Below are 115343 nucleotides of genomic sequence, written 5' to 3'. Positions count from 1 at the left end.
GTCCATGCGATCCAGTAAAGCGGGCACCACTGACAATCGGCACGGTCGATCGGCGCGGTCGATCTGCCCACCCGTCAGACGTCCCGCCGCCGCACGCTCCAGGCCCCCGCCACCAGCGCCCCGGCCGTCCACAGGGCCGTAACGGCGAGCCCGGTCCAGGGCCCCAGGGTTCCGTCCCAGTCGCTGTGCAGTACGACCTGACCTGCGCGGTCGGGCAGGAAGTCGGCGACACCGCCGGACAGGTCACCGATGACGAAGGACACCGTCAGCAGGAACGGGACGAGGATGCTCAGGGTCGCCACCCCGCTGCGCAGTACCGCCGCGAGTCCGGCCGCGAACAGCGCCATCAGAGCGAGGTAGAAGCCGCAGCCCACCGCGGCGCGCAGCCCCTCGCCCCAGGTGGGCGCGCCCGCGCCGAGGACGGACCGCCCCACGGCCAGGGACACCGCCCCGGTGACCAGGCCCACGGCCAGGACGGGCAGAGCGACCGCCGCGGCCTTGGCCGCGAACCATCGCAGCCGGTCGGGCACCGCGGCGAGCGTCAGCCGCAGGGCGCCACCCCGGAACTCGGACGAGACGGCGGTCGCGCCGAACGCGATGGCCGCGATCTGCCCGAAGCTGACGCCGAAGAACGTCGAGAACAGGGGATCGGAGCCGTCGTCACCGACCGAGGCGAGCGCGGAGAACGCGGCGGTGGCGAGCAGCACCGCGGTCAGGCTGCCGATCAGCGACCGCAGCGTACGGATCTTGATCCACTCGGCGTGGAGGACGGACGAGAACGACATGGTCAGGACTCCTTCAGTGGTGCGGTGTACTCGGCCTCGCCGGACGTCAGATCGAGATAGGCCTGCTCCAAGGTGCCCTCCCGCGAGGTGAGTTCCAGTACGGGAACGCCCGCTTCGGACATGAGGCGGCCGATGTCCTCCGCGCTAGCGTGCCGCACGGTCCACGCGCCGTCCTCGTCCGGGACGCCGTCGTAACCGCGGCTGGAGAGGAGGCCGGCGAGGGCCGGGCTGTCGGTCGTACGGATGCGTACATGGGGCCGCACGCGCGCGTGGATGAACTCCTTCACCGGGGTGTCGGCCAGCAGGCGGCCCCGGCCGAGGACGACCAGGTGGTCGGCGAAGGTCGCGGTCTCGTTCATGAGGTGGCTGGAGACCAGGACCGTGCGCCCTTGTGCCGCCAGCCGCCGGAGCAACTCCCGGATCCAGACGATGCCTGCGGGATCGAGGCCGTTCGACGGCTCGTCCAGCATGATCACCTCGGGGTCGCCGAGCAGGGCGGCGGCGATGCCGAGCCGCTGCCGCATGCCCAGGGAGTAACTCCGCACCCGGTGCCGCGCGACGGACGCCAGTCCCGTCTCCTCCAGCACCGCGTCGATCCGGCGGTCGGGGATGCGGTTGCTCACGGCGAGGGCCCGCAGATGGTCGCGTCCAGTGCGAAAACCGTGCGCGGCCCCCGCGTCGAGCAGGGCGCCCACGCGGCGCAGCGGCTCGTGGAACCCGGCGTACGGGCGGCCGCCGAGTGTGGCGGTCCCGGATGTCGGCCGGTCGAGGCCCAGTACGAGCCGCATGGTGGTCGACTTCCCGGCGCCGTTGGGTCCGAGAAAGCCCGTCACCCGGCCGGGCCGGACGCTGAAGGTGAGCCGGTCCACGGCCCGTCGGGCGCCGTACTCCTTGGTCAGGTCGCTCACGTCGATGCTGGTCATGCCAACACCCTGACGTCAGTGGGGCGTTGGCTCCTCCCCCGCCGGGGTGGATCGTCTCCCCCGCCCGGGGGAGGCCGCTGTCAGTGGCGCCTGCGACGATGACCGAATGGCCCGATTCCTGCGCCCGCTGCTGCGGGGGACGACGTACACGCGACTGCTGCACCTGTGGGTGCCGATGCTGATCGTCAGCGTGTGGATGTTCGTCGACCCGTCCACGCCGTGGGTGCCCGCGCTCGCGCTGGTTCCGGTCGGGCTAGTCCCGGCCGTCCGGATGGGCGAGGGCGTACAGGCGCGGCTCCTGCTCACGCCGGGCGAGCAGGAACCGGGCATCTCCGTGACACCGTCGCGGACCTGGCGGGACCGGCTGCGCACGGTGGTGTGGCTGGAGGTCCGGATGGCGCTGGGCGCGGCGGCCCTGTTCGCCACGGTGTGGCTGCCGGTGCTCACGTACGAGCTCACCAGAGCCGCTGGCGGAGTCGTTCCCCCCGATCTCCCGGTCCTCGACCGGACGATGCCGGAGTGGACGTACGCCCTGCTGGTCCCGCTTCCCGTGGTCGTGTACTACGGCGTCGTTGTCGGTTGTGGCCACCTCATCACCGCCGTCGCACGACGCCTGCTCGGTCCGTCCGCGGCCGAACGGCTCGCCGCCCTGGAGGAGCGTGCCGAACAACTCCTGGAGCGCACCCGCATCGCCCGCGAGCTGCACGACTCCATAGGCCACGCCCTGACGGTCGCGGTGGTCCAGGCGGGCGCGGCGCGGGCGGCGGGCGACCCCACGTTCACCGACCGGGCTCTGAACGCCATCGAGGAGACGGGGCGCGCCGCCCTGGAGGACCTGGAACGGGTGCTCGCCGTCCTGCGGGAGACGGAACGGCCGGTGAGCGGCCGACCGACGATGGCCGACGCCGACCGGCTCCTGGAGTCGGCGCGCGCCGCCGGAGCCGAGGTCGACGCCGATGTGACGGGTCCCGTGGAGAAGGTGCCCGGACCGGTCTCCCGCGAGGGATACCGCATCCTTCAGGAGGCACTGACCAATGTGCTGCGGCACGCGGGAGCCGTGCCCGTGCGGGTCCGCGTGACGGTCTCGGGCGGCAGCCTCGGTCTTGAGGTGCGCAATCCGCTCACAGCCGCGACACCCGGTCCCGGCCGGGGCAGTGGGCTGCGCGGCATACGCGAGCGCGCGGCCCTCCTCGGCGGCCACGCGCACACCGGACCGCACGAGGGCGACTGGCAGGTACGTGCTGAACTGCCGTTGCGGTGATCCAGTGCCCCGGCACCAGGGTCTGTCGTATCGACAGGCTCTAGGCTGGCCGGATGCCGGTCACCGTTCTTCTCGTCGATGACGAACCACTGGTTCGCGCGGGCTTGCGGGCCGTGCTGGAGGCGCAGCCCGACATGGAGGTTGTCGGTGAGGCTGCCGACGGGGCCGCGGTGATTCCGTTGGTCCGGCAACTGCGGCCCGATGTCGTCGCCATGGACGTCCGCATGCCGCTCCTGGACGGGATCGAGGCGACGCGCGCGGTGCTGCGCACCGTCGACGATCCGCCGAAGATCCTCGTCGTGACGACGTTCGAGAATGACGAGTACGTGTACGAGGCGCTGCGCGCGGGCGCCAACGGGTTCCTGCTGAAGCGGGCCCGGCCCGCCGAGATCGTGCACGCCGTACGGCTGGTCGCCGAGGGCGAGTCGCTGCTGTTCCCGGCCTCGATACGGGAGCTCGCCGCCCGCTACGGCGACGACGGCGGCAACCGGGCGGCACGCGCCGTGCTGGAACGGGCCCAACTGACAGAGCGGGAGGCCGAGGTGCTGCGGCTGATCTCCCGAGGGCTGTCCAACGCGGAGATCGCGGAACGGCTGGTCGTCGGAACCGAGACGGTGAAGTCGCATGTGAGCGCCGTCCTGGCGAAGCTCGGGGCCCGGGACCGCACCCAGGCGGTGATCGCGGCGTACGAGTCGGGTTTCGTGGCTCCCGGCTGACCGGTGCGCCCACGGGTTCGTGGCAGGCCGGCACTCGCCGGGGACCGCCGCGCCGAGTACGATCCGCCCCACACGCGCACGAGCTGGGAGGACGGACGTTGGGACGGCTGACCGGCGGCGATCCCTCGCTGCTGCGCAGGATCAATTCCGCGGTGGTGCTGCACGCGCTGCGTGCCACGGACTGTGCCACGCTCACCGAGATCACCCGGGTGACGGGGCTGTCCCGGCCGACGGTCGAAGGGGTCGTCGAGGGGCTCATCGAGGCCGGTCTCGTGGTCGAGAAGGCGGCGGAGGAGGGCGCTGCCAGGCGTCAGGGGCGGCCGGCCCGGCGGTTCCGGTTCCGGGCGGAGGCCGGGCACCTGCTGGGGCTGGAGATCGGCGCGCACCGCGTCACCGCGCTCCTCGCCGATCTCGACGGCCGGGTGCTGGGCTCGCAGGCCAAGGACGTGGACGAGACGGCCGACCCGGACGAGCGGCTGGAGCGGCTGCGCACCGCCGTCGCCGAACTGCTGCGGCGGGCCGGGGTGTCGCGCGGCTCGCTGCGTGCCGTGGGTGTGGGGACGCCGGGAATCGTGGAGGCCGACGGGACCGTGCGGCTGGGCACCGCGCTGCCTCAGTGGACGGGACTCAGGCTCGGGGAACGGCTGAGCCGCTCCTTCAAGTGTCCGGTCCTGGTCGAGAACGACGCGAACGCGGCGGCCGTGGCCGAGCACTGGAAGGGCGCGGCGACCGAGTCGGACGACGTGGTGTTCGTGCTGGCCGGTCTCAGTCCGGGCGCGGGTTCACTGATCGGCGGGCGGTTGCACCGGGGGTACGGCGGGGCGGCCGGCGAGATCGGTGCGCTGCATCTGCTGGGCCGGGAGGCCACCCCGGAGACGCTCCTGTCCACCACCGACGAGCCGCTGCACCCGCTTGACGAGCAAGCGGTGGCCGAGGTGTTCGCGCTCGCGCGCGAGGGCGACACCCGGGCCCGCGCGGCCGTGGACCGCTTCATCCAGCGGCTCGTCCACGACGTGGCGGCGCTGGCCCTTGCCCTCGATCCGGAGCTGGTGGTCATCGGCGGCTGGGCGGCAGGTCTGGACGGTGTCCTGGAGCCGCTGCGCCGGGAACTCGACCGGTACTGTCTGCGGCCCCCCGCAGTGGCCCTCTCCCTGCTGGGCGAGGCGGCCGTGGCCACCGGAGCGCTGCGCCTCGCCCTGGACCACGTGGAGGAGCAACTGTTCGCGGTGGAGAGCACGGTGACGGCACGGCGCTGACCCGCTGCCCGAACGGGGGCGCGGGGGTGCCGCGAAGAGGACGGGCCAGGTCGCCTGCCGGTCCGTACCGCCCCCAGGATGTCAGCCGGTCCCCGCGCTAGGACGCCTGCCGGTCCGTGCCGTGGTGGATCTCCACGCCGCCGGAGTCACCGAAGGTCAGCCGGCAGGTGTCCGCGCGGTAGGTGGCGACGGAGAGCGCGGCGGTGCGTCCCTCGGCGGTGTACCGGGTGGTGACGACGAGCACGGGTGCCCCGGGGAGCCGGTCGAGTTCCCTGGCGTCCTCGGCGCGGGCCGAGCCGAGTTCCACGGCTCGGTCCTGGCCTTCCAGGTCCAGCCGCTGGAGCTCGCGCAGCACCGCACGCGCGCGTGCCGGGCCGGACGGCGTGTCGATGGCGGTCAGGTCGGGCACCGAGGCGTCCGGGATGTAGAGCAGTTCCGCGGCGACCGGCCGGCCCTGGGAGACACGGGAGCGGCGCACGGTGTGCACGGGCTGCTCGGGGCCGGTGCCGAGGGCGTCGGCGACGGCCGCGGGCGGCGCCGACCGGGTGCTGTCGGCGGGCTGCCACGCGTCATCGGCAGCGCCGGGCCAGACGTGCCGTTCGGTGCCGACGGCCACACCGACGCGCGGCGGGGCGACGGTCGTACCGACGCCGCGGCGGCGCTGGAGACGGCCTTCCAGTTCGAGCTGTTCGAGGGCTTGGCGAAGGGTGGCGCGGGCGACACCGAAGCGGGCGGCGAGGTCGCGCTCGTTGGGCAGGATCTCGCCGACCGAGAACTCCGAGTCCAGTGCCTCGCTGAGCACGGTCCTGAGGTGCCAGTACTTCGGTTCCGGCACCGGTTCCAGCTGCGTGGTCCCCACCCTGTCCTCCGCGATCGCCGTGGTCTGCGGCGGCGTTTTTTGGCGCCCTTGTTTATTAAAGGTTGTTGCACTTATCTGCGACGATAGGACGGCCCCCACCCTTGGTCAATACCAATCCCCGGCCCCTCGCCCGCGCGCGGATCGGGTGCCACGGCGTGCTCCGCGCCAACGACACGCCGCAACCAAGGGCTACCTGCTGGTAGCTATTACTGACAAGCTGCTACGGCGTCCGTCGGCCAGTCCAGACAAGGAGCACCCCATGTCCGCCGCCGTCTCCTTCAAGGTCCCCACCCCGCAGGGCCCGCGCCCGGTGACCGTCTCCTACACGCGCGTGGGCGACGGCGCACCGCTGGTGCTGCTGCACGGGATCGGCCATCACCGTCAGGCCTGGGACCCGGTGGTGGACATCCTCGCGACCGAGCGCGAAGTGATCGCCGTGGATCTGCCCGGATTCGGCGCGTCCCCCGCTCTGCCGGACGGCGTCACCTACGACCTGCCGTCCACCCGCGCCGTGCTCGGTGCCCTGTTCGAGGCCCTGGAACTGGACCGCCCGCACGTGGCGGGCAACTCCCTGGGCGGCCTGCTGGCACTGGAACTCGGCCACGCGAAACTCGTACGGTCCGTCACCGCCCTCTCCCCCGCCGGGTTCTGGTCGGAGGCCGAGCGGCGCTACGCCTTCGGCGTCCTGCTCACGATGCGCCGGATCTCCCGGCAACTGCCGCTTCCCGTGGTCGAGCGAATGGCCCGCACCGCGGCCGGCCGAACGGCATTGACCAGCACGATCTATGCCCGTCCCAGCCGCCGTTCACCCGAGGCGGTGGTCGCCGAGACCCTCGCGCTGGCCGGTGCCACCGGGTTCGACGCGACCCTGCGGGCCGGGGCCGCCGTCCAGTTCACCCATGACATCCCCGGAATCCCGGTGACCGTGGGCTGGGGCACCAGGGACTGGCTGCTGGTGCGCCGCCAGGGTGTCCGCGCGAAGCAGATCATCCCCCGCGCCCGGCTGGTACGCCTCCCCGGCTGCGGCCACTGCCCCATGAACGACGACCCGGCGCTCGTCGCACGCGTCATCCTGGACGGCAGCCGCTGACCGTGTCGGGTTTCTTTTGGAAGCACCCGGGCCCGGACACAGGTCTGCCGGTCACCGACTCATCTGCCGCCGGGGCCGGTTGTTCATCTGTGGTTTCCGTGGGCGCTGCGGCGCACCAGTAGTTGTGGCAGTGCCAACAGGCCGGACCCCGTACTGGAGGAATCCATGTCCCACCGTCCGCTCCCCGCCCGCCGCAGTGTCCTGCGCGGCTCCCTGGCCGCGTCGGCGGCCCTGGCCCTGCCCACGGCCCTCGGCGCGGCACCGGCGTTCGCCCGGTCCGGCCGGCCCTCGGCGGGCTGGGGCGTGCAGGCGGGCGACGTGACGTCCGACTCCGGTCTGGTGTGGGTGCGTTCGGACCGGCCCGCGCGGATGATCGTGGAGACGTCGGCCACCGAGTCGTTCCGCAGTCCGCACCGCCTGCACGGGCCGTTGCTCGGCGCGGACACCGACTTCACCGGCACCACCCGGCTGCGCGGACTGCCGTCCGGGGAGCAGATCCACTACCGCGTGCTGCTCGCCGACCCCGACGACCCGCGGCGCACCGGCGAGCCGGTCACCGGCACCTTCCGCACCGTGTCCCGGCGCCCGCGTGACGGCGTGCGGTTCCTGTGGTCGGGCGACCTGGCGGGCCAGGGCTGGGGCATCAACCCCGACCTCGGCGGCTACCGGATCTACAACGCGATGGCACGACTCGACCCGGACTTCTTCCTCTGCAGCGGCGACAACATCTACGCCGACGGACCGCTCACGGCCACCCAGGCCCTGCCGGGCGGCGGCGTCTGGCGGAACATCACCACCGAGGAGAAGTCGAAGGTCGCCGAGACCCTCGCCGAGTACCGCGGCAACTTCCGCTACAACCTGCTCGACGAGAACCTGAAGCGGTTCAACGCCCAGGTCCCGTCCGTCATCCAGTGGGACGACCACGAAGTGCGCAACAACTGGTACCCGGGCGAGTTGATCACCGACTCCGACCCCAGGTACACGGAGAAGAGCGTCGACGTGCTGGCGGCGCGGGCCCGGCGGGCGTTCGGCGAGTACTTCCCGCTCTCCACGCTGCGGCCGGGCGCGAAGGAGGGCCGGGTCCAGCGTGTGCTTCACCAGGGCCCGCTCCTCGACGTGTTCGTACTCGACATGCGGACCTACCGGAACGCCAACTCCCCCGGCCGGCAGACCGTGGACCCACAGGGCATCCTCGGCCTTGAGCAGTTGGAGTGGCTCAAGCGTGAGCTGTCGCGGTCGCGGGCGGTGTGGAAAGTGATCGCCGCGGACATGCCGATCGGCCTGGTCGTGCCCGACCCGACGGAGAGCCGGCCGAACTTCGAGGCGGTCGCACAGGGCGACCCGGGCGTACCGCTGGGCCGGGAACTCCAGATCGCCGAACTGCTGCGGTTCGTCAAACACCGGCGAATCACCGGCACGTTGTGGCTGACGGCCGACGTGCACCACACCTCGGCACAGCACTACCAGCCGTCACGAGCCGCGTTCACCGACTTCGAGCCGTTCTGGGAGTTCGTCTCCGGCCCGCTGAACGCGGGCGCCTTCCCGGCCTCCGCGCTTGACAGCACCTTCGGTCCGGAGCGGGTGTTCGTGAAGGCGCCGACCGCGTCGAACGTCTCGCCCGCCGGGGGCTACCAGTTCTTCGGTGAGGTCGACATCGACGGCCACAGCGGGGAGCTGACGGTGCGGCTGCGGGAGCAGGACGGCACCGTGCTGTTCACCCGGACGCTCCAGCCGGGCCGGGTCGGCCAGTAGTCACCGCCGACTCCTCTCCGGGTTGGGTGTTCCATCGCACCCCGGGAGGTCTCAAGCCCGAGGTGGCCCCGCCCGCGGTCGGTCCGCATGTCGAACACGTGGTGGCCGAAGAGGCCGACACCGCTACCAGCGACACCGCTACTGGAGAGAGCAACAAAACAGACTGAAGCGTGTTTTACCCTTCGGTCACAAGGCGTTCGTGATCACGCAACACCGATCCTTCACAGTGGCTGCATGAATCGAGACATGTCTGATGTGACACGCACGAAGCACGGACGTCCCGTGCACCACTGGCGGCGGGACGTCGTCGAACTCGCCGCCCTGTTCACGGCCGTGGCGGTGGCCGACGCGGCGGCGAACATGGTCGGGCACGGCCCCGACGGTCCAGTGCTGCTGGTGATCTCGGCGGTGACGCTGGCCGCCACGGCCGGGTTCCACACATGGTGGGCACGACGCCATGGGCACGCGCCCCCCACGAGTGATACCGGCGCCCGGCCGTCCGCCTCGGTGCGGCAGGCCGGGCCGTCCGGCGAACCCGGGGCAGTCGCCGGGTCCGTGACCGGAGCGGGCACGCTGTGGCGGATGCGGACGACGGTGAGGGACGAACCGGGCTCGCTGGCCGCGCTGTGCGCGGCCCTCGCCGGGCAGCGGGTGGACATCCTCAGCCTGCAGACGCATCCGCTCGCCGAGGGCACAGTGGACGAGTTCCTGCTGCGCGCCCCGGGCGAGGCCCCGTCCGCCGAGATCAGCCGCGTGGTCTCGCGCGCCGGGGGCACGAACACCTGGATGGAGCGGGCCGACGCGCACGATCTGGTGGACGCGCCGACAAGGGTGCTCGGCCTCGCGGCCCGTACCGCCGTGGACGCGGCGGAACTCCCGCTGGCACTGCGGCAGTTGCTGGGACGGTGCACGATCCGTTCGCTGCCCGCCGCACCGGTCGGGGGTGGCCGTGCGCAGGAGGCGGTGCCCGCCGGGGGCGTGCTCGAGGACACGGTGATGCGGCTGCGGGCTCCGGAGGGCGGGGTGATCACCGTGGAGCGGCCGTATCTCCCTTTCACGCCGACCGAGTTCGCGCGGGCGCGCGCGCTGGTGGAGCTGGATGCCCGGCTGGGCCCGCGCGTTCCGCGCGGCCTGGACGTGCTGACGCTGCCCGAGGGCAACGCGATCACCGTGCGCCGGGCCGACACCGACGACGTCGCGGCGGCGAAGGCGATGCACGAACGGTGCTCGAAGCGGACCCTTGCCATGCGGTACCACGGGCCGGTCGGTGACGCGGACCGCTATCTGAACCATCTGCTCAGCCCGCGCTTCGGGCGGACGCTCGCGGTGCAGACCCCGTCGGGACGCATCGTCGGGCTCGGCCATCTGCTGTGGGACGGGGACGAGACCGAGGTCGCGCTGCTGGTGGAGGACGAGTGGCAGCGCCGGGGCATCGGCGCTGAGCTGCTGGGCCGCCTGGTGGCGATGGCGGTCGAGGCGGGCTGCGAGAGCGTCTACGCGGTGACGCAGGCGTCCAACACCGGCATGGTCGCCGCCATGCGCGGGCTGGACCTCCCGCTGGACTACCAGATCGAGGAGGGCACGCTCGTGATCACGGCCCGGCTGGAGACCGCCCCGGCCGTCTCGCGGCTGCCGTACGACAGCAGGCAGGAGCAGTACGGCGGGGCGGTCGGCCGGGACTGAGCACCGTCAGCTCAGAGCCTGCCGGAGGCTGACGGGTGACGGCACCTGAGGGGCGCCGCCGAGTGCGGCGTCCAGGTCCTCCCACAGGTCCTCGACGTCCTCCAGACCCACCGACATGCGCAGCAGCTTGTCGCTGACGCCCGCGCCACGCCGGTCCTCGGCGTCCACGATCCGGTGGCTGATGGAGGCCGGGTGCTGGATCAGGGTGTCGACGCTGCCCAGACTCACGGCCGGGGTGACGAGCAGGACCCGGGAGATGACCTCGTGCGGGTCCCCCTGGACCTCGAAGGAGATCATCGCTCCGCCGATGCGTGGATAGTGGACCCAGGTGACCCGCGGGTCGCCGGCCAGCCGGCGGGCCAGCTCGGCAGCGGTCGCGGAGGCGGCCCGCACCCGCACGGGCAGCGTGGACAGCCCGCGCAGCAGCAGATAGCCGGCCAGCGGATGCAGCACTCCGCCGGTGGCGAACCGTATCTGCCGCAGCTGCCGGGCGAATTCCTCGTCGCAGGCGACCACGCCGGCGAGGACGTCGCCGTGCCCGCCCAGGTACTTGGTGGCACTGTGCAGCACGATCCGGGCACCCTGCCCCGCCGGCCGCTGGAGCACGGGGGTGGCGAAGGTGTTGTCGACGAGCAGCGGCACGGTGCCGCAGGAATGGGCGACGGCCCGCAGATCGACTTCGGCGAGGGTCGGATTGGCCGGGGACTCGACCATGACCAGCCCGGTCTCCGGGCGTATCGCGTCCGCGATCCCGGCCGGGTCGGTCCAGGTCACCTCGGTGCCGAGCAGCCCGGCGGTCAGCAGGTGGTCGCTGCATCCGTACAGGGGCCGTACCGCCACGACGTGCCGCAGGCCGGCCGCGGACCGGGCGAGGAGTACCGCGGTCAGCGCGGCCATGCCGCTGGCGAAGGCGACGGCGGACTCGGTGCCCTCCAACCGGGCCAGGGCGGTCTCGAACCGGGCGACGGTCGGGTTGCCGAGCCGCCCGTAGACGGGCGGTCCGTCCGGTTCGGCGCCGGTGGCTGCGAAGGCGTCGATGCGGTCGGCCTCGCCGCGGCTGTCGTACGAGGGGTAGGTGGTGGACAGGTCGATCGGCACGGCGTGCAGGCCCTGCCGGGCGAGATCGTCCCGGCCGGCGTGCACGGCCTCGGTGGCAAGTGCTCGGGAGGTGGTGCGCTGGTCGCCGTATGCGCGGAACCCGGTTCCGCGAGTGCTCGCTGAGTCCATGGCCGGAAGGGTGAACACCGGACGGACCACAGGAGCCGGATACCGTGCTACGTTCCGCCAATGGCCGAATCAGTCGTACTGGATCCGGTGGATCTACGTCTGCTGCGACTGCTGCAGAACGACGCCCGGATGACGTATCGCGACCTCGCCGCCCAGGTGGGAGTCGCGCCGTCGACATGTCTTGACCGGGTGGCCCGGCTGCGCCGCTCGGGGGTGATACTCGGACATCAGCTGCGGCTCGACCCGGCGAAGCTGGGGCGCGGCCTCCAGGCGCTGCTGTCGGTGCAGGTCCGGCCGCACCGCAGGGAGCTGGTCGGTCCGTTCGTGGAGCGGATACGGGTGCTGCCGGAGATACGGACGGTGTTCCACCTGACCGGGCCGGACGACTATCTGGTGCATGTGGCGGTGGCGGACATGGCGGACCTGCAACGGCTGGTGCTGGACGAGTTCACGGCCCGGCGCGAAGTGGCCCGAGTCGAGACCCGGTTGATCTTCCAGCAGTGGGAGTGCGGGCCCCTGCTGCCCCCGACCACGCCCACAGCGGAATCGGTACTGCACGGGTGACGCGGACATGGTCGCCGTATGAGGATGGGCGGCATGTCTGAGACCAAGAGCCCGTTGCCCCGCGAGGTCGCCGACGCCTATGTCGACGAGCTCATCACCCTCGACCCGGTGACCGGCACCTACCTCGGTGCGAAGGAGAGCTCGGGCAGGCTGCCCGACTTCTCCCCCGCCGGTCAGGAGGCGCTGGCACGGCTGGCGCGCACCACGCTGGCGAAGCTGGACGAGGCGGAGCGGCAGCCGGGAGCGGACCGTGACGTGGAGCGGCGCTGCGGGCGTCTGCTGCGTGAGCGGCTCACCGCCGAGCTGGCCGTGCACGAGGCCGAGGAGGGCTTGCGCGCGGTCGGCAATCTGAGCACGCCGCCTCATTCGGTGCGCGATGTGTTCACCGTGACGCCGGCCCAGACGGACGAGGACTGGGCGGCGATCGCGGAGCGGCTCCGCGCGGTTCCGGCCGCGCTGGCCGGCTACCGCGAGTCCCTGGCGCTCGGCCTGGAGCGGAAGCTGCACGGGGCTCCGCGTCCGACGGCCACCTTCATCGGCCAGCTGACCGCCTGGTCGGACACGGACGGTAAGGGGCTCGGCTGGTTCGAGGACTTCGCGTCGGCCGGACCCGAGGCGCTGCGGGCGGAGCTGGACGAGGCCGCGCGCGGGGCGACCGCGGCCGTCGTGGAGCTCCGGGACTGGATGCGGGACGTCTACGCCCCCGCGATCGAGGGCGCGCCGAACACCGTGGGCCGTGAGCGGTACGCCCGCTGGGCGCGCTACTTCAACGGCACGGACATGGACCTGGACGAGGCTTACGCGTACGGCTGGTCCGAGTTCCACCGTCTGCTCGGCGAGATGAAGAAGGAGGCCGAGAAGATCCTTCCGGGCGCCGAGACCCCGTGGACGGCGCTCGCGCACCTCGACGAGCACGGCACGCACATCGAGGGTGTCGAAGAGGTCCGCGAATGGCTCCAGGGACTCATGGACCAGGCGATCGCCGACCTGGACGGGACGCACTTCGAACTCGCCGAGCGGGTTCGGAAGGTGGAGTCGCGCATCGCCCCGCCCGGCGGTGCGGCAGCGCCGTACTACACGGCTCCGTCGGAGGACTTCTCGCGGCCCGGCCGTACCTGGCTGCCGACGATGGGGCAGACCAGGTTCCCGGCGTACGACCTGGTGTCGACCTGGTACCACGAGGGCGTGCCCGGTCATCACCTCCAGCTCGCGCAGTGGGCGCACGTGGCGGAGGACCTCTCCCGCTACCAGGCCACCATCGGCGGGGTGAGTGCCAACGCGGAGGGCTGGGCGCTGTACGCGGAGCGCCTGATGGACGAACTGGGCTATCTCACGGATCCGGAGCACCGCCTCGGCTACCTCGACGCGCAGATGATGCGCGCGGCCCGGGTGATCGTGGACATCGGCATGCACCTGGAGCTGGAGATCCCGGCGGACTCGCCGTTCCACCCGGGTGAGCGCTGGACGCCGGAGCTGGCCGAGGAGTTCTTCGGCGGACACAGCAGCCGTCCGGCGGACTTCGTGGAGAGCGAGCTGACCCGGTACCTGACCATCCCCGGCCAGGCGATCGGCTACAAGCTCGGCGAGCGTGCCTGGCTGCGCGGCCGGGAGAACGCCCGTGAGCGGCACGGTGACGCCTTCGACCTGAAGGCCTGGCACATGGCGGCCCTCTCGCAGGGCTCACTGGGCCTGGACGACCTGGTGGAGGAACTGTCCGCACTCTGACCCGGACATCACGGCCGGCGGCCCCGCACTTCCGGTGCGGGGCCGCCGCAGCCTCACGGACCCGCGACAGGCTCACGGACCCGCCGCACGCGCAGTGTCTCCCGCTGCCGCTCCGGGTCAGCAGCCGCAGTCGCCGCCGACGGGTGCGGTCAGCGGGTCGGCGGGGCGGCTCTCCTCGCCCTGCCAGGTCTCGTAGGCGAAGCCCTCCCGTGCCCAGTACTCGAAGCCGCCGAGCATTTCCTTGACCTGGAAGCCGAGCTCGGCCAGGGCGAGGGCGGCCCGGGCAGCGCCGTTGCAGGCGGGACCCCAGCAGTAGGTGACCACCGGCAGAGCCTTGTCGAGGAGTCGTTCGGCCTGTTCGGGGATGAGCGCGGTCGGCAGGTGGACCGAGCCGGGGATGTGGCCCTGGTCCCAGGACTCGGTGGAGCGGGTGTCCAGGACGACGAAGCCGGGGTGGCCTCCGGCGGCGAGCGCGGCGGCCACGTCGGACACGTCCGCGTGGAAGGCAAGGCTCGCCCGGAAGTGGGCGGCGGCCTCGGCCGGAGCCGCCGGAGCGACCCGCAGCACGGGGTTGGCGGAGCCGGCGGAAACGGTGGCGCTGGGGTTCATTGCGGGTTCTCCCTCAAAGATCTCGGTCACCTGAAATCTATGAGTGCGGCCCGCCCGTCTGGAGACGTGATCCACGGCATATCCCTTGATCAGCCGGGGATTCTCCTGCTATTCCTCGGAGGTGACCGACTATTCCCCGGACGCCACCGACTGGCGCATCCTCGACGTCCTGCAACGTGACGGCCGGACCAGCTTCGCCGATCTCGCCCGCGCCGTCTCGATGTCCGCGAGCGCGGTCACCGAGCGGGTGCGGCGGCTGGAGGAGGAGGGTGTCATCCAGGGGTACGCCGCGGTGGTCGATCCGGAGCGTCTCGGCCTCGGGATCCTCGCCTTCGTACGGCTGCGGTATCCGAACGGCAACTACAAGCCCTTCCATGACCTGGTGGCGGTGACGCCCGAGATCCTGGAGGCACACCATGTGACAGGTGACGACTGCTTCGTCATCAAGGTCACCGCCCGTTCGATGCGTCACCTGGAGGAAGTGTCCGGCAGAATCGGGACACTCGGGTCGGTCACGACGAGCGTCGTCTACTCCTCACCGCTCCCGCGCCGCCCGCTCGCCCGGTGAGTGAGTGGGGTACTCGGTCAAGAACGTCACGCGAGGGGACGACACGGTGGGTTTTGTGATTCGTCACCCACCCCGCTGCCGGAGCGACGACCCCGTTCTGCCCTTCACCACCTCCAGCTGGGTGTGGATCCGGCGGCGCAGGTCGGAGACATGGCTGACGATGCCGACGCTGCGGTCGCGTTCGCGGAGGGAGTCGAGGACGTCGAGGACCTCGTCCAGGGCCTGGTCGTCGAGGCTGCCGAAGCCCTCGTCGATGAAGAGGGTGTCCAGGCGGACGCCTCCGGTCTCGTCCGTGACGACGTCCGCGAGCCCGAGGGCCAGGGCGAGGGAGGCGAAGAACGTCTCACCGCCCGACAGGGTGGCCGTGTCCCGCTCGCGCCCGGTCCAGGCGTCGACGACGTGCAGCCCGAGTCCACTGCGGCCGCGGCCGGTACGGTCGTCGGAGTGGACGAGCGTGTAGCGGCCGGAGGACATGCGCCGTAGCCGTACCGTCGCGGCGGCGGCGACCTGTTCAAGCCGGGCGGCAAGGACGTACGCCTCCAGGCGCATCCGGCGTTCGTTGTCCGCCGAGGTGCCCGCGGTGAGCGCGGCCAGGCGGGCCACCCGGTCGTACTCCTCGCGCAGCGGAGCGAGCCGTCGTACGCCGGCGGCCGCCCGGGCGGAGAGCCGGTCGAGTTCGGCGCAGCAGCGGGCGGCCCAGTCATGTGCGGAGGCGGCGTCGCGCAGTCGCTGGGCGGCCGCGGCCGCGTCCCGCTCGGCGTCGGCGAGAGCGGCCGGCGGCTGTTGGGCGGCCTCCGCGGTGCCGGGCTCCGCGAGTGTCGCGCGGACGGCGGCCTCCTCGGACTGCCAGGCATCCAGGCGCCGTTGCAGCGCGCGGTGGGCCTCGTCGTCGAGGAGCGCGGCGGCCGCGGCCCCGGGGGTCTCGAAGCCGGCCCGGTAGGCGGCGTCGGCGAGTCGGGCGTCGGCGTCCTTGAGCCGCTGGGCACTGTCCTCGGCGGTCCGCGCGGCGTCGGCCGCGTCGGTGAGCAGCGCGGCCCGTCGCTCCAGGTGCGCGGCCCGCGCGGCCACGCTGCCGGCCGCCCCCCGCACGTCGGTCAGCTCTTCTTCGAGGGCGGTTCGTTCACGCTCCAGGGTGTCCCGTCGCGCGGCACGTGAGGCGGTCCGCACCTCGGCCTGTCCACGGTCGGTCAGGCGCCGCTCGCGCTCCTGTTCGGCCCGGCGCAGTTCCTCCTGCGCGGGGTGCAGGGCGGAGGCGTCCCGGCGGGCCAGCGCGTACTCCCGCTCCAGTTCGTCCGTCTCGGCGGCGGTCCGGTCGGTGGGCGCGTCGCCTGCCTCCGCGGTGGCGGCGGCCAGGGCTTCGCGTACGGCGCCCAGCCGGTGCCGGGCCCGCGTGTGCTCCTCGTCGGCGTCACGGGAGGCGGCCTCGGCCCGCTCCTCCGCCGCCCGGTCGACATGCCCGGCGACCTTGCGGGCGGGCGCGGGGTGTTCGGTGGCCCCGCACACCGCGCACGGTTCGCCGTCGGTGAGGCCCGCGGCGAGTTCCGCCGCGATGCCGTTCAGCCGCTGTTCCTTGAGGTCCAGCCAGTGCGCGCGGACCTCCAGGGCCCGGTGCTCGGCGTCCAGCGCCCGCTGCGCCGCCTCATCGGCGTCACGGGTCAGCCGGTCACGCAGCCGGGCCGCGTCGAGGCGCCGCCGGGCAGGCTCGCGCCGGGCGCCGAGCTGCTCGGCGCGGGTGGCGGCCTCCAGCGCGGCGTCGATCCGGGTCTGGAGTGCGGTGCGCAGGCCGTCCCACTCGGTGAGCCAGCTCTCGGCGTCCCGCAGGATGTCTTCGTCGGCGCGTTCTTGGCGGTCGAGACCGGCCCGCTCCTCGACGAGCACGGCGAGCCGTTGTTCGGCGCGGCGGGCGGAGTCAAGGCTGCCGAGTTCCTCGGCGGCCCGCCGGGCGGCGGCCGCCAGGCCTGCCGGCCCGGCGTCCACGAAGCTGTCCGGAAGCAGCGCGCGGGTGCGGTCCTCGGCGGCGGCCGCCTGCCGGTGCTCGATGTCGGCGGTCTCGCGCAGTTCCAGGGCCGGGGCGACCCTCTCCGCCTTGCGGGACCGCTCCATGCGCTCCTGTGCTTCGCGGCGGTCACCTGCCCCCTCGTCCAGCCGCGCCGCCCGCTCCCGGGCTTCGGCGAACCTGCCCTGCAACCGGGCCAGTTCACGTGCGTCGGCCAGGGCCCGGTCGGCGGCGGCCTGGGCGGATTCGGTGGCGGTGAGGCGGCAGCGGGCCAGGGTGAGGCGTTCACGGGCGGTGCTGCGGGCGACGGCCGCCGCGGCCAGCACCGTCTCGGCGAGCCCCGGCTCGCCCGGAGCCAGCTCGGGCAGCTCCATGGCGTCGCCCGCTTCCTGCTGCATGCGGTGCGCGTCGGCCAGCAGCGCCGCGTCGCCTTCCCGCACACGGGCTTCCGTCGCCCGTCGGCGCTCCGCGAGACGTTTCTCGACCTCGGCGAAGCGCCGGGTGTCGAAGAGACGGCCGAGCAGTCGGCCGCGGGCCTCGGCGTCGGCACGCAGGAAGCGTGCGAAGTCGCCCTGGGGCAGCAGGACCACCTGACAGAACTGCTCGCGGCTCATGCCGAGGAGCTGCTCGAACTCGGTACCGATCTCCTGGTGGGACCGGCTGAGGTCCTTCCAGGCACCGCGCGTCGGGTCGTACTCGCGCAGCCAGGTCTGGGCCTTGTCGACCGTGGTACCGGGCCGGCCCCTCTTCTTGGGCCGTTCCCAGGGCGGCTGGCGGGTGACCTCCAGCCGCCTGCCGGCGACGGTCAGTTCCAGGCGGACTTCGGTACGGGTTCCCGGGACGGCGTGGTCGCTGCGCAGGGACAGGCCCTGGCCGTTCTGCCGGGCGCCGGGCACGGAGCCGTAGATCGCGTAGCACACTGCGTCCAGGACGGAGGTCTTCCCGGCGCCGGTCGGCCCGTGCAGCAGGAACAGCCCGGCCGCGGAGAGGGCGTCGAAGTCGACGGACTGGCTGCCGCCGAAGGGTCCGAAGGCGGTGACGTCGAGCCGGTGCAGCCTCACCGGGCCACCTCCCGTACGGCGTCATCCGCGCGCACGGCGTCGAACGCGGCGCCCAGCACCGCCCGCTCCGACGCGTCCGGGCCGGCCCCGCGCACATGAGCCACGAAGTCCTGCGCGACCTCCTGGTCGGTACGGCCCGCGAGGCGCCGGGCATACGTCACGTCGGGGTCGTCGGGGTCCCTGTCCGGCGCGAACATGAGGCTGAGCATGTGCGGGAACCGACCGGTGAGCCGGGCCATGGGGTCCGCCGGACGGACCGTGTCGGTCAGGGTCGCCTCCACCCAGGAGTCCTCGTGGCGGGCGAGACCGGGTTCGGCGAGGAGTTCCTCCAGCGTGCCGCGGATCCGGGCCAGGGGGCGGGGCACCGGGCAGTCGACGCGCTCGGCGTCGATCGAGCCGTCGGCGCCCAGGTCGATGAGCCACATGCTCTTGCGGTGCCCGGCCTCCGAAAAGGAGTACGGCAGCGGAGAGCCCGAGTAGCGTACGCGCTCGCTGATCGTCTGGCAGCCGTGCAGGTGCCCCAGGGCCGCGTAGTCCACACCGGCGAAGACCCCGGCCGGCACGGCGGCCACCCCGCCGACGGTGATGTCCCGCTCACTGTCGCTGGCCTCGCCGCCGGTGACAAAGGCGTGGGCGAGTACGACGGAGCGGGTGTCGTCCGGGCGCCCGGCCAGGTCGACGCGTACACGGTCCATCGCGGCGGCCAGCACACTCTCGTGGGCTGCCTTCGTCACCCCGAACTCGTCCTTCACCAGGGCCGGTTCCAGGTACGGCAGACCGTAGAACGCCACGTCACCAAAGGCGTCCGCGAGCACCACGGGAGTACCGGACGCCGCCGGTTCGGTACGCAGATGGATACCGGCCCGCCCGATCAGACCGGCGCCCACGCCGAGCCGACGCGCCGAGTCGTGGTTCCCGGAGATCATCACCGTGGGCACGCCCAGCGCGGCGAGCCGGTGAAGGGCGTCGTCGAAGAGCTCCACGGCGGCGAGCGGGGGAACCGCCCGGTCGTACACGTCCCCCGACACGACCACCGCGTCGACGTCACGGTCACGCACGGTATCGACCAGGTGACCGATGAACGCCGACTGGGCGTCGAGCATGTTCACCCGGTGGAACGCCCGCCCGAGATGCCAGTCGGACGTGTGCAGAATCCTCACGCCACCGCCCCGACCTGCATGTCTTCCCTCACTCCGCCCCCGGCCCCAGCATGGCCCTCGTCCTTGGCACCGACCACGCTAACGTCCTTCGGCACCTGGTCCGTCACTGGCCTCAGTCTGCCACCGGCTCCGATGTCAGACGGTCGGGTCGGACCAATGGATGCTGTCGCCCGAGTTGGCGAACGAGAAGCCGGCACCCAGGCCGAGGAAGTTCCCGCCGACACCGAACATGGTCTTGTCGCCGGGCAGGTGCCAGGTCCGGCGTCAGTACGGTTGATCCTCCACCGGGGCGGTGGTGACGGGAACGGCGGGAGCGGTGGCAGCGGGCGCCGTCGGCTCGGTGGTGGCCGCCGTGGGCGCCGGTTCCGTCGCCGTGGGCTGCGTGGCCGCCTCGGCGGGGGCCGCCTGCGTCGCGGAACCGCCGCCCAGGGGCCGTCCGGGGCCGCGCCAGGCGCTCCCGGCCTCCGCCGCGGCGGACGCGGATGGCTGCGCCGTGGGCGGCAGGTGAGTGGCCACCTCCTCCAGTCGTGGTGGTGGTGGGTGCGCCGCCGCGCAGCCCGCCGGTCCGGCCCGAGACGATGAGCTGGGCGATGGGCCGCCGCAGCTGATCCGAGGGCAGCTCGTCGTGCGTGTCTCTCACGGTCTGCTCGTCCACGTGCAGCGGCTCGTTACGCCCGAGGCCCTGCAGGCGCCGCATCTCCCCGGTCACCTCGGAGACGAAGATCGACAGGTCCCGCGTCGAGCCGTGTCCCGCCCGGCTCCACGGCACTCCGCAAGCCGTTCGCCTACGACACCGGGCCCAGGTCCTCGTGGTCGCCACGGTCGTCGAACCGCAGCAGACGTACGACGCCGTCGGGACCGGCCAGCAGCAGGTCCACCGGAGCGCCCAGTCTGTCCGCCACCTCGGAGACGGTCTCGACCGGATCGCCGCCGAACGACCCGGCCCCGGCCCGCAGCACCAGCCGGACCGAACCCATCGACACCGCGCTCACGGCGGGGAGCACCGCCGCGCCCAGATCGTCGGCGTCGCGCACCGGAACGTTCCCCGTCAGCTCCGAGACCAGGAACACCCGCGAGTCGATGCCGTCGGACGGGGGCTCGTAGGCCAGCAGATCCCATGCGGGTTCCGTGCCGTTGTCCGAGCCGTTCGCCTGCGACACCTGGCCCAGGTCCTCATGACCCCCACGGTCGTCGAACCGCAGCAGACGTACGACGCCGTCGGAGCCCGCCAGCAGCAGATCCACCGGAGCGCCCAAGCCTTCCGCCACCTCGGAAACGGTCTCGACCGGATCGCCGCCGAACGACCCGGCAGCGGCCCGCAGCACCAGCCGGACCGAACCCAGCGGCACCCCGCTCACGGCGGGGACCACCGCCGCGCCCAGATCGTCGGCGTCGCGCACCGGAACGTTCCCCGTCAGCTCCGAGACCAGGAACACCCGCGAGTCGATGCCGTCGGACGGGGGCTCGTAGGCGAGCAGGTCCCATGCGGGTTCCGCACCCGGCGATGCGGACGCCTGTCCGCCGGCTGCCGCGTCCGGCCCGGAGCCGTGGGCTTGTGGCAGCTGCGCGAGGGAACGCAGGACGTCGAAGTCCAACGGCCGCCCGAGCGCGGACGCCTGACCGACGGCGTCGGCGAGCGCTCCGATGTGGGCGTGGCTCACCTCGTCCAGGGGGTCGATCCCGAACACCTTGCGGGTGTAATCGGTGATCGCCGAAGCGGCGGTGCCCTGCGGGAATCGTGCCATGGCCGGCTCGCTCAGCGACCGGATCGCCGCCAGGCGCGCCATGTCCCGGGCATCGGTGCCGGGCAGTTGGGAACCGAACAGGGCCCGAGCCGTCCGTACCACCTCGGTCACCTGCCGGTGCCGCTCCTCGGGGGTACCGCCGATCAGTCCCAGGTCGTCGGCCAGTTGGTCCAGCTGTTCGGCGGGTGGTCCCTGGGGCTGGTTGAACCCGTCCCACCTCGACCAGCGGACGTGCTGGTCGAATCGCGTCATGCCGTCCTTGAGACTCGCGACGATCTCGTCGACCGTGAACCCGCCGAGGAACAGCGAGCGCGAGTCCATCAGGATCGCCGGCCGGAAGCCCTGTTCCAGCAGGAACTTCTGCATGAGGAGATGGACGTTGACCCGGCTGTTGGCGTCCGTGAACGGCTGAAGGACCTGCAGCGCCCGGGTCAGCCGGGCGATGGCCCGGAGCTTCTCGTCCGGACCTGCCGCGACCGCCACCTCGTCGTAGTAGCGGTCCAGGGCGGCCTGCACCACCTGACGCGCTTCTCGGGGGGAATAGTCGATGGAGACCTGTCCGCCCTGCTGCCCGTGGTGGAAGACCACCAGCGGGTTCGGCGTCCCCGGCTGCCGTCGCTCGGTGATGGAGAACAGCAGCCGCCGCCCGAGCAGCAGGTCGTCCTGGATGTCCGACGCGACACGGTCGGCACCGGTGCCGCGCATCGTGGTCCTGCCGTCCTCGTGGCCCGACCACGTGGTCGCCGTGTTCTGCCCGGTGCCGGCCACCAGATACCTGGTGGCCATGTTGTGCAGTTCCTCGTACGCGTCGGCGTCGATGCGCGACCAGTCCCGTCCGATCCTCCCGCCGTCGAGGACTTCCCCGTACGCCGCGGTCATGCCCTGCCGGTAGCCGGGGTACGTCGTGGCGTCCAGATGCCCGCCCACGTCCTCGGCGGAACTCCGGAAGGCCTCGTCGTGCACGTTGGGGTCGATGAACAGACGCCACCACGAGTCCTCGGGCAGCAGGTGCGACAGCAGCGGCGTGGTGGAGTTCGTCGTGACACCCGATCCGGCGTCCGCGTAGAACTCCTGGACGCGTTCGTCCGGGAACCGCCCGCCGACCGCGACGTTCTCCCGCAAATCCTGTTGCGACAGCGGTCCAAGCCGGTGGTAGCGGCCCGGGTTGTCGTCGTAGTCGAAGCCCAGGTCGCGACGTGCCGGATGGGCGGCGTCGTTGCCCCACAGTTCGGCGGCCGCGAGGATTTCATGAAGTGTGTGGTGACGGTTGGCCAGCAACGTTCCGACGGCCGCAAGTCGTATCCAGCCGAGGTCCAAGTCCGCGCCCCACTGCTCGTTGGCCGCCTCGGCGGCTTCGAGCAGGTTGTAGGCGGTTCCGGACGTGCCCGTCACGATCAGGCCACCGCTTCGCTGGGCGGCCGCGTGCGGGGAGTCCTCCAGAGTGAGCGGCCGGTCGTCCCCGTCCGCCTGCCGGGGCGGGCGGTGATCGATGCCCGACTGTTCCTCGCCCGGCTTCCAGGTGGTGCCGTCCGAGGAGAACTGCCGTTCGGCGGAGCTGAGCGGCGGACGCAGTTCGTCCGGGGTGCGCCGGTTGAACGGACCGTCGGACGGATCGCCGCGCCAGCGGCGCTCCCGCGCGATCACCGGCGGATGGGTGAGCGACGTTCCGAGCAGGATGCCGAAGACCCTCGACCGCAGCCCGTTCCAGACGAGCGTCGACTGCTCTCGGAAGTTGCCATGGTAGGCGACCTGTTCCAGAGTCTCCAGGTCGTCGCCGACCGCGCCGGGCACGACGTTCTGGTGGGTGCCGAGGGCGCCCCGCATCGACGCGGGCGTCCTCTCCCAGAGGGTCCGCGCGAAGCGGGCCATCTGCTCGACGACCTGCGGATGCTCGGAGAGGTAGTCGCCGAGCCTGCGCTCGTACGCCTCCGCTTCGTGCTGGTAGCGCAGCCGTTCGAGGTCAGCGGGGCTCACGGGTGTGGGAAATGTGACGGGGGCGGCTTCCTCCTCAGAGGGCGGCTGGGCGGCCGACTCCTGGGGAAGGCGAGGACGCACCTCGCCGGTACTGCCGCTGCTCTCCGGCGAGGCCTCGGGCTGGATGCTGTCGCCGGAGTTGGCGAAGTACACACTGGTACCCAGACCGAAGAAGTTCCCGCCGACGCCGAACCGGGTCTTGGTGCCCGGCATCAGCCGCCGAACGGGACTGTCCGCCGACAACTGCGCGATGAACTGCTCCCGGTACGCGTTGTACACCGTCGCCGTATCAGCAGGCTTCCATGCCGCGTCCTTACGCTGGTCGTTACTGACCGCGATCGTCGCCAGGTCCATGAGATAGCAGTCGATGAGACCGGTGACGTCCTTGGACCTGGCTCCCGCCACACCGGCTTCCACGTCAGCCGCCATCACATGCGCCATGTCCGACACGATGTCCCGGTAGATACCGTGCCTGATCGTCTCCGGGTAGGCCCCCATGATGTGGTCCGGCTGACGCGCATCCAACGTGTTCATGTAGCGGAATGCCTCGTCGGGGAATCCGGGCACCTTGAGCGGCGCCCCCGCGAGCGGACCCTCCTCCAGGCGGACCCCTCTGTTCCGCGCGGCAAGCGGATGCAGGCCGATCTCATGGGCCAGCATCCCCATGACATAGCCCATGTCGTACTTCTCGAAGTAATAGCTCGCCAAGTTGATCTGAACGCCCGCGTCACCCAGGTCCACCACATCGGCCGGCGTTTCCGTCGTCCGCACGTGCAGGGTGATACGACACGGACGACCACCGACATAACCCCGGATCGTGTCGTGCTTCTGCAGCAGATCAATGATCCGCGCCGCCTTGTCACGGTACTTCGCATTGCTGTGCTTCAGGTTCGTGAACTCGAAGTTGTCCACCACGAACGGCACATACTCCTGCTGCACATGCGGCGACACCTCCGCCGTATCAGCCGACTGCGGCAGAGACACCGGGTCCACCCACACAGACTCACGCAGAACCGGCGCCGCACCGGCACGGGCGTCCGCCCAAGTCTGTTCCGCGTCCTGCCCGGAGTGCGGTCGCGGAGGAACGTCACCGACCAGCGCGCCGATCAGGGCCAGATGCCGGCCGCGCAGCCCACCGGCAGCCAACGAGGAATCCTCCGGGGCAACATTCAGGTCACCCAGCAGACTGCCCCCGACGTTGGGGCGGTGCGGAGCATCCGCGCTCCGGTACTCATCACGCAGACCCAGCTGATGCGACAGTTCATGCACCAACTGCACCGGCGTGGCATCCGCCCACCATGCGCTCTGGTGCATCGCCTGGTCCCGACCCACCAGGTCCACGGTCAGGTGAGGAGCATCGGAAGGGTCGACGTATTCGACCGTCACATGGAGCCGGTCACCGTTGGGAAGAAGGTGAGCCGGATCGTTCAGGAACTCCGTCACACCCGCGTCGAGCTGCTCACGCACACGCGCGACATCACCGTCCCCGCCACGCACGGCCAACCGCACCGTGAGATCGGTGACCGGCTTGCCCCGGTACTCGAACCGCCGCGCGTCGAAGCCCGACCGCACGACAAATCGCGGACGCCGATCCCGCGGCCCGTTCAAGTCCGGCGTTGTGGTCGGCGCAGTCAGCTCAGTGGACTCCTGGGTCTGCTGCTCGCTGCCGATCTCCTGCGGGAGCCTCGGGCTGACCTCGTCGGACGGGGCGGGCTGCTGGATGCTGGCGCCACGGTTGTTGGTCGCGAGGCTGGTGCCGAGCCGGGCGAAGTCCCCGATGACACCGAACCTGCCCTTGTCCCCCGGCAGCAACGCCCGGGCCGGACTGTCCTCAGCCATCTGATCCGCGAACAGTTCCTTGTACGCGTTGTACACCCTGGCCGTGTTCGCAGGCTCCTTCGCCGCATTCACCCGGTAGTCATTGGTGATCGCGATCGACGCCAAATCCATCAGATAGCAGTCGATCAGATCCGTGACATCCTTCTCCTTCGCACCCGGCCTACCGGCCCGCGCGTCCCGGGCCAGCATGTCAGCCATCCGCAGCACGATATCCCGGTGAGCCTTGTGCCGCAGCGTATTCGGGAACGCCGCCATGATGTGATCCCGCTGACCCGCGCCATTCGTGTTCATCGTCCGCGGAGGGTTCAGATGAGTCAGCCCCGGAACCGGCAGCGACAACCCATACAGATCCACCTCCTGCTCGGCAATATCCGGATTCCGCGAAGCCAGCGGATGCAGACCGATCTCATGGGCCAACATCCCCATGACATAACCCATGTCGTACTTCTCGAAGTAATAACTGGCCAGGTTGATCTGCACACCCGCACCACGCAGGTCCTGCACATCCGCCGGGGTCTCCATCGTACGGACATGCAGAGTGATACGAACGGGCCGACCACCAATGAACTCCCGAATCGTCGGATGACGCTCCAGCAGGTCGATGATCCGCATCGCCTTCTCGCGATACTTGTCCTCCGTGAACTTCAGGTTCGTGAACTCGAAATTCCCCGACACGAACGGCACGAGCGCCCCGTCGGACAGCACATGAGGCGAAACCTCCGCCGTATCAGCCGACTGCGGCAAGGACACCGGGTCCACCCACACCGACTCACGCACAACCGGCGCCGCACCGGCACGGGCATCCGCCCAATCCTGCTCCGTGTCCTGCCCGCCTCCAGGCTCGTCCACGTCACCGACAAGAGCCCCGATCAGGGCAAGGTGCCGACCACGGAGCCCACCGGCAGCGAGTGAGGAATCCTCGGGAGCTTGGTTGAGGTCCCCCAGCAGGCTGCCCGGAACATGGGGACGGTGCGGAGCATCCGCATCCCGGTACTCATCACGCAGACCCAGCTGATGCGACAGTTCGTGCACAAGCTGAAGCGAATTCGCATCCGCCCACCAGGCGCTCTGATGCATCACCTGGTCCCGACCGACCAGATCCACCGTCAGATGCGGAGAATCCGACGGATCCACGTACTCGACCGTCACATGCAGCCGGTCACCGTTCGGAAGAAGGTGAGCCGGGTCGTTCAGGAACTCCTTGACGCCCACGTCGAGCTGCTCACGCACACGCGCGACATCCCCATCCCCGCCACGCACCGCCAACCGCACCGTGAGATCAGTGACCGGCTTGCCCTGGTAATTGAAGCGCCGCGCATCAAAGCCCGACCGCACCACAAAGCGAGGACGACGGTCACGCGGCTCCGGAGCGGGCGTGTGCGCCGACTGATCAACGGACGGAGTCTGCGACAGGTGAGGGTGAATGCTGGCGCCCGAGTTGGCAAACGAGAATCTCGCACCCAGGCCCAAGAAGTTCCCACCGACACCGAACATGCCCTTGTCATCCGGTACCAGCCGCCGAACGGGACTGTCCGCCGGCAACTGCGCGACGAACTGCTGCTTGTAGGCGTTGTAGACCCTCGCTGTGTTCCGCGGTTCCCAGGCCGCATCCCTGCGCCGGTCACTGGTGACCGCGATCGTCGCCAGATCCATGAGATAGCAGTCGATGAGATCCGTGACGTCCTTGGGTTTCGCTCCCGCCACTCCGGCCTCGGCGTCGGCCGCCAGGACATGCGCCATGTCCGACACGATGTCCCGGTAGATACCGTGCCGGATCGTCTGCGGGGAGGCAGCCATGATGTGATCCGCCTGACCCGCGTCCAACGTGTTCATGAAGCGAGGCGCATCGTCCGGGAAGCCCGGAACCCGCAGCGGCATCGACTCGAGCAGATCCTCCTCCACGCGGATACCCCTGTTCCGCGCAGCCAACGGGTGCAGACCGATCTCATGGGCGAGCATCCCCATGACATAGCCCATGTCGTACTTCTCGAAGTAATAGCTCGCCAAGTTGATCTGAACGCCCGCGTCACCCAGATCCTGCACATCCGCAGGAGTCTCCATCGTGCGCACATGCAGCGTGATACGAACGGGGCGACCACCGACGTAACCCCGGATCGTGTCGTGCTTCTGCAGCAGATCGATGATCCGCGCCGCCTTCTCGCGGTACTTCGGAACGTCGTGCTTCAAGTTCGTGAACTCGAAGTTGTCCACCGCGAACGGCACATACTCCTCCACCGTGTGCGGGGTGGGCGAGGTGTCCGTGTCGGCCTGGGGAAGGCGCGGACGCACCTCGCCAGGGTTGCCGCTGCTCTGTGCCGGTGTCGCGGGCTGGATGCTGTCGCCGGAGTTGGTGAAGAACACGCTGGTGCCCAGACCGAAGAAGTTCCCGCCGACGCCGAACCGGGTCTTGGTGCCCGGCATCAGCTGCCGAACGGGACTGTCCGCCGGCAACTGTGCAAGGAACTGCTCCCTGTACGCGTTGTACACCGTCGCCGTATCAGCAGGCTTCCATGCCGCGTCCTTACGCCGATCGTTACTGACCGCGATCGTCGCCAGGTCCATCAGATAGCAGTCGATCAGACTCGTGACGTCCTTGGACCTGGCTCCCGCCACACCGGCTTCGGCGTCGGCCGCCAGAACATGCGCCATCTTCGCAACGATGTCCCGGTAGATACCGTGCCGGATCGTCTCCGGCGAGGCAGCCATGATGTGGTCCGCCTGGCCCGCATCCAACGTGTTCATGTAGCGAGGCGCATCGTCCGGGAAGCCCGGAACCCGCAGCGGCATCGACTCGAAAAGATCCTCCTCCTCACGGATCCTCCGGTTCCGCGAGGCAAGAGGATGCAGACCGATCTCATGGGCCAACATCCCCGTGACGTAACCCATGTCGTACTTCTCGAAGTAATAACTCGCGAGATTGATCTGAACGCCCGCGTCACCCAGATCCGTCACATCGGCCGGCGTCTCGGTCGTCCGCACGTGCAGGGTGATACGAACGGGACGACCACCAACGTAGTCCCGGATCGTGTCGTGCTTCTGCAGCAGATCAATGATCCGCGCCGCCTTGTCGCGGTACTTCGCATTGCTGTGCTTCAGGTTCGTGAACTCGAAGTTGTCCACCGCGAACGGCACATACTCCTGCTGCACACGAGGAGGCACCTCCGCCGTATCAGCCGACTGCGGCAGAGCAACCGGGTCCACCCACACCGACTTACGTAGAACCGGCGTCGCACCGGCACGGGCGTCCGCCCAAGCCTGTTCGGTGTTCTGCTCGCCTCCAGGCTCGTCCACGTCGCCGACGAGGGCACCGATCAGAGCAAGGTGCCGACCACGAAGCCCACCAGCAGCGAGTGACGAGTCCTCGGGGGCCCGGTCGACATCGCCCAGCAGACTCCCCGGAATGTTCGGGCGGTGCGGAGCATCCGCATCCCGGTACTCGTCGCGCAAGCCAAGCTGATGACTCAACTCATGCACGAGCTGGAGCGGATTCGCGTCCGCCCACCACGCGCTCTGGTGCATCGACTGGTCCCGGCCCACCAAGTCCACGGTGAGGTGCGGAGCATCGGATGGGTCGACGTACTCAATCGTCACGTGGAGCCGGTCACCGTTCGGCAGAAGGTGAGCCGGATCGTTCAGGAACTCCTTCACGCCCGCGTCGAGCTGCTCACGCACACGCGCGACATCACCATCCCCGCCACGCACCGCCAACCGCACCGTGAGATCGGCAACCGGCTTGCCCCGGTACTTGAACCGCCGCGCATCAAAGCCCGACCGCACGACAAAGCGCGGACGCCGATCCCGCGGCCCGTTCAGCTTCGGTGCCGTGGCCGACGGAGTTGACTGACTGGTTTCCTGAACCTGCTGCTCGCCGCCCGCCGTTTGCGGAAGCCTCGGCCTGACCTCATCCTCCGTGATGGGCTGCTGAATGCTGGCGCCACGGTTGTTCCACCCGAGACTTCTGGCGAGCTTCGCGAAGTCCGCGGCGACACCGAACCGGCCCTTGTCCTCGGGGAGCAACGCCACAACCGGACTGTTCACCGCCAGACGATCGGCAAACAGTTCCTTGTACGCGTTGTAAACCCTGGCCGTGTTCGCCGGCTGAAGCGCCGCGTTCGCCCGGTAATCGTTCGTGATCGCAATCGACGCCAAGTCCATCGCATAGCAGTCGATCAGATCCGTGACATCCTGCGCCCTGGCACCCGGCACACCAATCCGTGCATCCCGGGCCAGCATGTCGGCCATCCCCAACACGATGTCCCGATACATCTTGTGCCGCGGCGTATTCGGGAACGCCGCCATAATGTGATCCGCCTGACCCGCACCGGTCGTGTTCATCGTCCGCGGAGGACTGAGATGCGTCAGCCCCGGAACCGGCAGGTCAAGCCCATAGAGACCCACCTCCAGATCAGAGATGTCCGGATCCAACGAAGCAAGCGGATGCAGACCGATCTCATGGGCGAGCATCCCCATGATGTAGCCGACGTCATACTTCTCGAAGTAGTAACTCGCCAAATTTATCTGCACACCGGCAGTACCCCGGTCCTTCACATCGGCCGGGGACTCCGTCGTACGCACATGCAGCGTAATGCGACACCGACGCCCGGCAATGTAGTCCCGAATCGTCTGATGACGCCCCAGCAGATCCATGATCCGCATCGCCTTGTCGCGATACGCGTCATCCGTGAACTTCAAGTTCGTGAACTCGAAATTCCCCGAACCGAAGGGAAGATACTGCGGCGCCTCCGCATCCCCCGACTGCACACGAGGAGGCACCTCCGCCGTATCAGCCGACTGCGGCAGAGACACCGGATCCGCCCACACCGACTCACGCAGAACCGGCGTCGCACCGGTTCGGGCGTCCGCCCAAGTCTGCTCGGTGTTCTGCTTGCCTCCAGGCTCGTCCAAGTCGCCGACGAGGGCACCGATCAGTGCAAGGTGCCGACCACGAAGCCCACCAGCGGCGAGAGAGGAATCCTCGGGAGCCGTGGTCAAGTCGCCCAGCAGACTCCCCGGAATGTTGGGGCGGTGCGGAGCATCCGCATCGCGGTACTCGTCGCGCAGACCCAGCTGATGCGTCAGTTCGTGCACCAACTGCACCGGACTGGCATCCGTCCACCACGCGCTCTGGTGCATCTCCCGGTCTCGACCCACCAGATCCACCGTCAGGTGAGGCGAATCCGACGGATCCACATACTCGACCGTCACATGCAACCGGTCACCGTTCGGCAGGAGATGAGCCGGATCGTTCAGGAACTCCCGCACACCCGCGTCGAGCTGCTCACGCACATGCGCGACATCACCATCCCCGCCACGCACCGCCAACCGCACCGTGAGGTCAGTGACCGGCTTACCCCGATGCGAGAACCGCCGCGCGTCAAAACCCGACCGCACCACAAAACGAGGACGCCGGTCATGCGGCTTCGGAGCGGGGGGCTCCGCAGACTGATCGACGGACGGAAGCTGTGAAAGACGGGGCCGGACTTCACCGGAACTGCTCGTGTGGATGCTGTCTCCGGAGTTGGCGAACGAGAGGCTCATACCAAGACCGAAGAAGTTCCCGCCGACGCCGAACCGGGTCTTCGTGCCCGGCACCAACCGCCGGACAGGGCTGTCCGCCGGCAACTGCGCAAGGAACTGCTCCCTGTACGCGTTGTAGACCGTCGCCGTGTCAGCAGGCTTCCATGCCGCGCTCCTGCGCTGATCGCTGGAGACAGCAATCGTCGCCAGATCCATGAGGTAACAGTCGATCAGACTGGTGACGTCCTTGGCCCTGGCCCCCGCCACACCGGCTTCCGCGTCGGCCGCCAGGACATGCGCCATGTCCGACACGATCTCCCGGTAGATACCGTGCCGGATCGTCTGCGGGGAGGCCGCCATGATGTGATCCGCCTGACCCGCATCCAACGTGTTCATAAAGCGAGGCGCATCGTCCGGGAACCCCGGCACCCGCAGAGGCGTCGACTCGAGCAGATCCTCCTCCACGCGGATACCCCTGTTCCGCGCAGCCAACGGGTGCAGACCGATCTCATGGGCCAGCATCCCCATGACATAGCCCATGTCGTACTTCTCGAAGTAATAACTCGCGAGATTGATCTGAACGCCCGCATCACCCAGATCCTGCACATCCGCAGGAGTCTCCATCGTGCGCACATGCAGCGTGATACGAACGGGGCGACCACCGACGTAACCCCGGATCGTGTCGTGCTTCTGCAGCAGATCAATGATCCGCGCCGCCTTCTCACGGTACTTCGGAACGTCGTGCTTCAAGTTCGTGAACTCGAAGTTGTCCACCGCGAACGGCACATACTCCTCCACCGTATGCGGCGTGGGCGATGTGCCCGTGTCGGCCTGGGGAAGACGCGGACGCACCTCGCCGGTACTGCCACTGCTCTCCGCCGGGGGCTCGGGCTGGATGCTGTCGCCGGAGTTGATGAAGAACACACTGGCGCCCAGACCGAAGAAGTTCCCGCCGACACCGAACCGGGTCTTCGTGCCCGGCACCAACCGCCGAACGGGACTGTCCGCCGACAACTGAGCGAGGAACTGCTCCCTGTACGCGTTGTAGACCGTCGCCGTGTCAGCAGGCTTCCACGCCGCGCTCCTGCGCTGATCGCTGGAGACAGCAATCGTCGCCAGGTCCATGAGGTAACAGTCGATGAGGCCGGTGACGTCCTTGGCCCTGGCTCCCACCACACCGGCCTCGGCGTCCGCTGCCAGGATATGCGCCATCTTCGCGACGATGTCCCGGTAGATCCCGTGCCGGATCGTCTGCGGATACGCAGCCATGATGTGGTCCGCCTGACCCGCATCCAACGTGTTCATGTAGCGAGGCGCATCGTCCGGGAAACCAGGCACCCTCAGCGGCATCGCCTCGAACAGATCCTCCTCCTCACGGATCCTCCGGTTCCCCGAGGCAAGAGGATGCAGACCGATCTCATGGGCCAACATCCCCATGACATAGCCCATGTCGTACTTCTCGAAGTAATAACTCGCGAGATTGATCTGAACGCCCGCGTCACCCAAGTCCTGCACGTCGGCCGGTGTCTCGGTAGTGCGGACGTGGAGGGTGATGCGGCACGGCCGGTCACCGATGTAGTCCCGGATCGTGTCGTGCTTCTGCAGCAGATCAATGATCCGCGCCGCCTTCTCGCGGTACTTCGCATTGCTGTGCTTCAGGTTCGTGAACTCGAAGTTGTCCACCGCGAACGGCACATACTCCTGCTGCACATGAGGCGGCACCTCCGCACTGTCAGACGACTGCGGCAGAGACACCGGGTCCACCCACACGGACTTACGCAGAACCGGCGCAGTGCCGATCCGGGCGTCCTCCCAAGTCTGTTCCGTGTCCTGCCCGGAGCGCGGCCGCTGAGGAACATCACTGACCAGCGCACCGATCAGCGCCAGATGACGGCCACGCAACCCACCAGCAGCCAACGAGGAATCCTCCGGGGCCACATTCAGGTCACCCAGCAGACTGCCCGAAATGTGCGGGCGGTGCGGGGAATCCGCATCCCGGTACTCATCACGCAGACCCAGCTGATGGGACAGTTCGTGCACCAACTGCAACGGCGTGGCATCCGCCCACCACCTGCCCTGGTGCATCGCCTGGTCCCGACCCGCAAGATCCACAACCAGATGCGGAGCGTCCGCGGGGTCGACGTATTCGACCGTCACGTGCAGCCGGTCACCGTTCGGCAGGCGATGAGCCGGGTCGTTCAGGAACTCCTTCACACCCGCGTCGAGCTGCTCACGCACATGCGCGACCTGGCTGTCCCCGCCACGAACCGCCAACCGCACCGTGAGGTCGGTGACCGGCTTGCCCCGATACGAGAAGCGCCGCGCATCAAAACCCGACCGCACCACAAAACGAGGACGGCCATCGCGCGAACCCTGCAACTCCGGGGTTGTCGCCGACGGAATCAACTCATTGGATTCCTGGGTCTGCTGCTCGTTGTCGGTCGTCTGCGGGAGCCTCGGGCTGACCTCGTCGGACGGGATCGGCTGCTGAATGCTGGCGCCACGGTTGTTCCACCCGAGGCTGCTGGCGAGCTTCGCGAAGTCCGTAGCGACACCGAACCTGCCCTTGTCCTCCGGCAGCAGTGCCCGAGCAGGACTGTCCTCAGCCATACGATCCGCCAACAACGCCTTGTACGCGTTGTACACCCTGGCCGTGTTCGCCGGCTCCTTCGCCGCATTCACCCGGTAATCGTTCGTGATCGCGATCGACGCCAAGTCCATCAAATAGCAGTCGATCAGATCCGTGACATCCTTCTCCTTCGCACCCGGCACACCGGCCCGCGCATCCCGGGCCAGCATGTCAGCCATCCCCAACACAATATTCCGGTAAATACCGTGCCGCAGCGTATTCGGGAACGCCGCCATGATGTGATCCGCCTGGCCCGCACCATCCGTGTTCATCGTGCGCGGAGGATTCAGATGGGTCAGCCCCGGAACCGGCAACGGCAGACTGTAAAGATCCGCCTCCTGCTCAGGGATCTCCGGATCCCGCGCAGCCAGCGGATGCAACCCGATCTCATGCGCCAGCATCCCCATCACATAGCCGACGTCGTACTTCTCGAAGTAGTAACTCGCCAGGTTGATCTGCACACCCGCAGCACCCCGGTCACTCACATCCGCCGGAGTCTCCGCCGTACGCACATGCAACGTGATACGACACGGACGACCGGCAATGTAATCCCGGATCGTCGGATGACGCCCCAACAGATCAATAATCCGCATCGCCTTGTCGCGATACGCATCATCCGTGAACTTCAGGTTCGTGAACTCGAAATTCCCCGAACCGAAGGGAAGATACTGCGGCGCCGCCGCATCCCCCGACAACACATGAGGCGGAACCTCAGCACTGTCAGCCGACTGCGGCAGAGACACCGGGTCCACCCACACCGACTCACGCACAGTCGGCGCACTACCGGTACGCGCCTCGTCCCAAGTCTGCTCGGTCTCCCCCTTCGGCCCTTCAGCCACATCCCCGACCAGCGCACCGATCAGAGCCAAGTGCCGGCCACGCAACCCACCAGCAGCGAGTGAGGAATCCTCAGGGGTTCGGGTGAGGTCACCGAGCAGGCTGCCCGGAATGTGGGGACGCTGCGGAGCATCCGCATCCCGGTACTCGTCACGCAGACCCAGCTGATGCGACAGTTCATGCACCAACTGCAGCGGACTGGCGTCCGCCCACCACACGCTCTGATGCATCGCCCGGTCCCGGCCCACCAGATCCACCGTCAGATGCGGCGAATCCGACGGATCAACGTACTCGACCGTCACATGCAGCCGGTCACCGTTGGGAAGACCGTAAGCCGGATCGTTCAGGAACTCCTTCACGCCCGCATCGAGCTGCTCACGCACATGCGCAACCTGGCTGTCCCCACCCCGAACGGCCAACCGCACCGTGAGATCGGTGACCGGCTTACCCAGGTACTTGAATCGACGCGCGTCAAAGCCCGAGCGCACCACATAGCGCGGGCGACGATCACGCGACCTCGGAGCGGGGGGCTCCGCCGACTGATCAACGGACGGTGTCTGCGAAAGGCGCGGATGAATGCTGGCGCCCGAGTTGGCCAACGAGAGGCGGGCACCCAGGCCGAGGAAGTTCCCTCCGACACCGAACATGCCCTTGTCGCCCGGCATCAGCTTTCGAACGGGACTGTCCGCCGGCAACTGGGCCAGGAACTGCTGCTTGTAGGCGTTGTAGACCCTCGCCGTGTTCCGCGGTTCCCAGGCCGCGTTCCTGCGCCGGTCACTGGTGACCGCGATCGTCGCCAGATCCATGAGATAGCAGTCGATGAGGTCGGTGACGTCCTTGGCCCTGGCTCCCGCCACACCGGCTTCCGCGTCGGCCGCCAGGACATGCGCCATCCCCGAGACGATGTCCCGGTAGATGCCGTGCCTGATCGTCTGCGGAGAGGCCGCCATGATGTGGTCCGCCTGACCCGCATCCAACGTGTTCATGTAACGAGGCGCATCGTCCGGGAAACCAGGAACCCTCAGCGGCATCGCCTCGAACAGATCCTCCTCCTCACGGATCCTCCGGTTCCGCGAGGCAAGAGGATGCAGACCGATCTCATGGGCCAACATCCCCATGACGTAACCCATGTCGTACTTCTCGAAGTAATAACTCGCGAGATTGATCTGAACGCCCGCATCACCCAGATCCGTCACATCGGCCGGCGTCTCGGTCGTCCGCACGTGCAGGGTGATACGAACGGGACGACCACCAACGTAATCCCGGATCGCGTCGTGCTTCTGCAGCAGATCGATAATCCGCGCCGCCTTCTCGCGGTACCTCTCGTTCGTGTGGTTCAGGTTGGTGAACTCGAAGTTCTCCACCGAGAACGGCACATACTCCTGCTGCGTGTGCGGCGCGGGCAAGGTGGCCGCGTCGGCCTGGGGAAGCCGGGGGCGGACCTCACCTGGGTTGCCGCTGCTGCTCTGCTCCGGAGCAGCAGTCTGGGGCTGTGACTGGGGCTGAATGCTGTCACCGGAGTTGATGAAGAACACACTGGCGCCCAGACCGAGGAAGTTCCCGCCGACACCGAACCGGGTCTTCGTGCCCGGCACCAACCGCCGAACGGGACTGTCCGCCGACAACTGAGCAAGGAACTGCTCCCTGTATGCGTTGTAGACCGTCGCCGTGTCAGCAGGCTTCCACCCCGCGCTCGTGCGCTGATCGCTGGAGACGGCAATCGTCGCCAGATCCATGAGATAGCAGTCAATGAGGCCGGTGACATCCTTGGACTTGGCTCCCGCCACACCCTCCTCGGCATCGGCCGCCAGGACATGCGCCATGTCCGACACAATGTCGCGGTAGATACCGTGCCGGATGGTCTCCGGGTAGGCCGCCATGATGTGGTCCGCCTGCCCCGCGTCCAACGTGTTCATGAAGCGGAGTGCCTCGTCGGGGAATCCCGGCACCTTGAGCGGCATCGCCGCAAGGAGATCCTCCTCCCCGCGGATCCCCCTGTTTCGTGAAGCAAGCGGGTGCAGACCGATCTCATGGGCCAACATCCCCATGACATAGCCCATGTCGTACTTCTCGAAGTAATAACTCGCGAGATTGATCTGAACGCCCGCGTCACCCAGATCCGTCACATCGGCCGGAGTTTCCATCGTGCGCACATGCAGCGTGATACGAACGGGGCGACCACCGACGTAACCCCGGATCGTGTCATGCTTCTGCAGCAGATCAATGATCCGCGCCGCCTTGGCACGATACTTCGCATTACTGTGCTTCAGATTCGTGAACTCGAAGTTGTCCACCGCGAACGGCACATACTCCTGCACCATGTGCGGCGGAATCTCGGTGCCCTCGGCCCGTCGGGGCAGGGACACAGGGTCGACCCACACCGACTCACGGAGGATCGGAGTCGCACCGGTTCGGGCGTCCGCCCAAGTCTGTTCGGCGTTCTGCTCGCCTCCAGGCTCGTCAATGTCACCGACGAGGGCACCGATCAGGGCCAGATGCCGGCCACGGAGCCCGCCGGCAGCGAGTGAGGAATCCTCGGGCGCTTGGTTGAGGTCACCCAGCAGGCTGCCCGGAATGTGCGGGCGGTGCGGAGCATCCGCATCCCGGTACTCATCACGCAGACCCAGCTGATGGGACAGTTCGTGCACCAACTGCAACGGCGTGGCATCCGCCCACCACGTGCCCTGGTGCATCGCCTGGTCCCGACCCGCAAGATCCACGGTCAGGTGAGGCGAGTCCGACGGATCGACGTATTCGACCGTCACATGCAGCCGGTCACCGTTCGGCAGGCGATGAGCCGGATCGTTCAGGAACTCCTTCACACCCGCGTCGAGCTGCTCACGCACATGCGCGATCTGGATGTCCCCACCACGGACCGCCAACCGCACCGTGAGATCAGTGACCGGCTTACCCCGATACGAGAACCGCCGCGCGTCAAAACCCGACCGCACGACAAAGCGCGGACGACGGTCGCGTGATCCCTGCAACTCCGGAGCCGACTGACTGATTTCCTGGGTCTGCTGCTCGTTGCCGGTCGTCTGCGGGAGCCTCGGGCTGACCTCGTCGGACGGGACCGGCTGCTGAATGCTGGCGCCACGATTCCTCCACCCGAGACTGTTGGCCAGCTTCGCGAAGTCCGTAGCAACACCGAACATGCCCTTATCCCCGGGCAGCAGTGCCCGAGCCGGACTGTCCTCAGCCATACGACCAGCCAACAACGCCTTGTACGCGTTGTACACCCTGGCCGTGTTCGCAGGCTCCTTCGCCGCATTCACCCGATAGTCATTGGTGATCGCAATCGACGCCAAATCCATCAAATAGCAGTCGATCAGATCCGTGACATCCTTCGCCCTGGCACCCGGCACACCAGCCCGCGCATCCCGGGCCAGCATGTCAGCCATCCCCAACACAATATTCCGGTAAATACCGTGCCGCAGCGTATTCGGGAACGCCGCCATGACGTGATCCGCCTGGCCCGCACCATCCGTGTTCATCGTGCGCGGAGGATTCAGATGGGTCAGCCCCGGAACCGGCAGCGGCAGACTGTAAAGATCCGCCTCCTGCTCAGGGATCTCCGGATCCCGCGCAGCCAGCGGATGCAACCCGATCTCATGCGCCAGCATCCCCATCACATAGCCGACGTCGTACTTCTCGAAGTAGTAACTCGCCAGGTTGATCTGCACACCCGCAGCACCCCGGTCACTCACATCCGCCGGAGTCTCCGCCGTACGCACATGCAGCGTGATACGACACGGACGACCACCGATGAAGTCACGGATCGTCGGATGACGCCCCAACAGATCAATAATCCGCATCGCCTTGTCACGATACGCATCATCCGTGAACTTCAAGTTCGTGAACTCGAAATTCCCCGAACCGAAGGGAAGATACTGCGGCGCCGCCGCATCCCCCGACAACACATGAGGCGGAACCTCAGCACTGTCAGCCGACTGCGGCAGAGACACCGGGTCCACCCACACCGACTCACGCAGAACGGGCGCACTCCCGGTACGGGCGTCCTCCCAAGTCTGCTCGGTCTCCCCCTTCGGCCCCTCAGGCACATCCCCGATCTGCGCACCGAGCAGAGCCAAGTGCCGGCCACGCAACCCACCAGCGGTGAGCGTGGAATCCTCCGGGGCCACGCGCAGGTCGCCCAGCAGGCTGCCCGGTACATGGGGGCGGTGCGGAGCATCCGCATCCCGGTACTCGTCACGCAGACCCAGCTGATGCGACAGTTCGTGCACCAACTGCGCCGGGCTGGCGTCCGCCCACCACACGCTCTGATGCATCGCCTGGTCCCGACCCGCAAGGTCCACAACCAGATGCGGAGAATCCGACGGATCGACGTACTCGACCGTCACGTGGAGTCGGTCACCGTTGGGAAGACCGTAAGCCGGGTCGTTCAGGAACTCCTTCACACCCGCGTCGAGCTGCTCACGCACACGCGCGACATCACCATCCCCGCCACGCACCGCCAACCGCACCGTGAGATCGGTGACCGGCGTGCCCTGGTACTTGAATCGACGCGCGTCAAAGCCCGACCGCACCACATAACGCGGACGACGATCACGCTGCCTCGGAGCGGGTGACTCCGGCGACGGATCGACGCGCGGGCTCTGCGGCAGCCGGGGCCTCACGGCGTCCGTGCCCGGATCCATCTCGGTGTCGGCGCCCGACAGGGTGCTGAGGTCGTACGCCTCCTCCTCGGGTGCCGGGGTGTGGAGGATCAGGGGGACGAAGTCGCCGCCTCGGCGGCGGAGTCGAAGGTGGGGTCCGCGGTCGCCGGCGGGGCCCGGATAGGTGTGGGCGGTGCCGTTCTCCTCGATCAGGGTGACGGTGGTTCCCGTGGCCGCTGCGGCCCACTCGGCGACCGCGCGGTCGGCCTGCGGACCCCATGGCGCTTCAGTGAGGTGGCGGCGCAGGTAGAGGTCTCGGGTTTCCCTGGTCGGCTCGGGCGCGCCGGGGCGGTCCGGCGGCGACGGCGGATTGAACAGCGAGGTGTGCTGGGCCGGGTCGCCGGGGATGCCGTTCAGGCGCATCAGCCGGGCGGGCGGCGCCCCGGCGCGGTTGCGCAGCCGTGTCGCCTCACGGGGGTCGATGCCGGGCTGTTCGGCGGCGTGGTGCAGGGCCGCGGAGAGGGCGCCGAAGAAGCCGTTGCCGCGGCCGGTGGGTGTGCCCTGGGTGTAGGTGGCGCCGTCGGGTGCGGTGAGCACGCTGTCCCGGTCGAGGCGGTAGCGCGGGCCGGTGCTGTCGGCGGGCGGCATCCAGGGCAGGGTGGTGTGGCTGCGGTGCGCGGACGGCTGCTCCGTGGGGCGCGTGGCGTCCGTACCCGGCGTCCCGGTGATCGCGGGCGCCGACGCGGGCAGCGGAGTCGCGACCGGCGGCGGGGTGTCGGTCGGCAGGGCGGCGTGGAAGAAGCCGTCGGCGGTGAAGAGGACCGGGTCCGTCGCCGGGTCGACCGTGGCCGGGTCGCCGCCGTGCGGGAGGAAGAGCTGTTCACGGCCCGCGTCGGTGACCACGGTGAGCGGGGTGCCGAGGACCCGGGCGGCGAGGGCGGGCAGCAGGTCGGCGCCGCCGTGGTCGCCCGCGCGGCGCTCGGGCGGTGCCGATTCCCCGGCCGGGCTCGCCGTGCCGCCCCGCGGGGGTTCGGTCGCGAACGGGCGGAGGAGCAGGGCCGCGGTGGCCAGCGCCACCCGCTGAGCGGGCGTCGGCCAGAAGGTCACCGGGAGACGGCCGAAGGCGTCGAACTCGGCCTGCTGCGCGGGGCTGAGCCGCACGCCCGCGTAGTCGAGTTCGCCCTGGGTGAAGGTGTCCGCGGTGTCGAGGGCGAGGGCGTCGAGCAGGTCCGCGTTGGCGTCTTCGCCCAGTGCCCAGGCCAGGCGGTTGCGGGCGGTCCAGACGGCCAGCGCGGTGACGCCCAGGTCGCCGGGCTCGGCCGTGAACCGGGCGGCGAGGTCGTCACCCAGCAGGTGCGGCAGTCGACCGCGAACCTGGGCGGCGGCGAGCAGCGAGTGGAAGAACGAGGCGCCGTCGTGCGGTACTTCGTGCACCTCGCGCACCGTGGTGCCGTCCGGTGAGGTGATGGTGCGCGGGGTGGAGCCGTTGCCATCGGTGATCGTGTACGGGTCGGGTGCCTCGGAGCGCCATCCCGGCTTGGCGTACTCCGGTGAGGCGTCCGGCGCCGGACCCGAGGCCGGGTTCTGGTGGTGGGCGGTGAGGCGGGAGGCGGCGAGGTGCAGCCGGTGGTGCTCGGTGGCGGCGGAGTCGGTGCGCTGCTCCCAGAGGCGGACCTCGTCCCGGGCGGCCTGCCAGGCGGTGACGGCCGGGGACTGGGGCACCGCCCGCGGCGGGGCCGTGGCTGTGGCCGTGTCGGGGTGTTCTTCGCCGAGCGCGGCCTGTTCCTCGGCGCTCAGGTCCAGCCAGGTCTCCCGGGCCCGCGCCCGGGCGTCGTAGTAGCTCTTCTCGGCCGTGGCGAGGTCGCCTGCCGCCTTGGTCATGTCCTCCCAGGCGGTGCGGACCTCGTCGGGGAACGTGGTGTCGGTGAGGAGGCCGTAGTCGCGGGCGATGTCCTCCCGCAGCCAGACCAGGGCCGTCGTCTCGGCCTCGGCGGCGCGCGGTCCGCGCTTGGCCTTGCCGAGTGCGCGAAGGGGGCGGCTGTCGGTGACGCGATGGTCCGCCTCGGCCACCGCGAGCCAGCTGACCGGCACCGCGAAGAGCATGCTGCGGTCGGTGACGACCTTGAGGTGGGTGCCGGAGGTCGTGTCCGCCGCGCCCTTGAGCCCGGCGGTGTCGTTCGCACCGGCGATCGGGGCGGAGGTTCCCGGGTTGATGATGCCCGCGTTGGTGTTGCCCGTCAGTGGCGCGGTCCCCACCACGCCCTCGACGTTGTCGCCGATGCCGGGCTCGAGCGTGTCGGAGGTCTTCGCCCGTTGCATGGCCTCCATGCGCGGCTTGCTCTCGACGGCGAGCAGTCGGGCGCCGTTGCGGTGCATCTTCGCGTAGAGGCGGGAGTCTGCGGTGTGGGACTGGCCGAGGAGCCTGGCCGATGCCTGGGTGGGCAGCGGGGAGCCGTTCGACCCGAGTGCCTCGCGGAAGCCGGCGGTCAGACCGCCCTGGGTGGTGGCCTCCTGCTGGGCCTGGGCGGGAGCGGTGCCGAGGCCGGTGAGCGGAGTCCGGCGGGCCTTGCGCACACTCTTGTCGAGGGCGTCGCCGGCGAGCCGCCTGCCGAGGTCCTTGTCGCCGATGCCGTCGGCGTGGGCGGTGGCGAGGGTCAGGGCGTTGTAGACGTTGGACGAGCCCAGGATGTCCACGGCGAGGATGCCGGAGCCGATCCGGTCGTCGAAGGGCAGGATGTCGTCGTCCGCGTCAGCGCTGTCGTCGGTGCCGGTTTCTGTGCCGGTGCCGGTGCCGGTGCCGGTGCCGGTGGTGCGCCAGTCGGCGATGCTCCGTGCGTCGGCCTGAGGTGCCGTCAGCATCCTTACCGCGCGCTCCGGTTCCGGCACGTTCTGCTCGGTGAGCAGGACGTCGGCGTCGTCGCCGACCGGGGTGAGCAGGCCGGCCGGGAGCATCTCGTTGAGGCTGCCGACCGAGACGACGGCACGCGGGGCGAGCAGGTCACCGTTCGCGTCCTGCATGCTGACGGTCAGGATGTACGTGGTGCGGATCTCGGCGTGCGCCTGGGTGGTGGCGATGTTCGGCAGTGCGGTGGTGCCGCCCGTCTCGGCCCGCCCACTCGACCGCTGTTTCGCCGCGGTGCCCTGGACCGACGGGTTCGCGGTGAGGGGGCCGCTGTCGCCCGTGCGTTGGCCGACGCCCAGTGTCACGTCGCCGCCGCGGTCCTGCGAGACCACTTCCGCGTCGTCGCGGGCGGTGTTGCGGTAGTCCTCCAGCTCGAAGCCGGTACGCAGCCGCTCCACGGTGGTGGTGACCGGGGTCAGCTTGAAACGGACCTGCCCGGGGCTGCCGCCGACCGGCAGGTGGTGTGGACTGGACAAGGCGCGGTAGCGGACCGGCAGGCTCATCCCGTCGGTCGACAACTCGTGCAGGTTGGCGTTGAGGAAGTCCGGGGAGATCCGCTGGAGAACCTGCTCCCGGTCGTGTGAGGGCACCCCGATCTTCGACATGCGCGACATCAGCTGCTGTGCCGCCTGGCTCGCATCGAGCTGGCCGCTGGGGTGGGTGGGGAAGCGTCGGCTGCGCAGGAAGCCGGGCACGCGGTAGCCGCCGCCGAGGTTGCGGGGGGTGTTGGTGCCCAGGCCGTCAGGTGCCAGTCCGGCCTCGATGACGTCCTGCATCGGCAGATGGAACATCACCGCGTCGCGGATGCGCTGGAGCGCGGCGGCGGCCCGGCGCGGGGCGAGGCCGCGGCCGAGGCGTCCGTTGAGCCGCCCGGCCGCCGAGCTGATCCGGGCCCCGGCCTTGGTTCCCACCGTGCCCATCGCGGCCGTCCACCGGTCCCGTACCGCGATGGTCTCGGCGGCGTCGGCGACCACGAGGTACATCCGGCCGGCGTAGGTGAGGGTGGTGTTGCGTCCCCGGGTGAGGGTGGCGGAGACGCTACGGCCCTTGCCCCAGGCGTACTGGAGGGCGGTGGCGTAGGTGCCGCTCACCGCTTGCTTGCCGGGGGCCTGCTGAAGCGGCGTGTCGGCACCCTGGAGGCCGATGGTGGTGCGCGAGGCGCTGCTCGCGCTGCCGACGATGCGGTGTTCGTTGCCGACGGTTGCTTCGAGGGTGGCCGGCTTCGGGTCGCTCTTGACCCGCAGGTTCTCCAGCTCGCCCCGGATCGCGGCCTTCAGATAGTGGGTCCGCAGCGGTCCGGTGCCGTTGAGTCCGGTGATCCGTGAACCGAACGGACCCAGATACTGGCCGAGTTGGCCGGCCACGCTGAGGTTCGCCATCGCCCGGCGCAGCGCGCTGCGTACCGGGGCGCCGGGTGCGCTGACGTGCCAGGAGGTGCCCGAGGCGCGGTCCGCGGTGTCCTGCATCAGCTGCTGGCGCTGGGGGCCGCCCTCGGTGCTGAGCACCACGTGCGGAGCGCTGAGCAGCTTCTTGGTGAGCTCGCGGTCGGCCGAGTTGGCCCGAGGCAACGGGCGGGTGCCGTCGAGCAGTTGGTCCGCCTCGATGGCGGGGAGCCGCTGCGGGGCGGGGGCCGCCGCCGGTGCGGGGCCGCCGGGCGGCGGGTCGGCGGGGGCGTGGCGGTCGGAGCCGTGCGCCGCGGGTACGGCCAGCTCCACCCGGCCGATGGTCTCGCTGCCCCGCCTGAAGAGCGGATGTTCCTCGACCTTGCTGACGAAGACGCCCGCACCGAGCAGGCCGACCGAGACCAGCCGGGTCCAGCCGCGCGGGCGGCGGTGGCCCTCGAAGGAGGCGTCCAGCTCCACTTGGTAGCTGTAGAGATCGCTCCCGTTCTGGAACATCAGGTGGTCGTGGGTGACCGCGACCGAGTTCCGGGTCGCCTTCTGGTCGGTCGTGGCGTAGCGGGCGCCGACGGCGACGTTTCCGATCTGGCGCGGGGCACCGGTCCCGGGCACCTTGTCGTGGTCCCGTGGCGAGATACCGAGTTCGACACCGCCGGAGAGAGTGGTGGACGCCTGCTGTCCCTGACCCGAGACCTCGGTGCCGATGACCCCGTTGCGCAGCGAGCGTTCGCTCATCGTGGACTCGAACTGCCGGTCGCTGAGCCGTGCCTTCAGGATCAGGGTGTGGTGGCCGCGCCGTACCTTGCCGTCCTCGGTGAGGGTGACCGGCACTCCGGTGGTGGTCAGGTCGTCCAGGCTCTGCGCCAGGCTCGGCCGGTTCAGTGCCTCGCGCACCTGGCGGTCGTTGTGCAGCGCGGTGCGCATACGGCCGTCGCCGTACCAGAACTTGGCCAGCCGCGGGTGCCGCAACGCCAGCGGCGGGACGAACAGGGACGGGTACGAGCGGTGCAGGGTGTCCAGGACAGCATCCGCGAAGGCGTGCATGGGGTCCTGGGGGACGGGCTGCACGGGCGGGATCTGAGCCTGGTTCTGCCCCTGGGGCTGGTTCTGCGCCTGATCCGGTGCCGGTGCCTGGCTCTGGTCCTGGTTCTGGACCGGGTTCTGGTTCGGCAGCGGGTTCTGCGGGTGGAGAGGGCGGAAGCCCTCCGCGCGGACCTGGCCGCTCAGGTGTACCGGGTTCTCCTTGGTGAGGTACCACGGCACGGGCGGCTCGGCGACCGGGTTGGGGCCTGCCTGGCCGGGCGTACGGCTGTCCCAGCCGGCGAGGCGGCGCGCGTCCTGGGTGGAGAACCAGTCCAGGCTGACCACCCGGATCGGGCGGGCCGCGGACGGCGGCTCGCCGGCATTGCGCACCATGAGCGTGCGCTCCACCCGGTAGAGCGCGATCGGGTGGTTGCGGACGCGGGCGGTGGTCTTGCGGGCCGCGTCGGCGCCGAGGTAGTGGCCGCGTCCGGTGGTGAGGTCGGCCCTGACCAGAGGGCCGCCCTGGAGCCGTACGTCGGTCTCGGCGCCGGGGATGGTGTAGTTGGGCCCGGAGGTGACCTGGACGCCGAAGCGGGTGTCGCGGAGATGGCCGCGCTGGTTCTGATACGTGGTCTGGGTGAGGTCGCGGATCTCCGACTTGACCGACTCGGTGACCAGGGTGGCCCGGTGGGGCACCGACCGTTCCACGACCAGGTGCTTCATCGGGTGCTGCCCGCTGCCGCGGGTCAGCTCGGGCCCGCTGACCGGCCCGGAAAGGCGACCGAACAGGGCGAGCAACCGCCCGGAGCGCACGAACGAGACAAGGGTGCGGTGTGCCGAACTGCCGGGTCGTGCACCGGAGATGGCGAGGGCCACGTCCTCAGGCGGATCCGTGAGGTGCAGGCCGGTGGTGTCGAGGGCTCGCGGCTCGGCTCCGTCCGGGAAGGTGAGGGTCTCCGGCGCGCGCCGGGGCCCCGTGAAGGGCACGGTGAGGTCGTCCGGCAGCCGCCAGCTGAGCCCGTCCCGCATACCGAACGCCGCGTCGTGCACCTGGCTGCGCTGCCAGTCGGGGCCAGGCGCGGGCGTGTCGTGGCTGTCCCGGCCGGTGTTCTTCGGCGCCTCGGTGACGCGGTCCACCGTCACCCGGTAGTAGACGTCGTCCAGGTGCAGGTGCGAGCCGTCCAGGCCGCGGTACTCGGACTGGCTGAACGCCGTGGTGCCGAGGGCGTAGTCGGTCTTGCGGGTCCAGCCCAGCGAAGCGCCGACCTTCAGCAGCCAGTTGAGCGGCGGGCCCATGCTCAGTGCGGCGGCCATCCGGCGCCCGAAGCCGACGCCGCGTCCGCCGCCGACACCTGCCTGGCCACGGCGCAGGGTGTCCACCCGGACGGTGCTGCCGTTGACGTCCGAGAAGCGCTCCCAGCGGTGGTACGGGATGGCCTCGACCCGCATCTCGTGGCCGACTCCGGACTTCTCCCGGCCGACCAGTAGCGCGCCACGCGGGGCCGTGAACGCCGCGGGCTGCTGGATCAGCAGGCGCAGCAGTTCCGCCTCGTCGAACTGGGCGCGCAGCTTCTTCGGCAGGTTGCGGAGGATCTCCCTGGCCGCCAGTTCGGGTGAGCGCAGGGTGACGATGCCGGGGCCGGTGAAGAGTCCGGTCGGGTTGCCCGGTGAGGTGCCGTCGGGACTGATCAGGACGGTGGGCAGGCGGCTGCCGTCCTCGAAGGTGACGGTGCTCGGCGCCGGATCCGGCGGCGGCGCGTCCGGGCCGGTCAGCAGGCGTGCCGGGCGGTGCCGTTCGAGCTGGGTCTCCAGCGGCACGGGGTCGCCCCGGTCGGGGGCCTCGGTGTCGGGGCCGGGATCGTTGAGGTCGGTGATGCCGCCCATGCTGCGCAGCCATTCCCCGAAGGGGTCGGAGCCGTCCGGGTCCTGGGGAGGCGTGGGCGGGGTGACGGCGTTCGGATCCGGCGTGGTGGTGACCGGGGCCGTGGCCGGGACCAGCGCGTCGTAGTGGTCCCTGCCGTTGTAGGCCAGATGCAGCGTGCCGCTGGCGCCGCCCGGGTTCAGGCTGTTGACGCGGATGCCGCCGGCGGGGTTCGGGGCAGCGACGCGAACGTTGCCGTCCGGCGGTGGCACGGTCTCGACGAGCCGCAGGTCGAGGTCGAGGGTGTGGGCCAGCGCCTCCGGGAGCACGTCGGCGAAGGGTGAGGACCACAGACCGGAGCGTTCGGCGGCCGCCGCGACCAGTGCCCGGGCGCCGAGCCGCCGTACGTCGGCGGGTGTGGGCGCCAACTCGGCGAGCTGTGGGTAGTCGCTGTTCCGCAGGATCGACTGCCACTGTTTGACGTCACCGTTGGTGATGATCGCCCGCGCGCGCTGGTTCCAGTCGTCGGTGATCCGGCTCCGTTCGTCCGGGTCGGTGACTCCGGCCAGGGCGCGCATGCGCAGGTCGTCCACCACGGAGAACAGCGGGTCCGGGAACGACGTGTCCATGACGGTGCCCAGCTCGGAACCGGCGATGCGGTCGCGCAGCAGCTCGCGCACCCCGGCGACGTTCCGCGCGGCCCACGCGGGGGGTATGTCCTGGCCGCGCGCGCTGTCGAGCAGCGCGCGGAAGAGGCAGTTGCCGTCGTCGGGGGTGTCCAGGCGCTGGAACGAATGACCGTCCGCGTGCACCGTGGGCCGGGTGCCGGGTGTCGTCGGGTTCCTGCTGAACAGCGTCAGGTCCTCGGCGAGGCTCTCCGGGCGGCTCGGCATGGGCGCCAGGTCGGGCCTGCGCAGGGCGAGTTCGGCCGTGTCCTCGGCGCTCAGTTGCAGCTCGGAGAGCGGCAGGGGGGTGCTGGAGAGCGACCAGGTGACCTGTGCGGCCGGGGAGTACGACAGACCGCGTACGTCCTGCGGGGAGACCAGCGTGGTCGGCGGCAGCGCGGGCGGTGGCGGGGGCAGCAGGGCGTCGAGCGTGGTGTCGGGGCGAGCGGTGCTGCGCAACTCTGCTGCGGCGTTGAGGAATTCGGTGTACTGCTCGGCCGTGGGACCGGCCGTCGTGTCGATGGTGCCGCGCCCCGTGGCACGGTGCCAGTCGGTGACCATACGGCCCAGCAGTCCCGGGGTCATCCGGCCGTCGCCGTAGCGGGCCGCGGTGTCCGGGGTGAGCCAGCGCAGGCCGTCCGCGTAGGCGAGCCCGGCGAGCAGTTCCCGGTTCTCCGGCCGCTGTTCGGCGTTCGGGCCGAGAGCATCGCGCAGGGTGCGGATCTGCTGGAGGGTACGGGCTCGGGCGAAGGCGTCGGCCGGTCCCGGGCCCGTGTGCAGTCCGGCGTCGCGGGCCAGCGCGTCCAGGTCGGCACCGCTGGGCTCCGGGGTGAAGAGCCGCCAGCGTCCCGGCCCGTCCGGACCCTCGGTGAGTACCGCGCGGACGTTGCCGTCCCTGTCCCGGGCCGTGCCCGCCTTGGTGGTCGGCGCGTACACCGGCCGCCCGGTGACGTTCGCCGTGTGCTGTGCCGCGGGCAGGCCGGCCATCTCCGGCTGCGATCCGGTCTCGCAGAAGTACACGACCAGGGGGCGGCTTTGGTCGCTCTCCTCCGCCCAGTGCTTGAGCACCTTCCCGAACTGCACCCCGCTGAGCTTCACGGTGGGGTGCGCCGGGTCCTCGGTGCCGAGCGTGACGGTACGGGAGGTGCCGTGCCCGACGTAGTAGTCGGCGCCCTGCTCGGTGTCCGAACCGGGGAGCCCCGTCGGCGGTCCGGTGAAGACCGTACGGGTGGTGGGCGGGAGGTCGGGGGTCTCCGCGGGCGGCGGTACGGAGCTGGTGCGTACACCGCGGTAGGTGTTCTCACCGAGGAGCGCCCGGCGCGCCGTTTCGTTTGCCGTACCGTCGTCGGCCGGGCTCTGCGAGATGGTCAAGGTCTTGACCGCACGGCCGGGTCGGGGCTTCGTGCCGTTGTCCACGACCAGGCCTCGCAGCTGGGCGATCGGCACGGTGTGGCCGTCCAGCGTCAGCACGGTCGGTCCGTCGGCGGTGCGCGTGACGATCCGCGCCGGCGGCGGGGCGCCCTTGTTTCCGGGGCCGCGTCCGCCAGTGCGGTCGCCGTTGCCGTGGCCGGACTGCAGGCGCAGGTCGGTCGCCGTTTCGGTCCAGGGGCGGGACTGGGTGAGGAGCTTGGCCGCGGCGGGCTCGGGTGTGGTGGTGGGGTTGGGACCGACTTCTCTGGTGGATACGGGAGTTGGTGTGTCCGAGAGCAGCTTCGAGGGCACGGTCGCAGGTGCGGCCGGGGTCGTGACGGCCGGATCGCCGTCGACCTTCGCGATGCTCTCGGTGACCGGCCGGGCTGCCGGGATGGGCGCCGGTCCGAGGGCGTCGGCGAGCGGAAGCAGCACGTCGGAGCCGGGGAAGGCGGTGTCCGTGGTCTCCGTCGTGCCGTCGGACGTCGTGGCGATCGGCGGACCGGTGAGCGGGCGGACCCGGACCGGGGCACCCGGGCCTTCGCGGGTCAGCTCGACGGCGGCACGTACCGGACGTCCGGTCCCGTTCTGTGGCACTGCGGGACCGAGCACCACTGCCCGGTCGACCCCGGCCCGGTCCAGGATCTCGGCTGCCTGCGGCGTTCCCTGCCCCAGCGGCGGCACCGCCGAGACCACGATCGTCAACGGCCCTGTCTCGCTGGGCAATGGCTTCACGGTCGGCGTGGGACTGGCCTTCACGTCGCTCGTGCCGAGGTCGTGTGCGCCGTTCGGGCTGTGTACGTCACTGGTGTCGCGTACGCCGCCGGTGTCGCCGAACGAGCCGGTGGTGCTCACCTTCGGCGGAGCGGTGGTGGTGTCGGCGGTCGGGGTACGGGAGTTGTCTCCGGTGTCCGACGACGTGAGGCCGGTCTCCGTCGAGCCGGTGGTCTCCGAAACCGTCCCGGGCTCTGCGGTGGTGTCGGTCTCCGGCGCCTGCGCGGTCTGCGAGGTGTCCGTCGTCTGCGAGACTTCGGCCGGGGCGGTGTTGACCGGGGTGCGGGTCCCCTGGGGGGAGGTGGTGGAGGACGTCGGGTTGCCCTGGGTCCCCGGAGCGGCTCCCGGCCGGGCACCTGTGCCGGTGTTGGAACCGGTGCCGGTGTTGGAGCCGGTGCCAGTGCCCGTACCAGTGCCTGTGCCCGTACCAGTGCCTGTGCCCGTACCAGTGCCCGTACCCGTACCAGTGCCCGTACCCGTGCCGGTGCCGGTACCAGTGCCCGTACCAGTGCCGGTGCCGGTACCAGTGCCCGTACCCGTGCTCGTACCGGTACCCGTGCTCGGCGTAGCCGGGGCCGTGGGCCCGGTCGGGGTGACGGTGTTGTTGCCGACCTGGGTGTCCGTACCGGTGTTGACCGTGGTCGTAGTGCCGTCGTCGAAGGTGCCCGCCGGTGTGGTGGTGAGCTGGGTGTCTCCCGTGAGCTGGGTGTCCCCCGCGAGCGGGGTGTCCACCGTGACCGGCGTGCCGAAGCTGTCGAGTGTGCGACGGATCTCGTCGGCGTCGACCTGGGCGGCAGGGCCGCTCCCGGCGGGTACCACCCGGACCTCGGGCAGTTGCGACAGGTTGTGGTGCACACTGCCGCGTACGTTGATCTCGGTACTGCTGGGCTGAGGGGTGCCACGCAGGGCGGCGATGTCACGCAGCGCCTGCTCGTGGAGCTCGGCGGGACTGTTGTGGAGCTGCTGCCACAGCTCGTTCTCGGCCGCGGTCGCGGGCAGTGTGCCCGGGGTGTACGGCGGCGGGTCCTCGGTCGTGTACGGCGGCGGGTCGTCCGCGAACTCGCGCGCATCACTGTTCTGCTGGGTGACGGGCGGGGGTGAGGTGAGCGTGGCACCTTCGCCGCCGATGGTGTTCGGACGCGACGGACCGTCGGTGCGCTCGTTGCCGTCGCCGTGGTGGGAACGCGAGGAGTCGTCGGTGTCCCGGTCGTCGGAACCACTGTGGCCGCTGGACACGGTGGGTGGCTTGTTGCGCATGTTCTCGATGACGTTGCGCAGTTCGGCGCCGCTGTTCATCGCGGCTTGGCTGAGGCCGCTCTCGACCTTGCTGCTGACGCCCGCCCCGACGAAGGTGCTCCAGCTGGTGGACCAGTCGCCCTCGAAGGCGCCCTTGATCACGATCTCCCCGAGGCCCTCACCGGAGCCGGCGGCCAGGAAGTCGGCCGTTCCCTTGATGCCGTAGTGACCGGCCAACGCGCCCGGCCGGTCCGCGTTGTTGCGCGCGAGGTTCTGGTTCCGCCAGAGGCTGGAGTTGTTCGGGAAGTTGTTCCGGAAGGCGAACGGGTTGTTGCTGCGGTTGGGTCCGCCCGCGTGCGGGGTGGGTCCGGGGCCGTCGTTCGGGCCGTCGCTCTTGTGGGGGTTCGGCTTGGGGTTCGGGGTGTCGCTCTTGATGTCGATGTTCGGACTGTCGTGCGGGTTCTTCTTGAACTTGGTGTCCGGACCGTTCTTCAGGAAGTTGTTGTCGTAACCCTTGACGATCTTCTTGGCGAAGTTGTCGAAGACGCTGGTGAAGAAGCCCGCGGCGGCACCGAACGCGGCGGACTTGAAGATGTCGCCCCAGTCGAAGCCGCCGGGGCGGCGGCCGTTCGGGGCGAAGTTCATCATCGCCAGCCGGACCGCGAAGGTGGTGAACGCCTCCTCGAACGCCTCGGTCAGCGAGGGTGCGATGTGCAGTCGATGGAGCAGATGGCTCATCGTGGTGAGGATCATGAACCGGCTGCGCAGCTTGGCCATCATGATCTGACTGGCCGAGGCGCCGCCGGTGAAGAACGACATCGCGAGGTAGATGGCGATCTCGATGAGCAGCCGGATGATCTCGGCGATCACCTGCCATTTGCCCTCCATGATGTCCATGGAGGTCTTGAGCCGGCCCGCAGCGATCTTGTCGAGCTGATCGCCGAATTCGGTCAGGTAGTTCTTGCCGCCGTCGTCGACGAGCGTGTTCATCGCGCCGGCGTACGCGGTGGCCAGGTCGTCCGGCATGGACGCGGCGATGTCGTGGATCGACTTCTGGATCAGCGCGGACAGCTGGCTGACCTTGCGACTCAGGCGCGCGTAGGGGTCACGGCTGTCGAAGGCGAGGTCCTCGTCGGCGTCCATGAGCGTCTCGCCGGTGAGAATGAAGATCATCGCGTTGACTTCGGGCGATGCCTTGATGCTCATCGGCAGCCGTCCTGTGATTCGAGCGGGCAGGACGGAGCGGCCGCTCCCGGCAGGATGCGGGAGCGGCCGGCGGTGCGGTGGTCAGCGGCGGCCATGCCCGCCTGAGCCGTGGTCGCCGCCGATTTCGGGGGTGTTGATGCGGTTGTTGACCCGCTCGACGTCCTCGATGTTGCGGTCACGGGTGTTCTTCATCATGCGGACCTGGCTCACCGTGGCTTTGGTGACCTCCTGGATCGCGTCACGGACGGACGTCACGGTGTCCCTGGTGGTCTGGCGCTCCTGCTGCTCCTGAGGCCTTGCCTTCTCGGCGAACTCGCCCTTGAAGCCGGGCCAGTTGATGGTCGGAGCCAGACCGTTGAGGAACTCGTCGGCCATCTCTCCCGCCAGGGTGCCGATGTCCTCCAGCTGTTTCGTCGCGGCCTCGATGCGGCTGGGGTCTACGTAGTACCGCTGTCCCATGGTCAGTCCTCCCCGTCCTCACCGAGCGCGTCCCGCCAGCCGGGAGCCGGCTGGCCGTCGCGTGCCGTGTCCTCGTCGTCCGCGCGCAGCACCTCGGGACCGAAGATCCGCTCCCAGTCGAGCTCGAACCCCTTCAGTTCCGGCACGTTGCTGCTGGGCTCGGCAAAAGGCGCCATCGCCTTCATCACATGCCGGTTCATCTTCAGGCGCGCCGCGCTCGCCGCTTCCAGGACGCTGGCGGCCAGTTCCTGGGGTGACATGTCGCGGTACTTGTTCTCCAGGAACTCGATCCCGGTCAGCTCGCCCTGCGGGCCCACGGTGGCGCGGACCGCGCGGTCGGAGGAGAGCACGGCGAACGAGGCCTGCCGCAGCTCGCGTTCGGTGCGCGCGACTGCTTCCTGGGCGGCCTGGAGTTCGGCCATCGCCTTCTCCAGGCGCTTCTCCAGCGGTTCCGTCACGCCCGCTCTCCCGTTCTGCGTTCCAACAACTGTTCAACTGATCTTGCCTGGTGAGGGCCCCTCTGCGGAAGCCGGGGCCGGATACTTCTCGTCTCCGCACGGTGATCGCGCGGGACCCGCGTGGCCGTCACCGCCCGATGACGGCCGGGGTGCCGCCTTCCTCGATGCCCCACACGTCCGCGTCCTCCTCCAGGTAGTCGGCGGAGCTGGTGGACCTGCGGTTCGGCTCCGCCTCTTCCTCGGGGGCGTCGCCACCGGTGGTCGACACGCGGCGGGACGGTGCCAGGAAGGTGTCGCTGTCCTCCTGGCGGTTCCACGGGCTGCGTCGGCGGCGGTTGCGGCGCTCGCTCTCCTCGGCCGCGTCGACCAGGACCGCGCGTACCCGCTCGCCGTTGCCCTTCTCGCCGCCTCCGCCCATACCGCCCGCTCCGCCGCCGCCCATCGGCATGCCGGGGCTGCCTGGGGTACCGGGAGCACCTGGCGTGCCGGCTGTGGCGCCGGTGGCACCGGCGAGTTGGGTGCCGGCGCCGACGGAGACCCCCTCCGAGAGGGGGGCGGCGGAACCGGAGCCGCCCGTGGCGAAGGAGTTCGTCCCGGAGAAGCCGCCGCCATGGCTCCCGGAGCTCACGCCGCCGCCCCCGAGGCCCAGTTCGGAGAGCGGCACGCTCCGGCTTGTGGTGTGGTGTGCGCCACCGCTGCCGTTGAGGTTGCCGAGATCCCCGAGGTCCCCCAGGTTGCCCGACCCGCCGCGAATGTTGGGCGAGTTGAGGTCGTGCAGATCCACCGTCCGCGTGTGCCCCTGCGGGTCGGTGGACGTGACGACACCGGTGTCCGGATCGATGACCTGGGTGCTGCCGTCCGGGAACTTGGTGGTCAGCTTGCCGTGGTCCAGGAAGGTGGTGGAACCGTCCGAGTTGGTCACCTTCGCCCCGTGGGTGAGGTCGGTGGTCGTGGTGGAGCCGTCGGGATGGGTGGCGGTGATCGATCCGGTGTTGGGGTCGAAGACCGCCTTGCTGCCGTCCGGGAACGTGGTGGAGAAGTCGTCGTTGACGAGCGAGGTGTGTCCGCCGGTCGGGGTGTCCAGGCCGCCGGACTGCCCGCTGTTGAGGTCACCGAAGTGACCGTGCGACTCGGTGGGCAGCTGGGAGTTGATGTCGCCGAGGTCACCCAGGTTGCTGTGGCCGCCGTTGATGTTGCCCAGGTTGCCGAGGTTCTGGTGGGTGGTCGTGCCGTCGGGCTGGGTGGTGGTGGTCTGCCCGGTCGCGGGGTCGAGGACCTGCTTGGTGCCGTCGGGGAAGGTGGTGGTCAGCTTGCCGTCAGGGTTGAGGGAGGTGACCGAGCCGTCCGGGTTGGTCACCTTGACGCCGTCGCCGAGGTGCTGCGTGGTGGTGGAGCCGTCCGGGTGCGTTGTGGTGAGCACGCCGTTCTTCGGATCGAAGGAGGTGCTGCTGCCATCCGGGAAACCGGTGGTGAGCTTGCCTCCGTCGAGCTGGGTGCTGCCGCCGGTCGGGGTCTTGAGGGTGCCGCCGGCGCCCTTGTTCAGGTCACCGAGGCTGCCCAACTGCTTGCCGATCGCATGGTTGGCGTCGTCGAGGGAGGTGTTGTGCCCGCCCGACCCGCCGTTGACGTTGCCGAAGCTGCCCAGGTTCTGGGGGGCCGTCGAGCTGGGGATGTGCTCGTCCAGCGCGCGGAACACGCGATTGGCATCGCCGTTCGGGTCCAGTCGTTCCGCGACGGTGCTGAGGTCCCCGTTGGGGCCGTTCACGCCGGCGAGGTTCGTCTTGAAGGCATCGGCCTGCTTCTTGGCCTCGTTCTTGGCCTCCTCGTTCTGCTTCTCCTGCTCCTTGCGGATCTTCTCCTGGTAGGCCTTGTCCTCCGTGCGCTGGTTGTTCTGCTCGTTGCGGATCTTCTCCTGGTAGGCCTTGTCCTCCGCGCGCTGCTTCTCCTGCTCCTTACGGATCTTCTCCTCGTACGCGTGGGCCTCCTTCTCCTTCTTCGCCTGCTCCTCCTTGTCCTTCTCGTTCTGCTTCTTGATGTCGTCGTTCAGCTTGTCCTGGTCCGCCTTGGCCTTCTCGTTCTGCTTCTTGATGTCGTCGTTCAGCTTCTTCTGCTCCTCCTTGGCCTTCTCGTTCTCCTTCTTGATCTCGTCGGCCTCCTCCTTCGCCTTCTTCTTGGCGTAGTCGTCCGCGGCCGTCGTGGTCGTGTGGGGCTTGGGTATGTTCCCCGTGAAGTCCTTGCCCAGGTCGAGGAAGTGGTTGTTCAGGTCCGACTGGACCTGGGCGGCGGGCTTGCCCAGGTACTCGTCGACACCCTGGCTCCAGACCTTGACGGCCTTGTCGCCGACCTTCGCCCAGTTCTTGATGTCGGTCAGGTCGCCGTAGTCCGGGTGGTCCTTGAGGAACCCGGCCTTGGGAGCGTGGGTGTAGCCGTTCTCCGTCGACGTGATGTCCGTCAGGGCGACGTTGTTCGAATCCACCCACTGGGCCAGGTCGTCCAGGACGAAGCGCAGCACCCGGTGCGGGTCGTAGTAGGGCGAGTTGGCCCAGTCCAGCCACGCGTCCAGCAGTTTGTTGGCGGCGTCCACCATGTACTTGCGGCCCAGGTGCAGGGCGCGCGAGTAGACGGTGCTGCCGCCGACTGCGGACGCGTCGCCGCTTCCCGGCTGGGAGTCGAAGGTCTCGACGTAGTCGTCGTAGTTCCGGCGGATCTTCTTCAGGAGGTTCCGGAACACCTCCGCCGCGTCGCCCTTCCAGCTCGCGTCGTCCTTGCCGAAGCGGTCCTCCCAGTCCTTCAGCACCACCAGCTGGTCCCTGAAGAACTTGGCCGCGTAGTCGAAGGAATCCCCCAGGGTGTTGAAGGAGTCCAGGTGCACCGCGTCGGCCTCGGGCACCCCCAGGTTGCTGAACCGCGCGTTCTGTGTGCTGCCGTCCAGCAGCGCGAGCAGCGCCGCCCGCGGCCCGTTCATGTACCGGGCGAGCGGGATGGTGCTGAACTTGTCCTTGTGGTAGTCCGTGAAGTCGTTGCCCTCGTGCACCTGGGCGTCGTGGACGTTCTTCGAGTTGGGGCTGTCGAAGATGATCTCGTCGCCGGACTTCACACGGCCCTCGAAGACGATGCGGGCCTTCTTGATGGTCCCGCCGTCCTTGGTGTCGTTGAAGAACCAGATGTCGTAGTCCTCGCCGGTGCTCACCAGGAAGCCGGAGTCCTCCACGACGTAGCTGAGGTCGACGTCGTTGATCTCCATGCGGAAGAGCTTGCCGCCGTGGCTGGACTGGAGGGATTCGAAGACCTTGGCGCGGTCCGGCACCGGATAGCCGGTGATGTGGCTGACCAGGGTGGCCCAGGTGTCCGACGTCGGGTCCTTGGCGCCGTCGAACTTGCCCACGTTTGTATGAGAGTTGGGATCGTACCGATCGGCCACCGGGCGCCCTTTCTGGTCGGTTGTCGTCCTGGTCGGCGCACCGCGCCCGAGGGCGAGTGTGCGGCCGGGAGTTGCTCAGGCGGGCGCGCCGGACCCACGTGGTCCCGTCGGCGCGCACGGCACGGGCTCAGTCCTTGTCGTCACCCTTGTCGGAGCTGCCGGAGGTGAGTGTGTCGACGTCTTCGAAGGTCTGGAGCAGTGTCTCCGCGTCGATCGCTTCGAGGTTCTTGTTCTTGGTCTTGTTGGCCTCGTCGATGGTTTCCTTGAGGGCCGACTTCATCTCCCGGTAGAGGTCCACCTGGTCACCGAGCAGTTTGTCGATGGCCGTGGCCGCGCTGGTGATGTCCTCGATCAGCTTCGGTGCCGAGACCAGGGGGTCCTTGACCATCTTGCCGATGCGCAGGATCTGCTTGTCCTGGTCGAGGTTGTCCGCGGTGGTGTGCCCGTCGATGATCTTGCCGAGAGGTCGGATGTGTGCCCCGTCGCCCTCCTCGCGGTACTTCTTCGCAGAGGTGTAGACCGGCTCCACCTCGTTCTCCCGGAAGTTCTCCATCTGCTTGAGGTCGAAGTGCGTGACGTCTGCCTTGTCACCGGCCATGGGACGCTCTCCTGCTCGATTCGGGGGTGGCGGCGGCGTCGCCGTACCGCCCGCGTGGGACCGGCACACGGGCGGTACGGCGTATGTCTACATCCGTGGCACGCGCTAGCGGGCGCGCACACCGCCCCAGTTGTCGGCGCTCTTGCGCTCGTCACGGGAGTGGTTGTCGTGGATCGACTGGATCAGCTCGTGGTTGTCACCGAGGAGCTTGGCCATGTTCTTGGTGGCCTGGTCCCACTCCGCCTGGACCTGGATGTACATCTCCTGGTCCGCACCCTCCCAGGTGCTGACGAGCGGCTTCAGCTCGTCCTCAAGGGTGTTGAGGGTGTTGATGATCTGCTGGGTCTGGTCCTTCAGCTCTTCGATGGCGTGCCGGACCGTGGCGTACTGGACGTCGATGATGCCGTCGGCCATGACGCCTCCTCTCGGGGTGGGGGGTGGATCAGAGCAGCGCTTCGAAGACGCCCTGGGTGGTCTTGCTGTTGAGAACCTCGGTCAGGTCCTGGTTCTCCTTTGCCAGACGGTTGGCGGAGGTCACGTTCTCCTGGAGCGCGTCGACCATCTTGCTGATCTGTACGACGACCTTCTGCGCCTCGGCGTTCCAACTGCGGAAGAGCTTCAGCAGGGCCTGGCCCTCGTCGCCGCCGACGCCCGAACGTGCGGCGATCGCACTGACGTTGTCCTGGACTTTCTCGACCTGGCTTCGGGCCGACTCCAGAGAGGAGACACCTCCCAAGCCCTTGGCATAGTCCGCTTTCCTTGCGGCGCTGTCCGCCATGCCGCGCTCCCTTCGTTCAGACAAGTCTTGTCGCAGTGTTGCTAGTTGAGGCTAAGGAGAACCCTGCGTTCCGCGCAATGCATCTTGGGAAGATTTGAGCACCGATCGGTTCGTCAGAATTCTTGTGTGGCAACGGAGTTGCTTGCCCGTTTCAAGAGCGAAAACGGGCATCGCCCGAGCCCGTTTCGGGCAATGGACATGTATCCCGGGAATCCCCGCCGTCCGGTCGGCCCGAATATTTGAGCTTCTGCTGAGGTTCCCCGCCGCTCGAAGTTCTCTCCGCCCTTGCGCTTTTCCTGCTGTCGTATGTGATCCTCGCCACGAATTAGTGGCCGGTGCCGGACGGGCGAGTGGTGCCGCCCCCGCAGTCCGGAGCCGTGACCTTGGGCTTCACGGTGCCCGCGGCGGCGGCCGGATCGAGGTCCGCGCCGGTCGGCAGGGCCGCGAGCAGCGGTGCGGGGACCGATCCGATGTCCGCGGGCCCGTACCCGAGCGCTGCCAGCGAGTCCTTGGCGGTCACCCGGTACTTCACGCCGTTCTCGGCCACCAGATAGGTGGTCCCGGCGTGTGCGGCGCCACTCGCGTTCAGGGCCCGGACCAGGGCGCCGTGTCCCGGACGTACCACCGTCGCGTTCGTCGGGACGCAGGCCGGCTCGAGCGGCTGGGCAGCGCCCTCGGACACCGCGACCGGGGCCAGCTGGGTCAGCGGGACCAGCACGGACCTGATCCGGGCGCCGCCGTCGCCGCCGTCCACACGGGCGCAGAGCGCGGTGCCGCGCGGCGCCGACTGCGGCTCCGGCGGGGTCTCCGGCAGTTCGGCGGATCCGGCGGGGCCCGCGCCCTTGGCGCTGTGGTCGCGCAGCGCGTCCGCGCCGACGGTGCGCACCTCGGGCGACTTCCCCTGGTAGGCCTCCTTCTGGGTGGCCGGGTCGCCCAGGAGCAGGGCGGCGCCGAGCCGGGTCAGCGGCACCAGGCCGTCCTTCTGCAGCAGGTGGTAGGTGCTGTCACCGCCCGGGACGCTGACCTTGAACAACTGGCCGATCCGGCTGGCCTCGCCGCCGAGTGCGGGGCCCGCCTGGCCACGGCCCGGCACCGCGGGCGGAGCCAGGGCCGGGCCGGGTGCCAGCGCGTCGAGAAAGGCGGCCGAGACCGCGATCGGTGCCACGGAGCCGTATCCGAGGGCGTTGCGGGCGTCGGACGCGCGGTCCAGCGGCAGCCGGCTGCCCCGCCACACCAGGTACTCGGTGCCGTTCGGACCGCGCACCAGCACCCCCTGGTCGCCGTCGATGCCGCGGGAGTCCAGCGGCGCCCCGGCGACCACGGTGGTGGCTCCCGGCTTGTTCACTCCGGTGTCCGGCACGGTTCCGGAGGTGCTGGGCAGTGCCCCGTCCGGCCCGGTGACGCACATGTGCCAGGCATCGTTGTCGAGTTGGCCGGAACCGGGTACGGCGTCCGGTGCGCCGGGGATGCCGACCGGGGCGCCCACCGGGACGTCCCGCAGCGAAGCGGTGCCGACGTCCACGGTCGCCAGGTCGGAGCCGCCGATCAGCCGGGCCGAGGCGTAGTTGCGCACCGGGTGCAGCACGCCGTCGGTGCCGGTCCACAGATACCGGGCGCCGTTGTCGTGGTTGACCACCAGGTGCTGGTCCTTCCGCCAGGCGTCGTTGCCGCCGGGACGCAGCAGTCCGTAGACGGTGGCGCCCGCGCCCACCAGGACGGTCACCAGTACGCCGAAGACCATGCCACGGGTGGTGCGCCCGAGTGGGCTCTCCGGGGCGTCCGGGTCGGCCATCAGCAGGCCCGAACTGAGCCTGCCCATCATGAAACTGTGGGCCTGTACCTGGTCGCGCTTGGACTGCACAGCCTCTCCTCAACTCGTTTTCGACGTCGCAGCGTTGGGGTGTGCTCAGCCGAACAGGCTGCGCAGCCAGCCGAAGAGCCCGGCCACCCAGAGGGCCAGCGGCAGCAGCGCGACGGCGAAGGTGGTGTGTGCCAGCTCCGCGGCACGGCCCCAGTAGGGCAGCATCCGGCGGCCGGGGACGGTCCAGGCCGCGGTGACGAGTGCGGCCGCGGCCGCGAACAGCACCGCGAAGACCACCACACGCCCGTTGCCGTCGCTGTCCACCGCCCAGGCGCGGGCGAGCAGCAGCAGCCCCCAGATTCCGGGGACCGCGAGGGTCAGCCGCTGCCCGGTGTGGGCCAGGCCGCGGCTGTGCAGGAGCAGCAGCAGGCTCAGTGCGAGCGCGGCCAGCACCTCGGGGAGGTTCGGGTGCTCGGCGAGGACGACCAGGGCGGCCGCGGCGATGACGCCGGTGGCGGCGAAGAGCGCGGTGACCCAGTGCCCGGCCAGTTCGGTGCGCTCGGCGACCTCTTCGCCCGCGTAGGGCTCGATGCCCTCCTGCAACTCGCCGGCGGAGGAGGGCAGCGCGGGCATCCGCATGCCGGCCAGCTTGAAGGCGAAGAGGGCCACGGTCCCGGCGGCGAGGGCGACCACCGTCGCCACCAGGGCGACCGCGGCCGGTGCGGCCAGGCCCGCGTACCCGATCAGTGCCCCGGAGACCGCGGCGGCCACCGAGACCACCGCGGTCGCCAGCAGGGCCGGGGCGCCGATCGCGGTGGCGGCGAGCGCGAGAACCGCGCCGCCCGCGCCCGCGGCGCCCGCGGCGAGCAGCCGCGCGCCCACGACCCGGGCCGCGTCCGGGCCGGTCAGTTCGCCGCCGGGCAGCACCCAGCCGACCAGCGCCAGGCAGGGCGCGACCAGCAGGCCGAGCGCGAGCGCGGAGAGCCGGTCGCCGACCGCGCGGCTCGCCGTTCCGGCGCCCGCGAGCAGTAGCAGTCCGGCCACGGCCGCGCAGCCGACCCGGGAGACGCCGGAGCCGGTCGCCCCCGGCCAGAACACCATGACGACCGCGGCAACCACGGTCGCCACCACGGTGCCCACCAGCAGCCCGCGGGCCGCTCCGGGGTGCCAGGTGTGCAGCCGTCGGCCCGCGGTGTCGGCTATCCCGTCCACCAGGTCGTCGAGTCTCGCCTCGGGCAGCGCCTCGGTGTGCGGGCGCAGATAGAGCACCGCGCCGTCGGCGAGTCCGGCACCGGCGAGGGTGGTCTCCTCTTCCAGCGGGGCGTCCCCGAGCCGTTGGAGCACCCACCCGGCGTGGTCGAGTCCGGCCTCCTCGGCCTCCTCGCCGACATAGCGCAGCAACGTGGGCAGCAGGTCGGTGACCGGCACGTCGGCGGGCACAGCCAGATCGACGGAGACCCTCGGCGCACGTACGGTCAGGCGGCACAGTCCGGCCACCGCGCTGTCGGTCATCAGCAGAACTCTCGTCTTCCGTGGGGACTTTGCCAGGGAGACTTCCCCGGCAGAGGGATGTGCGAAGAGTACGGAAGACCCGCGTGGCCGGGAACTGGGGGGTCGGGCAGTGGAATTGCCTCCGAAGGCCCGGCAACCACCCCTCCCGCGTGGACAGGTCGTGTTCCGTGAATGCAGACTACTGCCTAAGCTCGCCGGATCGCGCTGCGGACGGACTCTTCGTCCGGTATGGAGTTGCGTGATACGGAAGTTGGCTGTCACTTGCTTTCCGCTCACAAGGGTTCACTGGGAGTTCACCGCGACGCCCCGGACTCGGAGAATCGGCGCGGTGCGGTCATTCCAGCTACCGGGTGTACCGGTATTCGACGCGGGCCGAAAAGCCAGTGAACCGGAGGTTCTGTTCCTTGAGTGTGGTGCTGTTTCGACGGCCGGCCCGCAGGCGCGGACCAGAGATGCCCGAAGGGCAATTGACCCTCCAGGAGCCGCCGGTCCTCGCCGAGACGGTGCCGGACACCTCGGCGATCTGGACCTACCTGCCGATGGCCCTGATGTCGGTGTCGATGATGCTGATGTTCCTGCGCACCGGCGGTGGGAACGGCATCTTCATGTACCTGGCCATGGGCGTGATGGCACTGGCCGCCGCCGGCATGCTGCTGGGGCAGATCATGCGCCGCTCCAGCGAGCGCAAGCAGCGTCTGAAGGGCGAACGCCGCGACTATCTGCGCTATCTGGCGCAGATGCGCAGGCGGGTCCGGGGCACCATCGGGGAGCAGCAGCGGGCGCTCGCATGGCGCCATCCGGACCCCTCCGCGCTCCGTTCCCTGGCCCGCACCTCGCGGCTGTGGGAACGCCGTCCGGCCGACGAGGACTTCGGCGAGGTCCGGCTCGCGGTAGGTGAGCAGCAGCTCGCCCTCACCCTGAGTCCGGTCTCCACCCGCCCGGTCGAGGACCTCGAACCGCTGTGCGCGCATGCCCTGCGCCGTTTCATCCGCGCCTATTCCACCATCCCCGATCAGCCCCTCGGTCTGTACCTCCGGTCTTCGGCGCGGCTCATGGTGCGCCCCGAGGAGACGGTCGGGGAGGCTTCCGGGGAGGGCGGCGGGGAGCCCACCGAGGCGGGCGCCGACGCCGTGCGGGCCCTGGTGCGGGCCGCGCTCGGCCAGCTCGCCGTGTTCCACGCGCCCGAGGAGTTGTGGCTCGCCGTCTGCGCGAGTGACGAGCGGCGGCCCGACTGGGAGTGGGTCAAGTGGCTGCCGCACGCCCTGCATCCGCACGAGGAGGACGGTGCCGGTCAGGTCCGTCGCATCACCGCCGACCTCACCGAACTGGACGACCTGCTCGGCGCCGAGTTCGCCGAGCGTCCCGGCTTCGACCCGGACGCCCGCCCGGGCCGTGACGAGCCGTATGTGGTCATCGTCCTGGACGGCGTCACCGTCCCCGAGGGCCACCGCTGGGAGGGGCACGGCTATCGCAACGCGATCGTCCTCGACGTCTCCGGGGCGCTGCGCTGGCGGCCCGGCCGCAACACACTGCGGCTGACCGTCGGGCCGGACCAGGTGAATCTGGTGCGTACCGACCGCAGCCGCAAGGAGCGCATCGTGCCGCTCGGCCGGCCGGACCGGCTCGGCCCGCTCGGCGCGGAGTCGCTCGCCCGGCTGATCACCGCCCGCCGGATGAGTCTGAGCACCGACATCGCGCAGCCGTTGGACGCCGACGTCGAGCTGACCACCCTGCTGGGCATCCCCGATCTGCACCGGCACGAGCCTCGCACCCTGTTCGACCGGCACACCGGCTCCACCCGGCTGCGGGTGCCGATCGCGGTCGGCGTGGACGGCCGTCCGGTGGAACTCGACATCAAGGAGTCCGCGCAGGGAGGCATGGGCCCGCACGGCATGCTCATCGGCGCCACCGGCTCCGGCAAGAGCGAGCTGCTGCGCACCCTCGTGCTCGGTCTGGCGCTGACGAACTCCTCCGAGACCCTCAACTTCGTCCTGGTCGACTTCAAGGGCGGTGCCACCTTCCTCGGCCTGGAGGAACTCCCGCACACCTCGGCCGTCATCACCAACCTGGCCGACGAAGTCGCCCTGGTGGAGCGCATGCAGGACGCGCTGCACGGCGAACTCATACGCCGCCAGGAGCTGTTGCGCGCCGCCGGCAACTACACCTCCGCGCTGGAGTACGAGCGGGCCCGCGCCGCCGGTGCGGACCTCACCCCGCTGCCCAGCCTGTTCGTCGTCGTCGACGAGTTCAGTGAACTCCTCTCCGCACACCGGGAGTTCATGGACCTGTTCGTGATGATCGGCCGCCTCGGCCGCTCCCTGGGAGTGCACCTGCTGCTCGCCTCGCAGCGCCTGGACGAGGGCCGTATGCACCAGCTGGAGAGCCATCTGTCGTACCGCGTCGGTCTGCGCACCTTCTCGGCCATGGAGAGCCGCGGTGTGCTCGGTGTGCCCGACGCCTACGAGTTGCCGGCGCAGCCCGGCAGTGGCTATCTGAAGTCCGGTGTGGAGGCACTGACCCGGTTCCGTGCCGCCTACTCCTCGGGCTCGTACCGGCGCCGTACCGGCGCGGTGGTACAGGCCCGGGTGGCCAGCCAGGTGGTGCCGTGGACCAGCGGCTGGGTGGTGCCGCGCACGCTGGGTGCCGTGCCCGACCCGGAGCCGGAGGCCGAGGAGTCGGGCGAGGTGGAGACCTTGCTCGACGTGGCTCTCGACCGGTTGCGGGACTCGGGTCCGGCCGCCCACGAGGTGTGGTTGCCGCCGCTGGACGAGCCTTCTCCGCTGGACGTTCTGCTGCCCGGCCTCGCTCCCCACCCCGAGCGCGGTCTCACCGCCGCCGACTGGCCCGGGAGCGGGAAGCTGCGGGTCCCGGTCGGTCTGGTGGACAAGCCCTTCGAGCAGCGCCGCGACCCGCTGGTCGTGGACCTCTCGGGGGCCGGCGGCCATGTCGCCATCGCGGGCGGTTCACAGAGCGGCAAGTCCACGCTGGCCCGTACGCTGATCGCCGCCCTGGCCCTCACCCACACCCCGGCCGAAATCCAGTTCTACTGCCTCGACTTCGGTGGCGGTGGCCTCTCGCAGCTGGCCGGGCTCCCGCATGTCGGCGGTGTCGCGGCACGGCTCAACCCGGAGCGGGTGCAGCGGGCCGTCGCCGAGGTGATGACGCTGCTCGCCCGCCGCGAGCAGTTCTTCGTGGACCACACCCTCGACTCCATGCAGTCCTACCGGCGTCGCAGGGCCGCCGGGGAGTTCCCCGACGAGCCGTTCGGCGATGTGTTCATGGTGGTCGACGGCTGGTCGACGGTTCGCCAGGACTACGACGACCTGATCCCGAAGTTCAACGAGCTCGCCGCCCGCGGCCTCAACTACGGCATCCATCTGCTCATCACCACCACCCGCTGGGTGGAGCTGTCCGCTCAGGTCCGCGATCAGTCCGCCACCCGCCTCGAACTGCGGATGGGTGACCCGATGGACTCCGAGGTCGACACCCGCAAGGCCCGTGCGGTGCCGCGCAGCGGCGGCCGGGGCATCACCGCCGACAGCAAGATGCACTTCCTGGCCGGACTGCCCCGTCTGGACGGCAGCGGTTCGCTGGAGGATCTCGGCGACGGCGTCGCCCATCTGGTGGCGGAGGTGTCCCGGCACTGGCCCGGTGCGCCCGCCCCGCAGGTCCGGATGCTGCCGCATCGGCTTCCGCTCGCCGAACTCCCCGCGCCCGAGGGCACCGAGGGCGGCGGCATGCGTCTCCCGCTCGGTATCGACCAGGACGCCCTGGAGCCGGTGTGGCACGACTTCAGCCGCACCCCGCACCTGATCGTGGTCGGTGACACGGAGAGCGGCAAGACCAACCTGCTGCGCCGGGTCACCGAGGGCATCACCGCCCGCTACACGCCGAGCGAGGCGAAGATCATCGTGGTGGACTACCGGCGCACGCTGGTGGACGCCGTCCCCGAGGAGTACCGCATCGGGCACGTGATCTCCCTGGACAACCTCAACGAGACCATCGAGGGCGCGGCCCGTGCGCTGAAGACCCGTGTCCCCGGTGCGGACATCGCCCCGGCCCGGATGCGCAAGTGCGACTGGTGGACCGGTCCGCGGTTGTTCATCCTGGTGGACGACTACGACATGGTCTCCGGCAACTCATTCCAGAGCCCCTTCGAGCCGCTCTTCGAGCATCTGACGCTCGGCTTCGAAATGGGTCTGCACCTGGTCGTCGCCCGCAGCGCGATAGGCGCCGGCCGCAGTCTCAGCGACGCCCTGATGCGTCGTCTGGACGAGGCCAACAACCCCGCCGTGCTGCTGTCCTGCCCGCCCACCGAGGGCCGTCTCTTCGGTAATGCGAAGCCCCTCAACCTTCCGCCCGGCCGAGCCCTGCACATCGCCCGCCGCCGGGCGCGGCTGATGCAGACGGCGCTGGTGGAGGAGAACAGCAGCCAGGAGGGCTGAGCGACCCTGCCGGGGCCCGGGAACGAGTCAGCGGGGGCCACCTCTTGAGGTGGCCCCCGCTGGGCGTTCGGCGATCGGACGTCAGCTCATTCCTGCTCCGCTCCGCCCAGTGTGCCCGGTCCCGCCGGACGCCATCGCCTGGCCCGCGCCCTGGGCAGTACGAAGACGCCCCAGAGGACGGTGAGCAGGCCGGCGGAGCCGAGCAGGACGAACAGCGTGGCGCGGTCGGCGGCGTGGTCGGCGGCGGAGGTGTCGCGCAGTTTCACGGCGGTGGAGCCGTGGTCGGGGTCGGTGCGCCGGCCCGCCTCGCCGAGGACGGTGGTGACGGCGGCGTACGGGTCGAGCTGGGGGATGCTCGCGGGGTAGGCGGTGGCGGTCAGGCTCCGGACGACGCCGGCAGCCGAGTCGTCGGGGTGGGCGGAGCGGACCGCGGCGGCGGCTCCGGCCGCGTAGGCGGTGGCCACCGCGGCGCCGCTGCCGAGGTAATGGCCGTTGCCGCGCGGGCCTATGGAGACCACTCCGGTACCGGGGGCGACCAGATCGATGCCGTCGGTGGGCAGGGAGCCGTCGGGGCGTTCACCGCTGGGGAGCATGTCGGCCACCGACAGCACACCGGGTTCACCGGCCGGCCAGTAGGTGCGGGGCGGCACCTCGCCGGTGGTGGTCCGGACCGGGTCCGGGGCGGCGGCGGCGATCACCACCGCGCCCCCTGCACGGGCGTCGGCCACCGCACGGGTCAGCTTCGCGTCACGGCTCGGCAGGGCCACCGCGATCGCGATCACCCCGGCTCGTGCCTCGGTCGCCTCGCGCAGCGCGTCGGCCACCAGGCGGGCGTCGGCCACGCCGTACTTGTCGGTGCCGCGCAGGGCCAGGATCTTCGCGCCGGGGGCGACTCCGGCGAGGCCGGGGGTGTCCCCGCCGGTCCCGGCGATCAGCCCGGCGAGAAAGGTGCCGTATCCGACGCAGTCGTCACCTGCGTCGCCCCGCGCGGTGACCCGGCTGGTCAGTCCGGTGGCGTCGGAGGCGACCCCGGTGCCGATCAGGGCGACGGTGACGCCCGCTCCGGTGCTGTATCCGTGCAGCCGGTCCAGGTCGAGGCGCTCTCGCGACCAGTCCGGCTTCTCCGCGTGCTCGTGGGAGGCGGAAGTGCAGGCCGTCTTCCCGCCGTTCTGGCCGAGAGTCGAGGCCATGCCGGGAAGCTCCCGGCCCTTCTTCCCGTCGGCCGTGGGAACTCCCGAGAAGGTTGCCGCCTGGACCGGAGCGGCCCCGGGCAGCAGCAGGGCGGCGGCGAGGCCGGCGCCGGACAGCAGGCGGGCGGCGGTGCGCGCGGGCGGCCTCATCGGGGTGCCGCCTTCGGGGCCACGGCCACGACGTCCTCGGGAACGAGGATGCGCAGGTCGTCCAGGGTGGGCGCGGCCAGCGAGCTGAGCCGACCGGCCTGGCGGGTGACCATCTGCTCGACCACCTGGCGGGCCAGTCGCGCGTTGCCGAAGGAGCGGTCCCTGGGCAGTGCGTCGAAGTACTCCCGCAGCAGGGGGCCGGTTCCGGGTCCGCACTCGTAGCCCATGTTCCCGGCCTGGGCGCGCACGATGGTGACCAGTTCCTCGGAGGAGTAGTCGGCGAAGGCGATCCGGCGCGGGAAGCGGGAGGACAGGCCGGGGTTGGAGGCGAGGAAGCGTTCCATCTCGTCGGTGTAGCCGGCGACGATGACGACCACCTCGTCGCGGTGGTCCTCCATCAGTTTCAGCAGGGTGTCCACCGCCTCCTGGCCGAAGTCCGCGCCGCCGCCCCGCGGGGTGAGGGTGTAGGCCTCGTCGATGAACAGCACTCCGCCGCGGGCCCGTTCGAAGACCTCGCGGGTGAGCTGGGCGGTGTGGCCGATGTAGCGGCCGACCAGGTCGGCGCGGGACGCCTCGATCAGCTGGCCCCGGCCCAGGATGCCGAGCTGGGTGAGGATCTCCCCGTAGAGGCGGGCCACGGTGGTCTTGCCGGTGCCGGGCGGCCCGGTGAAGACGAGGTGGTGGCTGAGCGAGGGCACCGGCAGGCCGGCGGCGGCACGGTGGCGGGCGGTGGTGATCAGGTTGACCAGGTTCGCGACATCGCGCTTCACCTCGGCCAGGCCGACCATGTCGCCGAGGCGGGTCAGCGGGTCGTCGTCCGGGACGGTGTTCTCGGCGGTCTGCGCCGCACTGGCGGACACGTCCTCCGGCAGCAGCTGCCGCAGATCACGCTCGCCCACCTGCTGCAGGGAGGCGAGCCGGACCGCCTGTCTGTCCACCATCTCCTCGAACACGCCGCGCGCGGCACGGCCGTTGCCGAACCCGGCGTCGCGCGGCATCGCCTCGAAGTGTGTGGCCAGTGCGGCGGCGGTGCCCTCACCCAGTTCGTACTGGTGCTGGGCGCACATGTTCTCCATGATCGCGACGAGTTCGGGCACCGAGTAGTTCTCGAACTCGACGGTACGCGAGAAGCGGGACGCCAGACCCGGGTTGGACCCGAGGAAGGACTCCATCTCGCGCGAGTAGCCGGCCGCGACGACAACGACCTCGTCGCGGTGGTCCTCCATCAGTTTCAGCAGGGTGTCCACCGCCTCCCGGCCGAAGTCGGCGCCGCCGTTGTTGCTGTCCGAGGTGAGCGTGTACGCCTCGTCGACGAACAGCACACCACCGAGGGCCCGTTGGAAGGTCTCGGTGGTCTTGATCGCGGTGCCGCCGACGACCTGGGCAACCAGGTCGGCGCGTGAGACCTCCACCAGGTGCCCGCTGCGCAGCGAGCCCAGTTCGGCCAGGATCGCCCCGTAGAGGCGGGCGACGGTGGTCTTGCCGGTGCCGGGCGGCCCGGCGAAGATCAGGTGCCGGCTCATCGGCGGGGCGGGCATGCCGAGTTGTTCGCGGCGCTGGGCGAGCTGGGTCAGGTTGACCAGGGTGCGTACCTGCTGCTTGACGTTCTCCAGGCCGATCAGCGCGTTGAGGGCGCCGAGCGGGCCGTCCGCGCGGTCCGCCGGGGGTGCGTCCGCCGCTCCGGAGCCGGCCGGGTCGGTGTTCTCGGCGCTGCCGGAGCCCCAGGCGTCCCGCTTGCCGTTGCCGGTGCTGGTCAGGCCTTCCACGGCGAGCCGTTCGCCGGGGGCGGTCTGTACCAGGCCGCCACCCTCGTTCTCCCGGGCGAGGCAGTTCACCAGCGAGACCGGCGCGGTGGACTCCACCCGGAAACCGTCCTGGGCGCCCGCGTTGGCCTCGCAGCCGCTGAGCGAGGCGAGAGCGCCCTCGCTGAGCAGGAAGCCGTGGCCCCTGGGGGCGTGCACCGTGGTGCGGTTGGCGGTCAGCTCGCCGCCCGCGGCGACCACCACGCCGTCCTCGCCGGATATCTCCACCCGGAAGTCGCGGACGGTGACGTTGCCGCCGTCCTCCACGACGAGCCCGCTGGTGGTGGCGTCGGAGACACCGCCGCCGGCCAGGTAGACGGTGCTGCCGGAGCCGACCCGCACACCCACGCCGTTCGGCCGGACGACCTCGCAGTCCTCGGCACGGCCGCGGGCGTTCTTGCTGGCCACGATGCCGTCGCCGGCGGGCTCCACGAGCCGGGCCCGGCGCAGCAACGGGTTGGCGCCGTCGCGCACGGCGACGGCGGGCGAGCCGCCGATCACCTCCAGGCGGTCCAGCTCGGGCGCCGAGTCCTCCTCGAGCAGGAGTCCGGTCTGTTCGCAGTCGCGGACCGTCAGGCCGGTCAGCGCCGGGGAGGAAGCCCCGGCGACGCGCAGCGCGGCGCCCTGTGCGCCGTCCACCCAACAGTCCTCGAAGGTGCCGCGCGCCCGGTCGGTGACCAGTACGCCGTGGCCCCGGACGCGCGAGACGCGGCAGCGGCGCAGCACCGGGTCGGTGCCCGCGGCCAGCGTGATCCCGTTCCCGGACGCCCCGGTGACCCGCACGTCCTCCAGCGTCGTACGGCCCGCGCTGCTCAGGTGCACACCGGTGCTGGTGTCGTGCACCACGGTCCGGATCACCGAGAGGGAGCAGTTCTGCTCCAGTGCGATGGAGGGCTTGTCCGTGGAGGAGATGTCGCAGTCCTCGAGGGTGCCGCGGGCCTCGTCGTTGGCGAGCAGGCCGTTGCCGCGGGCGTCGCGCACCGTGCAGCCGCGGATGCGTGCCTCGCCCTGTTCGGCGAGGACCAGGCCGCTGGTGCCCAGGTGCTCGAACGTGCAGGACTCCACGGTGGTGGGGGTGGTCGAGGTGACCACGATGCCCGCGCCCTGCGGGTTGCTCACCCGGCAGTCCCGCAGCGCGAGGGAACCCGTTCCCCCGGCCAGGACCGCGGTCCACGCGGCGCCGATCACCTCGCAGCCGTCGAGCGCGGCCTGCCCCCGCCGCACGTCCACGGCGGGGAGTTCGGCGTCGCCACCGCGCAGGGTGAGCTCGGCGAGCATCACGGCGTCGGCGCGCAGCGAGATCACGCTGCCGGTGCGCGGCCGGATCTCCACCGTGCCCCGTCCTTCGGCGGCGGTGAGGGTGACCCTGGTGTTGATCACCAGGTTCTCCGCGTATGTCCCGGGCCGGACGCTGATGAGCGCGCCGGTACGGGCGGCCGCGAGTGCCTCACCGATCGTCCGGTAGCGGTCCTGGTCCCCTGGACCGACCGTCAGTACCTGGCGCGACACGCACCAACCTCCTTGCTTCGGCGGCGTCTTGAGTTTGTCCCCCACTTCGTCGGGGGCGCGTGCCGGCGTTGCGTCACGGCGTCCCCTCTGGGACGTGGGGCCGGGGTTCGGCGGAGTCGTCGGCCGGGTCCGCCGCGGGGGCGGGGCCGGGCAGACTGTCCGCCGGAATGAATAGCGGGGCCGCGGCACCGGCGTTGACCAGCAACCGGGTGTCGGTATCGCCCAGTGAACGGGCCAGCTCCCGTGCCGGGAGCGTGTCGTGGTGAAGTTCCGCGGACATGAACTCGTGGGCGGTTGCGGTGAACAGCAGCACCACCGGTGTCCCGTCCCGTCCGGCGGCGACGAGCGGTCCGCCGTCCGGCCCGCGCATCACGGTGATCTCCGCCTCCGCGAGCGCTTCGATCGCCTCGTCCACCGAGCCGTAGCCGGTGGCGGCTCGCTGCGCGGCCGAGTCGACCGGGTCGGTGGGTTCGGGCCAGCCGAGCATGCGCGCCGAAGGCCGGTATGCCGGGTTGGCGCGGTACTCCCCCACGCCCCCGTTCTCGTCCGACTGCCACTCCCCGAGCACCGCCCAGTCCGGCGGTGTTCGCTCCTCGGTCCACTCCGGGTCCACCACGCCGATCCAGTGGCCTGGTGCCCGGCGGGCGGCCGCCTGTACGGCCTCGGGTATTTCGGGGGTGTCGGTACCCTCTTGCCGTTCTCCGGGCCGCATTTCCACCTGAACTCTTGGGTCCGTACGAATTCTCGGGTTTCTCGGGTGCCGAACGGGATACGCACACGCCGATGTTGATCAGATCGGGTAGTCAACAGGATGCCACACAAGCCTCACCTGTGGGAGTTCGAGGAGGTCCGTTCCGGGAGCAGTGGGGCCCGAGTGGGCAGTCCGACGGCACGGTTGGGGCGGGGGGAGCGTTTGTTCCCTCTGCGACGGGCTAAGTTTGGGTATGCCATCGGCCGGCCGGCGCCGTGCCGGGGCACGCGGGGACCGAAGACCAGGACCGGGTCGAACGGACCTGCCTTGTAAGGCACTTGGCCAACGCCGGTCGGCAGAACTGCGTGCGTGCGGCACCGCTGCCACGCGGCCCCCTGCCCACCCCATGTCAGCTCCGCCACCGAGGAGGAGTACCCACATGTCCCCCCAGCAGCAGACCCCCGGCGCGAAGTCGGAGACGGCCGCCGCCCAGACGGAGGAGACCGAGTCCTCAGCGTCTCCGTCGCCCCCGGCGTCTCCGGCGTCCCCGGCGTCCGCCTCGACTGCGCCCGTGTCCTCAGCGACGGCCGGTGAGGCCACGAGCGCGGCAGCGGTCCCGGAGGCGGAACCCGGCACCGCCCCGACCGAGCGGACCGCTACCACCAAGCCCACCACCAAGCCCACCGCCGAGGCCGAAGCCGCCTCGGCGAAGCCCACCGAGGCCACGAAGGAGGCCGTCGCGGTGGCGGCCTCCGCGGCGACGCCCCCGGTCGTCAGGACCGTCACCGGCGTCCGCGGCGGACGCCCCGGAAAGCCGGCCCTGGCGGGAGCCGCGCTGCTCGGCGCCGCCCTGGTCGCCATACCGGTGATGCTGGCCGGCGGCGCGAACCACGACCGCCATGACTCGCCCCAGAAGCTGGCCGCGGACGGATCCGACACCGTGCTGAACCCGGACTCCTCCTCCCCCGCCGGCATCGAGGACTACGTGGCCGCGAAGCCGTCACTGTCCCCGGCCAAGCAGGAGCCGAAGAAGCCGAAGGTCCCGAAGACCGTCGCCGCCAGGCCCGCCGCTCCGGCGGTACCGCCCAGCGCGAACAGCGCGCCCAAGCAGAAGCCCAAGGCCAAGCCGAAGGCCAAGCCCAAGGCGGCCGCCAGGCAGTGGAGTAGCGAGAGCGTCTACGCGACCAGCGTTCTGGAGACCAACCAGGCCTGGACCACCAACCGCATCCGCATGGTGATGCAGACCGACGGCAACCTCGTCGTCTACAACGAGAACGGCAACGCCATCTGGGCCACCATGACCTTCGGCTCCAACTACCGGGCCGTGTTCCAGGGCGACGGCAACCTCGTCGTCTACACCGCCGACCACCACGCCGTCTGGGCCGCCGGCACCTGGGGCCACGACGGCGCCCACATGGTCCTGCGGGCGGACGGCAAGGTGGTCATCGTGCAGGGCGACAGGGTGCTCTGGTCGACCTGACCCCGGGCGCCGCGCGCGGGGGTGCCGTCGCACGGGGGTGACGGCACCCCGGTCACCCGTCTCCGTAGGCCTCTCCGCCCAGTTCGAGCCCGGCCGTGCCCGCCGTCGCGTCCGCCAGCCATGCGCGGAACGCGTCCACGTCGGCGTCGGGCAGGCCGATCTCGATGGTGACCGCCTCCCCGTAGCGCACGTCCCGCACCTCACGGCCGGTGGCACGCAGGTCGTTCTGCACCTTGCCGGCCCGCTGGTGGTCGACGGTCACGGTGGCGAGCCGGAAGCGGCGCCGGGTGATGGTGCCGAGCGCGTCGAGGGCCGCGCCGACGGCGCCGCCGTAGGCCCTGATGAGTCCGCCCGCGCCCAGTTTGACGCCGCCGTAGTAGCGAGTGACGACGGCGACGGCGTACCGCGTGTCGCGGCGCAGCAGCATCTGGAGCATCGGAACGCCCGCCGTGCCGCCCGGTTCTCCGTCGTCGCTCGCCTTCTGTACGGCGGCGTCGGCGCCGATGACGTACGCCCAGCAGTTGTGCGTGGCGTCCGCGTGCCTCTTGCGGACCTCCGCGATGAACTCCTGGGCCTCCCGCTCGGTGGCCGCCGGGGCGAGGGCGCACAGGAAGCGGGAGCGGTTGACCTCGGTCTCGTGCACGCCCGCCCGGGCGACTGTGCGGTACTCGTCCTGCATCCGGACAGCCTATGCGGACCGGAGAGCAGCGGGCTCCGAGCGCCTACGCCCGCGCCCCGGGGGGCTTGCCGCGTGGCACGGTCATGGAGGTGAGCAGCGCGGCGCCCGGTCCGAGGGTCGGCCAGCCGGTGCCGTGCCAGGCCAGTACGGCGATCGCGGACGTCGGGAACTTCGTCCGCACGGCGTCCAGGGCGTCGTCCAGGTCGCCGCCCGCGAGTGCCAGGACGAGCTGTTCCAGGCCGGGGTTGTGGCCGACGAGCAGCAGGGTCTCCACCTCCGGCGGCACCTCGCGTACGACGTCGAGCAGTTCCTGGGCGTCGGCCGCGTAAAGCCGGGGGTCGTGCCGTACGGGCGGCGGTGTCCCCCATTCTGCCGAGGCGAGTGCCCAGGTCCGGCGGGCGCGTACGGCGGTGGAGCACAGGACGAGGTCGGGCAGACAGTCGGTCTCCACGAGGGCGGCTCCGGCGGCCGGGGCGTCGCGGCGGCCACGTGCCGCGAGGGGGCGCTCGTGGTCGGGGACGCCGTCGGGCCACGCCGACTTGGCGTGCCGCAGGACGACCAGCCGGCGCAGCGGGCCCGTGCCCGCGCGGGCGATCACGCGAGGGTCCCGAGGTCGCGGACGAGGTCCAGGCCGAGGAGGCGGTCGATGTAGGCGTAGGTCTCGAAGCGGGCGCCGTCCGGCAGGTCCGCCTGGCCGGTGGCGGTCTCCACGGTGTGCAGGACCCTGAGTACCTCGGGCAGGTCCAGATCGTCCTCCCAGGCGGCCCGCAGCCGCCCCCGTACCTCCTCGGGGACCGGCCGTGACGGCTGTCGCGACCAGGTGGCCACCGCCCGTCGCCAGCGTGCGAGCGTCCGCCCGGCCTCGTCGAGCATGTCGCCGCCGAGCCGTACCGGAGTGTCGCGGGGTACGGCCAGCAGGGCCAGGCGGAGGGCCGCGGGGTCGTCGAGCGGCTCAGGGAGGACCTGGCCGGACACGGCGTCTCCCGCTCCCGGCTCCTCCGCGACCACCGGGGCGACGGCGAGCACCACCCCGCGGTCGGGCACCTGGCCGTTGCCGGCCGTGACGTGCACGGTCTGTGCCTCGCCGAGCGCCGCGGCGAGGCCGCGGGCGTCCTCGAAGGGGCGGATGCCGAGGGTGGCGGCGGCCGCGCGGAGCTCGGCCACCCCGTCGCCTCCGCTCAGCATGGCCCATACGGGGGTGCCGCCGAGTTCCAGGGCGCGCACGAGGGTGTCGGCGACCAGGAGCACGCGCAGGGCCGGAAGGCCGGCGGCCGGCGCGTGCACCTCGACACGGGTCAGGCTCCGTCGGGCGGGGGTGGCGTCGACGGTCTCGCCGGTTCGGGCGTCGGTGATGCGCAGCACGGGGTGAGCGTAGGCGCAGGGACGGCCGTACGCAGACACTTGGCCCCGAAACCGGACACCGTGGCGTCCGCCGGGCCGCGCCCGGGGGGCCGGGGAATCCGACCCGGGCACCCGCTGTTGGCGTCAGGGCATGTGCCCCGCAGTACCGCACCCGAGGAGGCCCCGTGTACGGCGACGAAGCGACCATCCGCAGGATCCTGACCGAGCTGGGCGACACCTGGGCCGTGGTCGGCCTGTCCGCCAACCGGAGCCGTGCCGCGTACGGCGTGGCCGAGGTGCTCCAGCGGTTCGGCAAGCGGATCGTCCCGGTGCACCCGAAGGCGGAGACCGTGCACGGCGAGCGGGGCTACGCCTCCCTCGAGGACATTCCCTTCGAGGTGGATGTGGTCGACGTCTTCGTGAACAGTGATCTTGCCGGGCAGGTCGCGGACGAGGCGGTCGCCAAGGGGGCGAAGGCCGTCTGGTTCCAGCTCGGTGTGGTCGACGTGGACGCCTTCGAACACACCCGGACCGCCGGTCTGGCCATGGTCATGGACCGTTGCCCGGCGATTGAAATTCCGGCCCTGTAGTAGGTGTTGGGCACTCTGCTGACAATCCGCAACTGAATACTCACATTCGTTACCAGCCCCTGACCTGTGCAAAGAGAGTGCAAACGGCTCCCCAAGTGATGGGTGAAAATTGCGGAACGGTCTTTTCCGGATCCGGAACGCTTCCCTAACGTGTGGCCCTTGCCCCGTTAAACAAGCGTTCAGAATCTGAGAGGCCACTTGACATGGTGAATGTCGACCATGCCGTGCCGACAGCCGCGAAGGAGTCCGACGGCCTGCGCCGCAATGTCGGGCTGATCGGCCTGATGTGGGCCTCGGTGGGTTCCATCATCGGCTCCGGCTGGCTCTACGGTGCCGAGAAGGCGGTCGTGGTGGCCGGGCCCGCGGCGATCATCTCGTGGGTGATCGGCGCCGTGGCCATCGTGCTGCTCGCCCTCGTGCACGCCGAACTCGGCGGCATGTTCCCGGTGGCCGGCGGCACGGCCCGCTACCCGCACTACGCGTTCGGCGGCCTGGCGGGCATGTCCTTCGGCTGGTTCGCCTGGCTCCAGGCGGCGACCGTGGCGCCGATCGAGGTCGAGGCCATGATCGGTTACGCCGGTCACTGGAAGTGGGCCCAGGGCCTTCAGCACGCCGACAGCACGCTGACCACCAGCGGATTCATCACGGCCGTCGCCCTGATGGCGGTCTTCGTCGGTGTGAACTTCTTCGGCGTGCGGGCCCTGGCCCACACGAACAGCGCCGCCACCTGGTGGAAGATAGCCGTCCCGCTGGCCGCGATCTTCATCATCGCCATCGGCAACTTCCACCCGGGCAACTTCTCCTCCGAGGGCTTCGCGCCCTTCGGCGCCAAGGGCGTGCTCGGCGCGATCAGCTCCAGCGGCATCATCTTCGCGCTGCTCGGCTTCGAGCAGGCCATCCAGCTGGCGGGCGAGAGCCGCAACCCCAGGCGCGACCTGCCCCGGGCCACCCTCGGCTCGGTCGCCATCGGCGCCGTGATCTACATCGCGCTCCAGGTCGTGTTCATCGGCGCGCTGCCGCACTCCTCGTTCGCGCACGGCTGGGCCAAGCTCGACTTCCCGGGCATCAGCGGCCCGTGGGCGGGTCTGGCGACCGTGGTGGGCCTGGGCTGGCTCGGCTTCGTCCTCTACGTCGACGCGATCATCTCCCCCGGCGGCACCGGCCTGATCTACACCACGGCCACCTCCCGGGTCTCCTACGGCCTCGCCAAGAACGGCTACGCGCCGAAGGCGTTCGCCAAGACCGACGCTCGCGGCGTGCCGTGGGTCGGCCTCGTCATGTCCTTCGTGACCGGCGTGGTCTGCTTCCTGCCGTTCCCGAGCTGGCAGGAACTGGTCGGCTTCATCACCTCGGCGAGCGTGCTGATGTACGCGGGTGCGCCCCTGGCGTACGGCGTCTTCGCCGACCGTCTGCCGCACCACGACCGCCCGTACCGGCTGCCCGCCGGCAAGATCATCTCCCCGCTGTCGTTCATCGTGGCCAACCTGATCATCTACTGGGCCGGCTGGGACACCCTGTGGCGGCTCGGCTTCGCCATCGTGCTCGGCTATGTGCTGCTCGGCGGCTACGCCCTGTACGCCCGCAGCAAGGGCCGTCCCGACGCGCCCCGGATGAGCTTCCGGTCGGCCCAGTGGCTGCCCGGCTACCTCCTGGGCATGGGCCTGCTCTCCTGGCAGAGCACCTTCGGCGGCCAGGGCAACCTTCCCCTGTGGTGGGACATCCTCGTCGTCGCCGCCTTCTCCCTCGGCATCTACTACTGGGCCAAGGCGACCGCGTCGCGGCCCGAGGAGATCGAGCGGAGCATCGACGAGGTCGTGGTCACCGACGCTCCGGCGCACTGACCCGCCTTTTTCGAACGGTGTCCCGTCCACCCGGCCCTCCCGGCCGTGGGGGGCGGGACACCGTCATGTGGTGCGCTGGCTCGTCATGCATGCGGTGCGGTGGCCCGTCATGCGGTGCGGTGGTCGGCGACGCTGAGCGCCTCTTCCACCAGGCGGCGCAGATGCTCGTCGGTGAGCGAGTACACCACTCGGCGGCCCTCCTTGCGCGTGGTCACCAGCCCCGCCTGCCGCAGCCTGGCCAGATGCTGGCTGACGGCGGGCCGGGCCGCGCCGCACACCCGGGTGAGCGTGGTGACGTCGGCCTCCTCCTCCGTGAGCGCGTACAGCAGCGTGAGGCGGGTGCGGTCGCCGAGCAGGGCCAGGAGTTCGGCGGCGAGGGCGAACCCCTGGTCGCCCGGGCTGCGCGGGTGCGCATGGTGCGCAGGTGATAGGTGCATGCGTGCGCTCATATGCACATAATGGATGGGTGGGCGCCAGGCGTCCACTCCCGCGCACCGGAAGGTGACCGAAGTGAACGACCGGCACCACCACCCGCACCCCCATCCCCATTCCCCTCCCCCTGCCTCCCCCGGCCTGCGCCACCGTCTCTCCCACCTGCTCACCCCGCACTCCCACGAGTCCGCCGACAAGGTCGACCAGGCCCTGGAATCCTCGGCGCGCGGGATACGCGCGCTGTGGGTCTCCCTGGCGGTGCTGGGCGCGACCGCGCTGGCGCAGGCGGTCGTGGTGGCCCTGTCCGGCTCGGTGGCGCTGCTCGGTGACACGGTGCACAACGGTGCGGACGCGTTGACCGCCATTCCGCTGGGCGTCGCCTTCGTGCTCGGCCGTCGGGCGGCGAACCGCCGCTTCACCTACGGCTACGGACGCGCCGAGGATCTCGCGGGCATCGCGATCGTGCTGACCATCGCGGCGTCCGCGGCCTTCGCGGCCTGGGCGGCGGCCGACCGGCTGCTGGATCCGCGTCCGGTGACGCATGTGCCGGCGGTCGCCGCGGCCGCCCTGGTCGGGTTCGCGGGCAACGAGTGGGTGGCCCGCTACCGGATGCGGGTGGGGCGGCGAATCGGCTCGGCCGCGCTGGTCGCCGACGGCCTGCATGCCCGTACGGACGGATTCGCCTCGCTCGCGGTACTGCTGGGCGCCGGCGGCTCGGCGCTGGGCCTGCCACTCGCCGATCCGCTGGTCGGTCTGGCCATCACCGCCGCCATCGTGCTGGTCCTGCGGGACGCGGCACGCGAGGTGTGCCGGCGGATCCTGGACGCCGTCGACCCCGCCCTGGTGGACCGGGCGGAGCGGGTGCTGCGGGAGGTGCCCGGGGTGCTGGCGGTGGGCGAACTGCGGCTGCGCTGGATCGGGCACCGGCTGCGGGCCGAGGTGGCGGTCGTGGTGGACGGCGAGGCGACGGTGCGCGAGGCCCACGCAATCGGCGTGGCCGCCGAGCACGCGCTGCTGCACGCGGTCCCACGCCTCACCGCCGCCCTGGTGCACGCGGACCCGGCGTCGGTGCCGGGCGAAGCGGATCCGCACCTGGCGCTGGCCCACCACCGGACGGCCTGACCATCCGGCGTCAGATGGCGACCCCGAGCCCCTCCAGCACCTGGGCCCCGGGCAACTGGGCGAACGCCTTGCCCGGTACGAGGAGTTTGCCGCGGCGGCGGCCGCTGCCGACCAGGACGTAGGGCAGGTCGACCACGGCCGAGTCGACCAGGACGGGCCAGCCGTCCGGGAGTCCGATGGGGGTGATGCCGCCGTACTCCATGCCGGTCTCCCCGGTCGCCGTGTCCATCGAGGCGAACGACGCCTTGCGTGCGCCGAGGTGACGGCGGACGACACCGTTGACGTCGACCCGGGTGGTGGACAGCACCAGGCAGGCGGCCAGGGTGGTCTCGCCGCCCCGCTTGCCCGCGACGACGACGCAGTTGGCCGAGCGCTCCAGCAGTTCACTGCCGTAGTGCTCGACGAAGACGGCGGTGTCGGCCCACCGCGGGTCGGTGTCGACGTGGATGATCTGCTCGGCGGGAACGCCGCCGCGCCAGTCGCGTACGGCGTCGGCGACCGGTCCGACCAGCTCGTCCAGGCAGTCGGGCGCGGGCGTCGCGTGGTCGAAGTTTCCGATGGGTGCGCGCATGGCCGCACGCTAACAGCCGTACGGCGTGGGCCGGCCGGTGTCTCAGCGGGCGGGCGGCGGCACCGAGATCGCCAGCACCAGCTCCGCCGGTACGTCGCCCTCGTTGCCGTAGGTGTGGGTCGTGTCGGCCTCGAAGGAGGCGCTCGCCCCGGCGGGGACGCGGTACGGCGTGCCGTCGACGGTGAGTGTCAGCTGCCCGGCCGTGACATGGAGGAGTTCGACGGTGCCCGCCGGGTGCGGGTCGGAGGTGCTGTGCTCGCCCGGCATCAGCCGCCAGTCCCACATCTCCAGCGGGCCGGGCGCCTCGGTACCGGCCAGGAGGCGGCTGTAGCTGCCCGCGTCCGTGTGCCAGAGCCGTACCGCCTGTTCGGCGGGTACGACACGGACCGTCGGGCCCTGCTCGAAGTCGAGCAGGGTGGTGACGCTGACACCGAGCGCGTCGCCGATCTTGACGACCGTGCCGAGGCTCGGGTTGGTGCGGGCCTGTTCGATCTGGATGAGCATCCCGCGGCTGACTCCGGCGCGGGCGGCCAGCGTGTCCAGGGTGAAGCCGCGCTCGGTGCGCCAACGCTTGACGTTGCGCGCCAGGGACTGGGTCAGCAGGTCGAGGTCCGACACGGTATGTCCCACTCCACGTTCAATATTCTCGATGGCGGCGTTCACCACACTGTACTGCGGCCACGGGTGTGCCGGGTCAGCCGTCGGCTTCCAGCCCGGCGAGCCGGTCCACGTCCGCCTCGTCCAGATCCGCCAGCGCCCGCAGCTGCTCCGAGGTCACACCGTCCGGGATCGGCACGGGGGCGGGGGTGCGCAGCGGCGGCTGCCAGCCGTCCTCGGGAGTCCAGCGTCGTACGACCCGCGCGGGCGCCCCGGCGACCACGGCGTGGTCGGGCACCGTGCCGCGCACCACCGCGCCGGCCGCGACGACGACGTTCCGGCCGATCCGCGCGCCCGGCAGGATCACCGCGCCCGTCCCGATCCAGCAGCCCGGCCCGATCTCCACCGGCTCCATCCGGGGCCACTGCTTGCCGATGGGCTCGTGCGGGTCGTCGTACGAGTGGTTCGTGGAGGTGACGTAGACGTACGGGCCGAAGTAGCAGTCGCTGCCGATGGTCACCGTGGTGTCGGCGATGATGTGGCTGCCTCGCCCGAGGACCACCCCGTCGCCGATGCGCAGGATCGGGTCGGGTCCGAGGTCGAGGTCGGGCATGAGCCCGGCGGTGAGGGTGACCTGCTCGCCGACGATGCAGTAGGAGCCGAGGTGGATCCACGGCTCGCCGAAGACCGTGCCGAGCGGGAAGGCCAGCCGGGTGTGCGCCCCGATCGCGCCGAAGCGCAGCCGCCCCGGCCGTTCGGCGGTCACCGAGCCCGTGCGCTGCACCCAGGCCCACCCCGCGTGGACCGCCCGCTGGGCGAGGCGGCGCCGCCAGGACGAGAACGTGTTCTTGGGCTTGGGCACCCGCTCACGGTACTCAGCACGGGCCGGGGCCATACGCCGGAGCCGCTGTGATCTTCGCCCTACCGGGTGGCGTACGGTGCCGCCTGTGTTTCCCTCAGCAGAGAGATGGTGGACGCGATGACGCACGAGGCTCTGATCGTGGGCATGGGCGGCAAGGAGCCCCGGATCGCGCCGGAGGTGTTCGTGGCCCCCACGGCCTCCGTGATCGGTGACGTGACCCTGCACGCGGGGGCGAGTGTCTGGTACGGGGCGGTGGTGCGCGGCGACGTGGAACGGATCACCGTCGGTGCGGACGCCAATATCCAGGACAACGTCACGCTGCACGCCGACCCCGGCTTTCCGCTCGACATCGGCGAGCGCGTCTCCGTCGGGCACAACGCCGTGGTGCACGGGGCTACCGTCGGCGACGACTGCCTGATCGGCATGGGCGCGACCGTGCTCAACGGGGCGGTGATCGGCGCAGGGTCCCTGGTCGCCGCGCAGGCGCTGGTTCCGCAGGGCATGGTGGTGCCGCCGGGGTCACTGGTCGCCGGTGTCCCGGCCAAGGTCAAGCGGGAGCTGACGGCCGAGGAGCGGGAGGGTGTCACCCTCAACGGCACGCTGTACGCGGACCTGGCCAAGGCTCACAAGGACGTGCACGACCAGCGCTGACTACAGGCCTGGCGGTCACTCGGCGGCCGGGACGGGCTCCTGCTCCTCGGCCCGCTTCTCGGCCGTCGCCCGCTTCGCCTTCCGCTTCAGGACCAGCATCGAGGTCAGGCCGACGAGCGCCGCCGCCACCAGACCCAGGTAGGAGAAGCGCTTGAGCCAGTCCTCGGCGACGACACCGACGTAGTAGATGACCGCCGTGGTGCCGCCCGCCCAGCAGATGCCGCCGAGGACGTTGGCGATCAGGAACTTCCAGTACGGCATGTGCAGCACGCCCGCGAGGGGACCGGCGAAGATCCGGAGCAGGGCGATGAACCGGCCGAAGAAGACGGCCCACATGCCCCACTTCTCGAAGGACCGCTCGGCCGTTGCGATGTGCCGCTCGCCGAAGTGCCTGGGGAACTTCTTGCCGAGCCAGGCGAGCAGCGGGCGGCCGCCCTTGCGGCCGATGGCGTAGCCGATCGAGTCGCCGATGACGGCGCCGACGGTGGCGCACGCGCCGAGGATGATCGGGTCGATGCCGTCGCTCTGCGAGGAGAGCAGGGCCGCCGAGACGAGGACGATCTCGCCCGGCAGCGGAATGCCCAGGCTTTCCAGAGCGATGACCAGGGCCACCAGGGCGTATACGGCGGCCGCGGGCACGGTGTCGAGCCATTCCTGGACGTGCAACGCCGGTTCCTCTCCTGTGGTCCTGTCGCGTCTTGTATCCGGGTTCTCCGGGACGTCACCCATGAGGACGCATTCACAGGAAGGCTACCTGTTCGACGCACGAGGAACTTTCGTGCGAGTTCTCTCGACGATCAGTCCCGCCGGGCCACCAGCCGGTATGCGTTGGACAGCCGCAGGCGGTGCGACAGCGGGCGTACGAGGAAACGGTCCAGGAGCGCGCCCAGGGCGAGTGCGGGTGCGCCCGCGAGGAGGACGGCGGCGCGCAGGCCCCGGCGGGCCGGGCCGGGCCTGGCCGGCAGCCACGGGGCGTCCTCGCGGGGGGCGGTGTGGTCCAGGGCCAGCCAGACCGCGGCGAGCAGGTCGACCGGGTCGTGCGGCTCGGCGTGCTGTTCGGCGACCACCGTGAAGCCCAGGTCGGTCAGGCGGCGGCGCAGGTTGGCGACGGGCATGAGGTGCAGGTGCTGCGGCTGGAGCCAGGGCAGCCACCAGCGGCCGAGCAGGCGGGCGTAGCGGCTCTCCGGGTCCGGCACCTCGATGAGCAGATGGCCGCCGGGACGTACGGCCTCGTACGCGGAGCGCAGTTCACGGTCGGGGTCGGTGCTGTGCTCCAGGTAGTGAAACATGCTCACCACGTCGTAGCGGGCGGTGAGTTCGGCGGCGAGGTCGGGGAAGGAACCGCGGTAGGCGTGCTCCACCCTGCCTTCACGGGCGGCGAGTTCGACGCCCTCGGTGAAGTCGAGACCGTCGAAGACGGTGTCGGGCAGCACCTCGCGGGCGGCCTCGCAGAAGTGGCCGTGGCCGGTGCCGACGTCCAGCCAGTTCTTCGGCGCGGAGTCGTGCGGCAGCATCGCTTCGGCGCGGTCGCGGTACATCCCGGCGCGCCCGCCGAGGGTGCCGCTCATCCGGTCCTCGCCGAGGCCGTCGTAGAAGTCCCGGTAGTAGAACTCCAGTCCGGCGTCGTTCAGCCGGGGGTTCTGGAAGATGTGCCCGCACTCCCCGCAGTGGTCGAGCATGAAGTGGCCCGGTTTGTGCTGGAGCAGGTCGGTGGTGCGCAGCCGTACGGTGAGCCGTATGGAACCGCACCAGGGACAACTGGCGCGGCGGGGCTCGAAGAACCGGTCGGTGCCGTCGGCCAGATCGGCCTGGTAGGCGGGGCGGAGGGCGGCGACGCGCGCGGCGCGGTCCGCGTCCGTGGTGCGGCCGGCCTCGCCGATCGGCTCTGACTCGTCTGACGCGTCGCTCATCGGATCTCCGCTCGCTGTCGGCTCGTACCGCTCGGTTCGTCCTGCTCGGCTCGTTCGTCTATCCGGGCGCCCCGGGTGCCCGTCCCGCGGCCAGGCGTTCGAGGTGGTCGGCGGCGGCCGTGGCGCCGCCCGCACCGCGCATCGCGGTCCGCAGGCGGGCGGCCGCGGCGCGGTGGGCGGGCTCGTGCAGCACGGTGTCGAGTGCGGCGCCCAGGCGGGCGGCGGTGACGCGTCCGAACCGCACCCTGACACCCGCTCCGGCGTCGACGACCTGGGCGGCCACCACGGGCTGGTCGTCGCGGATCGGGGCGACGACGAGGGGGACTCCGTGCCACAGGGCCTCGCACACGGTGTTGTGCCCGGCGTGGCAGATCACCGCGTCGGCCCTTTGCAGCAGCGGGAGCTGGGGCACGAAGGGCAGCACCAGGACGTCCTTGTCCGCGCCCTGGGCCGGCAGGGTGCCGCCCGGGTCCACGCACACCCCCTGCACCCGGTCCGCCCGTTCGCGCAGCGCGGCCAGGCACTCGCCGAGGAACCGGGCGCCGGCGTCGGCGTTGGCGGTGCCCAGGGTCACCAGGACCGTGGCCCGGCTCGGGTCCAGCCACTCCCAGGGGAATCCGGGCCCGGCAGGACGGTCGGTGATCGAGGGTCCGACATAGTGGACCGTCTCCCCCTGCCGGGCCGTCGGTCCGACGAGTTCGGGGGTGCTGAACGCGAGCGCCAGGTACGGCGAGAACCTCGGGTCGGCGCTCCCGGTCGGGTCGCCGATGCGCCCGCTCAGTTCGGACAGGCGTGCCCGCAGCCACTCGGCGACCTTGGGCATGCCGTCGTAGGCGGCGGTGAACTCGGCAGACGTGGTGGCGGAGGTGGCCCAGGGCAGCCCCAGACGTTCGGCCACCATGGCCCCGGCGAAGGCCTGTTGGTCGGCTACGACCACGTCCGGACGGAACTCCCGCACCGCCGATCGCACTCCGGGTGCCATCGCGTCGGCCAGCGGCAGCAGGTACCGCTCCCAGAGGAACTTCAGCGCCTCCGGGCCGCGCAGCTCCGGCGGCCGTTCGACACCGGCGACACCCGCGCACGGGAACACGGTGGCCGCCGCTCCGGCGAGCCGGGTGACCAGGCCGGGATCCGGGCACACCCAGGCCACCCGGTGGCCGCGCGCGCCGAGTTCGGCGCAGACGGCGACGGTCGGATTGATGTGCCCGACCAGCGGCGGCACGGCGAACAGGAACGCGCTCACCGGACCTCGGCCCCCACCGGCCGGACCCCGCTCGCCTCGCCGATCAGCTCCAGGATGTGCCCGCCGACCGTCCCCGGCGCCTCCACCAGCACCGAGTGCTCGTGCCCCGGCAGCACCACGGACCGGAAGTCGCCGAGCAGGGTCTCCTTCAGGGAGACCAGTTCCACCAGGTCCGAGTCGCCGCCGTAGATGCCGAGGACCGGGCAGCGTACGCCCCTGATCTCGTCCTCGGTCAGCACCCGGCTGGCCGGAATGTCCCGGCCGAGGGTGGTCTCCCGGGCCAGCCGGGCCGCACCCTTGGCCAGCCGGGCCGTGTTGTAGCTGCGGTTGGCGGTGATCCAGGCGATGGCCTCGGGCTCGTTGTACGCCAGTTCGGTCACCACGCCGTCCAGGATGCGGCCCAGCTTCGCCGCCCATGCCGGGGTGGCCGGTTCGGACTCGATCAGGGCCAGACTGGCCGTCCGCTCGGGATGGCGGGCCGCCCAGCCGAACGCGATCGTGCCGCCGTAGGAGTTGCCGACCAGGTGCACCGGACCGGTGATCCCCAGCTGGTCGAGAATCGCGTCCAGATCGTCGATGTTGTGGTCCAGCGTGTAGCCGGTCGGCGGGCGTTCACTGCGTCCGTGGCCGCGCAGGTCGTACATGACCACGTCGATGCCCGCCGCGGCGAACGCGGGTGCCACGGTGAAGTAGTAGCTGGCCAGGCTGTCGGTGAGCAGCCCGTGCACGAGCACGGCGGTCGCGATCGTCGCGCGCCCCCGTCTCGGGGTCAGTCGCTGTACGTGCATCCGGATGTCGCCCGTGTCCACCATCGCCATGGCTCAGCCCGCCTCCGCGGCCTTCAGGCTCTGCACGACGTGCTCGACCAGCCTGCCGACGGTGAGTTCGATGATCTCCTCGAACTCCATACCGGCCACGAACTCGGCGAAGTTGACCCGGTCGCCGTACTGCTCCTCCAGCAGGCCCGCGAGGGCGACCAGGTCGATGCTCTCCAGCTCCAGGTCGCGGTTGAAGCTGGTGGTCATGCCGATCTCCAGGTCCTCCTCGCCGTACTCGTCCAGGAGCACCATGAGCATCCGCCGGATGTCGGCGAGCACGGCCTCCTCGTCGGCGCGCTCGCTGGTCGGGGGGGTGGGGTTCATCGGCCGTGCTCCTTTTCGTCTTTGGCCGTCGCTCCCGTCGTCCAGGCGACGACGTACTGCCGGTCCGGCAGCGCGGGAGGATTGCGGACGGGTTCGCAGCACACCGTGTACGCGCGTTCCAGGCGTCCCGAGACCAGCAGCCGGCTTCCGTCCTCGGTCGCGTCGAGCACCCTGAAGTCCCGGGGACGGCCGTCGAATCCGGTGCCTTCCGCCTTGGCGACCGCTTCCTTGGCGGCCCAGAACCGGGTGAACCAGAGCCCCTCGGTGTTCGCGCCGTCCGTGTACCGGGCGCGCAGCAGCCGGAGTTCGTCCGCGCCGAGTGCGGCGGCGAGGGTCGCCGGGTCCCGTTCGGCGACCTCCTCGATGTCGATGCCGGGACCCGGGCCTGAGGTGTGCGGTCTGGCGATCGCCGCCGCGGCCTCCGCGCGGTGGGCGAGCGAGATGTCCAGCGGGGGCAGGACCCGGCCGTGCACACCGGTGGCGTAGGGACGGCCCAGTTCGTCGTTGCGGATCCGGATCTCGGCCGGGAAGACCGGCCCCTCACCGTGTTCCCACAGCCAGCGACGCACCGCGTCCTTGGCGGCGATCCGGCCGAGCAGCCACTGCCGGCGTCCGCGCGGGGTGTGCCGCTCGTACTCGGAACGCTCCACTCCGCCGAGCGAGTTGCGCATGATCAGGTCGCGGGAGGCGAGGTCCGGCCAGCGCTCGTACAGCAACGACCAGCCGTCGGGCCGTGGTTCGGAGAGGGTGTTGCGCTCGGGGAACCGCTCCGCGGGTCGGGTGTGCGGGTCGTTGTCGAAGCGGCGGTCCTGCCATCCGGTGAGCCGGGCCCAGACCCGTCCCGCGACGGTCAGTTCGACGTCCGCCTCCAGAACGATGTCGGTGAGCGAGGTGATCCGCACCAGGCACTCGACTTCGGTGCCCGGCGCGGGGTGCGGTCCGTGGAACCGCATGTGCCGCATCTGCACGGGGAACACAACGGTGCGCTCGGTACGGGTCATCATGATCCAGTAGCCGAGGAGCTGGCCCACGTTGTCCAGCAGCGCGCCCGGGGCGGCCGGCGTGGTGATGATCCCTCGCACGTGTTCCTCGCCGATCCCGGTGAGGTCGGTGACCCCTTGGAACGCCGGTCCGTGGAACATCCAGCGGTCGCCGTAGAACTGACCGGCGCTGTGTTCGGGGACCCGTTCCGCGGGAGGAGGTGCCGTGCGGGCGGGGGGCGGGGCGGGGTGACGGGCGGCCAGTTCGACGACCGCGTGGGCGGTGGGTCCGAAGGTGACGGCGACCCGGTCCGGGTCCTGCGGGTCGGGGGTCACGGTCACCGGGACGTCGACGGCCGGTGTCGCGGTGAGCCAGCGGTCGAAGCGCGCCCCGTGCACGGCGACGGCCAGCATGCCCGGCACGGCCCGCTCCGCCGCGTCCATCATGTGCCGCACGATCGTGGTCGCCGGTACGACGGGCCAGCGGTCGGCCAGGTCGGGCCAGCCGGGGCGCTGCGGGAAGAAGCAGTGGTCGAGGAGGTAGGGCATGGTGTGCGGCGAGACGTGCACGGTGGTCTGCCGGATGTCCCCGGTGCCCGGCGAACGGTGCTGGGCGGGGTGGGCCGGGGGTGCGGTGGTCCGGGTGCCGGTCCGGACGGGCCGCTGATCACGCGCGCCGATCAGCGCGGCCGCCGTGTCGGCCGTCTCGCGCAGCAGCGCGCTGAGTTCGGCGGCGACCGGGTGGTGTCCGGCGAGCGTGTCCAGCGGGTCGGGGAGCGTGGTGCGTGCCGTGTTCGTCCTCGCGGGCGAGGCGGTGCGCAGTTCGGCGCGGAGCGCGGTGAGGGCGGGACCGTCCAGGGACACCAGCGCCCCGCCGAGGTCGAGCCGGACGGGCGGGCGCTGCGGCCGGGCGGCGGGAGCGGTCCCGCCCGGACCGGGCGGTTCGGGTGCGACCTGGCTTCCCGCCGTCCACAACGCCGTGGCCACACGCCGCAGTTGTGCCATTCCGGGGCGGCGCGGCGAGTTCGCGGCGACCGCCAGGTGGTCCCGGTCGCCCAGGGTGTCCCCGATGAGGGAGGCGAGTTGGCCGGGCCCGGTCTGCACGAACGCGCGGTGCCCGGCCGCGTACAGCGCCTCGACGAGTTGCCGGAAACGGACGGGTTCCAGCAGGTGCCGCAGGAACAGCGCGCGGACCTCGCGTTCCCCCGCAGGGAACGGCGCCGCCGTGGTTCCCGACCACACGGGCACGCGCGCCGGGCGGAGCCGGAAGCGGGCGGTCGCCGCCTTGATGGGCGACAGGTACGGCTCCAGCATCGGGGTGTGGAATCCGGACCGGAACGGCAGCACCTGGCACAGCACACCCTGGGCCCGGAAGGACCGTACGAACTCCCGCACCGCCTCGTCCGGCCCGCACACCATGGACTGGCTGGGCGCGTTGTCGTGGGAGAGCACGATCCCGCTGCCCGCCCAGGCGTCGGCGAGGGCGGCCAGGACCCGTTCGGCGGACGCCCCGACGGCGCCGAAGGCCAGGCCGGGCACGGTCACCGTGTCGGGGTCGAAATCGGCCATGAAGGCGTCGACCTCGTCGCCGGAGTAGAGCCCGGCCACAACCATGGCGGTCCATTCGCCGACGCTGTGCCCGGCCACCGCGTCCGGTACCACTCCCATGCGGCGCAGCGCGGTGTCCAGGAGCCGTCCCACGTCGATGACGCCGAAGCCGTGCCGGGCCACGTCGCCGACCCGGGTCGCGTCGTCGTCCGCGGTGACGGCGCTGAGTCCGAAGTGGGCGGCGACGTCGTCGACGCGCGGGGTGAAGTCGCCTTCGAGGCCGGGGAACACGAAGGCGAGCCGCCCCCGGCCGGGGCCCAGCAGGGAGCCGGGTCTGAACCACACGTCGCTGCGGCCGTGCCAGGGCCGCCCCTTGGCGACCGCGCGGCGGGCCAGGGCGAGCCGTTTGGCGTCCGGGCCGACGACGCCCAGCCGGGCGGGGCCTGCCGCCGGGCCGGGGCGGGCGGCATCGAGTCCGGCGCCGAGTACGGCGGAGTCGTCGGCGTCCAGCACGGCGGCGAGCCGTTCGGGGCTGTCGGCGGCGAGCAGCAGCACACGCTCGGGTTCGGTGACGACCGCCGTCGCACGGGGACCCGCTCCGGCTCCGGGCCGGGCAGCGGCGGCGGCGGGTGACTCCTCCAGCACCACATGGGCGTTGATGCCCCCGAACCCGAAGGCGTTCACGGCCGCCCGCCGCACCCGTCCACCGGAGCCGGTGTCCCAGGGTTCCGCCTTCTCCAGCGGGCGGAACCGGGTGCCGGCCAGGGCGGGGTGGGGGTCGTCGCAGTGCAGGGTGGGCAGCAGGGTGCCGTGGTGCAGCGCCAGGGCGGCCTTGACCAGTCCGGCCACGCCGGCGGCGGGCATGGTGTGACCGATCATCGACTTGACCGAGCCGATCACCGCGCGCTCACCGTCATGCGTCGCGACGGGCCCGAACACGTCAACGAGGGTGGTCAGTTCGGCGGTGTCTCCGGCCGGAGTGGCCGTTCCGTGCGCCTCCAGGAGACCTATCGACCCGGGAGCGGCGGGGTCGAGCCCGGCGGCCCGCCACGCCTGGCGCACCGCGTGGGCCTGTCCGCCGGGGTCGGGGTTGACGAGTCCGGCCGTACGGCCGTCGCTTGCCACGCCGGTGCCCCGGATCACCGCGTACATACGGTCGCCGTCGCGTTCGGCGTCCGCCAGGCGCTTCAGTACGACGACGCCGGTGCCCTCACCGATCAGGATGCCGTCGGCCTCGCGGTGGAAGGGGCGGATGCGCTGCGTCGGGGAGAGCGCGCGCAACTGGGAGAAGACGCTCCAGAGGGTGATGTCGTGGCAGTGGTGCACTCCCCCGGCGAGCATCAGGTCGCAGCGTCCGGAGGCGAGTTCACCGACCGCCTGGTCGACGGCAACGAGGGAGGACGCGCAGGCAGCGTCCACGGTGTAGGCCGGGCCGCGCAGGTCGAGACGGTTGGCGATCCGGGAGGCGGCCAGGTTCGGCACCAGGCCGATCGCGGACTCGGGGCTCGTCGGACCCAACCGCTCGGTGAACGCCTCCCGTACGCGGTCGAGTTGCGCGGATGTCAGATCCGGTAACAACTCACCGAGCGTGTGGACGAGTTGCCCCGCCGTACGGACCCGCTGGTCGAGGCGGACCAGGCCGGGGGTGAGGTAGCCGCCCCGGCCCAGCACGATGCCGGCCCGTTGCGGGTCGGGCAGCCGGTCCTCGCCGCCCGCGTCGGCCAGGGCGGCGGCCGCCACGTTGAGCGCGATCAGCTGGTCGGGCTCGGTCCCGGCGACCGAGGCGGGCATGATGCCGTACCGGGTCACCTCCACCTCGGCGAGCCCGTCCACGAACCCGCCGCGCCGGCAGTAGACCTGGTCGGGGACGGCGGGCGCGGCCGCGGTCCCCGGCCGGTAGTAGCGGGCGTCCCAGCGGCCCGCGGGCACCTCCCCGATGGCGTCCACACCGTCCCGGAGGTTGCGCCAGTAGGTGTCGAGGTCACCGGCGCCGGGCAGCAGCACCGCCATCCCCACGATGGCGACGGGTACGTGACGGTCCGTCATGTCACCAGCCCGACGCGGTGTAGACGACGGCGCGCGCCGACTCGTCGCCCCAGGCCAGCTCACGCAGCAGGGCGGCGGTGCCCTCGTCGGGGTCGATCAGCCGGATCCCGCGCCGGGCGTACTCGCGGCCGAGTTCCGGTGTGACCATGCCGGTGTGGCCGCCGGTGGGCGCCCAGGGGCCCCAGTGCACGGTCAGCACGCGGTTGCCGGTGCGGTCGGACCAGGCGGTGCCGATGCTTTCCAGGGCGTCGTTCGCGGCCGCGTAGTCGGCCTGTCCGCGGTTGCCGAGGACGGCGGAGACGCTGCCGAACAGGACGGTGAAGCGTGGCCCGCCGGGCAGTTCCTCCAGCGCGGTGAGCAGGGCGGTGGCCCCCTCCGTCTTCGTGCCGTACACCCGCTGGAAGGACTCGGCGGTCTTCTCGGCGAGCAGCCGGTCCTCGATCACCCCGGCAGCGAACACCACGCCGTCGAGGCGGCCGTGCTCGGCGTGGATCTCCTTGACCGCCTGGAGCGCCGCGTCCTCCTCGCGGAAGTCCACCGTGTGGTAGCGGACCCGGCTTCCGAGCGCGGCGAGTTCCGCGAGCGTCGCCGTGATCTCCCGTTGGGCCAGGAGGAGTTCGGCGGTCCGGTTGATCTCGGCGGGTCCGAGCGTGCCACCGGCGGCGAGGGCCGCGCGCAGTTCGGCCGGGGTGCGGGCGCCGGCGGTCTCGGGAGCCTCGGGGGCGGTGGGCGCGGGTGTCCTGCCGATGAGTTCGATGCGGCAGCGGGCCGCCGTCGCGAGGGCGGTGGCGAACCTGGCGGTGATCCCGCGGGCGCCGCCCACCAGCAGCACCACGGAGTCCCGGTCGAGACCGAGCGCGGCGGCTTCGGCCGCCCCGTCGCCCGCCGGTCCCGCGCCGGTGCTGCCGAGCGGGCCGAGCGGCGCCTCGGCCAGTTCGAAGCCGGTACGGACGGCGGCGGTGCGCCGGACGACGGGGACCGCACCGGGTGCGAGGAGTTCGCCGAGCAGGGCGTCGGCGACGGCGGCCGGGCCGGTGTCGGCGAGGCCGACGCTGCGGGCCACGGTTTCCGGGTGCTCGCGGGCGACCGCGCGGAACAGGCCGTCCAGTCCCGCCGCGCGCGGCGCGTCGTCGCCGTTTGTGGGCCGTACGGCGAGGAGCCAGCTCGGCTCGCGTGCCAGGGCGGCCTTCAGCACGGGGAACGCGTCCGGCAGGACGGGCTGGTCGGTGCCGGGCAGTGCGCCCAGGTACAGCACACCGTCGACGGCGCCGTCCGCCTCGGTGAGCAGGTGGTCGGCGCCGCGAGTGAGCACGTCGGCGCCGTGGGCGGCCAGCCGGGCGGCGAGTTCGGACGCGGCTCCTGAGCCCGCGGCCTCGCCTGCGCCCGAGGGCGTGCCGTCAGCGTCGCAGTCGCCGAGCAGGGCGAACCGCTTCCCGGCCAGAGAGGTCGTGGGTTCCGTCGTCGCGTCGGCCGTCGCGTCCGGCCGCTCAAGTACCACCGGGCGGAGCAGACATCGCTTGGGGGCGGTGCCCGCGACCTCCGGCTCGGGCTCCCCCACGGACGGGGGCACCGGCTCCCCGGCCGTCGCCGTCCGGTCCCCGGCCGCGTCGAGCCGTGCCATGAGCCAGCCGGTGACGGCCGCCGCCGTCCGCGCCTTGGTCAGCTCCTCCAGCTCCGCGTCCTCCAGGGCCGTCATGTCGGCCCCGGCCGAGATCCCGAGCCGCTTGGCGAGCTCCCCCGCGATCTCGGCCCGCTTGATCGAGTCGATGCTCAGGTCCGCCTCCAGGTCGAGGTCGGGCTCGATCATGTCGACGGGGTATCCGGTGCGTTCGCTGATGATCTCCAGGACGACGCGTTCCACGTCGGTCGTGGCGGTGGCCGCGGCGGGCTCCGGTGCGGGCTGCGCCGCCTGCGGGGTGACGGCCGTTCCCGGGGCCGGTTCGAGCGCGGCGGGCAGGCCGTGCGGCACCGGCACTTCGGCAGGGGCCGCCGGTGCCGGGACCGTCTGTCCCGGGACGGCTCCCAGGTAGGTGAGGAGCACGTCGCGCTGCGCGGCGACCATCTCCCGGCTGGTCCGCAGGAATTCGGCGATCAACGCGTCCTGGCCGGCCGGGACGCCGTACGGGGGGTTCGTCGGCACAGTCGTCTCCACGACTCGTCGGGCCGGTGCCAGGGCACCGGGGAGGGGTTCGCCGGCGGCGGTGCGGACCAGGTGTCCGTCGACCGTCCAGCCGGGCCGCTTCGGTACCGGGGTGTGGACCGCGTCGACGGCGTCCCGCCCGCGCAGGAGTCCTCCGGTGCGTACCGGCACTCCCGCGACCGCGAGCCGCGCGAGCGCGTCCAGCCAGCCGCGCAGTCCGCTGTCGGCGCGCGGTTCGCAGGCCACCGTGCGGTGCGGGCGGTCGCCCAGGATCTGCGCGACCAGCCGGGTGAGCACGGTGCCGGGTCCGGCCTCGACGAAGATCCGCGCTCCCGCCTCGTACATCGCCTCGATCTGCGCGGCGAAGGCGACCGGGGCACCGATCTGCGCGGCCAGCCCCGCGCGCACCGCGTCCGCGTCCGGTGGGTACGGGGCGGCCGTGCGGTTGGACCAGACCGGGAACTCGGGCGACCGTACCGTCCGCTCGCGCAGGACGGCCGCGAACCGCTCGCCCGCACCGGCCACCACGGGGCTGTGGAAGGCACAGGCGACGGGGATCCGTTTGGCTCCGTGTCCGGCCTCGCGCAGCAGGCGTACGGCGGTGTCGACATCACGGGTGGGACCGGAAATCACCGTCTGGCTGGGCGAGTTGCGGTTGGCGGTGACCACCGAGGCGGGTGCCCCTGCCGCGCTCAGGGCCTGTGCGACGTCCTCGGCCCCGGCGGACACGGCGGCCATGGCGCCGGGGTCGTCACCCGCCGCCGCCAGGATGGCCGCGGCCCGCTCGGCGCTGAGGTCCAGGAGGGTCTCGGGGTCGAGTGCGCCGGCCGCACACAGGGCGACCAGTTCGCCGTAGCTGTGCCCGGCGGCCATGTCGGGCCGCACGCCGGCCGCGGTGAGCAGCGCGTGGGCGGCGAGGCCGGTGATACCGAGGGCGGGCTGGGCGGCCCGGGTGTCGGTCAGTGCCGTCCGCCGCCGCTCCCGGCTCGCGTCGTCGAACGCGGCGGGCGGGTAGAGGCGGTCGGCGTGCGCACGGCCGAGCTGGAGGTAGTGCTGGAGCTCGGGGAAGGCGACCAGGACGTCGGCGAGCATGCCGGGGTGCTGGCTTCCCTGGCCGGGGAAGAGGAAGGCGACCTGGCCGGGTACGGGCTCCGCCGCCGGATCCGCCAGGTGGATACCGGCGGCCGGGTCGTGCTCGCCCGCCAGGGCCCGCCGCAGCTGTCCGGCGAGGCCCGTCACATCGGTCGCGACGACCGCCGCTCCTACCGGGCCGGTTGAGGTGTCCGAGCGGCGGGCCGCGCTCAGCGCGAGGTCGCGCAGCCGCCAGGGGCGGCCGTCGGCCTCGGCGGCCGCCAGCAGTTCCTCGATGGCGCGCGCGGCAGCGGCCGCGTCCCTGCCACGGAAGGTGAACAGTTCGGCGGGCCACCTGTCGAGGCCCCGCTCGGGCGGTACGGAGTCCGCGTGGGCCCGCACCACCACATGGAAGTTGGTGCCGCCGAACCCGAACGCGCTGACTCCGGCGACGCGTTCGGCGGGCGGGGCCGCCCACGGCTGGGCGCGGGTGTGGAACGCGAAGGGGCTGCTCTCCTCCCGCCAGGCGGGGTTGGGGCTGCTGAGGTGCAGGGTGGGCGGTCTGACGCCGGTGTACAGGGCGAGGACGGTCTTGATGAGACCGGCGAGCCCGGCGGCACACTTGGTGTGCCCGATCTGCGACTTGACCGAGCCCAGCGCGCACTCGCCCGGTCGCGCCCCGGCTCCGGTGAACACCTCTTCGAGGACGGTGAGTTCGGTACGGTCGCCGACGACGGTCCCGGTGCCGTGTGCCTCGACCAGGCCGACCTCGGCGGGCGAGATCCCGGCGTTGCGGTACGCGCGTTCCAGCGCCGCCCGCTGCCCGTCGGGCCGGGGCGCGGTGAGGCCCAGGGAGCGGCCGTCGCTCGATGAGCCGAGCCCCTTGATGACGCCGTAGACGCGGTCGCCGTCGCGTTCGGCGTCCGCCAGCCGTTTGAGGACCACGCAGGCGACGCCCTCGCCGAGGGCGATGCCGTCGGCCGAGCCGTCGAAGGCCCGTGACCGGCCGGTCGGCGAGAGGGCGTGCACGGAGGAGAACAGGACGTAGTCGTTGATCCCGTTGTGCAGGTCGGCGCCGCCGCACAGGACGACGTCGCTGGTGCCCGCGGTGAGTTCCTTGCACGCGACGTCCACCGCGGCCAGCGAGGACGCGCAGGCCGCGTCCACGGTGAAGTTGGCTCCGCCGAGGTCCAGCCGGTTGGCGATCCGCCCGGAGATGACGTTGGCGAGCATGCCGGGGAAGGAGTCCTCGGTCAGCTTGGGGAGTTGCTCGTCGAGGCCTTCGGGCACCGTGCCGTAGTACGAGGGCAGTACGGCGCGCAGGGTGACCGCGTTGGCCAGATCGCTGCCCGCCTCGGCGCCGAAGACGACGGAGGTGCGGGCTCGGTCGAACTCCCGTCCGCCGTCGCCGTATCCGGCGTCCTCCAGCGCGCGGCGGGCGGCCTCCAGGGACAGCAGCTGGACGGGTTCGACGCTGCCGAGCGAGGCGGGCGGGATGCCGTAGCGGAGCGGGTCGAAGGGGATGCGCGGCAGAAAGCCGCCCCACTTGGACGTGCTGGCTCCGTCGCCGTGGTGCAGGGCGGGATCCCAGCGGTCCGGCGGGACCTCGGTGACCGCGTCGTGTCCGGCGACGACGTTGGCCCAGAAGGAGGGGAGGTCCGGCGCGTCGGGGAACATGCAGGCCATGCCGACGACGGCGATGTCCAGGGGGGCGTGCGCCGCCGGTTCCCGGGCCGGGGCCGTCACGTGGCCGAGTTCCCCGGCGCGGGCGGTGAGGAAGTCGGCGGCGCCGTCGGTGACCGAGCGGTGCAGGTCCGCCACGGTGGTCGTCGCGGAACGCAGCACGGCCACCTGACCGGCCATGAACATTCCCTCGTCCAGCTGGCGCTGTTCGCCGACCGGCACCAGCGCCCCGGCCGCGTCCCGGTCGACGCCCTTGCTGGCGATGCGCAGCCGCCCCACGTTGAGCCGCTCCAGCTCCTCCCACACCCGTCGGTCCGGTACGCCCTGGGACCGCAACTCGGTCTCCCGGTCGCGGTAGTTCAGGGTGAACGGGCTCGGTACGCAGCGGGTGGCATGGCCGGGCGCGGTCTCCAGCAGTGCGGTCCCGTCGGCCGCGACCACCTGCCTCTGGAAGAGCGGGCGGATCGCCTGCCGCTCCACCGCTTCCTCGGTGAACAGGTAGGCCGTTCCCATCAGTACGCCGACGGCGGCTCCGCGGGCGGTGAGCGGCGCGGCGAGCGCGGCGACCATCGCGGCGGAGCGCTCGTCGTGCACACCGCCCGCGAAGAACACCTCGATCCGCCGCGCCGTTTCGTTGTCCGCGCCGGCCAGGAAGTCCTCCAGTACGGCGAGTTGTGCCTCCCACAGCGGGAAGGCGGCGCGCGGTCCGACGTGTCCGCCGCACTCGGCGCCCTCGAAGACGAACCGGCGGGCCCCGGCCTCCAGGAACTGCCGCAGCAGTCCCGGCGAGGGCACATGCAGGAAGGTGCTGACTCCGGCCCGCTCCAGCGCCTCGGCCTGGGCGGGCCGGCCGCCCGCGATGATCGCGTGGCTCGGCCGCACCTGCCGTACGGCTTCGAGCTGAGCACCGCGGATTTCCTCGGGAGCGAAGCCCAGGACGCCGACGCCCCAGGGCCGCCCGTCCAGTGCCGCGCGCGTCTCCTCCAGCATCGCGCGGGCCTGCTCCCCGTCGGCCAGGGCGAGCGCCAGGAAGGGCAGCGCGCCGTCGGCGGCGACGGCGGCGGCGAACGGAGCCCGGTCGCTGACCCGGGTCATCGGCCCCTGCGCCACGGGCAGCCGGGTGCCGAGGGCACGGCACATGGCGGAGCCGGGCCGCAGCGCCCGGGCGGCCGCGGGCTCCACCACCGGACCGGCGCCGCTGTCCGGACCGGCGCCGCTGACGGAGGAGGTGCCGCTGACCGGACCGGTGCCGCCGCCCGGGACGGTGGTGTCTCCCGGGACGGTGGTGTCTCCGCCGCGAACGGTGCCGCCGCCCGGACCGGTACCGCTGACCGGGCCGACGACGCCGCCGCTGACCGGGACAGTGCCGCCGCCCGGGACAGTCGGGTCTCCGCCGCGGACGGTGCCGTCCAGGAACGTGTCGCCGATCGCGTCCGTCAGTGCGCGTATCGCTCGGCCCACCGTGTGCCAGTGGTCCGCGAAGCGTGCCGCGAGGAAGCCGTCCTGACCCACCGGCAGCAACTGGGTGTGCGGATCCTGGGCGCCGAGCACCGCGGCGACCGCGCCGGGGTCGTCGGCCGGGGGCCGCGGGGCGTCGGGACCGCGGCGGCGCAGTACCCGGTGTCCGGCGAGGACCACGGTCTCGGAACCGTCCAGGGCGCGGAGCGCGGCCGCGGTCGCCTCGGGGAGGGTGGACTCGGCCAGCAGTGCCAGCTGGGTGTCGAGGACGACTCCGGCCGCCCCGCCCGCCACGGCGGCGGCCGCCGTACGGGGGCCGATGCCGCCGCAGGCCCAGACGGGCAGGTCGAGGCCGGGTTCGGCGAGCAGCTGCTGGAGCAGCACGAACGTACTCAGTTCGCCGCCCCGGCCGCCGCTCTCGCCGCCCCGGGCGATCAGTCCGTGCGCACCCGCGCGGATCGCCGCCCGTGCCTGCGCCAGATCGGTGACCTCGGCCAGCACCCGCTGCGCGGGGGGCGGTTCGGGGGACGACAGCCACGCGGTGGCGTCGGCCGTGCGGATCAGGGTGTCCACCGGTCCGAGGTCCTCGGGTGTCATCCGGCAGTGCCCGGTGACCCGGACCCCGAACGGTTCCGCCGTCAGTCGTCTCAGGCGCCCTAGCGCGTCACGTGATCTTCTGTCGCCCTTTCCCAGGTCGAGGACTCCGAGTCCGCCGGCCCGGCAGGCCGCCGCGGCGAGTCTGGCATCCGGTTCGCCGAACGGGGTCACGCAAATGATCAGGTCCAGGGCGCGCACGGCAGACGTCATGATGCTCCGAAAAAAATCGGTAAGACGGCACGGTGGGGGTTTGTGCGACGTATCAGCTCTGGTGCGGGAGGCCACCGGAAACTAACGACTGCGTTACTGGCCGGTCAATGACGGTGCGCAGTCATTCCACTGCCGGAGGCATCAATTCGGCCAGTGGACGGGTTGGTGCCAGACCGGCAGAAACCAGTCGGCAACCGAATTCCATTAAGTCAAACGCGAATCAGGGAAAAATCTTGTAAACCCTTGAAGGAACAGCCGGGAGAAACCAGGTTCCGGTGGCAGGGCCCGTACCGCGTCCAGCAGTACCGCACCGCCGCGCGAACGGCGAGCGCTCACCGTCGGGTCGGCCGAAAGCAGCCCACCCGTGCCGGAGCGCCGCTTCAGGCCGCGCCGTCGCGCTCGGTCACGACCGCGCAGGTGCGTGGGCCGCCCGGCGTCGGCACCGCGAACAGGGCGTCGGCCGGAGGTGTGGGCACCGGCGGCCACGGTGTCGCGGATTCGCACCCCGGGCGCGAGGCGAGGTAGCGGCGGGCACCCCAGCCGAGCACGGCGTCGGCGATCAGCACCCCGAGGCCGCCCTCCCCGGGCGCTCCGCCGGAGTCGGGGCGGTCCAGACCCGCCCGCAACCGTTCACGCGCCCCGCCCAGGGCGGCCGCGGCGGTGGCGTTGTCCATGCCCAGCAGACCGGCGGGTACGGATATCGGTTCCGCCTCGACCTCGGTGTGCCACAAAAGGCATTGGGCCGCCACGGAAAGGTCCTGGAAAGCGCGCTCGGCGAGCTGTCGCCTTTCGGGTGTACGGGCCATTGCCACACGGAGTCCACGACCGCCGACAGGTTTTCCGAGTTCCGGCAGAACCGCGCGGATTCCGTCGTCCGCCGCCCATTCCCGGACGGTCTCGCGGACGGCGACGAGGAAGCGCGGACGCAGCGCCCCGTCGGCCCACCCACCGGCCGCCCGGGCGAGCACGCGGTTGAACGCCGTGGTGGCCACCAGCTGTGCGGCACCCGTGGCGGACGCCAGACAGATGACCGCGTAGTCGCAGGTGGGGCGCCAGTGCCGGGTCAGCAGCAGGGCGATGGCCCGGTGACCGCCGTCCGGGCTGTCGGCGAACTGTGCGACGAGGTCACGGTCGGGCTGCACTGAACCATTTCCTTCCGAGCGGAGGCCCACCTTCGCACACCCGGCTCACGGGAAACAAGAAGTTCGAGCAGCCCCACGCGTGATGTGTGGGAAATTCAGACAAGTTACCGAAGGTATCCGCACCCGCATTCGAATAATGGGTGCCGGAAAAGCCAACCCATACCCCCATACACACTCGCATCAGGACAACAACAGAGCAGCAAAAAACCCGGCCGGGAAACCCCGGCCGGGCCTCTCGTCAAGCTCAGCCGTTGGGACGCAGAGTCCAGGTCACCGTCATCTCGCTGGTCACGGCGCCGTCTTCGCGCTGGATGGAGACGGTCACCGGGAACTCGGGGCGCTTGCCCTCGTCGAGCTCGGCGACCACGTCGGCGATGGGACGGCCGAGGGTGGCGGTCGCCTTGACCGGCCCGAGGGCGATCTTCTTGAACGCGATCTCGGCGGTGACCGGAAGCGGGACGGCGCGCGAGAGCTGGTCGCCGAAGGCGGCGAGGACGATGGCACCGCTGGCGGACTCACCGAGGGTGAACATCGCCCCGGCGTGCGGCCCGCCCACGTGGTTGCGGTACTCACTCTGGTCCGGCAGGGACAGCACGGCCCGCTCCGGGGTGGTCTCCAGGTACTCCAGGTTCAGGGTCCGCACCATCGGGACCGTGGCGGCGAGCAGCTCGCCGATCGACATCTGGTCTGTGCTCATGGGCAACATGTTACTCGTGGGTAGCAGGCCCTGGCCAGAGCCGCTCCAGTAACCGTCCGTATCGTTTCCGCACAGGTGAGCGGGCCCGCCCCGGAGTTCACTAGGGTTACTGCCCATGTGGCCAGGACAGCAGCCGCCCGGGGGCGAGCAGAACCCGCAGCAGAACGCGCAACACAACCCGCAACACAACCAGCAGCACAACCCGTACCAGCAGCCGGGTTACCAGCAGCCGAATCCGTACCAGCAGCCCGGCTATCAGCAGTACCCGCAGGCGAACCCCTACGGTCAGCAACCGCAGTGGGGCACTCCGGCCCCCATGGGCCCCCCGCAGCCGTCACAGGACGGCGGCGGAAACCGGGCGAAGGTGATAGCGATGGTCACGGCCGCGGCGGTGGTCGTCGCGGCGGGCGTGACCGGCTTCCTGATGCTGAGCGGCAAGGGCGACAAGGACGCGGAGGCGAAGGACGGGCCGACGGGGAAGGCGAGCCACTCCCCGACCGCGGAGCCGACGGCCACCGAGTCGGGGCCGGAGGACAACCCGCGCGGCAACGAATCCGAGAAGCCCCTCGTCGCGGGCTGGAAGGTCGTCGTCAACCCCAGGTGGGGCACCGCCTTCGACGTACCGCCGGACTGGCAGGTGGACACCCCCGGTACCGCGATCGGGTTCGAGGACCGCAAGTCGGACGAGGGCAAGCCGCTCATCATGATGTCGGCGCCGGCCGTGCTCGGCCCGAAGTGGTGCACGTCCGACGACGACAAGGACGGCACGGCCGACGACACCGAGCTGGCCGCGGTGGGCACGAAGGGCGAGGAGGGCACGAAGAACCCCGCCGACGTGGCGGTCAGGGAGGCGCCCTGGTGGGTGTACGGCGGCTACACGCAGCCGGACAGGAAGAGCGTCAGCTACGACAAGAAGGCCACGGCCTACACGACCACGTCCGGGGTCAAGGGGGCCTATGTCTGGGCACGTTCGACGAACACACCGCGCAAGGGCAAGTGCGCCACCGACGGCAAGGCGCTCACCTTCGGCTTCGAGAACTCGGCCGGAGACCTCGTGTCGTTCAATTTCTACGGCGTCAAGGGCGTGAAGCCCGAGGTCGGCACCGCGACCGTCATGAAGATCCTCAGCACCGTACGGCTGCACGGAGAACCCACCGAGAGCTGACCGGAACGGGCGGCTCGACGACCGGCAAAAGGATTGGCGAGCCGCCCGCCCGGCGGGGATAGTCGGCCGGTGACCTCCACCGCCGACTCCACCTCCCGCCCGCGCGTGCCGACTTGGGCCGGCCGCAACTACACGCTGCTGACCGCCGCGGCGATCGTGACGAGCCTGGGCGGCAGCGGCTCCCTGATCGCCGCCGCGTTCGCCGTGCTGGACGCGGGCGGCGACGGCGGGGAGGTGGGCCTGGTCGCGGCCGCCCGCACCGTGCCGCTGGTGCTGTTCCTGCTGATCGGCGGCGCCGTCGCGGACCGGCTCCCCCGGCACCGGGTGATGGTGGCGGCCAACGCCCTCAGCTGCCTCTCCCAGGCGGCCTTCGCGCTGCTCGTCCTCACCGGGGAGCCCCGGCTGTGGCAGATGATGCTGCTCACCGCGCTGGGCGGCACCGGGCAGGCGTTCTTCAGCCCCGCGGCCGAGGGCATGCTGATGTCGTCGGTCGACGGCGAACAGGCCGGGCGGGCCTTCGCCGTGTTCCGGATGGCGACGCAGGGCGCGGCGCTCGGCGGGGCGGCTCTGGGCGGGGCGCTGGTCGCGGCGGTCGGACCGGGCTGGGTGCTCGCCGTGGACGCGGCCGCCTTCGCGGTCGCCGGGGCGCTGCGCTGCTTCCTCGACGTGGGCCACATCGCGCCGCGCGCTCCCGGCGGCGGGCTCCTCGCCGACCTGCGGGACGGCTGGCGGGAGTTCACCGGGCGGCCGTGGCTGTGGGGCATCGTCGTACAGTTCTCCATCGCCAACGCCGTGCTGGGCGCGGCCGAGGCCGTATACGGCCCGCTGGTCGCCCGGGACAGCCTGGGTTCGGCGGGTCCCTGGGGCCTCGCGCTGGCGGCCTTCGGGGCGGGCACGGTGACCGGCGCGCTCCTGATGACCCGCTGGAGGCCCCGCCGTCTGTTGCTCGCGGGCACCCTCTGTGTCTTCCCGATGGCCCTGCCCCCGGCGGCACTGGCCGTGCCCGTGTCCGCCGGCGTGCTGTGCGTGGTGATGTTCGTGGCCGGAGCCATGGTGGAGGTGTTCGGCGTCTCCTGGATGACGGCGCTGCACCAGGAGATACCCGAGGAGAAGCTCTCCCGGGTCTCGGCGTACGACTGGTTCGGGTCGATCTCGCTGATGCCGGCGGCCGCCGCGCTGGCGGGTCCCGCGGAGCAGGCGTTCGGGCGCACCGCGGCGCTGTGGGGCTGCGCCGGGCTGGTCGTGCTGGTCACGGCGGCGGTGCTGCTGGTCCCGGACGTACGCGGGCTGACCCGCCGTACCGAACCGGCCGCCGTGCGGGCCGCACCGGCGCCCGAGCCGAGGTCAGCCGATGCCGAACGCCCCCTCGGGGGGCTCGGGTGACGGTACGGCTTCCTCGTCCCGCACCGGGCGGGCGCCGTCGGTGAAGTCCCGCAACGCCGGGCCGTGTTCGACCCGGGCCGGGAAGACGTCGGCGGCGGTACGGCGGACGAGTGCCGCCGTGTCGATCGGGCGGTGCCCGGCCACGAGTACGGCGTTGCCGAACCGCCTGCCGCGCAGCACCGCCGGCTCGGCGATCAGCAGGAGCTCCTCGAAGACATCGGCGAACGTGGCCAGTTGGGAGCGCAGAAAGGCGAACGGCGCGGCGTCGGCGAGATTGGCCAGATACACCCCGTCGGCTCGCAGCACCCGCTCGGCCTCGCGGGCGTAGCCGAGCGAGGTGAGGTGCGCGGGGATCCGGGAGCCGCCGAAGACGTCGGCGATCAGCACGTCGGCGGAGTCGTCCGGGGCAGCCTCGGTCCAGGCGCGGGCGTCGCCGGGGTGCAGGGCGATGTCGGCGCCCGTCGGCAGCGGCAGGTGCTCCGTCACGAGGTCCAGCAGCCCCCGGTCGGCCTCCACGACGTGCTGCCGGGAGCCCGGCCGGGTGGCCGCGAGATATCTGGGCAGCGTGAGCGCGCCACCGCCCAGGTGCACCGCGTCCAGCGGCCGCCCCGGCTCCGCCACGGTGTCCAGCACATGCCCGAGGCGGCGCGTGTACTCGAACTCCAGGTGGTCCGGGGCGTCCAGGTCGACGTACGACTGCGGCGCCCCGTCGACCGTGAGCAGCCAGGCTCGCTCACGGTCGATGTCGGGCATCAGCCGCGCGGTGCCGTGGTCGGTGGCGCGGATGACCGGTATGGCTTCGTTCACACCTCCATTGTCGGTGAGGCCAGTCGCTCGGCCGTCGGCGCGGTCAGCGAGGTGATCGTGCCCGCTCCGACCGTGCGGCCGCCCTCGCGGATGGCGAAGCCCAGTCCCGGCTCCAGCGGCACGTCCCGCCCCAGCTCCACGGTCATGGTCACCGTGTCCCCGGGCCGGGCCACCGCCGCCTCACCGAGGTCGACGTCCCCGACCACGTCGGCCGTGCGGATGTAGAACTGCGGCCGGTAGCCGGTCGACAGCGGTGTCGCGCGGCCGCCCTCGCGCGCCGACAGCACGTAGACCTGCGCGGTGAACCGCCGACTGGGGAGCACGCTCCCCGGTGCGGCGACCACGTGCCCCCGGCGGACCGCGTCCCGCGGGACACCGCGCAGCAGCAGCGCCACGTTGTCCCCGGCCTGCGCCTCCGTCATCGGCTTGCCGAAGGTCTCGACGCCGGTGACGACGGTCTCGAGTCCGGCGCCGAGCACGTCGACCCGGTCGCCCACCCGGACCGTGCCCCGCTCCACCGCGCCGGTGACCACCGTGCCGCGACCGGTGATGGTGAGCACGTTCTCGACCGGCAGCAGGAACGGCGCGTCCAGATACCGCTCCGGCATGGGCACATAGGTGTCGACCGCGTCGAGCAGCGCCTCGATCGACGCCGCCCAGCGTGGGTCGCCCTCCAGCGCCTTCAGCCCGGAAACCCGTACGACGGGCACGGCCTCGCCGCCGTAGCCCTGCGTGGTGAGCAGTTCGCGCACCTCCAGTTCGACCAGTTCGGCGAGTTCCTCGTCGGCCCGGTCCGCCATGCTGAGCGCGACGACGATGTGGTCGACGCCCACCTGACGGGCGAGCAGGACGTGTTCGGCGGTCTGCGGCATGATCCCGTCGAGCGCGGACACGACGAGAATCGCCCCGTCGAGTTGCGCGGCCCCGGTGACCATGTTCTTCACGTAGTCGGCGTGCCCCGGCATGTCCACGTGCGCGTAGTGCCGGGTGTCGGTCTCGTACTCGACGTGCGCGATGTTGATGGTGATGCCGCGGGCGGCCTCCTCCGGGGCGCGGTCGATGCGGTCGAACGGCACGAAAGTACCGGTGCCGCGCTCGGCCAGGACCTTGGTGATGGCCGCGGTCAGGGTGGTCTTGCCGTGGTCGACGTGACCCATCGTGCCGATGTTCAGGTGCGGTTTGGTGCGCACGTACGCGGTCTTGGACATGGCTGTGTACCTCGCTCGAAAGCCTCGCAAGTGACGGTGGGGACCCCGGTGACCGACCGACCCTCCCCCTGCGGGGTCCGCCGGACGATCCGGAGAGGGTCAGCTTCGGGCGCCGTCGACAGCGGCCAGGATGATCGCGACGGCAGCCTTCGGAGCATCCGCGACTGCGGATGCTGCGACGACGAAGGCATACCGGAACATGACGCCGATCATCTCCGACGGGACGTCGCACGTCGAACGATTTTCACGGTGCCTGCTCCTGCGGCGTCAGGCGCCGATGTTCTTCAGCGCCTCCCGGACGGACAGCGGCGCGAGGCGGCCCCGCTCCCGGGCGAGGAAGGAGCGTACGGCCTCCGGTTCGGTCTTGGCGTATTCGCGCAGGCACCATCCGATGGCCTTGCGAATGAAGAAGTCGGGGTGCCCGGACTGGAGCAGGCAGTAGGCGAACAGCCGCTCCTTGTCGGTGCGTTCCTTGTAGGACAGCTGGTGGAGCAGGGCGGTGCGGGCGACCCACAGGTCGTCGTCCGCGATCCACCGGTCCATGTCGGCGGTCAGCGCGGGGTCGGCGGCGACGAGCGCGCCGACGACGTGTGCGGCGAGCAGGTCGACCGTGTCCCACCAGGGCACGGTGGTGACGAGGTGCCGGGCCACCGGCAGGAATCCGGAGGAGCAGCGTCCGACGTGGCGGCGCAGGTAGTCGACGGCGAAGTAGTGGTACTCCCGCTCGGGCAGCGCCCAGCAGCGCAGCGCGAGGGCCGTGCAGTCGGCCTGGTCGGGCCGCGCGGTGCCCGCGAGGACCTCGCGCGACAGGGCCCGGCGCGCCGGTGTGGGGATGCCGAGGAAGGGGGCGACGTCCTTCATGTAGGCCCGCATGCCCCCGGCCCGCGCCGGGTCGGCCGCGCCGCTGTAGGCGGCGGTGAGCCGCTCCAGCACGGTGTCGGCGAGAACGCTGCGTGATTCGTCCGCCGGGCCCGCGGCTGTGACGGTCATGAGACGAACGATACGGCGATCTGTCATGTAATTCGGTTACTGTCGCCTGATGCTCGATGCCACCGACCGCTCCGGCGGCACCGCGACGGCCGATCCCCGGGCCGCGGGCACGGAGCTCGTGGTCGCCGCCTCCTCCGCGGACTCCGCGCCGCCGCTCACGCGGGTGCTGTTGTCGCCCTGGTTCCGGCTGTCCCTGCTCGTGGCGCTGCTCGCTGTCGCGGCGGGGTGTGTGCTGTGGTTCGAGCCGCAGAGACTGCTGACCAGGGGCTGGCCGCCGCAGCTGGGCGGTGCCTCGGCGGCGCTGGTGTTCGCCACGGCGTACGGGCTGTGCACGGTGGCGTTCGTGCCGCGGCCGCTGCTCAACCTGGCGGCGGGCGCCCTCTTCGGCTCCGGGGTGGGCCTCGGCACGGCGCTGGCCGGGACGGTGCTCGGCGCCGGTGTCTCCTTCGGTCTGGGCCGTGTGCTGGGCCAGGACGCGCTGCGGCCGCTGTTGCGGGGCCGCTGGCTGAACGCCGCCGACGGGCAGCTCAGCCGGCACGGCTTCCGCTCGATGATGGCGGCGCGGCTGTTTCCCGGCGTACCGTTCTGGGCCGCGAACTACTGCGCCGCCGTCTCCCGGATGGGCTGGCTGCCGTTCCTGCTGGCGACGGCGCTCGGCTCGGTCCCGAACACCGCCGCGTACGCCGTGGCGGGCGCCCGCGCCTCGTCGCCGACGTCACCGGCCTTCCTGATCGCCACGGCGTCGATCGCCGTACCGCTGCTGGCGGGCGCGGTGGTGGCCTGGCGCAAGAGACATCATCTGCGGGACAGCTGACGGGACGGGTGATGAGCGCTCACACGGCCTCCAGGACCATGGCGTTGGCGAGTCCGCCCGCCTCGCACATGGTCTGGAGTCCGTAGCGGGCGCCGCGTTCGCGCATCGCGTGCACGAGGGTGGTGGTCAGGCGGGTGCCGCTGGCGCCGAGCGGGTGCCCCAGGGCGATCGCGCCGCCGTGCACGTTGACCCTGGCGAGGTCGGCGCCGGTCTCCTGCTGCCAGGCGAGGACCACGCTGGAGAACGCCTCGTTGACCTCGAAGAGGTCGATGTCGTCGATGGTGAGCCCGGCCCTGTGGAGCACCCTCTCGGTCGCGGGGACGACACCGGTGAGCATCAGCAGCGGGTCGGAGCCGGTGACGGCGAGGCTGTGCAGCCGGGCGAGGGGGCGCAGGCCGAGGCGGGCCGCGGTCTCGCTCGAGGTGATCAGCACGGCGGAGGCACCGTCGTTGATGGGGCTGGCATTGCCCGCGGTGACGCTCCACTCGATCTGCGGGAAGCGCTCGGCGAACCCGGGGTCGTAGTAGGCGGGCTTGAGTCCGGCGAGGATCTCGGGGCTGCTGCCGGGCCGCACGCACTCGTCGCGGAAGACGCCCTCCAGTGGCGCCACTTCGGCGTCGAACAGACCGGCGTCCCAGGCGGCGGCCGCCTTCCGGTGCGAGGAGACGGCGAAGGCGTCCAGCTGCTCGCGGGCGAGTGACCACTTGGCCGTGATGAGTTCGGCGCTGATGCCCTGCGGCACCAGGCCCTCGGGGTAGCGCGCGGCGACTCCGGGGCCGAAGGGGTCCTTGCCGGGCGGCACGTTCGACCACATCGGCACGCGGCTCATCGACTCGACGCCGCAGGCGACGACGAGGTCGTAGGCGCCGGAGATGACGCCCTGGGCGGCGAAGTGCACGGCCTGCTGGGACGAGCCGCACTGACGGTCGACGGTGGTGGCCGGAACGGTCTCGGGGAACCCGGCCGACAGGACGGCGTAGCGGGTGGTGTTCATGGCCTGCTCGCCGACCTGGTCGACGGTGCCGCCGATGACGTCGTCGATCAGGGCCGGGTCGACACCGGCGCGCTCGACGAGGCAGCGCAGGGTGTGGGCGAGGAGCTCCACGGGGTGGACCTGGGCGAGGGAGCCGTTCGGCTTGCCCTTGCCGATGGGGGTGCGTACGGCTTCGACGATGACTGCGTCACGCATGGCGCGGGCCTCCGCTGCTACTGGTCAGTAGGAAATCCGAACTCACCATAACTCGATGAGTTGGAAATTCAAACCCTCCTCTAGACTGGCACCATGCCCGCCCCGAAGGACACGAAGGACCCGCGCCCCTGCTCGATCGCCGACGCCCTCGCGCTGGTCGGCGAGAAGTACTCCCTGCTGGTCCTGCGGGAGGTCTATCTGGGCAACGGCCGCTTCGACCGGCTGGTCCGCAACATCGGCGCCCCGCGCGACGTCCTGGCCACCCGTCTGCGCCGGCTGGTCGACGCCGGAATCCTGGTCAAGCACGCCTACAGCGAGCGCCCGCAGCGCTTCGAGTACCGCGCCACGCGGGCCGGCCTCGAACTGGAGCCGGTCATGATGACCCTCATGGCCTGGGGCGACCGTCACCTCCGCACCGAGGACGACCGCCCCATGCTGATCGAGCACGCCTGCGGCGAGGTCCTCGCCCCGGTGGTCATCTGCACGGCCTGCGGCGACGCCGTGCACCACGAGGACCTGAAGGCACACCCACAGAGCCCGGGCTGGACAGCGGCGGGCCCGTCACAAGACAGGTAAAGGAAAGTTCAAGCCCCGGCATGGGAACCGCCGGGGCGGGGCGATACCCTGCTCCCGGCACACATGATCACCAGCGCTGGGACGCCTTAACTCCATGTCTTGGTTTGAATCGCTCGTCCTCGGACTCGTCCAGGGACTGACCGAGTTCCTCCCCGTCTCCTCCAGCGCCCACCTGCGGCTGACCGCGGCCTTCTCGGGCTGGCAGGACCCGGGCGCGGCCTTCACGGCGATCACGCAGATCGGCACGGAGACCGCGGTACTGATCTACTTCCGCAAGGACATCGGCCGGATCATCGCGGCCTGGTTCCGGTCACTCACCGACAAGGCGATGCGGCGCGACCACGACGCCCAGATGGGCTGGCTGGTGATCGTCGGCTCCATCCCGATCGGCGTGCTCGGGGTGACGCTCAAGGACCAGATCGAGGGACCGTTCCGCGATCTGCGGATCACCGCGACCATGCTGATCGTCGTGGGCGTCGTCATAGGCATCGCCGACCGTCTCGCCGCCCGCGACGAGAAGGGTGGCCGCCACCGCGCCCCCAAGCAGCGCAAGACCCTGGAGAACCTGAGCGTCAAGGACGGCCTGATCTACGGCCTCTGCCAGGCCTGCGCCCTCATCCCCGGCGTCTCCCGCTCCGGCGCCACCATCAGCGGCGGCCTGTTCATGGGCTACCGGCGCGAGGCGGCCGCCCGCTACTCCTTCCTCCTCGCCGTCCCCGCCGTCCTCGCCTCCGGAGCCTTCGAGGTGAAGGACGCGATGGGCACCGGACATGTGTCCTGGGGCCCGACTCTGTTCGCCACGGTCATCGCCTTCGCGTCGGGATACGCGGTCATCGCCTGGTTCATGAAGTGGATCTCCAACAAGAGCTTCATGCCGTTCGTCTGGTACCGCATCGCCCTGGGTGTGCTGCTGATCGTGCTGGTCGGCGCCGGTTACCTGAGTCCGCACGCGGCCGAGTCGGCGGGCTGACGCGGCGCGGAAGCGTGTCTCGGGCACCGACCGGGCCACGTCCGTGACCAAGCCCATACGAACTGAGTAACGACACGGTAGCGCAGTGTCAGGATCACCCCCTAGGGTGTCCGCATGTCCCCCGATTCCCTGGCACCTGGTTCCGTGCGGTCTGCCGACGAAGTCAACGAGCAGATCCGGGAGTTGTGGCTGCGTGCGGGCGGCACCCTGTCCCCTCAGGAGCGCGCGGCGTACGAGCTGCTGGTGGTCGAGTGGGCCAGGGCGGTCCGGGACGGGATCATCGAGGCGGCCTGACGCAGGGACCGTCTACCCGGCGGCGTGGCTGCGGAAGAAGCCCCACAGCGCTTCCGAGGCGTCGAACTGAGTGGTTGTCAGCCCCACCAGTGCCGCGGGCAGGTACTGCTTGCCGCCCGGCCATGTGTGTCCGCCGTCGGTGACGGTGTAGACCTCGACCTGAGTCCCTCCATGGCAGGACACGGCGGCCGCGACTCCGGTGGCCGTCCGATCGCCCGGTACGGGCGGCAGTGACCGAACCGTTTCGCCGGTGCAGCCGTCGACCGTACGCCACTTCGCGGCGGTGTCCGCCACGGACAGCAGCGGGGTCTCGCTGGAGTCCGCCCTCGACGCGCCTCCGTCGTAGGGGACGAGAGGGTCCTGCGTACCGTTGATGATCATTACCGGCAGTGGGCGCCGCGGATGACACACCGGCGCCATGGCTTCCGGCATCGTCCCCGCCACCACGGCGATTCCCGACAGCCGGTCGGCGAGTTCGCAGCCGAGCAGCTCCGTCATGACGGCCCCGTTGGAGAAGCCGGCGGCGTAGACCCGTGCGGCGTCGGCGTGGTCCGTGCCCGTGAGGCGGTCGATGAGATCGCGGATGAACCCCACGTCGTCCACACCCAGTTTGGCGGCCCAGGTGGCGCCTCTGCTGTCGGACCAGCCGAGGAAGACACTCACGGGATACACCACGGCGAAGCCTTCCCGGTCGGCCACCTTGTCCAGATGGGTGAGCTCCCGCATGCCCGTGCCGGTCTGCCACCGCCCGTGCAGCGCGAGCACGACCGGAAGCCCGGCGGCTGTGGCGTGCCCCGGTGGCAGATGGACGGCGTAGGAGCGGGGCAGCCCGCCCGAGATCAGGTACCCGGTGTGGTCCCGGCCGGGGAGCGGGGCGGCGAAGGCCGTCGGGCCACTGGCCGACATGGCGAACCACAGCGACAGCAGGGCACACAGGACGACTGGCATCCGCACACGGCGGACGCTGAGCAGACTGGACATGCGAGGGATCTTGCGGCACGGGTTCCGGCCCGCGAAAGAGTCAGGAACGGAAAATTCGCCCCCTCCCCGGATTCCTCCAGCACGGGACCAGCACGGGAGGCGAGGACTCCAGACGACCGGGCGCGGCCCCCGGTGTTCACCGACATGGCCCCGCACACCTCTTGGCTCCGCCCCTTCCATGCCCAACACTGTGCCGATGACGCAGCGCGTGCAGCTCTCGACCGTGATGGACCGACTGGCCGTGGACGAGGTGGTCACCGAGTACGCCGTGGCCGTCGACGACGGTGACTGGGGGGCGTACCGGGGCCTGTTCACGGCGGACGGGCGGGCAGACTACCGCTCCGCCGGGGGAATCGAGGGAAACGCGGGGGACGTCGCCGGCTGGCTGGCGGACAGCCTCGGGCTGTTCTCGATGCGACAGCACCTGATCGTGAACCGCCGGGTGCGGTTCGGGGTCCTGGAACAGGACACCGGGGACACCGCGCGGGTCCAGGCCGACTATGTCAATCCGATGCGGTTCGCGGGGGACGACGGCGGACCGGACGACGGACCGGGCGTCGGCTCCGACGGAGCCTCCACGGCACCGGACTTCGTGTGCGGCGGCCGGTACTCCTTCGGACTGCTGCGGACGGCCGACGGCTGGCGGCTGTGCGAGGTCGTCGTCCAGGAGAAGTGGCGTCGGCTCCCGTGACGTGCTGAACACCGGTCCTTCGCTGGGTAGGAGGCGACGTATGAAGACGACCGACCGCCGGCTCGCCTCCCCGTGGCGCCGCACCGCCGCCGCCGTCCTCGCGGGCGCCCTGCCCGTGTTCGCCTTTCCCGCACCGTCGTTGTGGTGGTTCGCGTACGTCGCCCTGGTCCCGTGGCTCCTGCTCGTCCGCTCGGCTCCGACCGCGCGGCGGGCGGCCTGCGACGGCTGGTGCGGCGGCTTCGGGTTCATAGTGGCCGTCCACCACTGGCTGCTGCCCAGCCTGCACGTCTTCATCTTCCTGATCGCGGCGCTGTTGGGCGCGCTCTGGGCACCCTGGGGTCTGCTGGTCCGCAGGTTCCTGGCCGGGGTGCCCTCGACAGGCCGTGGCGTGGCCGCGCTCGTCGTACTGCCGTCCGGCTGGCTGATGGTGGAGCTCGTGCGCTCCTGGCAGGGACTCGGCGGACCCTGGGGCATGCTCGGGTCCAGCCAGTGGCAGGTGGCACCGGCGTTGCGGCTGGCCTCCGTGGGCGGGGTGTGGCTGCTCAGCTTTCTCGTGGTCGCCGTCAATGTCGCGGTGGCCTCGCTGGTCGCGGTGCGTGAGTTCCGCGCGCCCGCCGTCGCCTCGCTGGTGGCCACGGCCGCCGTCACCTCGGCCGCGTGGCTGTGGGCGCCGCGTCCGGACGTCGACGGCGAGGTCCGGATCGCCCTCGTCCAGCCCGGCGTGATCGACGGCCCGGACAGCGCCGACCGCCGCTTCGAGCGCGAGGAGCGGCTCACCCGGCGACTGGCCGGTCAGGACGTCGACCTGGTCGTCTGGGGCGAGAGCAGTGTCGGCCACGACCTGACCGGCCGTCCCGACCTGGCCCGGCGGCTGGCGACGCTGTCCCGGGCGACCGGCGCCGACATCCTGGTCAACGTGGACGCGCGCCGGTCCGACCGCCCGGGCATCTACAAGAGTTCGGTCCTCGTCGGGCCGTACGGACAGACCGGCGCCCGGTACGACAAGATGCGGCTGGTCCCCTTCGGTGAGTACATACCGGCGCGTTCCCTGCTGGGCTGGGCCACCTCGGTCGGCAAGGCGGCCGGCGAGGACCGCAGGCGCGGCACCGGGCAGGTGGTGATGAACGCCGGGCACGGGCTGAGCGTCGGCCCGATGGTGTGCTTCGAGACCGCGTTCCCCGACATGAGCCGTCATCTCGCCGAGGACGGCGCCGACGTGCTCCTCGGCCAGTCCTCGACCTCCTCGTTCCAGCACAGTTGGGCCCCCGCGCAGCACGCGTCGCTGGCCGCGCTGCGCGCCGCCGAGACCGGACGGCCGATGGTGCACGCGACACTGACGGGGGTCTCCGCCGTCTACGGCCCCGGCGGGCAGCGCCTCGGAACCTGGCTCGGCACCGGTGCGAGCACCACTCGGGTGTACGACGTTCCGCTCGCCCACGGCGTCACGCCGTACGTCCGCTACGGCGACTGGCCGGTGTTCGGCGCCCTGCTCGTACTGACCGCGCTGTGCGTGGCCGAGGGGGTGCGGGCGCTCAGGCTGCGCCGGAGCGCTCCCGGACCGTTCGTACGACCCGTTCGCACAGCTCGTGAGTCGCCAGCGCGTCCCGGGCACTGAGCACCCTGCCGGCGCGTACGGCGTCGAGGAACACGAGCACCGCCTGTTCGATGCCGCGCTGCCGTGCGACCGGGACCCAGTCACCGCGCCGGCGCACGGTCGGCTGCCCCTTGTGGTCGATCACCTCGGCCAGGTTGACCACTTGGCGCTTGCTGTCCTGCCCGGAGACCTCCAGGATCTCCTCGGCGGAGCCGCTCAGCCGGTTCATCACACCGAGTGCGGTGAAACCGTCCCCGGAGAGCTGGAGCACCACGTGGTGCAGCAGCCCGCCCTCGGTGCGGGCGCGCACGGTGATGTCGTCCACCGGGCCCGGGACCAGGAACCGCAGGGTGTCGACGACGTGGATGAAGTCGTCGAGAATCATCGTGCGGGGGTCTTCCGGCAGCCCGGCGCGGTTCTTCTGCATGAGGATCAGCTCGCGCGGATGGTCGGCGCACTGCGCGTACCCGGGGGCGTGGCGCCGGTTGAAGCCGACGGCGAGGGAGCGGCCTCGCCGCTCGGCCAGTTCCACGAGGCGCTCGGAGTCGGCGAGTTCGTATGCCAGCGGCTTGTCCACATAGGTCGGCACGCCGGCCTCCAGGAGCCGCGTGACGATCTCCGGATGGGCGACGGTGGCCGCGTGCACGAAGGCCGCGTCGAGGCTCTGGCCGAGGAGCGAGTCCAGCGTGGTGTGACGGCGGTCCGGCGGGATGTGGAATCCGTCCGCGGTCCGGGCGAGGGTCTCGGGGTTCCTGGTCTGGAGGTGCAGTTCGATGCCCGGCAGCGCCCCGAGCACCGGAAGGTACGCCTTCCGCGCGATGTCGCCGAGTCCGATGCAGCCGACCTTCACGGGGCTCCTCCAGCGGTTGCCTGGGTCAGGGGGGTCGCGGAGGTGTCACCGCGGTGCCTGCCCGGCAGCATACGGCCGCCCCGCCCGGGTCTGTCCGCGAAGTCCCGCCCGGCGCGCGACGCAGCACGCCCGGGTGGAAAAATCCTGGTGGCCGGGGGCGAGTTGGTTCAGGATGCGAGCATGACGACGAACGAGCGCCGCGAGCCCGCCCAGGACGCCAATGAGCGCGACATGCTGGAGGGCTGGCTGGACTATCACCGGCAGACGCTGGCCTGGAAGTGCGAGGGCCTGACCGACGCACAGCTGCGGACCGCGTCCGTGGAGCCGTCCGAGCTGAGCCTGCTGGGGCTGGTGCGGCACATGGCCGAGGTGGAGCGCGGCTGGTTCCGCAAGGTGCTGGTGGACGACGACCCGGGCCCGGTCTACGGCACCGAGGAGGACCCGGACGCCGAGTTCCATCTCACCGAGGCGGACACCTGGGCGGAGGCCCACGCCACCTGGCAGGCCGAGATCGAGACCGCCCGGCGCAACGCGGCCGGCTTCGGACTGGACGACCTGTCGAAGGCGCGGAGCCGCTTCAGCGGCAAGCACTTCAACTTGCGCTGGATCTACACCCACATGATCGAGGAGTATGCCCGGCACAACGGTCACGCCGATCTGATCCGCCAGCGGATCGACGGAGCCGTCGGCGACTGATGTCAACTTCACTCCCCGCCAACCACCCTCGCGGGGCGGTAGTTCACCCATCTGGGTCATGATCCGCCGGTCTGCTGTTCCACGGCCGGAGTGGACGCAGCAGAGTTGCGCGGGTGCATCGAACGACGACCACCGCAACACTCCTGGTCACCGTGGCCGTCTTGGCCCTCTCCGGCTGTGTGACGGTCCACCGGGCACCGGTGCCCGGCCCGTCGGCGGGAGGGACATCGGCCAGGGCCTCGGTTCCCCGGCCGGACGGCACCCCGCAGCCACGGGCCGTCCAGGCGCCCGCCCGGGAGGCGCTGGAGATGGCCGGAGACCCCCGGCGACCGGAACACCACGGCACCGCCGCCTCACGACCGCCGTCGCCCGGCATTGAGTCCCGCCCGGCCACCGCCCCCGCACCACGCACCGGCACCGGCACCGGCACCAAGCGGCACCCACGCCACGACTCCCGGCCGCCACTGCCCGTCCGTGTCCCGGGAGTAGCCGGACAGCCGGACGTGTGCGCCCTGGGCAGGGCCTACGGGGGCTGGCGGGCGGACAGCCCGCAGGCACGGATCTGCCACCGGGCCTACGGCAACTGACCCCGACGGGGGCGCCCTACGTGAGCGGGGGCTGCCCTACGTGGGCCGCTGACGAGGCGGCCCCCAGGGCTCACCGCCCGGCAGATCCTCCTCGCCCAGCCGTACTTCGAGACGGGTCAGCGCCGCTCGGACGCCGTCGCCGTGGCTGTCGTCGGTGAGCGCGCCGGCCGCGGTGCGGGCGCGGCGCAGATGGGTGCGGGCGGCCTCGGGGTGGCCGAGTTTCACGTAGTCCGTGGCCAGGTTCAGGTGCAGGACGGGGTAGAAGGTGCGCAGCGCCGTCGGGCCCTCGGTGCCGGCGGCCAGTTCCTCCGCCGCGGACAACGCCCTCAGATCCCAGGCCAGTTCGTCCGAGGGGTCGTCCTGGGTGTCGGCAAGGTAGTGCGCCAGCGTGCAGCGGTGCGCCGGGTCCCCCTCCTGGCCGACCTCGGCCCACAGGTCAAGCAGCCTGCTGCGGGCCTCCTCACGGTCACCGCCGTGATGCAGCATGACGACCTGCCCGATCCGGGTGAGCACGGCGTCCGGTGCCGCCTGCTCCTGCCGCTCCGCCACCGCGTCCTCCAGGCTGATCCATGAGACCGGCCCGGTCGGCCGTCCCTCCCGACGCTAACCGGCGGCACCGGCAATCCCGGTCAGGCGGCTCCGTGCGAAACGGAGCCGCCCGGGAAGCGGTCAGCCCAGGTCCGGGATGGTCCAGTCGATCGGCTGGTGGCCCTGTGCCGCGACCGCCTCGTTGATCTGCGTGAACGGACGGGAGCCGAAGAACTTCTTGGCGGACAGCGGCGAGGGGTGAGCGCCCTTGACCACCACGTGCCGGGTCTCGTCGATGAGGGGCAGCTTCTTCTGTGCGTAGTTCCCCCACAGGACGAAGACCGCCGGGTCGGGCCGGTCGGCCACCGCGCGGATCACCGCGTCCGTGAACTTCTCCCAGCCCTTGCCCTTGTGCGAGTTGGCCTCGCCGGAGCGGACGGTCAGCACCGCGTTGAGCAGCAGGACGCCCTGACGGGCCCACGGCATCAGGTAGCCGTTGTCCGGGATCGGCGTGCCCAGTTCCTCCTTCATCTCCTTGTAGATGTTGCGCAGGGACGGCGGGGTCTTCACTCCTGGCCGGACCGAGAAGCACAGCCCGTGCCCCTGCCCCTCGCCGTGATACGGGTCCTGGCCGAGAACGAGCACCTTGACCTGCTCGTAGGGCGTGGCGTCCAGCGCGGCGAAGACCTCCTCGCGCGGCGGGTAGACGGGGCCCTTCCCCCGCTCCTCCTCGACGAACTCGGCCAGCTCCTTGAAGTAGGGCTGCTCCAGTTCGTCGCCCAGAACCCCACGCCAGGACTCGGGCAGCATGGCGGTGTCGGTCACGTCAACGTCCTCACGATGTGCGGTCACTTGCAGGTGGTGCAGTTCTCCGAACCTACAGGCGCCCACTGACAACGGACCCGGCTACCAACTGGTCTTGCGGAACAGCTCCCCCACCATCATGATCGCGGACGCGTCCAGGGACCGCTCCGCGCCGGAGATGTCGGCGTTCGCGGCGATGTACTGCTTGCCCTGCCACAGCGGCAGCAGCCGCACGTCGTTCGCGAGGATCGTCTGCGCCTCCTTGAACTCCTTCACCACCTTGGCCCGGTCGCTCACGCTGCGGGAGCGGGGCAGCAGGTCGTCGGTGATCCTGGGCGTGACGTAGGGCGTACCCACGGCGTTCTGCTTGCCGACGAACGGCGCGATGAAGTTGTCGGCGTCGGGGTAGTCCGGGGACCAGCCGCGGCCGAACACCGGGTACTCGCCGTTCTGGTAGCCCTCGACGTACGTCTTCCAGGGGCGGCCGTGCAGCGTGACGGTGAACAGGCCGGAGGCGTCCAGCTGACGCTTTATCTCCTGAAACTCCTTGGCGGTCGCCGAGCCGTACCGGTCCGTGGTGTACCAGAGGGTCAGCGGCACCTTCTGGGTGATGCCCGCGTCGGAGAGGATCTTCCGGGCCCTGTCGACGCTGGGGTCGCCGTAGTCGTCGAAGAAGACGGTGGTGTGGCCGGTCAGCCCGGCCGGGACCATGGAGTACAGCGGGTCGACGGTGTCCTTGTAGACCCGGTGCGATATCTCGCTGCGGTTGATGAGCTGGGCGACCGCCTTGCGGACGGCGGGCTTGCCGGCCCAGGGGTCCTTGGGGTTGAACACCAGGTACTCGATCTCGATGCTCGCGCCTTCGATGAGGTCGATGTCCTTGGTGCCCTGGCTCTGACTCTGGAAGGAGATGACGTCGGAGGCGGCGAGGCCGCGGAAGGTGAGGTCGAGCTTCTTGTCCCGCAGGTCGTCGGCCAGCGCCCGCGAGTCCTGGTAGTAACGGATGGTCACCGCATCGTTCTTGCGCTCGGCGATGCCCTTGTAGTGCTCGTTCCGGGTCAGCTGGGCCTGCTTGTCCTCCTCGTAGGACTCCAGGTTGTACGGGCCGGACCCGGTGACCTTGCCGTCCTTGCGGAGCTTGGTCGCCGGGTAGTCCGCGGGGTCCACGATCGCCATGCCGGGCGTGGCCAGGACCAGCGGGAAGGTGGTGTCCGGCTTGTTCAGGTGGAAGGCGACCTCGCGCTCGTTCACCGCCTCGACCCGGTCGAGGCTGCCGAGCAGACCGGCGGGGCCGGTGCTGACGTTGATCTTCTCGATCCGGTCGATGGAGTACTTGACGGCCCGCGCGTTCAGTTTGTGGCCGTTGGAGAAGGTGAGGCCGGAGCGCAGCTCGCACGTGTAGACGGTGTTCGACTCGCTGAAGCGGCAGCTCTGGGCCGCGTCGGGCTCCGGAGTGGTCGCGCCCTCGGGATAGCTGAGCAGCGTCTGGTAGATGTTGCG

General features: G+C 71.0%; 71 protein-coding genes (2 of these 71 only partly in view). 25 read left to right on the top strand and 46 right to left on the bottom strand.

Annotated features, from left to right (window positions below):
• The 3 genes from ACIPK3_RS24655 to ACIPK3_RS24645 all read right to left on the bottom strand — a co-directional run.
• Positions 1-6 carry the 5' end (the start) of a hypothetical protein gene (locus tag ACIPK3_RS24655; RefSeq protein WP_402572909.1) on the bottom strand. Its footprint begins 438 nt before the window's first position, so only the first 6 of its 444 coding nucleotides appear in the window; the start codon lies at positions 4-6; its stop codon lies beyond the left edge, outside the window.
• Between the two features lie 68 nt (positions 7-74).
• A complete protein-coding gene (locus tag ACIPK3_RS24650; protein WP_402572908.1) occupies positions 75-785 on the bottom strand; it encodes an ABC transporter permease in 711 nt (236 codons plus the stop codon).
• 2 nt (positions 786-787) lie between these two features.
• The gene (locus ACIPK3_RS24645) at positions 788-1708 is read right to left on the bottom strand and encodes an ABC transporter ATP-binding protein (RefSeq protein WP_402572907.1); all 921 of its coding nucleotides are present in this window, start codon (positions 1706-1708) and stop codon (positions 788-790) included.
• 106 nt (positions 1709-1814) lie between these two features.
• On the opposite strand from ACIPK3_RS24645, the gene ACIPK3_RS24640 reads away from it, so the two are divergent.
• The 3 genes from ACIPK3_RS24640 (at position 1815) to ACIPK3_RS24630 (ending at position 4941) form a co-directional block, all read left to right on the top strand.
• Positions 1815-2969: a sensor histidine kinase gene (locus tag ACIPK3_RS24640; protein ID WP_402572905.1), complete on the top strand. Its 1155-nt coding sequence runs from the start codon at positions 1815-1817 to the stop codon at positions 2967-2969.
• Between the two features lie 53 nt (positions 2970-3022).
• The gene (locus ACIPK3_RS24635; RefSeq protein WP_402572903.1) at positions 3023-3685 is read left to right on the top strand and encodes a response regulator; all 663 of its coding nucleotides are present in this window, start codon (positions 3023-3025) and stop codon (positions 3683-3685) included.
• A 98-nt stretch (positions 3686-3783) separates the two neighbouring features.
• On the top strand, positions 3784-4941 hold the full coding sequence (locus ACIPK3_RS24630) for an ROK family transcriptional regulator (RefSeq protein WP_402572901.1): 1158 nt from the start codon (positions 3784-3786) through the stop codon (positions 4939-4941).
• 97 nt (positions 4942-5038) lie between these two features.
• Here ACIPK3_RS24630 and ACIPK3_RS24625 read toward each other — a convergent pair whose 3' ends face one another.
• Positions 5039-5800 (bottom strand): GntR family transcriptional regulator, encoded by a 762-nt coding sequence (locus ACIPK3_RS24625; protein ID WP_402572900.1) that lies wholly within the window; start codon positions 5798-5800, stop codon positions 5039-5041.
• A 259-nt stretch (positions 5801-6059) separates the two neighbouring features.
• Here ACIPK3_RS24625 and ACIPK3_RS24620 point away from each other — a divergent pair, with 259 nt between their 5' ends.
• From ACIPK3_RS24620 to ACIPK3_RS24610, 3 genes are all read left to right on the top strand, one after another.
• Positions 6060-6890, top strand: coding sequence for an alpha/beta fold hydrolase (locus tag ACIPK3_RS24620; protein ID WP_402572898.1), 831 nt, complete (start codon positions 6060-6062; stop codon positions 6888-6890).
• Positions 6891-7055: 165 nt separating this feature from the next.
• The gene (locus ACIPK3_RS24615) at positions 7056-8642 is read left to right on the top strand and encodes an alkaline phosphatase D family protein (protein ID WP_402572896.1); all 1587 of its coding nucleotides are present in this window, start codon (positions 7056-7058) and stop codon (positions 8640-8642) included.
• 246 nt (positions 8643-8888) lie between these two features.
• Complete coding sequence (locus tag ACIPK3_RS24610) at positions 8889-10325, top strand: GNAT family N-acetyltransferase (protein WP_402572895.1); 1437 nt, start codon at positions 8889-8891, stop codon at positions 10323-10325.
• 6 nt (positions 10326-10331) lie between these two features.
• Here the strand turns inward: ACIPK3_RS24610 and ACIPK3_RS24605 are convergent, their stop codons facing one another.
• Complete coding sequence (locus ACIPK3_RS24605) at positions 10332-11552, bottom strand: trans-sulfuration enzyme family protein (RefSeq protein WP_402572893.1); 1221 nt, start codon at positions 11550-11552, stop codon at positions 10332-10334.
• Between the two features lie 60 nt (positions 11553-11612).
• Between ACIPK3_RS24605 and ACIPK3_RS24600 the strand changes: the two genes are divergently transcribed.
• Both ACIPK3_RS24600 and ACIPK3_RS24595 read left to right on the top strand, forming a co-directional pair.
• Positions 11613-12116 (top strand): Lrp/AsnC family transcriptional regulator, encoded by a 504-nt coding sequence (locus ACIPK3_RS24600; protein ID WP_402572891.1) that lies wholly within the window; start codon positions 11613-11615, stop codon positions 12114-12116.
• 33 nt (positions 12117-12149) lie between these two features.
• The gene (locus ACIPK3_RS24595) at positions 12150-13841 is read left to right on the top strand and encodes a DUF885 domain-containing protein (RefSeq protein ID WP_402572889.1); all 1692 of its coding nucleotides are present in this window, start codon (positions 12150-12152) and stop codon (positions 13839-13841) included.
• 117 nt (positions 13842-13958) lie between these two features.
• On the opposite strand, the gene ACIPK3_RS24590 is transcribed toward ACIPK3_RS24595, so the two are convergent.
• Positions 13959-14450 carry a rhodanese-like domain-containing protein gene (locus ACIPK3_RS24590; RefSeq protein WP_402572887.1) on the bottom strand — a complete coding sequence of 164 codons (492 nt, stop codon included), beginning with the start codon at positions 14448-14450 and terminating at the stop codon, positions 13959-13961.
• 121 nt (positions 14451-14571) lie between these two features.
• On the opposite strand from ACIPK3_RS24590, the gene ACIPK3_RS24585 reads away from it, so the two are divergent.
• Complete coding sequence (locus ACIPK3_RS24585; RefSeq protein ID WP_402572886.1) at positions 14572-15018, top strand: Lrp/AsnC family transcriptional regulator; 447 nt, start codon at positions 14572-14574, stop codon at positions 15016-15018.
• Between the two features lie 63 nt (positions 15019-15081).
• Here the strand turns inward: ACIPK3_RS24585 and ACIPK3_RS24580 are convergent, their stop codons facing one another.
• From ACIPK3_RS24580 to eccD, 12 genes are all read right to left on the bottom strand, one after another.
• Positions 15082-18075 carry an AAA family ATPase gene (locus ACIPK3_RS24580; protein WP_402572885.1) on the bottom strand — a complete coding sequence of 998 codons (2994 nt, stop codon included), beginning with the start codon at positions 18073-18075 and terminating at the stop codon, positions 15082-15084.
• On the bottom strand, positions 18072-19235 hold the full coding sequence (locus tag ACIPK3_RS24575; protein WP_402572884.1) for an exonuclease SbcCD subunit D: 1164 nt from the start codon (positions 19233-19235) through the stop codon (positions 18072-18074). The genes ACIPK3_RS24580 and ACIPK3_RS24575 overlap by 4 nt, the downstream gene beginning before the upstream one ends.
• A 264-nt stretch (positions 19236-19499) precedes the next feature.
• Entirely contained in the window at positions 19500-19751 is a 252-nt protein-coding gene (locus ACIPK3_RS24570; protein WP_402572883.1) for a hypothetical protein, read from the bottom strand.
• Between the two features lie 269 nt (positions 19752-20020).
• A complete protein-coding gene (locus ACIPK3_RS24565) occupies positions 20021-50869 on the bottom strand; it encodes a hypothetical protein (protein ID WP_402572882.1) in 30849 nt (10282 codons plus the stop codon).
• An 81-nt stretch (positions 50870-50950) separates the two neighbouring features.
• Positions 50951-51328 (bottom strand): hypothetical protein, encoded by a 378-nt coding sequence (locus ACIPK3_RS24560; RefSeq protein WP_402572880.1) that lies wholly within the window; start codon positions 51326-51328, stop codon positions 50951-50953.
• A gap of 2 nt (positions 51329-51330) precedes the next feature.
• Positions 51331-51786 carry a YbaB/EbfC family nucleoid-associated protein gene (locus ACIPK3_RS24555; RefSeq protein ID WP_402572878.1) on the bottom strand — a complete coding sequence of 152 codons (456 nt, stop codon included), beginning with the start codon at positions 51784-51786 and terminating at the stop codon, positions 51331-51333.
• 127 nt (positions 51787-51913) lie between these two features.
• Positions 51914-55171: an AAWKG family protein gene (locus ACIPK3_RS24550; RefSeq protein ID WP_402572877.1), complete on the bottom strand. Its 3258-nt coding sequence runs from the start codon at positions 55169-55171 to the stop codon at positions 51914-51916.
• A 163-nt stretch (positions 55172-55334) separates the two neighbouring features.
• Positions 55335-55805 (bottom strand): type VII secretion system-associated protein, encoded by a 471-nt coding sequence (locus ACIPK3_RS24545; protein ID WP_402572875.1) that lies wholly within the window; start codon positions 55803-55805, stop codon positions 55335-55337.
• A gap of 105 nt (positions 55806-55910) precedes the next feature.
• Positions 55911-56219, bottom strand: coding sequence for a WXG100 family type VII secretion target (locus ACIPK3_RS24540; protein ID WP_402572873.1), 309 nt, complete (start codon positions 56217-56219; stop codon positions 55911-55913).
• 28 nt (positions 56220-56247) lie between these two features.
• Complete coding sequence (locus ACIPK3_RS24535; RefSeq protein ID WP_402572872.1) at positions 56248-56583, bottom strand: hypothetical protein; 336 nt, start codon at positions 56581-56583, stop codon at positions 56248-56250.
• Positions 56584-56908: 325 nt separating this feature from the next.
• A complete protein-coding gene (gene eccB / locus ACIPK3_RS24530; protein WP_402572870.1) occupies positions 56909-58444 on the bottom strand; it encodes a type VII secretion protein EccB in 1536 nt (511 codons plus the stop codon).
• A gap of 45 nt (positions 58445-58489) precedes the next feature.
• Positions 58490-59896, bottom strand: a complete 1407-nt coding sequence (gene eccD, locus ACIPK3_RS24525; RefSeq protein ID WP_402572868.1) for a type VII secretion integral membrane protein EccD — start codon at positions 59894-59896, stop codon at positions 58490-58492.
• Positions 59897-60348: 452 nt separating this feature from the next.
• Between eccD and eccCa the strand changes: the two genes are divergently transcribed.
• Positions 60349-64341: a type VII secretion protein EccCa gene (eccCa, locus tag ACIPK3_RS24520; RefSeq protein ID WP_402572866.1), complete on the top strand. Its 3993-nt coding sequence runs from the start codon at positions 60349-60351 to the stop codon at positions 64339-64341.
• An 86-nt stretch (positions 64342-64427) separates the two neighbouring features.
• On the opposite strand, the gene ACIPK3_RS24515 is transcribed toward eccCa, so the two are convergent.
• The 3 genes from ACIPK3_RS24515 to ACIPK3_RS24505 form a co-directional block, all read right to left on the bottom strand.
• Entirely contained in the window at positions 64428-65681 is a 1254-nt protein-coding gene (locus ACIPK3_RS24515) for a S8 family serine peptidase (protein ID WP_402572865.1), read from the bottom strand.
• Positions 65678-68992, bottom strand: coding sequence for a right-handed parallel beta-helix repeat-containing protein (locus ACIPK3_RS24510; RefSeq protein WP_402572863.1), 3315 nt, complete (start codon positions 68990-68992; stop codon positions 65678-65680). The genes ACIPK3_RS24515 and ACIPK3_RS24510 overlap by 4 nt, the downstream gene beginning before the upstream one ends.
• A 73-nt stretch (positions 68993-69065) precedes the next feature.
• The gene (locus ACIPK3_RS24505) at positions 69066-69704 is read right to left on the bottom strand and encodes a type VII secretion system-associated protein (RefSeq protein WP_402572861.1); all 639 of its coding nucleotides are present in this window, start codon (positions 69702-69704) and stop codon (positions 69066-69068) included.
• A 550-nt stretch (positions 69705-70254) separates the two neighbouring features.
• Here ACIPK3_RS24505 and ACIPK3_RS24500 point away from each other — a divergent pair.
• Positions 70255-71163, top strand: a complete 909-nt coding sequence (locus ACIPK3_RS24500; protein WP_402572860.1) for a mannose-binding protein — start codon at positions 70255-70257, stop codon at positions 71161-71163.
• Positions 71164-71215: 52 nt separating this feature from the next.
• Here ACIPK3_RS24500 and ACIPK3_RS24495 read toward each other — a convergent pair whose 3' ends face one another.
• Genes ACIPK3_RS24495 through ACIPK3_RS24485 form a run of 3 tightly spaced genes read right to left on the bottom strand, consistent with a single transcriptional unit; the run spans position 71216 to position 73204 of the window.
• Entirely contained in the window at positions 71216-71842 is a 627-nt protein-coding gene (locus tag ACIPK3_RS24495) for a YigZ family protein (protein WP_402572858.1), read from the bottom strand.
• A 43-nt stretch (positions 71843-71885) separates the two neighbouring features.
• A complete protein-coding gene (locus ACIPK3_RS24490) occupies positions 71886-72440 on the bottom strand; it encodes a SixA phosphatase family protein (RefSeq protein WP_402572856.1) in 555 nt (184 codons plus the stop codon).
• Complete coding sequence (locus ACIPK3_RS24485) at positions 72437-73204, bottom strand: hypothetical protein (protein WP_402572854.1); 768 nt, start codon at positions 73202-73204, stop codon at positions 72437-72439. Before ACIPK3_RS24485 ends, ACIPK3_RS24490 begins: the two co-directional genes overlap by 4 nt.
• A 164-nt stretch (positions 73205-73368) precedes the next feature.
• Between ACIPK3_RS24485 and ACIPK3_RS24480 the strand changes: the two genes are divergently transcribed.
• Positions 73369-73773: a CoA-binding protein gene (locus ACIPK3_RS24480; protein WP_402572853.1), complete on the top strand. Its 405-nt coding sequence runs from the start codon at positions 73369-73371 to the stop codon at positions 73771-73773.
• 203 nt (positions 73774-73976) lie between these two features.
• Positions 73977-75614, top strand: coding sequence for an APC family permease (locus tag ACIPK3_RS24475; RefSeq protein WP_402572851.1), 1638 nt, complete (start codon positions 73977-73979; stop codon positions 75612-75614).
• 107 nt (positions 75615-75721) lie between these two features.
• Here ACIPK3_RS24475 and ACIPK3_RS24470 read toward each other — a convergent pair whose 3' ends face one another.
• On the bottom strand, positions 75722-76063 hold the full coding sequence (locus tag ACIPK3_RS24470; RefSeq protein WP_402572850.1) for an ArsR/SmtB family transcription factor: 342 nt from the start codon (positions 76061-76063) through the stop codon (positions 75722-75724).
• A 61-nt stretch (positions 76064-76124) separates the two neighbouring features.
• Here ACIPK3_RS24470 and ACIPK3_RS24465 point away from each other — a divergent pair, with 61 nt between their 5' ends.
• Positions 76125-77168 (top strand): cation diffusion facilitator family transporter, encoded by a 1044-nt coding sequence (locus ACIPK3_RS24465; RefSeq protein WP_402572848.1) that lies wholly within the window; start codon positions 76125-76127, stop codon positions 77166-77168.
• 10 nt (positions 77169-77178) lie between these two features.
• Here the strand turns inward: ACIPK3_RS24465 and ACIPK3_RS24460 are convergent, their stop codons facing one another.
• The 3 genes from ACIPK3_RS24460 to ACIPK3_RS24450 form a co-directional block, all read right to left on the bottom strand.
• Positions 77179-77739: a YbaK/EbsC family protein gene (locus tag ACIPK3_RS24460; protein ID WP_402572846.1), complete on the bottom strand. Its 561-nt coding sequence runs from the start codon at positions 77737-77739 to the stop codon at positions 77179-77181.
• A gap of 42 nt (positions 77740-77781) precedes the next feature.
• Positions 77782-78357, bottom strand: a complete 576-nt coding sequence (locus ACIPK3_RS24455; protein ID WP_402572845.1) for a helix-turn-helix domain-containing protein — start codon at positions 78355-78357, stop codon at positions 77782-77784.
• 76 nt (positions 78358-78433) lie between these two features.
• Complete coding sequence (locus ACIPK3_RS24450) at positions 78434-79231, bottom strand: acyltransferase (RefSeq protein ID WP_402572843.1); 798 nt, start codon at positions 79229-79231, stop codon at positions 78434-78436.
• 84 nt (positions 79232-79315) lie between these two features.
• Here ACIPK3_RS24450 and ACIPK3_RS24445 point away from each other — a divergent pair, with 84 nt between their 5' ends.
• Positions 79316-79849 (top strand): gamma carbonic anhydrase family protein, encoded by a 534-nt coding sequence (locus ACIPK3_RS24445; protein WP_402572841.1) that lies wholly within the window; start codon positions 79316-79318, stop codon positions 79847-79849.
• 15 nt (positions 79850-79864) lie between these two features.
• Here the strand turns inward: ACIPK3_RS24445 and ACIPK3_RS24440 are convergent, their stop codons facing one another.
• The 9 genes from ACIPK3_RS24440 to ACIPK3_RS24400 form a co-directional block, all read right to left on the bottom strand.
• Positions 79865-80515, bottom strand: coding sequence for a DedA family protein (locus ACIPK3_RS24440; RefSeq protein WP_402572839.1), 651 nt, complete (start codon positions 80513-80515; stop codon positions 79865-79867).
• Between the two features lie 131 nt (positions 80516-80646).
• On the bottom strand, positions 80647-81759 hold the full coding sequence (locus tag ACIPK3_RS24435; protein ID WP_402572837.1) for a class I SAM-dependent methyltransferase: 1113 nt from the start codon (positions 81757-81759) through the stop codon (positions 80647-80649).
• 58 nt (positions 81760-81817) lie between these two features.
• On the bottom strand, positions 81818-83002 hold the full coding sequence (locus tag ACIPK3_RS24430; RefSeq protein ID WP_402572835.1) for a glycosyltransferase: 1185 nt from the start codon (positions 83000-83002) through the stop codon (positions 81818-81820).
• A complete protein-coding gene (locus tag ACIPK3_RS24425; protein ID WP_402572833.1) occupies positions 82999-83820 on the bottom strand; it encodes an alpha/beta fold hydrolase in 822 nt (273 codons plus the stop codon). Before ACIPK3_RS24425 ends, ACIPK3_RS24430 begins: the two co-directional genes overlap by 4 nt.
• A 3-nt stretch (positions 83821-83823) precedes the next feature.
• Positions 83824-84144, bottom strand: a complete 321-nt coding sequence (locus tag ACIPK3_RS24420) for an acyl carrier protein (protein ID WP_402572832.1) — start codon at positions 84142-84144, stop codon at positions 83824-83826.
• A complete protein-coding gene (locus ACIPK3_RS24415) occupies positions 84141-88718 on the bottom strand; it encodes a beta-ketoacyl synthase N-terminal-like domain-containing protein (RefSeq protein ID WP_402572830.1) in 4578 nt (1525 codons plus the stop codon). Before ACIPK3_RS24415 ends, ACIPK3_RS24420 begins: the two co-directional genes overlap by 4 nt.
• A gap of 1 nt (position 88719) precedes the next feature.
• On the bottom strand, positions 88720-95877 hold the full coding sequence (locus ACIPK3_RS24410) for an SDR family oxidoreductase (RefSeq protein WP_402572828.1): 7158 nt from the start codon (positions 95875-95877) through the stop codon (positions 88720-88722).
• A gap of 380 nt (positions 95878-96257) precedes the next feature.
• On the bottom strand, positions 96258-97019 hold the full coding sequence (locus ACIPK3_RS24405; protein WP_402572826.1) for a hypothetical protein: 762 nt from the start codon (positions 97017-97019) through the stop codon (positions 96258-96260).
• 244 nt (positions 97020-97263) lie between these two features.
• Complete coding sequence (locus ACIPK3_RS24400) at positions 97264-97701, bottom strand: DUF4442 domain-containing protein (RefSeq protein ID WP_402573051.1); 438 nt, start codon at positions 97699-97701, stop codon at positions 97264-97266.
• 130 nt (positions 97702-97831) lie between these two features.
• On the opposite strand from ACIPK3_RS24400, the gene ACIPK3_RS24395 reads away from it, so the two are divergent.
• Together ACIPK3_RS24395 and ACIPK3_RS24390 are read left to right on the top strand one after the other, a co-directional pair.
• The gene (locus ACIPK3_RS24395; RefSeq protein WP_402572824.1) at positions 97832-98881 is read left to right on the top strand and encodes a hypothetical protein; all 1050 of its coding nucleotides are present in this window, start codon (positions 97832-97834) and stop codon (positions 98879-98881) included.
• 69 nt (positions 98882-98950) lie between these two features.
• Positions 98951-100264: an MFS transporter gene (locus tag ACIPK3_RS24390; RefSeq protein ID WP_402572823.1), complete on the top strand. Its 1314-nt coding sequence runs from the start codon at positions 98951-98953 to the stop codon at positions 100262-100264.
• Here ACIPK3_RS24390 and ACIPK3_RS24385 read toward each other — a convergent pair.
• The 3 genes from ACIPK3_RS24385 to ACIPK3_RS24375 form a co-directional block, all read right to left on the bottom strand.
• Complete coding sequence (locus tag ACIPK3_RS24385) at positions 100226-101071, bottom strand: spermidine synthase (RefSeq protein ID WP_402572822.1); 846 nt, start codon at positions 101069-101071, stop codon at positions 100226-100228. The two genes, ACIPK3_RS24390 and ACIPK3_RS24385, sit on opposite strands and share 39 nt — an antisense overlap.
• Complete coding sequence (gene tuf / locus ACIPK3_RS24380; RefSeq protein WP_402572820.1) at positions 101068-102279, bottom strand: elongation factor Tu; 1212 nt, start codon at positions 102277-102279, stop codon at positions 101068-101070. The genes ACIPK3_RS24385 and tuf overlap by 4 nt, the downstream gene beginning before the upstream one ends.
• 267 nt (positions 102280-102546) lie before the next feature.
• Positions 102547-103269: a DNA alkylation repair protein gene (locus tag ACIPK3_RS24375; protein ID WP_402572818.1), complete on the bottom strand. Its 723-nt coding sequence runs from the start codon at positions 103267-103269 to the stop codon at positions 102547-102549.
• A gap of 49 nt (positions 103270-103318) precedes the next feature.
• Here ACIPK3_RS24375 and ACIPK3_RS24370 point away from each other — a divergent pair, with 49 nt between their 5' ends.
• Positions 103319-104083 carry a TVP38/TMEM64 family protein gene (locus ACIPK3_RS24370; protein WP_402572816.1) on the top strand — a complete coding sequence of 255 codons (765 nt, stop codon included), beginning with the start codon at positions 103319-103321 and terminating at the stop codon, positions 104081-104083.
• A 19-nt stretch (positions 104084-104102) separates the two neighbouring features.
• On the opposite strand, the gene ACIPK3_RS24365 is transcribed toward ACIPK3_RS24370, so the two are convergent.
• A complete protein-coding gene (locus ACIPK3_RS24365; RefSeq protein WP_402572814.1) occupies positions 104103-105272 on the bottom strand; it encodes a thiolase family protein in 1170 nt (389 codons plus the stop codon).
• 93 nt (positions 105273-105365) lie between these two features.
• Here ACIPK3_RS24365 and ACIPK3_RS24360 point away from each other — a divergent pair, with 93 nt between their 5' ends.
• The 3 genes from ACIPK3_RS24360 to ACIPK3_RS24350 all read left to right on the top strand — a co-directional run bounded on the left by ACIPK3_RS24360 (position 105366) and on the right by ACIPK3_RS24350 (position 107112).
• Positions 105366-105848: a winged helix-turn-helix transcriptional regulator gene (locus ACIPK3_RS24360; protein ID WP_402572813.1), complete on the top strand. Its 483-nt coding sequence runs from the start codon at positions 105366-105368 to the stop codon at positions 105846-105848.
• A 94-nt stretch (positions 105849-105942) separates the two neighbouring features.
• Positions 105943-106818, top strand: coding sequence for an undecaprenyl-diphosphate phosphatase (locus ACIPK3_RS24355; RefSeq protein WP_402572812.1), 876 nt, complete (start codon positions 105943-105945; stop codon positions 106816-106818).
• A gap of 114 nt (positions 106819-106932) precedes the next feature.
• Complete coding sequence (locus ACIPK3_RS24350; protein WP_402572811.1) at positions 106933-107112, top strand: hypothetical protein; 180 nt, start codon at positions 106933-106935, stop codon at positions 107110-107112.
• Positions 107113-107124: 12 nt separating this feature from the next.
• On the opposite strand, the gene ACIPK3_RS24345 is transcribed toward ACIPK3_RS24350, so the two are convergent.
• Positions 107125-108093: an alpha/beta hydrolase family esterase gene (locus ACIPK3_RS24345; protein WP_402572810.1), complete on the bottom strand. Its 969-nt coding sequence runs from the start codon at positions 108091-108093 to the stop codon at positions 107125-107127.
• Between the two features lie 196 nt (positions 108094-108289).
• Here ACIPK3_RS24345 and ACIPK3_RS24340 point away from each other — a divergent pair, with 196 nt between their 5' ends.
• Positions 108290-108784, top strand: coding sequence for a nuclear transport factor 2 family protein (locus tag ACIPK3_RS24340; RefSeq protein ID WP_402572808.1), 495 nt, complete (start codon positions 108290-108292; stop codon positions 108782-108784).
• A 40-nt stretch (positions 108785-108824) separates the two neighbouring features.
• On the top strand, positions 108825-110399 hold the full coding sequence (gene lnt / locus ACIPK3_RS24335) for an apolipoprotein N-acyltransferase (RefSeq protein ID WP_402572807.1): 1575 nt from the start codon (positions 108825-108827) through the stop codon (positions 110397-110399).
• On the opposite strand, the gene ACIPK3_RS24330 is transcribed toward lnt, so the two are convergent.
• Positions 110317-111228 carry a Gfo/Idh/MocA family protein gene (locus tag ACIPK3_RS24330; protein WP_402572805.1) on the bottom strand — a complete coding sequence of 304 codons (912 nt, stop codon included), beginning with the start codon at positions 111226-111228 and terminating at the stop codon, positions 110317-110319. The two genes, lnt and ACIPK3_RS24330, sit on opposite strands and share 83 nt — an antisense overlap.
• Before the next feature lie 180 nt (positions 111229-111408).
• Between ACIPK3_RS24330 and ACIPK3_RS24325 the strand changes: the two genes are divergently transcribed.
• Positions 111409-111924: a DinB family protein gene (locus tag ACIPK3_RS24325; protein WP_402572803.1), complete on the top strand. Its 516-nt coding sequence runs from the start codon at positions 111409-111411 to the stop codon at positions 111922-111924.
• A 113-nt stretch (positions 111925-112037) separates the two neighbouring features.
• Positions 112038-112511: a hypothetical protein gene (locus tag ACIPK3_RS24320; protein ID WP_402572802.1), complete on the top strand. Its 474-nt coding sequence runs from the start codon at positions 112038-112040 to the stop codon at positions 112509-112511.
• Positions 112512-112547: 36 nt separating this feature from the next.
• Here the strand turns inward: ACIPK3_RS24320 and ACIPK3_RS24315 are convergent, their stop codons facing one another.
• From ACIPK3_RS24315 to ACIPK3_RS24305, 3 genes are all read right to left on the bottom strand, one after another.
• On the bottom strand, positions 112548-113060 hold the full coding sequence (locus ACIPK3_RS24315) for a hypothetical protein (RefSeq protein WP_402572800.1): 513 nt from the start codon (positions 113058-113060) through the stop codon (positions 112548-112550).
• Between the two features lie 120 nt (positions 113061-113180).
• Complete coding sequence (locus tag ACIPK3_RS24310; protein ID WP_402572799.1) at positions 113181-113864, bottom strand: uracil-DNA glycosylase; 684 nt, start codon at positions 113862-113864, stop codon at positions 113181-113183.
• Positions 113865-113945: 81 nt separating this feature from the next.
• Positions 113946-115343: the 3' portion of an ABC transporter substrate-binding protein gene (locus tag ACIPK3_RS24305; RefSeq protein ID WP_402572797.1), read on the bottom strand. Its footprint extends 183 nt past the window's final position; only the last 1398 of its 1581 coding nucleotides appear in the window; its start codon lies off the right edge, out of view; the stop codon is at positions 113946-113948.

Origin of the sequence: Streptomyces sp. NPDC086787 (genome assembly GCF_044745865.1) — a bacterium.
In the GTDB taxonomy this organism is placed as follows: Bacteria; Actinomycetota; Actinomycetes; order Streptomycetales; family Streptomycetaceae; genus Streptomyces.
The sequence above is the reverse complement of the archived record's forward strand: the minus strand, read 5'-3'. Positions and strand labels throughout refer to the sequence as shown.

Bases quoted from the DNA above. Each gene is read 5' to 3' on its own strand.
- ACIPK3_RS24650 (WP_402572908.1), bottom strand. From the start codon at position 785: ATGTCGTTCTCGTCCGTCCTCCACGCCGAGTGGATCAAGATCCGTACG.
- ACIPK3_RS24645 (WP_402572907.1), bottom strand. From the start codon at position 1,708: ATGACCAGCATCGACGTGAGCGACCTGACCAAGGAGTACGGCGCCCGA.
- ACIPK3_RS24640 (WP_402572905.1), top strand. From the start codon at position 1,815: ATGGCCCGATTCCTGCGCCCGCTGCTGCGGGGGACGACGTACACGCGA.
- ACIPK3_RS24635 (WP_402572903.1), top strand. From the start codon at position 3,023: ATGCCGGTCACCGTTCTTCTCGTCGATGACGAACCACTGGTTCGCGCG.
- ACIPK3_RS24620 (WP_402572898.1), top strand. From the start codon at position 6,060: ATGTCCGCCGCCGTCTCCTTCAAGGTCCCCACCCCGCAGGGCCCGCGC.
- ACIPK3_RS24615 (WP_402572896.1), top strand. From the start codon at position 7,056: ATGTCCCACCGTCCGCTCCCCGCCCGCCGCAGTGTCCTGCGCGGCTCC.
- ACIPK3_RS24610 (WP_402572895.1), top strand. From the start codon at position 8,889: ATGTCTGATGTGACACGCACGAAGCACGGACGTCCCGTGCACCACTGG.
- ACIPK3_RS24605 (WP_402572893.1), bottom strand. From the start codon at position 11,552: ATGGACTCAGCGAGCACTCGCGGAACCGGGTTCCGCGCATACGGCGAC.
- ACIPK3_RS24600 (WP_402572891.1), top strand. From the start codon at position 11,613: ATGGCCGAATCAGTCGTACTGGATCCGGTGGATCTACGTCTGCTGCGA.
- ACIPK3_RS24595 (WP_402572889.1), top strand. From the start codon at position 12,150: ATGTCTGAGACCAAGAGCCCGTTGCCCCGCGAGGTCGCCGACGCCTAT.
- ACIPK3_RS24590 (WP_402572887.1), bottom strand. From the start codon at position 14,450: ATGAACCCCAGCGCCACCGTTTCCGCCGGCTCCGCCAACCCCGTGCTG.
- ACIPK3_RS24565 (WP_402572882.1), bottom strand. From the start codon at position 50,869: ATGAGCATCAAGGCATCGCCCGAAGTCAACGCGATGATCTTCATTCTC.
- ACIPK3_RS24560 (WP_402572880.1), bottom strand. From the start codon at position 51,328: ATGGGACAGCGGTACTACGTAGACCCCAGCCGCATCGAGGCCGCGACG.
- ACIPK3_RS24545 (WP_402572875.1), bottom strand. From the start codon at position 55,805: ATGGCCGGTGACAAGGCAGACGTCACGCACTTCGACCTCAAGCAGATG.
- ACIPK3_RS24540 (WP_402572873.1), bottom strand. From the start codon at position 56,219: ATGGCCGACGGCATCATCGACGTCCAGTACGCCACGGTCCGGCACGCC.
- ACIPK3_RS24535 (WP_402572872.1), bottom strand. From the start codon at position 56,583: ATGGCGGACAGCGCCGCAAGGAAAGCGGACTATGCCAAGGGCTTGGGA.
- eccD (WP_402572868.1), bottom strand. From the start codon at position 59,896: ATGACCGACAGCGCGGTGGCCGGACTGTGCCGCCTGACCGTACGTGCG.
- eccCa (WP_402572866.1), top strand. From the start codon at position 60,349: ATGCCCGAAGGGCAATTGACCCTCCAGGAGCCGCCGGTCCTCGCCGAG.
- ACIPK3_RS24515 (WP_402572865.1), bottom strand. From the start codon at position 65,681: ATGAGGCCGCCCGCGCGCACCGCCGCCCGCCTGCTGTCCGGCGCCGGC.
- ACIPK3_RS24505 (WP_402572861.1), bottom strand. From the start codon at position 69,704: ATGCGGCCCGGAGAACGGCAAGAGGGTACCGACACCCCCGAAATACCC.
- ACIPK3_RS24495 (WP_402572858.1), bottom strand. From the start codon at position 71,842: ATGCAGGACGAGTACCGCACAGTCGCCCGGGCGGGCGTGCACGAGACC.
- ACIPK3_RS24475 (WP_402572851.1), top strand. From the start codon at position 73,977: ATGGTGAATGTCGACCATGCCGTGCCGACAGCCGCGAAGGAGTCCGAC.
- ACIPK3_RS24470 (WP_402572850.1), bottom strand. From the start codon at position 76,063: ATGAGCGCACGCATGCACCTATCACCTGCGCACCATGCGCACCCGCGC.
- ACIPK3_RS24460 (WP_402572846.1), bottom strand. From the start codon at position 77,739: ATGCGCGCACCCATCGGAAACTTCGACCACGCGACGCCCGCGCCCGAC.
- ACIPK3_RS24450 (WP_402572843.1), bottom strand. From the start codon at position 79,231: ATGGCCCCGGCCCGTGCTGAGTACCGTGAGCGGGTGCCCAAGCCCAAG.
- ACIPK3_RS24445 (WP_402572841.1), top strand. From the start codon at position 79,316: ATGACGCACGAGGCTCTGATCGTGGGCATGGGCGGCAAGGAGCCCCGG.
- ACIPK3_RS24435 (WP_402572837.1), bottom strand. From the start codon at position 81,759: ATGAGCGACGCGTCAGACGAGTCAGAGCCGATCGGCGAGGCCGGCCGC.
- ACIPK3_RS24425 (WP_402572833.1), bottom strand. From the start codon at position 83,820: ATGGCGATGGTGGACACGGGCGACATCCGGATGCACGTACAGCGACTG.
- ACIPK3_RS24420 (WP_402572832.1), bottom strand. From the start codon at position 84,144: ATGAACCCCACCCCCCCGACCAGCGAGCGCGCCGACGAGGAGGCCGTG.
- ACIPK3_RS24415 (WP_402572830.1), bottom strand. From the start codon at position 88,718: ATGACGGACCGTCACGTACCCGTCGCCATCGTGGGGATGGCGGTGCTG.
- ACIPK3_RS24410 (WP_402572828.1), bottom strand. From the start codon at position 95,877: ATGACGTCTGCCGTGCGCGCCCTGGACCTGATCATTTGCGTGACCCCG.
- ACIPK3_RS24400 (WP_402573051.1), bottom strand. From the start codon at position 97,701: ATGTCGATCGGCGAGCTGCTCGCCGCCACGGTCCCGATGGTGCGGACC.
- ACIPK3_RS24395 (WP_402572824.1), top strand. From the start codon at position 97,832: ATGTGGCCAGGACAGCAGCCGCCCGGGGGCGAGCAGAACCCGCAGCAG.
- tuf (WP_402572820.1), bottom strand. From the start codon at position 102,279: ATGTCCAAGACCGCGTACGTGCGCACCAAACCGCACCTGAACATCGGC.
- ACIPK3_RS24375 (WP_402572818.1), bottom strand. From the start codon at position 103,269: ATGACCGTCACAGCCGCGGGCCCGGCGGACGAATCACGCAGCGTTCTC.
- ACIPK3_RS24370 (WP_402572816.1), top strand. From the start codon at position 103,319: ATGCTCGATGCCACCGACCGCTCCGGCGGCACCGCGACGGCCGATCCC.
- ACIPK3_RS24365 (WP_402572814.1), bottom strand. From the start codon at position 105,272: ATGCGTGACGCAGTCATCGTCGAAGCCGTACGCACCCCCATCGGCAAG.
- ACIPK3_RS24360 (WP_402572813.1), top strand. From the start codon at position 105,366: ATGCCCGCCCCGAAGGACACGAAGGACCCGCGCCCCTGCTCGATCGCC.
- ACIPK3_RS24355 (WP_402572812.1), top strand. From the start codon at position 105,943: ATGTCTTGGTTTGAATCGCTCGTCCTCGGACTCGTCCAGGGACTGACC.
- ACIPK3_RS24350 (WP_402572811.1), top strand. From the start codon at position 106,933: ATGTCCCCCGATTCCCTGGCACCTGGTTCCGTGCGGTCTGCCGACGAA.
- ACIPK3_RS24345 (WP_402572810.1), bottom strand. From the start codon at position 108,093: ATGTCCAGTCTGCTCAGCGTCCGCCGTGTGCGGATGCCAGTCGTCCTG.
- ACIPK3_RS24340 (WP_402572808.1), top strand. From the start codon at position 108,290: ATGACGCAGCGCGTGCAGCTCTCGACCGTGATGGACCGACTGGCCGTG.
- lnt (WP_402572807.1), top strand. From the start codon at position 108,825: ATGAAGACGACCGACCGCCGGCTCGCCTCCCCGTGGCGCCGCACCGCC.
- ACIPK3_RS24325 (WP_402572803.1), top strand. From the start codon at position 111,409: ATGACGACGAACGAGCGCCGCGAGCCCGCCCAGGACGCCAATGAGCGC.